The sequence below is a fragment of the Kitasatospora sp. Ki12 genome (assembly GCF_054601375.1).
The window spans coordinates 2115902-2227424 of sequence record NZ_BAAIHT010000001.1 but is presented as its reverse complement, the minus strand read 5'-3'; the positions used below and the strand labels follow the sequence as shown (position 1 = coordinate 2227424).

Sequence of the window (111523 nt, the reverse complement as noted above, 5' to 3'; positions counted from 1 at the left end):
GGACGAACTCGGTCTCCAGGCCGACGACTTCGCCCCACCGCATGCCCGTGAACCCCTTGAGCACCACGCCGACGAATTCGTCATCGCGGCCGGACAGCAGCGCGGCCCGCTCGGCGAGCAGCAGAATGCCGAGCGCGGTCGTCACGGCCTTCTCCGGTCCGCGGTTGCGCGAGCGGCCGGCGCGCTTCCCCCGTCCGCGCCGCTTGGTCGCCGGGTTGGAGTCACGCAGCCCCTCGTCAACGGCGTCGGCCAGGATCAGGTGCAGCGTCGCCCGCCACGTCTTGACGCTGGAGGCCGCGTACGGAACCGCTCGCTCGCGCTTCTCCCACGCCGCAATGTCCGTGCTCAGGATGTCGGCGATGGCGAAGTCCTCGAAGGCGGGAAGTAGGTGCTCCTCGATGTGCCGCCGGTAGTTCTGCATCGTGGACGCGGCCAAATCCTGCGCGTCGTACCAGCGACTGACGTAGGCACCGAAGGTGATCTGCTCTGGGGTCACCTTCTTCAGGCCTGCCAGCAGTTTCGCCTCCTCCGCGTCCGCGGCCTTCTTCGCGGCGGCCTTGGTGCGGTACCGGATAGCGTCCCCGGCTTCGTCGCGGACGGTGGCGTACTTGCCCGGCGCAAGCTTGTAGCGGCCGCGCCAGTAGTCGCCGAGGTTCTCGGCATAACCCAACTTGGTCTCCTTGCAGGTGTTGTGCCGCCCGGCCGAAGCCGGGCGGCACACGGGATCAGGCCGCGTTGTTCCGCGACTGACTGTTCCGCGCTCGGCGCGGGGTGCGGGCCTTGAGGTGGGTAACCGGCTCCGGGGTCGGGGCGGTGCGGCGGCGCGGCGGCTTCGCTGTCGGAGCCGTCACGTCGACATCCACCGGGCGGCTCTCGTAGATCCGCAGGATCTCGGCGTAGTGCTCGGCGGTGAAGCGGTAGCTCCCACCGGGCTTGCTGAACGGAATGCGGCCCCGCCTGGCCTGCTCCTTCACCCACCACTCCGAGCGGTGGAGGGCCTTGGCGATGTCGCTCGGCAGGTAGACCGGAGGAAGGAGCGGGGGCGCGGGTCGTGCAGCTGTCATGGCGGACTCTCCCAGACGCGCAGCGGGCTGAACGGTGGTTGCGGTGCGTTACGGCCCCGATGCGTGGACGGGGGTTGGGGCCGGAAAGTGTCAGGGATGTCAGGGAAAATCGCTGACCTGCGGCTTTGGCTCCTGGCAGGACGTCAGGGTTTGTCAGGGATGTCAGGGAAATTCGGCTTTTCCCTGACATCCCTGACGTTCCCTGACAGGCGGTCAGGGCTTGTTTTCGCTGGTCAGGGATTTTCCCTGACATCCCTGACGGTTACGGGGCTTCCGTCGCGTCCACGAGGGTCGTGATGGAGGGGTGGACACGGAACGTGACGGCGGGTTGGCGGCCTCGGCGGCTGTCGGCGGGGGGCTGGTCGGTGCGGAGGTAGCCGTGCTGTTCGAGCAGGTGCAGGGCGGGTTCGACGTCGGCGACCTTCTTGTAGCGGCGGCTGCTGGCGACGGCGTCGTGGGCCTTGATGTGGGTGCGGTGGGTGCCGTCCTGCTTGGGCCGCTGGAGCCACTGGAGGATGGCGTGGGCGTCCTCGGTGGCGGGGTCGGCGGCGATGAGGTCGAACACGGCGAGGGTGTGGGCGGTGTAGTAGTCGGCGATCTCGGCGGCCCTGTCGACGGCGGCGGCCTCCAGGTCGGCGCGCCAGGCACCCTGGTCCTGGTCGGAGGCGATGTGGTCGGCGAGGTGGAGCAGGACGGCGATGCGGGCGATGTGGCCGACGAGCTTGCCGGCCCAGTCCTTGATGTGGGAGAGCGGCTGGTCGGGGCGGAGCTGGACCTCGACGCGCTCCTGCAGCTTCTCGATGGCGAGGTCGGCAGCCTGGTTCATAAGCACGACCACGGGTTCGGTGAGGTCGGTCATCGCGCGGAGCAGGCGGGTCAGGTTGCGGTCGTAGGCGTTCGCCGCCTTGTCGGGGATGGGGGTGGTGCGGATCTTGCGGTAGCCGAGGTTGGACGGCGGCAGGGAGTAGAGGAAGCGGGCGAGCAGGCCCCGGTCGCGGGCCCCCGAGGCGGCGCCGAGTTCCTGGAGGACGGCGGGCTGCGGGGTGGCGCCGATGGTCAGGGCGGGCTTGTCGACGGTGGTCTGCTCGCGGGTGATGCGGTCGACCTGGAGACGTTCGCCCTTGTGGGCCTGGAGGAAGACGCCCAGGTTGGGCTTGCTGGAGTAGCGGCCGACGATGCTGTCGAAGAGGTCGCCTTCGGGGGAGAGCGCGGCCAGGCAGCGGTGGACGGCGAGCTGGCTGGTGACGGTCTCGGGGGTAATGTCCCCGGACAGCGTCAGCCGCGGGTTCGGGGGGACGGTGATCTGCTCGGCGAGCATCTTGGCGGCGGAGATCTCCGCCATGAGCTGGGCGCGGTCGGTGTCGGGGTTCTTGCGGGCCTTGGTCATCAGGGCGTCGACCTCGGCGAGCGCGGCGTCCCGGGCGGTCTCGGCCTCGATGATCGCCGCCCTGGTCTCGGCCTGGAGCTCGGCCTCGACCTTGTAGACCGGGCCCATCATGAACGCGAACACGTCGCTTTTGCGGCTGGCCGGGGGCATCGCGCAGGTGAGGTAGAGGTTGGACTGCTCGCGCCAGCCGGGCCGGATCTCCACGCCGACCCGGCCGCCGGCGGCGGTCGACAGCGCGGCCAGGGCCATGGTGGCGGACGCGTCCGGCGGGGTCTGGGTGAACTCGGCGACCGCGGCGACGTAGGCGCCGACCCACTCGGGGAGCGCGTCGACGGGGAAGGTCGGCAGGCCGGTGTGGGAGCCGAGCGGGACGGGGTCGAGCCAGGTGTCACCGGCGGCGAGGTCCGCGAGCACGGAGAGGGCTGCAGTGCGGACGGCGTCCAGGTCGGTCTGGTCGTCGCCGGCCATGTGGGCGAGGCGGCTGGTGTTCGTGCCGATGCGGCGGCGCTCGGCGGCCACGCGAACGACCTCGGCGTAGTAGTCGCCGTTCGCGGCGGTGGGGGTGGCCGCGATACAGGTGTGCAGGTAGCCGGGCCCGCCGATGCGACCAAGGTCGCCCTGGGCGCGCAGGACGCCGGTCAGCAGCAGCGGGTCGACCGGCCGCTCGCCGCCGGCCATGCGGGTGATGGCGCGCCAGATCGTCTCGTGCGCGGGGTGGTGGAAGACGCCGGGATCGCCAAGCTGGGCGGCCAGCGCCGGGATCTGGGCGGGGTCGAGCAGGGCGGAGCCGATGACGGCCTGCTCGGCGGCCTTGACCTCGGCGGGCTCGGGCCGGAACGGGATCACGTTCGGCGCGTACTCGGTGCTCAACGCGGGCTCCTTTCGTGCGGAGCGGAGCTGGGCGGTCCGAGCCCGGGAGAACTCCGGGCGCGGACCGCCCGAGGGATGGGTGGTCAGAGGTCGAACAGGCCGTCCGGGTCGGCGGCCTGGCGGGCCTTGTCGGCGGCGCGGCGGGTGGCGTCGTGGCACTCCGGGCACCACGCGGCGAGCGCCTGCTTGGGCAGGGCGGCGGCCTGGTGCGCGGGCAGGAGCAGACCGTGCGGTTCGGCCGGGGCGGCGAGCAGGTGGACGGGGCCGGTGCCGTGGCGGTGGCCGTAGCCGCCGTGGACGGTGGGGCAGCGTCCGCCGTCCTTGTCGTGGTTTTTGCCGCAGGTGCCGCGGCACTGGCAGCGGCCCGCGGCGGCGGCAAGGACGGCCTGCCACAGCCCCTGCCGGTCGCCGAGCGGTGGGGTCCGGGTCACGCGGCCACCCCCAGCTCGGTGCCCGCAGTGGCGCGGTCGAGGAGCAGGCGCAGGGCGGCGGCGGCCTGGTCGGGCAGGACGCCGTTGCCGAGCGCCTTGAGCTGGGCGGTGCGGGACAGGCCGGGGACGGTGGTGACATGCCCCGGGGGCAGGCCCATCAGCCACTCGACGAAGACGGGGTTCAGGCGTCCTCGATCGTCAGTTGGCCGGGGTACGGGTCGGCCGAGGACCGTTTCCCACCGGCGGACGGCCGGGCCGTACGGGCCCCAATCCGGGCCGCCGCCGAGGGCAGCGTCAGGTCCCCCTTGCTGCCGCGCTGGTTCGGCCCGCCCTTGGTCCCGTCCGTCGCCCTCGGGGTCGGCAGCAGCGAGGCCATCTCCGCCGCGAGGGACAGGCCGTGCTTCCCCGCCTCCTGCGAGGGGGTGCGCTTGGTCTGCCGGTTCTCGTTCTCCGAGGCCCTGGGGGTGGGCAGGAGCGAGACGGTGTGCCGCAGATTCATCCCGCCCCGGGCCGTGTGCCCCGTGCCCGTGGCCTCCGACACGGTCGGGGTCGGCAGCAGCGACACCGTGTTCGGCAGGCCGTCCGCGAAGCCCCGGCCACGCGAGTCGCGGGCCCTGGGGGTGGGCAGGCCAGGCGAGGAGAAAGACCCGGGTGCGCTGGTGGGCGGCGCCGACGTCGGACGCTCGCACGCTCGTCCATTCCGCATCGAACCCGAGGCCGGCCAGGTCTCCCAGAACGGCGCCGAGAGCGCGAAGAGCGAGGGGCCGTCCGGTCGCCGGGTCCAGATCCGGCGCTCCGGATCCCACTCCAGCACCGCCGCGGTCGGCTTTCGCCGAGAGGAGGCCTTGGACATTCTCGATCACCACCAGGGAGGGCCGGAGTTCACGGACGGCGCGGGCGACCTCGACCCACAGGCCGGAGGCGGCGCCGGGGACGATCCCGGCGCCTTTGCCGGCCAGGCTGACGGACTGGCAGGGGAAGCCGGCGGCCAGCACGTTCACCGGCTCGGCCTCGTACCAGTTCACGGCGGTGATGTCGCCGAGGTTCGGCACGTACGGGTGGTGGTGGGCGAGGATCGCCGTCGCCCCGGGGTCGGGGTCGGCGACCCACGCCAACTCACCGCCCAGCACCTGCTGGACGGCCATGTCCAGGCCGCCGTACCCGCTGCACAGCGAGCCGATCCGCGGCCCGCTCACGACGCGTCGCCGAGCAGGGCGGCTACGGCCGGGCCGGCGAGCCGGTTGACGTGCTCGGCGAGCACGGCCACGGCGGCCTTGGCCTGGCCGGTCAGCTCGGGGCCGACCCGGTTGGCGGTCGGGACGACCAGCGTGGCGGCGGGGACGGGCAGGCAGAGGTAGGCGGAGAGGAGCATCACGGGCCGCCGGTCGGGGATCGGCTCGACCGTCGGCGACCAGGGGCCGCGGTCGTGGCAGTCGCGCTCCCAGTCCAGCCATCGGCCCGGCCGCGGGCGGGTGGCGAGGGCGTGGTGGGGGACGGGGGCGGTGATGCGCAGGACCAGGGCGGTGGGGTCGTCCTCGGCCGGGTGGGCGGTGACGGCGAGCAGGTCCGGGCGGATGCGGACGTAGCCGGGGGACATCACCGGGGCGGTGGCGATGCCCCACGCGACGACGGCGAACTCGGCGCCGGTGTAGGGCGGTTCGCCTTCGCGGGGCAGGCCGGCGTACCGGTCGAGGTAGACGCCGAACCGCGAGTTGCCGTCGGAGGCGTGGCGCCGGTCGTAGTCGTCGTCCACGAAGGCGAGCGTGACGGGGTCGAACTCGGGCATGCTGGATCCCATCTCTGTGAAGGGGACGCACGGCCCCGCCGCGACCGCCTGTTCTTGGCAGAGAGTCGGTCGCTGCGGGGCTTCGTGCTGTCCGGATGGTGCGGGTGGGCCGGGTGCCGGGCGGGTGCCCGGCGCGATCAGTCCTCGGCGCGGTCAGTCCTCGGTGCGGTGGTGGCCGGCGAGGAGGTCGTTCAGGGGGCGGGTGGTGCCGTCGTCGTGGCGCCAGATCTCGCCGCCGGGCGTGGACGGGGTGCCGAGGTACCAGGTCCAGCCCTCCAGGACGAGGAGGGTGAGGTGCTGGGCGTGGTCGAGGCGGGTGCCGAGGTGGGCGAGGGCGGGCTCCAGGACGCCGGGGGCGGCCGGCCAGGGGTGCAGGTGCCAGGCCTCCCGGCCGGTCTTGCCCTTGTCGCTGGTGGCGCCGGGCCGCTTGATCAGGAGGTAGGTGGCTCCGTCGTAGGTGACCTCGTAGGACGTGGAGTCGATGCGGGTCAGGGTGATCTGGGGCATGGGCCCTCCGGGGCGACGGGTGGGATCGGGCTGTCCGTCCCCCGCACCGCCCGCACCCCGCCCGCGGGGGCGAGGGGCGGGCGGAACGGCGGTGGGCACAGGCCGGTCAGTCGCCGTCGGGGCCGCAGGCGCAGTTCTCGGGGTCGGCGCCCTGGCCGATCTGGCAGGCGCAGTAGATGAGCCCGAGCGGGGTCTCGACGGGCTCGCCGCCGGGGCAGTGGTCGCACTCGCCCGGCTGCCAGTCCTCGGAGCCGTCGGTGTCGAGGTCGTCGTACTCGTCGGGGTCGAAGTCGTGGTCGTCGTACACGGGCGTGCCCTCCGGTCAGGCGGCCCGGCGCGTGCGGGCGCCGGGGAACTGGTGGACGGTGGCGAGACGGGCGGGCTGCTCGGCGGCCGGGGCCGGGGCGCCCTCGCCGCCGTCGGGCGGGGCCGTGTCGGTGGTGGCGGTGCGGTTGGCGCGTTCGGCGGCGGACTCGGCGAGGACCTGGTGGACGGCGGCGGAGTCGGTGCGGCCGCGGTGCTGGGTGATGAGGGCGGCGGCGCCGAGGAGGGTGCCGGGGCCGAGCAGGGCGGCGGCGGTGAGGGCGTCGGTGGTGGTGCTCACGGGGTACCTCCGGTGCGGGCGGCGTGGGCGAGCAGGTCGACCAGGTCGGCACCGAGCAGGCGGGCGCGCTGCTCGATGGCGGTCCAGGACTCGGGGTCGATGTGCATGAGCGCGGCCAGCGCGGCGGCCGGCTCGCGGTTGGCGGCGGCGGTGAGGGCTTCGCGCAGGTGGACGGCGGCCAGCGGCCGGATCGCGGCGGGCGTAGTCATCGCGGGCGCCGGGTCAGTGGCTGCTGAGGGCGGAGACGACGGCGGCGAGGAGGTTGTTCACGGGCCCGGCCAGGCCGGTGGAGGCGGCGGTGAGGCCGGACAGCCAGACGATCAGGGCGGTGCCGGCGCCGACGCGCTTGGTCCACACGAGGGTGATGGTGATCAGGCCGGTGACGGCGGCGACGGAGATGGTCACGTTCATGCGGTTCTCCCGGACGGTGCGGTGGGCGGACGGTGGTCTGCGGGGTGGGGCTAGTTGGTGCCGGCGGTCCAGGTGCGGTGGGCGACGTTGTAGAGGTGGCGGCCGACGCGGATGCGCTTGCCGACGCCCCGGCAGCGGCGGCAGTGCTTGCCGCGCTTGGGCTTGCCGCGGCGGTCGTGGGTGAGCTGGAAGCCGAGGCCGTCGCACTTGCGGCAGTCACCGAAGGGGCTCGCGGCACACAACGCTGCGTAACAGAGCGCGGCCAGCGCGGCGGCGGCGAGCGCGGCGAGTATCAGGGGGGTCATGGGTGCCTCCAGGGCGGTTTCGGGAGGTCTAGGGGGTGGCGTGCTAGGGGCTAGCGTCCTGATCAGGGCCTATGGGGGCCGCTAGCGGGGGTGCTAGGTCTAGCGGGGATGGCCGCTAGGCCTAGCACCCGATCCGGGGCCGTCCGGAGCTATCCGGCGTCGCGCTTCTTGTCGCGCTCGGTGACGACCTTGGTGATGTCGGTGCGGGTGATGCCGCGCCGGTTGGCGCCCTTGCCGTCCTCGGTGGTGCCCCAGACCTGGCCGGTGGTGATGCCGTAGGGCTTGAGCGCGGTCACGAGCTGGTCCGCCTTCGCGCGGCCCTCCAGCTCTCCCCACGGCCCGTACGCGTCCGGCCGCAACTCGGCCAGGCGGGCAACGATGGTCTCCGACCACAGCTTCGGCTCATCCGGGCCGAAGACGCCGAGGATGTCGGCGAGCAGGTCGTACGACGGCGCCGTCGCCGGCGTCGAGCCCGCTCCGCCGGCTGCGTGACCGGACAGCAGCCCGGCGCTCTCGCGGGCTTCGCGGCCGCGCTGGGCGATGGCCTCCGCGTTGGGGGCGTCCACGAACACGCTGCGGACGATCTGGGCGTCGGCGCCCTCACCGCCGATGTAGTAGGCGATGCCCCGGTCCGAGCGGGTGAACGTGGTGGCCCTGATCCCGCGCTTGTAGGCGGAGGTGCCGAGCACCATGTCGTTCTCGGTCTGCCCCATGACCTTGAGGCAGAGCCGCAGGATCGCGTTCGCGGAGATGCCGGTGGGCAGGGACTTGGCGTCGGGGCGCTGGGTGGCCAGCAGCAGCACGATCCCCGTCGCCGGACCGCGCTTGACGAGGTCGGTGCAGATCTCCTCGAACTCCGCCCCGTACTTGGGGTGTTCGAACCAGACCTGGCACTCGTCCGCGCCGACGACGATCGGGTGCAGCCGCAAGCTCTTGTTGTCGGCGAGCTTGCTGGTGACCTTCGACTCCGGGCACACGTCCCGGGGCAGGGAGCGGATCACCTTGGTGCGGCGCCGCAGCTCCTCGCGCAGTTCGCGCAGGTCGGCGATGGCGTACTCGATGTCCTCGTCGTCGTCGCCCGCGCGGTGGCGGTGGCTGACCTTTTCGCCGACCGGGTCGAGGTCGCCGGTGCCTTTGAGGTCGTAGGTGTGCAGCTCGGCCCGCGGGTCGAGGGCCGCGATGAGCAGCAGCAGGCGGAGCAGGAAGGTCTTGCCCATGCGCGGGACCGCGCCGATCACGCCCGCGATGAACATCAGGGTGACGTTCACCCAGGCGCCGCGCTGGTCGGTGGCGAACGCCACCGGGTCGAACAGGTCCACGGTGCCCTTGCGGGCCAGCGGCCAGGCGGGCTGCTTGGCGGTGGCCATGTCCTGGTCCCCGACCCACAGCACCATGCGGCCGGGGTGCTCACCCGGCGCCTGCTCCGGCCACACCGTGCCGAGCGGGCGGCGCAGGCCGGAGGCGAGCTGCCCGCGCTTGCCCATCACGTCCGCGACCTCGACGCCGTGCGGCAGCTCGACGTCGGCGCGCCACCCGGGCCCGTCGCGCATGATCGGGGCCGGGAACGTGATGCCGGAGCCCTTGGACTTGGCGGAGGTGATCCCGCCGATCCCCAGCGACTCCAGCGCCCGCACCACCATGTCCGAGGTCAGCTTCGGCGCCTTGGCCTTGACGACCGCGCGGGTGATGAGCGGTTCGTCCGCCGGCGCGCCGGCCACGCCGAGCGCCAGCACCACCGCGGAGGCCAGCGCGAGCAGGGTCGCGGTGCTGGTCAGCACCCACAGCACGATCACCGCGGTGAGGCCGAACACCGAGCCGAGCAGGGAGATCAGGGACCGCAGCCGCACACGGTTGTCGCGCTGGCGGGTGAGCTTGAGGTACAGCTCCGCATCCTCTCGCCGGGCCGCGGCCGCCCGCAGCGGCTGGCCCTCGGCGTCGGAGGTCCACCGGCCCATGAAGGTGAGCAGGCGGGCCGTGCCGCGCGGGGCCCGCGCGGCGAGGCGTCCGGCGTAGAGCGGGGTGCGGATCGCGTGGTAGGCGGCCGTGTGGCCCATCCACCCGGCCACGTAGGCGAGTTGGGTCTTCAGCTCGGCCTTGGACAGCAGCCACGCGGGCAGGATCGGGCGGCGGGTGCCCTCCGGCACCGGCAGCGGCACCGCCTGGGGCTGGTCGACGTAGACGGACGGGCCGTCCTCGTCGTCGTCCACGGCGGTCGCGGCGGCGGGGCGGCGTTCGGCGCGGGCCTTGGCCAGGTCGACCACGCCGTCGGCGGACATCTCGGCGGCCAGGCGGGCGAACAGCTCGTTCTCGGCGTCGTCGCCGGGGGTGTGGTGGTTCACTGGGGCTTCCTTCCTCACTGCTGGTGTGGTGCGGAAAGGGGCCCCGGGACGGCCGGACGCGCCGGCAAGCAAGCACGGCCGTCCCGGGGTGATCCGAAGGTGGCGGCCAGTCAGCCGACGGGGACCGCGTCCAGGGCGGCGGCCTCGGCGGTGGCCGGTTCGGGCTGGTGGTAGAAGCCGGTCAGCTTCACCGGGACGCCGCCGTAGGTGATGGTGGCGGTGAGCCAGGCGAGCGTGCCGGACATGGCGGTGTCGTGGTTGACGGCGCTCGGGTCGATGTCGAGGGTCTGGCGCCACTGCTCGAAGTGGTCGAGGCCGTTGTGCAGGGCGACTTCCAGCCCCCACAGGAAGTCGTGCGTGTCGGGCACCCGCAGGTACTGGAGCTGGACGGTCGGGGCGGGCAGCGTCGAGTGGGCGCTCAGGAGGGACAGCAGCACGCCGGCCGCGTTGATCTGGTCGGCGGCGGCGGTGGGACGGGTGTCGGTGGCGGTGGTCACTGTGCGTTCTCCTTGCCGGCGTCGCCGGGGTTGGTGCGCTCGGCCTCGATGGCGGCGCGCAGGCGGACGGCGGTCTCGTTGCGGCAGCCGAGGAGCGCGCGGACCTTGCGGGTCGACAGCTCCTCGCCGTCGGCGGCCAGGTCTGCGGCCAGCACCCGGACCCGGGCCAGATCGGCCGGGTCGAGGGGGCGTTCCCCGGCCGGGCCGGAACCGTTCCCGGCCACCGTGGCCAGGGGCTCGCTGCTCGGCCTGTCCGGGTTCGGTGCGGGCACGTTCGACCCGGTTCCGTAAAGGGCTTCGAGTGCTTCCGTGGTGATCGGGGAAGCGTTCCGCAACTCGTCGGGAACGGTGTCGAGGTAGACGCCGTCGGACGGCCCGGAGGGCAGCGGCAGCGTGAGGGCGGGGAACGGGTCGTCGGGCATTCCCGGCCACAGATCGGCCGGCGCCGGCAGCGCGCTCAGCTCCGCCACCCGGGCGCGGGCGTTGAGCCGCTGGGCCAGCAGCTCGGCGGTCAGCCCGGGGACGGTGACGCCGTGGACGTACTCCCACGCGATCCGCCACGCCTCATCGGCCGACAACGCACCGTAGGCGGCGGCGGACAGCAGCCGGTCCGCGACCTCCCGCACCTTCGGGTGGTGGGCGGCGCGGCGGCGGGCGTGCTCGGTCCGCTCCTTCGACTGCTTCTTCTCGGCGGTGGTCGGGCCGTGGCCGCCGTGGGTCTGCAGGTCGGTCAGCCACACGGCGCCGATGCTGGACAGTGCCAGCACGAATGCCACCCACCGGTGGTCCGGGTACTGCTGCCAGCCGTGGGCGAAGTTGATCCCGGCGGCAATGGCGCCGGCGGCCCACGCGCCGAGGCGGTAGGTGTGGGTGGAGCGCTCGCCCTCGGCCTGTGCGCCCATGGCGACCAGCGCCCACGCGCCGCCTTCCAGCATCGCGGCTAGCAGCACCGCGAGCAGCAGCGCTACGTCCGCGCCGTCGAGCGCGGCCACCTGCGACACGACGGCCGGCACGATCGAGCACGCCTGCACCAGCCGGACGAACGCCCGCGCCGGATTCGCCGACACCCAGCCGGTCACCCGGCCGAACCGCGCGGCCCGCGCCGCCCGGCGCCGGTCCTTGCCCTGCTCGACGGCGCGCCGGTCGGCATCGCGCCGCTGGCGGGCCGCCTCGGCGTCCAGCCGGGCCTGCTCGCGTTCCTCCCGCCGGTCCGCACGGGTGTCGGCCCGCTCGGCCTGCCGGTCGGCCCGGCGTTCGGCGCGGTAGTCGTTCAGCCCGCTCACCGCAGCCACCTCCGCTTCGGCTGCTCGCCGTCGGTGGTGAAGCCGGCGTACTCCACCGGGGCGGCCGACGGCGCGTGCATCACGGTGTTCACGGCCGTGAACAGCGCGGCCCCGGCCGCCGCAGCGGTGGCCAACTGCGGGTAGCCGTGGTCGGTCGCCACACGTGCGCCGACCTGGGCGGCGGAGCTGACCTTGTGCACGGCCATCGGGTTGTCGGTGGCTCGCATGACCCAGTCGTAGAGGCTCATGCCGCGGCCCCCGAGCGGAATCGGCGACCGGCGGGGCGCGGGCGGTGGAGCGGGACGGGGGCGGTCTTCAGCAGCTCGGCCGCGATCTCGGCGGACTCCGGGTCCGTCTCCCACAGCTCCGCCAGCACCTCCCGGGCGACGTCGGTACGGGCCTGGTACTCGGTCACGCTCTCGCCGGCCACGCCGCCGAACAGCGCCCCGAACGGCTCGTTGTCGACGCCGAGCGCCAGCTCAGCGAACTCCAGGGCCGAAACGGCCCGTTGACCTGCAACAATCGACTTCACGGGTCTACCTCTTCCAGTTGGTGGGTGGGCCCAGCGGGGGCGGCTCCTCTTCCGGCCAAGGACACGGGAGCCGCCCACCGCTCAGGGCAGTAGATGGGTTGAGCTGGGGGTTAGTGCTCCGGGACCAGCTCGCCGTTGCCGTAGCGGCGGGAGCCGTCGGCGCACCGGACGATGTGGCGCGGGCCGTTGCGGAACGGGCTCCACGTCTCGACCAGCTCGCGCTCGTCCTCGCCGACCAGGTCCAGCGCGCCCGCCGGGCGGGCGGCCAACAACTCGTTCACCAGGGCCTCGACGCGCCCGTTGCGGGTCCGGTCGACCACGCGGTCGTCCTTGCTCCTGGTGGAGACCCGGGCGAACTCCCGGGCCGTGTCGTTCAGGTGCTTCATGTCCGGCTTGGCGTGCCGGTTCTTGGCGGGCGCATCGACCGGCTCGGTGGTGGTGGAGGCCTGGCACGGGCCGCAGACGGCGCTGCGGTTCGCGCGGTTCAGCTTCGTCCCGCACTCGGTGCACTTGGCGGGCTCCTCCTCGGCGGCGACCTGAGGTGCCGCCCCGGCCTCGGCCAAGACATCCGCGCCGGCCGCCAGGATCGTTCGCCAGTCCTGCACGCCGATCTCGCCACTCCACCGCGGCGCCCGCTTCCCGGTCAGCCGACCGAGGCGGCAGACCGCAGCGCGACGGCGACGCTCGTCACCCTGAGCCTCCGCCACCCACGCGCCCGCCGAAATCCGGCAGGAGCGGCTGGTCAGCGACGCCACACGGCGGGCGTAGGAACGGCCGGTCACGGTCGGGGTGGTGGACATGCGGGAAGTGGCGAGCATGGCGAAACCTCCTGAATCGTCAGGTGGAGCGCAGGTGGGATCAGCACGTTGACGTGCTGGAATAGCGCGACCTGAGAGCTTTGTTCTCTCTGTCGCACAGTTCAACTGTGAGGCAGAGAGGTCAGAGTTGGCAAGTCCATCGGCCCGGTGTCATGCGGAAGCATTGGTTCCGGCCGGAGCGTGCGGCACTATGAGGCACAGACGCAGAGGGATGTGGAGAGTTGATGGTCGAGTGGACCGGAGAGAAGCCCGCCTACCGGCAGGTGGCGGACGACCTTTGCGTGCGAATCGCTGCCGGGGAGTTCGCTGCCAGCGGGCGGATCCCGTCGCTGGCGGCGCTCCAGACGCAGTACGAGGTGACGGTGACGGTTGCTCGCAGGGCCGTAACGCACCTGAAGGAGATTGGTCTGGTGGTGAGCCACCAGGGCAAGGCGGCGTTCTTGGCGCCAGACGCGGCGGTCAAGGCAGCCGCGGCGGCGGGCGAGGCCGGCCAGCTGCGACAGGAGCTGGCGGAGGTTCGAGATGAGCTCCGCGCGCTAGCTGCGCGGGTGGCGGAGCTTGAGGCCAAGTGATGGCTGGGCGGGGGGATCAGGGGATCGCGGGTTCGCTGCGGTCCCCTCTCTGCATATCGGGGCGCTTGGCTCCGCATTGCTACCTCCTCGGTGGTGCGGACTGATCTCAGTTCACACCTGCCGTCGAGGAATCGGTATCACGGAGCCTTACCGGTATTCGGTTGCACATATTTACACGAGTAGTATCACGACTTCTATCGCGATTTTCAGGTGACTCAACGAGCCGCTACACTCGCGGCACGAGCAGTTTCCTAGGAGGGGAATATGGCTCGGCAGCGCCCAGATTGGAATCCGGCATTTCTCAAAGAGGTCAGGGAGTCCCACGGCCTGACCCTTGAGGAAGTCGGGGAGAAGCTGCGGGAAATCGGCGAGCGGCACAAGTTCAGCCTTGCGGCCAACTTTCAGACGGTCTGGGCACACGAGAAGGGAACAGCATTCCCGCGCCCCGACTATCGCCGGGCCTACTGCATTCTCTACCGCCTGAATGAGGCGGAGCTGGGTTTCCGCCGGGCCCTCCCCGGAGAGGTCGCTACGGTGCCCAACCAGCGTTCAACAGAGACTGTCCCCGACCTGGCCGAGACCATCCGTGAGGCTCTCGGCAACTTGCGCGAGGGTGCGGATGGGGTCGACGCCGACGCGTTCCGCAGCCGCATCGTGGATGAGTGGAGGCGCCGGGCAGCTGGTGATGACGCCGGTCCGGTCGTTCTTCTGGTTGGCGGCTACGCCGGTTCCGGAAAGTCCGAGTACGCCAAATTCCTCGGCCGCCTCACGGGGTGGCCAATCCTCGACAAGGATTCGCTGACCCGGCCGCTGGTCGATCAGCTTCTGCTGGCCCTTGGTGGAGAGGCAAACGACCGGAGTTCCGACCTCTACCGCGAGAAGGTGAGGCCGCTCGAATACCGCTGCCTCATGGAGGCCGCGTGGGACAACCTGAATTGCGGGACCTCCGTAATTCTCGACGCGCCGTTCCTCGCGGAGTTCTCGCAAGCGGACTGGATGCAGCGCTTCTACAACCGGTGCAAGGCGAAGCGGGTCGCCGTGGCGGCGATCTGGGTGGAATGTGACCCCGAGTCGATGAGGGAGTACATCGAGTTCCGGGGTGCGGCGCGGGACATGTGGAAGATGGAGGCGTGGGAGGACTACCTGGCCACGGTCGATCTGAAGCTCAGGCCGGCTGGTCCCCACTTCGTCGTGGACAACCGCCTCGGCGCGGCCGTCGCCGCCGCCGACCAGGCGCGCGACGCTTTGAGCGGGGGCGGGCTGTGACCGCCCGGGGCCTCATCCTCTACGGGCCGCCGGCAGCCGGGAAAGACACGGTGACGCGGGCGCTCCAAGAGGTCGGGGACTACCGGCTGTTCTCCAGGCTCAAGGTCGGCGCCGGGAAGTCTGAGGGGTACCGAATGGGCACTCCCGGGCAGCTGGCCGAGCTGGAGTCGGCGGGTGACGTCATCTACCAGAACCGCCGGTACGGGAACACCTACGTCATCGACCGCCCAGGCATGGATGCCGCGTTCGGGGGTGGGACTCCGATCGTGCACCTGGGCCAGATCGACGGCATCGCTGCCCTGGTCGGCGGCTATCCGGCGGACTGGGCCGTCGTACTCCTCTGGTGCGGACGAGAGGTGACCGCAGCCCGCTCGGCTGGCCGGGGGGACCAGGACACCGAGGCTCGCCTGAGTGCCTGGGACGCGACTCAGGCCGATGTTGAGGCGCACCCTGACCAGGCGTGGGATCTGTCGGTGGACACCAGCGCAGTGGACCCGGCGGAGGCTGCCCGGCTGATCGATGCACTTCTCTCGGGCGGTGGCCGGTAGCGGCCGGGACGACAGCTCCTACGGGCGGGTAAGACGGTCAAGGGCCTCGTCGGGTGTCAGCTCGGCGAGGTCTTTGCTGTCCTCCCACCGGGCGAGAGTCTGCGATACGGCACGTAGCACCTCGTCAGGCAGCCCAATGGCGGACAGCATGTCGGCAGCCTCGTCCATCTCAGGGCCCCAACGCCATGCTCGGGCAGCGGTCTTGGCGATGTACTCGGTCTCCACCAGGTAGCTGCCCTGCCGCTTGCCGGCGACATCGAGCAGCGCGTCGTCCACGCCGTGAGCACGTGCCGCGCCGAAGGCAATTGCCGCGAGCACGCGGGACGCCTTCTGGTACGAGCTGTACGCCAGCTTCAGAGCTGATGCCTGCCCGATCTCCGTCCCTAGAAGGGGAGTTGCCACCGCGCTTCCGGCAAACAGTCCTTGCGTCAACGAGACGGCGTCGGACGGGCCGGAAAGGTACAACCGGGTCCGCTTCCCACCGATGGGCGGGGATCCGATGACCGCGCCATCAACCACAGCTTGGGCGGACTTGCCCAGCAGCTCGGCGATGCGAGCCATCCGTTCAGGGTTGATGGCATTGGCCTCCATGTAGACGCCGGCGTACCGACGCTCGGCGACGGAATGCGCCACCTGCTCGGCAGCGGCCGGCGGGCAGAGGCTGAGGATGACGTGTGCCTGCTCCACCAGCTCGTCCAGACTACTGACGGGCTCCAGCTCGGCCTGCTCAGCCCGGGCCGTGGTGGCCGCACTGCGGCCGGTCGGGCACCAAAGCACCCGTGCGGCGTTCGGCCGTGCGCAAGCGGCCACCGCAGCACCCATGCTTCCGGGGTGGACGATGCCGACGATCGGCTTGATGGTCATCGTGGATTCTCCGGGAGTCCGAGCAGAAAGTCCGCCGCATCGGCGACGGTGGGCGCGATGTGGTCGGGGGTGAGTCCGGGCGTGGCCCAGGCGGCGCCCGCCGAGACCCAGACCGTTCGCAGCCCGGCGGCACTGGCCCCGGCGATGTCCGTCACCGGGTTGTCTCCGACCATCCAGGCAGCGGCAGGAGGCTCGAAGCCGCAGCGCGAGGCAGCCGTCCGGAAGGCTTCGGGGTCTGGCTTGCGGGCGCCGGCTTCCTCGGAGATGCACACCGCATCCACGTGGTTCACGATGCCTGCCGCGGTGAGCTTGGCCCGCTGAATGTCCGTCGCGCCGTTGGTCAACACGCCCACCGTCCACCCGGCGGCCCGGAGCAGGTCGAGGCGGACCAGGATCTCCGGGGCGCACGTGACCTTCGCGGCCAGCCCGACCACGTAGGCGTCCCACAGTTCTGCCGCGGACTCGGCCGGACCGAGGGTTGTGCGCAACGCCTCGAAGGTTTCCGGCAGTGCCCGGTCCCGTAGCGCATCGGTCAACCTCTGGGCGGCCGCTGGCGCCAGACGCCGAGCGACGCTGAAGTCCGCAGCCCACGCGGTCACCGCATCGCGCCGGTTGATCAACGTGTCGTCGAGGTCCATGAGAACGAGCCTGCCCATGGCGGCGACCCTACCGACGGCGCGACGGGCACGCGACGCCCCGCAGCAGGCGACCCGGCCTGTGAGCAGGAACACAAAAGGCCGGTGTCTGGCAGCGGATCGCTGCCAGACACCGGCCTTCGGGTGCTCACGAGATGGGGGTTGGTCCGGGTCGCCGAGACCATGATCCGGACCAGTGGCGGACCAGATCCGGTCCGCGATCAAGAGTTGCCTGGTCAGAACGTGCCTGGTCAGCGGCCTGTAAATCTACGCGCCGTTCCCAAGCTGGTCGTGGCCCTGCACCATAGCGTCATGGCGGAGACGGAGACGGATCCCAACTGGCCGCGGATCAGGGTTTGGGCATGGACCGATGCCGATGGTCGCTTCAACATCTCTCTTCAGCAGGTCGAGGGCGTGAACCCAACGAGCGTCGACCTGCCGACCGACAGTGAGCCGCTGGCCGCACTTCTCACGCGGGCACGTACGGCCGCGCGCCTTATGACCGGGCTCGATGACCCGCGTGCGGCAGAGGCAGAGCTGAAGCGGAGATCTCGGGAACGTCGATCGCGCAGGAAGGCAAATGAAGATCTGCGCCGCGCCGAACGGCGCCACTCCACCCCGATCGTCGGCGACCCGTCGGGGCATAGTGTCCGAACGGTAGCTGGCGGCCTGCCCACGCTCGGTCGGCGGCAGTAGTCGTCCGAGCATGGGGTTCCGGCCTCTGGAGAAATCCTGGAGAAGATCTTGGAATCTCGACGGCCAGGCACCGACATAGACCAACACGTACCGACGCCCCGACCTGCGCGTTTGCATTTCTCGCCTGGTCGGCGACCTTCCAGGGCCTACTTCGGGACGAAGAGGCCGTGGGTTCAAATCCCGCCACCCCGACCCAGTGCAGAGGGCCTGCCGGAGAAATCCGGCAGGCCCTCTGTCGTTGTGCGTGCCCGGCTGAGTGACTGAGCCTCAGCCTGGGCCGTCGCCGATGCCCCCTCCGCTGCTGTGACGCGGCACGCTCGGCCCACTCGGCACCCGATCGGACCACTGCTCCCGTCGCGATCGCCCGCACCGCCGACAGCGGGCTGAACCCCGGCGGGCGAGCCGGGCTCAGAGGGTGGTGGGGAGTTCGGTGCGGGAGGTGATGTCGAGCTTCGGGTAGGCCTTGTAGAGGTGGTGGGCGACGGTGCGGGGGCTGAGGAAGAGCTGGGCGGCGATGTCGCGGTTGGTGAGGCCCCGGGCGGCGAGGCGGGCGATCTGGAGTTCCTGGGGGGTGAGGGAGGAGTGGGGGGAGGGGGCGGTGCCGGAGGGGGTGGGGGCGGGGGTGCCGGTGGCGGAGAGTTCGGTGCGGGCGCGGGCGGCCCAGGGGTGGGCGGCGAGGCGGTCGAAGGCTTCCAGGGCGGCGCGCAGGTGGGGGCGGGCGTCGGTGCGGCGGCGGGTGCGGCGCAGCCATTCGCCGTAGAGGAGGGCGGTGCGGGCCTGTTCGAAGGGGCGGTGGCCGGGTTCGTGCAGGTCGAGGGCGGCACGGTAGGCGGCTTCGGCGAGTTCGTCGGGGCCGAGCAGGGCTTGGCAGCGCAGGCGGAGGGCTTCGGCCCAGGGGCGGTCGGCGGCGGCGGCCCAGCGGGCGAAGCGCTCGTAGGGTTCGGCGGCGCGGTCGGGGGTGCCGAGGCGGACGGCGGCTTCGACGAGGTCGGGGACGGCGCGGGTGGCGCTGACGTGGTGCCGGTGCGGGCCGGTGGTGAGGGTGTGCAGGCGGTCGGCGGCGTCGCCGGCGCGGCCCTGGCCGAGGTCGAGCAGGGCGAGTGCCCAGTGCGCCCAGGGGAGGCCGGCGGCGGTGGCGGCGGTCTGCGGGCCGGTGGTGGCGAGGGCGGTGGCGGCGAGTTCGGCGCACCGGTCGGTGCGGCCGTCGAGTGCGGCCACGTAGGCGAGCAGCGCGGTGAGTTGGCTGACCCACTGGTGCTGGCCGGTGTCGCGGGCCAGTGCGAGGGCCTCGGTGGCGGTGAGTTCGGCGTCGCGGTGGCGGCCGTGGAAGAGCTCGGCTTCGGCGAGGAAGAACTGCAGGGTGGGCATCACGCCGACGGTGCCCTTGGCGCGGGCTTCGGCGACGAGTTCGCCGCCGAGTTCGGCGGTTTCCTCGTCGCGGCCGAGGATGAGGGTGGCACCGCACAGCTGGACCAGGTCGACCGGGCTCTCGGCACCGGCCCGGCGGGCGGCGTCGGCGGTCTCCCGGACGGGCGGCAGCGGCGCGGCGGGCCGGCCGAGGGCGGGGAGGACGGCGGCGGGCAGGTGGCGGGCGAGCGGGGCGAGGGGGTCGCCGTCGGCCAGCGGGAGGGCGGCGAGGCGGTCGAGGACGGCGATCACCGGTTCCTCGCCCGCGTACCAGGCGGTGTGGAAGGCCTGGAACAGCATCCGGGCGGCGTACGAGGGGTCGATGCCGGTGCCGGCGGCGTCGAGCAGCAGCCGGTAGGCGGTCGGGTAGGAGCCGCGCCAGAAGTGCGCGGTGGCCCGGACCTGGTCGAGCAGGGCGTGCGCCAGGACGTCGTCGGTACGGGCCGCGGCCTCGTCGGCGAGCGTCTCGGCGCGGACCAACTCGCCTTCCTCGGTGGCGGCTTCGGCGGCCAGGACGAGCCGGCGGGTGGCGGCGTCGCGGTCGGGGGTGAGCCGGGCGGCGCGCTCGTACGCGGCGGCGCCGCCGTGGCCGCCGTGGCGTTCGGCGCGGACGGCGGCGCGTTCGAGCGCGTCGGCGAGGTCGGTGTCGGGGGCGGTGGCGGCGAGGGCGAGGTGCCAGGTGCGGCGGTCGCCGTCGGGCAGCACCGCGGCCACGGCCCGGTGGACGGCCAGCTTCTGGTGGTGCGGTGCCCGTTGCAGGATGGCGGAGCGCAACAACGGGTGCCGGAAGGTGATCCGGCGGTCGACGGTGACGGTCACCAGGCCCGATTCCTCGGCGGGGGCGAGGTGTTCGGCGGTGACGCCGAGCGTGGCCGCCGCGGGCAGGACGACGTCGAGTTCGCCGCGCTCCTCGGCGGCGGCGACCAGGAGCAGCGTCTGGGTGGCCGCGGGCAGGCCGGTGACCTGGCCGTGGAAGGCGATCAGCAGTCTGCTGGTGAGCGGCAGGCCGCCGGGGGCGTGCGCCTGCGGCCCGGCGGCGACGGGGAGTTCGGTGAGCGCGAGCGGGTTGCCGGCGGCTTCGGCGAGCAGCCGGTCGCGGACGGCGGCGGGCAGCTCGGGGCCGGTCCGCCGGGCCAGCAGCCGGGCGGCGTCGGCCTCGGCGAGGGCGGTCACCTCCAGCTCGGGGAGGCCGAGTCCGCGCTCGGGCGACCCACCCGCTGACGCGCCCACGCCGGGGCCACCGCCGGGGCCACCGCCGGGGCCGCCGCCGGTACGGGAGGCGAGCAGCAGGGCCACCCCTTCGGCCTGGAGGCGCCGGGCGGCCAGCAGCAGCGCGTCCAGCGAGGCCCGGTCCAGCCACTGCACGTCGTCCAGGACGCACAACAGCGGCTGATCGGCGGCGAGTTCGGCGAGCAGGGCGAGCGTGGCGAGCCCGACCAGCAGCCGGTCACCACTGCCCCCCTCGCCGCCGGACGGGCCGCCGTCGGCCAGCCCGAACGCCGCCTCCAGGGCGCGTCGCTGCGGCCCCGGCAGGGCGTCCAGCCGGTCCAGGCCGGGCGCGAGCAGCACGCTCAGCCCGGCGTACGGCAGCTCGGCCTCGTACTCGACGCCCGCCGCCCGGATCACCCGGAACGTCTCCCCCGCCCGCGCGACGGCGTCGTCCAGCAGGGCGGTCTTGCCGATGCCGGCCTCGCCCCGGAGCAGCAGGACGCCGCTGCGGCCGGCCCGCGCCGCGTCCAACAGCCCGTCCACGGCGGCCTGTTCGTTGTCCCTCCCGTACAGCATGCCCCGACCCTACCCACCCGGCCCCCGCCCACCCCAGCGGGAAACCCCGACCGTACGGGTGGCGGCGCCTCGGCCACCCGGGTGGCGGCGCCCCGCCCGTACCTACGTACCCCCATGCCTATACGTGACGGATTCGCCGCCGCCCGCCCGTCCCTACCGTGGTGAGCACCGGGAACGACCGGGACAACAACCCACTGGAACACGGGAGATGACGATGACCGAGATCACCACCGCCGCCCTGCAGCAGCTCGCCGAGCGCTACATCGCGGTGTGGAACGAGACCGACCCGGCGGCCCGCCGGAAGCTGATCGACGAGGCGTGGGCCGAGGACGGCCGCTACACCGACCCGCTGGCCTCCGTGGTCGGCCGGGACGCGATCGACGCGCTGATCGGCGCGGCCCAGGCCCAGTTCCCGGGGCTGGAGTTCACCCTCGGCCCGGTGGACGCGCACCACGACATCGCCCGCTTCACCTGGAACCTCGGCCCGGCCGGCGCGGAGCCGGTGGTGATCGGCTTCGACGTGCTGACGGCCACGCCGGAGGGGCGGATCGGAGCGGTGTACGGCTTCCTGGACCTCGTGCCGGGCGCCTGAGCCCGGCGCCGCCGACCAGGCACCCGGGGGCGGGCCGCTTCCCCGGCCCGCCCCCACTCCCGCCCGTCCCCTCCCCACCCCCGCCCGTCGCCCGGGCACCCGACCGCCCTGAGGAGAGCCCGAGATGAGCACCGCCCTGAACGCCCGGCGGCCGACACCAACGCCGGCCCCGGCCCCATCAGCCGCTTCCGGAAGGACGGCGCCTGCCCCCAGGGGCCTGCTGCCGGTCGTCCTGACCGCCACCTTCATGACCGCCCTCGACGTCTTCGTCGTCAACGTCGCCCTCCCCTCCCTCCAGGGCGACCTCGGCGCCGGCCCGGCCGCCGTCCAGTGGGTGATGGCCGGCTTCAGCCTGGCCCTCGCGGCCGGCCTGGTCACCGCCGGCCGCCTGGGTGACCGCTACGGCCGCCGCCGGGTGTTCGGCCTCGGCCTGGCCCTGTTCACCCTCGCCTCCGCCGGGTGCGGCCTGGCTCCCACCGCCGCCACGCTGGTCGGCGCCCGGGTGGTGCAGGGGCTGGCGGCGGCGCTGATGGGCCCGCAGGTGCTGGCGATCCTGCGGACGGCGTTCGGCGGCACGGAGCAGGCGCGGGCCTTCGCCCGGTACGGGCTGACGATGGGCGTGGGCGCGGTGTTCGGCCAGCTGATCGGCGGACTGCTGATCCGGGCGGACCTGTTCGGCCTCGGCTGGCGCAGCTGCTTCCTGATCAACCTGCCGATCGGCCTGGCCGCCCTCGCGATGGTCCGCCGCTGCCTGCCGGAGTCCCGCGCCCCGCGGCGGCCCGGTCTGGACCCGGTCGGCGTGCTGCTGGTCACGACCGGGCTGACCGCCCTGGTGCTGCCGCTGATCCAGGGCCCCCAACTGGGCTGGCCGCTGTGGACGGTGTGCTGCCTCGGCGCCGCGGCCGTCCTGCTCGCCGCCTTCGCCGTACACCAGCACCGTGCCACCCACGCCACCCACGCCACGCTCGACACCGCCGCCACGCTCGACACCACCGCCAGCACCGCCACCGCCACCGCCACCCCGCTGATCGACACCCGCCTCTTCCGCGACCGCGCCTTCAGCGCCGGTGTGCTCGCCCAACTCGCCTTCTGGCTCGGCCAGGGCTCCTTCTTCCTGGTGCTCGCCCTGCACCTGCAGTTCGGCCGCGGCCTGGACGCGCTGGGCGCCGGGCTGGTCTTCACCGCGATCGGCCTCGGCTACCTGATCACCTCCAACACCACCCACCGGGTCACCGCCCGGCTCGGCGGTCGTCGCACGATCACGGCCGGCGGGCTGCTGATGGCCGCCGGACTGGTCCTGCTCGCCGTCGCCGCGTTCGACGCCGCGGACGGCAGCGTCTGGTGGCTGGCCCCCGGGCTGTTCGTCGACGGCCTCGGCATGGGCCTGGTGATCGCCCCGGTCACCTCGGTCGTCCTGGCGGGCGTCGAGCCGCGGCTGGCCGGCTCCGCCGCCGGGGTGGTGTCCACCGTGCAGCAGGTCGGCGGGGCGCTCGGGATCGCGCTGATCGGCCTGGTGTACTACGGCGCCGACGGCCCGACCGCCGCCTTCGGCCACAGCGTCCTGGTACTGGCGGCCCTGGAGCTGGTGCTCGTGGCCCTGGTCCGGTTGCTGCCCCGCACCGGCTGACCCTCCCAACAGGGGCCGACCCTCCGAGCAGGGGCCGACCTCCCAACAGGGGCCGACCCTCCGGGCAAGGTCCGATCGAACACGAACCGACCCACCACGGACCGGCTCGCCCCCTCCGCGCACACCCCCGAACACCCCCGAACCACCGGGCGGGTGGCCTCAAGCCCACCCGCCCGTTCCCTTCCCTCCCCCCGATCGGGTTGGATGGCCGGATGAGCGAGGAGAAGAGCGCCGTACCGGCGTGGGAGCAGCGGTTCAGGGCGGCCAGGGTGTGGCTGCCCGACTGGGCCGAGGACGCCCCCGACCGGGCGCTGTACGTGTCCAACGCGACCGGCACCTACGAGGTCTACGCCTGGGACCGCGCCACCGGCGCCCACCGCCAGGTCACCGACCGTCCGAACGGCACGACCGACGCCGAGCTGTCCCCTGACGGCGCCTGGATCTGGTGGTTCGACGACCACGACGGCGACGAGTTCGGTGTCTGGCGCCGTCAGCCGTTCGCGGGCGGCCCGGACGAGGAGGCCGTGCCCGGCCTCGCCCCCTCCTACTCGGCCGGTCTGGCCCTGGGCCGCGACGGCACCGTGGTCGTCGGCCGCTCGACCGACGAGGACGGCACCACCCTGCACCTGCGCCGCCCCGGCGACGCCGAGCCGGTCGAGATCTACCGGCACGCGGAGTACGGCGGCGTCGGCGACCTCAGCCACGACGGCACCCTGCTCGCCGTCGACCACACCGAGCACGGCGACGCGATGCACTCCGCGATCCGGATCGTGCGCATCCCGGCCGCCGGGACCGCCCACAGCGGCACCGCCGCGACCGGCACGCCCGGCACCGTCACCGTCGAGACCGTCGCCGAGCTGGACGAGGTCACCGGCCGGGACGAGCCGCGCGGCGTCGCCTGCCTCGGCTTCGCCCCGGTCGAGGGCGACACCCGGCTGCTGGTCGCCCACCAGCGCACCGGCCGCTGGGAGCCGATGATCTGGGACGTCGTCACCGGTGCCGAGACCGCGCTGACGCTGCGCGACGAGCAGGGCCGCGAGCTGCCCGGCGACGTTTCCGCGCAGTGGCGACCGGGCGCCGAGGCCCTGCTGGTCGAGCACGAGTACGAGGCGCGCAGCGAGCTGTTCTCGTACTCCCTGGCCGACGGCCGGCTGACCCGACTGGAGACCCCGCGCGGCACGGTCAGCGGCGCCACCGCCCGTCCGGACGGCACCGTGGAGTACCTGTGGTCCTCCGCCGCCGAGCCGGCCGCGGTCCGCTCCACCGCCGGGACGGTCGTGCTGCGGGCGCCCGGCCCGGTGCCGCCGGGTTCGGTGCCCGTCGAGGACGTCTGGGTGGACGGGCCCGGCGGGCGGGTGCACGCCCTCGTGCAGCGGCCGCCGGGGAGCTCCCCCGAGGACGGCCCGTTCCCGACCCTGTTCGAGGTCCACGGCGGCCCGACCCACCACGACAGCGACTCCTTCGCCGCCGGCCCGGCCGCCTGGCTGGACCACGGCTTCGCGGTGGTCCGGGTCAACTACCGCGGCTCGACCGGCTACGGCCAGGCCTGGACCGACGCCCTGCACGAGCGGGTCGGCCTGATCGAGCTGGAGGACATCGCGGCGGTGCGGGAGTGGGCGGTCGCCAGCGGCCTCGCCGACCCGCGCCGGCTGGTGCTCACCGGCGGCAGCTGGGGCGGCTACCTGACCCTGCTCGGCCTCGGCGTGCAGCCAGACGCCTGGGCGCTCGGCGTCGCCGCCGTACCGGTCGCGGACTACCACACCGCGTACGCCGACGAGATGGAGGCGCTCAAGTCGCTGGACCGCACGCTCTTCGGCGGCACCCCGGAGGAGGTCCCGGACCGTTTCACCGCCTCCTCGCCGCTGACCTACGTCGACCGCGTGCGGGTGCCGGTGTACATCAGCGCCGGGGTCAACGACCCGCGCTGCCCGATCCGGCAGATCGAGAACTACGTCGAGCGGCTGGAGCAGCTCGGCAAGCCGCACGAGGTGTACCGATACGACGCCGGGCACGGGTCGCTGGTCGTGGAGGAGCGGATCAAGCAGCTGCGGCTGGAGCTCGACTTCGTCCGGCGGCACCTGGACGGGGCCTCCGGCGGGACCGCGGCCGGCACCGTCGGCGACGGGAACGGGAACGGGGAGTCCGAGTGAGACGGGTGCTGATGCTCGCGGGCGCGGTGGTGGCCGGGGCCCTGGTGCTCACCGGCTGCTCCGGCTCGCACGGCGACAACGCCTCCTGCCCGCCCCCGGCGGGCCCGCCGGCACCGACCCCGACGGCCGCCAAGCCGGCCGTACCGGGCGCGCCCACCAGCGCCCCGGCGGTCCCCGCGGTCCCGCTCGCCACAGCCACCCGGGCGAGCGCGGTCCAGCCGGGCGCCGACAGGCAGGCCGGCGCCTCGGTCGTGCCGGCGGCGTACGAGCCGACGGACGGGGACGGCACCGTCCAGCTCGCCAAGGGCTCGAAGGGGTCGAGCGGTTCGAAGGGCTCGTCGGGATCATCCGGCTCATCGGGCTCGTCCGGCTCGAAGGGCTCCGGGTCCAAGGGCTCGAAGACCGGCCGCACCGTGCACCACCACATCGACCACTACGACTCGGACGACCGCAACGGCAGCGGCAGTCACAGCCACTGTTCCGGCGACCCGACACCGGCGCCCGCCGGTTCGACGCCGCCGGCCCAGCCGCCGGTCCCGACCTCGACGCTGCCGGTCCCGACGCCGACGCCGCCGGCCCTGCCGCCGGTCAAGCCGACCGCCGGGGCGCCGGTTCCGGGCCCGGTGCCGACCAAGCGCTGAGACGACCCAAGCCCCGTCGATCGCCCGTCGGTCAGTCCAGGACCGGGTCCAGTCCCAGGGCCCGGTCCTGCTCCGCCTCCGCCTCGCGGCGCACCAGGCGGAACCACATGAAGACGACGAAGCCCCCGAAGACGAACCACTCCAGGGTGTAGCCCAGGTTCTGGAAGGCGCGCAGGGTCAGCCCGTCCCCGCCCTGCGGCTGCACGGTCGGTACGGAGGTCAGCCCGGCGGGGGCGTCGTCGGCGGCGACCCAGCCGTCGTACCAGCCGTCGTACTCCAGCACGTTCAGCAGCGAGGCCCGGTTGATCATGCCGAGCTGCCCGGCCGGCAGCCCGCCGGCCACCGCGCCGTTGGTGCCCACGGCCTCGTTGGCCTGCAGCCGCCCGGTGACCGTCACCTGCCCCTCCGGCACGAGCCCGCCGGGCACCGGACCGGCGGCCGTCCCCGCGGGCGCCCCGGGCACCCAGCCGCGTACGACGGCGACGGCGTGCCCGTCGGCGGTGCGCAGCGGGGTGAGCACGTAGTAGCCCTGCTTGCCGTCCACGATCCGGTTGGGCACCAGGAGCTGGTGCTCGGTGTCGTAGCTGCCGGTCACCGTGACGGGCTTGCCGACCGTCTCGGTGGTCACCTGCGGGGTCGCCGGGCCGAGCAGCGCGTCGATCGGCCGGAGGTCACCCGAAGCGGTGATCGCCTTCTGGGTCTCCTGGTGCGTGGACACCCGGTCCTCGAACCGGCCGAGCTGCCAGGAGCCCAGCCACATGCACACCGCCACGGCCGCCACGGCCACAGCGGTGCCGCTCAGCCAGCGCGGAGTCAGGAGGAACCGGTACACACCCCCCACGGTAACCATTCCTCACACCCGCCCGATCCCCAGGGGCCGGTACCGGGCCCTGAGCGCGCCGAGGACGGCCCCCCTCACCGAATCGGGTTCGCCCTCACCCCGCCGAGGGTGAACCCGACGGCTGCGGCGCCGAACCGCCGCCCACCGCCTGCACCCCACCCCGGTACAGCGTCCCGCTGCACGTCACCGGCAGGGTCGCGGTGGCCGCCGTGGGGCTGCCGGGGGCGGGGGTGTGGGCGATGGTGGCGGTGGGTGGCGGGGTGGTGGGGCTGGCGGTCGGGGTGGCGGTGGGACTGGGGGCCGAGGTGGGGCCCGCCGAGGGCGACGAGGTGGCCTGGGCGTTGGCGCTGGGGGCTCCGGCGGCGCCGGAGGCCGGGACGCCCGAGGCCGCGGGGGCCTGGGAGGTCAGGGAGACCTGGTTGGAGCCGGTCGGCGCGCTGGTGGGGCCGCCGGTGCCGGTGCAGCTCTGGTCGGGGACCCAGGCGAAGGACACCCGGTACCCGGCCAGTGGCGCGAGCACCGGCGGCTCCGCGTCCATCGCGGTCAGGCCGCCGGCCGGGTCGCCCGGGGCGTGGTCGGCGGTGCGGACCCGGTTGCGGTCGCCGCCGCTGACCCCGGTGACGGCCACCGCGCCCGGGCCGCCGACGCGGCAGCTGTGCCCGGAGAGGTTGTAGACGGTGAACGAGCCGTAGATGCGTCCGGTCGCGTCGGCCGTGCCGACCTTGGCGATGCCGTCGCCGAGGTCGGTCCGGGTGCAGAGCGGGATGATGCCGCCGTCGCCGGTTCCGGAGGTCCCGGTGGGTGCGACGGTGCCGTCGGCGCGGGTGGTCCCGCCGCCGGGGGTGTGCGGGGTGGTGGACGGACCGGCGGTCGGCGAGGTCTCCGCGGTGCCGCTCTGGCCCACGGGCGGGGCGCTGCCGGGGCCGCTGGTGCCGATGGCGGTGCCGCTGGGGGCCGTGGCGGCGGGGCTCTTGGCGGCGGCCGAGCCGGGGCCGCCGGAGAGTCCGAGGTGCTCCCCCTCGTGCAGCACCGGGAGGACGACGGCGACGGCCAGCGCGAGTGCGGCGGCGCCGGTCCAGGCTCCGCGCCGGGCGGCGCGCCGGCGGGGTACGGCCCGCCGGATCCGGGGCAGTCCGCCGGGTGTGGGCTGGATCCCGGCGACGGCGTGGTGCATGAGCTCCCGGACGACCCGTTCGTCGGTCGTCAGCGTGGAGAGCCCGGAGAGCTCCGAGGCATCCGAAGCGTCCGGGGCGGCCGAGGTCTCGGAGACGTCCGGGGCTCCCGGCCGCGGGGGGCCGCCGCCCGGAGCACCGCCCGGAACGCCGTCCGGAACGCCGTCCGGGCCCCGCCGTCCGAAGGCGTCAGCCTCAGCCTCAGCCATGACCGGCCTCCATCTGGGTGCGGAGGGCGGCGAGTCCGCGCGATCCGTAGGCCTTCACCGAGCCGAGCGAGATGCCGAGGGTCTCGGCGACCTGCGCCTCCGTCATGTCCACGAAGTAACGCAGCACCAGAACCTCCCGCTGACGGCGTTGCAGACCACGCAGCGCGGCCTTCAACTGGTCGCGCTCCAGGGCATCGTAGGCACCTTCTTCTGCACTGGCCATGTCAGGCATGGGCTTCTGCAGCAGTCTGAGCCCGAGGATCCGTCGGCGCAGCGTGGAGCGGGACAGGTTGACGACCGTCTGCCGCAGGTAGGCCAGGGTCTTCTCGGGCTCGCGCACCCGGCGCCGGGCGGCGTGCACCCGGATGAACGCCTCCTGCACGACGTCCTCGCAGGTCGACAGGTCGTCCAGGAGCAGCGCGGCGAGCCGCAGCAGCGAGCGGTAGTGCGCCTGGTAGGTCTCGGTGAGCAGGTCCTCGCTGGTACCCGCGTCGGTACCGGCGCCGGAGTCCGCCGTACCGGGTGCGGCCGCCGTCATCTGGTCGTCTTCCGGCCTACTCGCAGGCCACGGGGCGCGCGAGGGGAACGACACCGCGGCTCTCGCCGGGATGCCCGCCCTTGCCCCCACCATCACGTTCGCCACGCCCGTTGGACACTCGATCCCCTGTCATGGTTGCCCAGCCCGGGGACCATTCTTCCGTATGGGCGGAAGAGGCCTCCAGGGGATTCCCCCGGGATTCCGGACAGATTGTGTCGAGGAGCGGACACAGGTATGGACACAGGTGCGGACACAACCGGGCAGATCGGAACGGAAGCCGGGGCCGCGGGCGCCGCCGAACCGTCATCAGCACCGCCATCAGCACCGTCTTACCACCGACACCGCCGGCCCTACCGGACCGTCAGCTCGCCCGCCACCAGCTCCGCGATCTGCAGCAGGTTGAGCGCCGCCCCCTTGCGCAGGTTGTCCCCGCACAGGAACAGGTCGAGCGCCTCCGGTTCGTCCAGGGCCCGGCGCACCCGCCCGACCCAGACCGGGTCGGTGCCGACCACGTCGTTCGGGGTCGGGAACTCGCCCGCCGCCGGATCATCGTAGAGGACCACGCCGGGCGCGTCCCGCAGGATGTCCTGCGCGTGCTCCTGGGTGACCTCGCGCTCGAAGCGCGCGTGCACGGCCAGCGCGTGGGTGCGGACGACCGGGATGTGGACGCAGGTCGCGGAGACCTTCAGGGCGGGCAGGCCCAGGATCTTGCGGGACTCGTCCCGGATGCCCAGTTCCTCGGCGGCCCAGCCGCCCTCGCGCAGCCCGCCGGTCCAGGGCACGGCGTTGAACGCGAGCGGGGCCGCGAACGGACCGTGGTCGGCGATCACCGCGCGCAGGTCGCCGGTCTGCCGGCCGACCTCGGTGCCGGCCACCAGCGCGGTCTGCTCGCGCAGCGCCGCCTCGCCGTCGCGGCCCTCGCCGCCGGCGGCCTGGTAGGAGGCGACCACGAGCTGGGCCAGCCCGTACTCGGCGTGCAGCGCGCCGACCGCCGCGATCATCGCGAGGGTGGTGCTGGCCGGGCTGGCGACGATGCCGCGCGGGCGGATCCGCAGCGCGGCCGCGTTGACCTCGGGGACGACCAGCGGCACGTCCTCGGTGGTGCGGAAGGCGGCCGAGTCGTCGACCACCACGACGCCCTTGGCCGCCGCGATCGGCGCCCACTGGGCGGAGACCTCGTCGGGGACGGCGAACACGGCGACGTCGATCCCCGTGAACGCCTCCTCGGAGAGCGGGAGGACTTCGACGGCCTCGCCGCGCACGACCGGCTTGCGGCCGGCCGAGCGCGGGGAGGCGACGAGCCGGACCTCGCCCCAGACGTCCTGACGGAGCGAGAGCAGGCCGAGCAGCACCTCGCCGACCGCGCCGGTGGCGCCGACGACGGCGAGGTTCGGGCGCCGGGTCACCGCCCGGTCTCCCGGGTCATCCGCCCCGTCTCCCGGCTCATCGCCCGGTGCTCCCGCTCCGCTCCCGGGTCATCGCCCGGTGCCGCCGTAGACGACCGCCTCGTCCGTCTCGCTGTCCAGGCCGAAGGCGCTGTGCACGGCGCGGACGGCCTCCGGCACGTCCTCGGCGCGGGTGACGACCGAGATGCGGATCTCCGAGGTGGAGATCAGCTCGATGTTGACGCCCGCGGCGGACAGCGCCTCGAAGAAGGTCGCGGTGACGCCCGGGTTGGAGCGCATGCCGGCGCCGACCAGCGAGATCTTGCCGATCGCGTCGTCGTAGCGCAGCGACTCGTAGCCGATGCCGTCCTTGACCCGGCCGAGCGCGTCGATGGCCTTCTGGCCCTCGGTCTTGGGCAGGGTGAAGGAGATGTCGGTCAGACCGGTCGACGCGGCGGAGACGTTCTGCACCACCATGTCGATGTTGACCTCGGCGTCGGCGATGGCGCGGAAGATGCGCGCCGCCTCGCCGGGCTTGTCGGGCACGCCGACGACGGTCACCTTCGCCTCGGAGGTGTCGTGGGCGACTCCGGAGATGATGGCCTGCTCCATCTCGCCCCCTTCGGGCTGGTACGGGTTGTCGTTGCTGACGATCGTCCCGGGAAGACCCGAGAAGGACGAGCGTACGTGAATCGGGATGTTGTAGCGCCGGGCGTACTCGACACAGCGGTCGAGCAGCACCTTGGAACCGGAGGACGCCAGCTCCAGCATGTCCTCGTAGGCGATCCAGTCGATCTTGCGGGCCTTCTTCACCACGCGCGGGTCGGCGGTGAACACGCCGTCCACGTCAGTGTAGATCTCGCAGACCTCGGCCTTGAGGGCGGCGGCGAGGGCGACGGCGGTGGTGTCCGAGCCGCCCCGGCCCAGCGTGGTGATGTCCTTGCTGGTCTGGGAGACGCCCTGGAAGCCGGCCACGATCGCGATGTTGCCCTCGTCCAGGGCGGTGCGGATGCGGCCCGGCGTCACGTCGATGATGCGCGCCTTGTTGTGGACGGAGTCGGTGATGACGCCGGCCTGGCTGCCCGTGAAGGACTGGGCCTCGTGACCCAGGGATTTGATCGCCATGGCCAGCAGCGCCATGGAGATGCGCTCTCCAGCGGTCAGCAGCATGTCGAACTCACGGCCGGCAGGGATCGGTGACACCTGCTCCGCGAGTTCGATGAGCTCGTCCGTCGTGTCGCCCATCGCGGACACCACGACGACGACCTCATGGCCGGCCTTCTTGGCGTCAACGATTCGACGGGCCACGCGCTTGATGCCCTCGGCATCCGCAACGGATGAGCCGCCGTACTTCTGCACGACAAGGCCCACGTGCGCTCCTCGACTTGTGTCGTTTTCCGGGGGCGCCTGGCCCCCGTACCCCCGGGGGAGGGGGGTGTGCGGTCCGCGCCAGTCTACCGAGCAGGGGTGCCCCGACCGGCGCTTTCCATATGATGAGACGTCCGTTTCAGCAGGTGACCGGCGGGACGGGCGGCCCCACCGGCAGGTCTGCGGGCGATTCGGTACGGCCCCGAAGAATCGGCGGACCGACCGACCGCGATCCGGCCGGATTTCTTTTCCGGACGGCGCGCTGAGGCATTCGTCACAATCGGCGCCGCGGTCGCGGTCCGGCGCTTTTCCGAGGGCGCGGCATCCGTGCTCCGGCGCTTTCCGCGATCGCGGCCGTTCAGTGCTTGAGCCCCAGCTCGGCCGCCATCAGGTCGCCGGCCTGCTGCTCCAGCTGCTCGTCGGTGAGCCCGTCGTCGTCGGTGTCCGCGCCGTCCGGCACCGCGCCGATCGGGCTGTCCAGCCGGACGTGCGCGATCAGCGACTGCAGCGCCCGCAGCACCGCGGTGCAGGTCGTGCCCCAGTTGGAGAGGTAGGAGAACTGCCACCACCACAGCGCCTCGCTGACCCGGCCCTCGCGGTAGTGCGTCAGCCCGTGCTGGAGCTCGCTGACCACGCCGGCCAGGTCGTCCGAGATCCGGAAGGCGTTGGGCTTCTCCGGCGGGCCGTACGGGTCGAAGACCTCGTGGTAGACGTCGATCGGCGCGAGCAGCTCGGCCAGCCGCTCGCGCAGCTGCTCGCCGTCCGGCTCGGGACCGGCGTCGGGCTCGAAGCGGTCCTCCGGGACGACGTCCTCGATGGCACCCAGCCGGCCGCCGGCCAGCAGCAGCTGCGAGACCTCCAGGAGCAGCAGCGAGACCGCGCTGCCCGGCTCGTCGCCCTTGGCGACCTCGGTGACGGCGAGCACGAAGCTCTCCACCGAGTCGGCGATCTGCACGGCGAAGTCGTCGGGCTCCGAGCCGTGCGCGTGGGTGTGCTGCTGGTTGATCGTCCGGTCAGACATCGAGCAGTCGTCTCCCTTCGAAGGCGCGGCCGAGGGTGACCTCGTCCGCGTACTCCAGATCCCCGCCGACGGGCAGGCCGCTCGCCAGACGGGTCACCTTCAGGCCCATCGGCTTGCAGAGCCGGGCCAGGTAGGTGGCGGTCGCCTCCCCCTCCAGATTGGGGTCGGTGGCCAGGATCAGCTCGGTGACCGTGCCGTCCGCGAGACGCGCCAGCAGCTCGCGGATGCGGAGGTCGTCCGGGCCGACGCCCTCGATGGGGCTGATCGCGCCGCCCAGCACGTGGTAGCGGCCGCGGAACTCACGGGTGCGCTCGATGGCGACGACGTCCTTGGGCTCCTCGACCACGCAGATGACGCCGAGGTCGCGGCGGGGGTCCAGGCAGACCCGGCACTGCTCGGCCTCGGCGACGTTGCCGCAGACCGCGCAGAAACGGACCTTGTCCTTGACCTCCAGCAGCGCGTGCGCGAGCCGGCGCACGTCGATCGGGTCGGACTGCAGCACGTGGAAGGCGATCCGCTGGGCGCTCTTGGGACCGACACCGGGCAGCCTGCCCAGCTCGTCGATCAGGTCCTGAACCACGCCCTCGTACAACGTCGCGCCTTCCTTCGGGATGGTCGGTGGTGCTCCGGTGCCATCATCCAACGAATCGGGCGTCGGACACAGCGCCCGACGCCCGACTCCCACATAAATCACATGGGTCCATCGCCTGAACTCCGGGCCCGTTCGACCGTACGGGCCCGTTCGACCGGACGGATCCGCTCAGTCGTACGGATCCACTCGGCCGTACGGGCCCTCTCGGCCGTACGGATCCGCTCAGCCGTACGGATCCGCTCAGCCGTACGGGCCCGGCGCTCCGGACTCAGAACGGCAGGCCGGGAATGCCGCCGCCGAGGCCCTGGGTCAGCGGGCCCATGCGCTCGGCCTGCATCTTCTGCGCGGTCTGGTTCGCGTCCCGGACCGCCGCCAGGACCAGGTCGGCCAGGGTCTCGGTGTCCTCCGGGTCGACCGCGGCCGGGGCGATGGCCAGCGCCACCAGCTCACCGGCACCGGTCACCGTCGCCTCGACCAGGCCGCCGCCCGCCGAACCGGTCACCTTCGTCTCGGCCAGCTCCTGCTGGGCCTTCGCGAGATCCTGCTGCATCTTCTGCGCCTGCTTCAGCAGCTGCTGCATGTTGGGCTGGCCACCACCGGGGAACACGGCTCTCTCCTTGCTGTCACGGCTGTCTGCGGTGCGTCGTCCGTCACCGCCGAGCCTACGTGCTGCGTCCTGCTCAGGAACCCCGGTGGTGGATCTCCTCCAGCACCGTCGCCCCCAGTTCGCGGATGATCAGCTCCTGACCGGAGAACGCCTCCTCGTTGAGGTCGGGGTCGTCCTCCTCCGGGATGTCGTCCTCCGGGGCCACCGACCGCACCGGGGGCGCGGGCGGCGCCGCCACCGGCGGCGGGGCCTGGACCGGAGCGGGCCGCGCGGGCGGCGCCTGCACCGACGCGGGCGCCATCGCGGGCGCCGGTGCCGGAACGGACGCGGGCACGGGCGCCGGAGCGGCCGGACGGGCCGGGGCTCCCCAGCCCCCGCCGCCCTGGGCACCGCCCTGAGCACCGCCGGGGGCGGCACCGGACGGAGCCGCGCCGGACCCGCCGGACGGGTCGACGATGCACTCGATCCGCCAGTCCACGCCGAGCGCGTCGGTCAGCGCGCCACGCAGCACGTCGTCGCTGTTGCTGCCGACGAAGCTGTCGCGGGCGCCGGCGTTGATGAACGACACCTGGAGCACGCTGCCGTCGAACCCGGCCACCTGGCCGTTCTGGCTGAGCAGGATCCAGGTGAAACGGCGGCGGTTCTTCACCGCCTCCAGGATCTGCGGCCACAGCTGCCGGACCTGCGCGGCGCCCTGCTGCGCGGAGGCCGACGGCTGAGCGCCGGGGGCCGCCGGAGCGGGCGCCGGAGCGGGCGCGGGCACCGGAGCCGGCGCCTGGACGGCCTGCGGCTGCGGTGCGACGGGCGCCGCGGGGGCCGGGGACGGGGCAGCGGCGGGGGCGCCGCCACCGGCCGGCGGGAAACTGCGCGGGATCGGCCAGGCACCCGGCGCGGGCGCGGCGGGCCCGGCGGGCGCGGCTGCGGCTGGCGGGGCCTGCACGGGCGCCGGCTGCACCGGAGCCGCCATGGGCGCGGCCTGCACCGGAGCCTCGACCGGAACCTCCACCGCGGGCGCGGCGACGGGCGCGGCGACGGACGCCGCCACGGGCGCGGCCGCCGGCAACCCCACCGGCGGGGTTCCCGGTACCGCCCCCGGCACCGCCATCGGGGCGGCCATCGGCGCGGCGAACCCGCCCGCCGCCGCCCGTCGCTCCAGCTTGTCCAGGCGCGCCTGCAGCGACAGCTCGTCGCTGTACGCGCCGGGCAGCATCACCCGGGCGCAGATCAGCTCCAGCTGTAGCCGGGGCGCCGCGTTGCCGCGCATCTCGGTCAGTCCGGTGTTGACGAGGTCCGCGGCCCGGCTCAGCTCGGCCGCGCCGAACGAGTCCGCCTGTGCCTGCATCACCGCGACCCGGTCCGCCGGGGCGTCGATCAGCCCCTTCTCCCCGGCGTCCGGCACGGTGGCCAGGATCACCAGGTCGCGCAGCCGCTCCAGCAGGTCGGTGACGAAGCGGCGCGGGTCGTGCCCGCCCTCGACCACCCGGTCGATCACCTGGAACACCGTCGCCCCGTCGTGCGCGGCGAAGGCGTCCACCACCTCGTCCAGCAGCGCGGAGTCGGTGTACCCGAGCAGCGAGGTCGCCATCGGGTAGGTGACGCCGCCCTCGGCGGCACCGGCCAGCAGCTGGTCCATGACCGACATCGAGTCACGCACCGAGCCCGCCCCGGCCCGGACCACCAGCGGGAACACCGAGTCCTCGACCTGGATGCCCTCGCGGCCGCAGACCTCCGCCAGGTAGTCGCGCAGCGTGCCGGGCGGGACCAGCCGGAACGGGTAGTGGTGCGTACGGGACCGGATCGTCCCGATGACCTTCTCCGGCTCGGTGGTCGCGAAGATGAACTTGAGGTGCTCCGGCGGCTCCTCGACCACCTTGAGCAGCGCGTTGAAGCCGGCCGAGGTCACCATGTGCGCCTCGTCCAGGATGAAGATCTTGTACCGGCTGTGCACCGGCGCGAAGAACGCCCGCTCGCGCAGCTCGCGCGCGTCGTCCACACCACCGTGCGAGGCGGCGTCGATCTCGATCACGTCGATCGAGCCGGGCCCGCCGGTCGCCAGGTCCCGGCAGGACTGGCACTCCCCGCAGGGCGTCGGCGTCGGCCCCTGTTCACAGTTGAGGCAGCGGGCCAGGATGCGCGCGCTCGTCGTCTTGCCACAGCCGCGCGGCCCGCTGAACAGGTACGCGTGGTTGACCCTGTTGTTGCGCAGGGCCTGCTGGAGCGGAGCGGTCACGTGCTCCTGCCCGATGACCTCCGCGAAGGTCTCGGGGCGGTAGCGGCGGTACAGGGCTAGGGACACACCACCGACGATATCGGGACGGGCGGACAAACGCGTCGCCCCTCACTCCCCCACGCCCCTCCGGGAACGCAAAGACCCCCCGTGCACCCGCCAGAGCCCTCCTACCCTTGCTGCCTTCCGGCCCTGGGGGGGTTCAGAGAGATAACGCCACACGAGGGGCTGACACCCACAGTACCGGATCCCGGCCCCGACGATCCACAGGCCACCCCCACCCCCGGCCTGCGAGACAGGTGGTCGCGAGCACCCCGAAACATGTACTAAGCTCTCCCACGGAGGATTCGCCTAGAGGCCTAGGGCGCACGCTTGGAAAGCGTGTTGGGAGCAATCCCTCACGAGTTCGAATCTCGTATCCTCCGCCGGCAGAAGGCCCGGACCGTTCCGACGGTCCGGGCCTTCGTCGTTTCCTGATGGCAAGCCGACGCCATCGCGGGGAAGGCCCCTCGCCGAGGAGCGGCGCGGGCCTCCCGCTCCGTGCTGCCGGTCAGGCGGGGGTTCCACCGGACCCCAATCCCGTCCTCCTGGAGACCTTCGACCGGATGTGGACCGCGAGCGAGCTCGCCCGCCGCTGGTCGGCGCACCGCGCCCCCGACCGCGACGCCGTCCGGGAGCATCGCCTGCTGGAGGAGGCGGCACTGGCCCGCGACGCCGACGCAGCGGCCGAGGCACTGGTCCGGCACCTCGCCCTGCCGCAGCCGGTCTGGCCGACCGCACGTCCCACGGACTCGCGAAGGAGACCTGCGGCGCACCGCCCATGGTGGCGGGGGCGGGCTCCTGCGGTGTGGTCAGGTGTGGCTCCAGTGGTCGGTCAGGGCGGTGACCGGGCCGGGGCTGCCGAGGGCGACCAGGGTCATGGCGTCGGCCGGGTAGAGCTCGGCGCACGCGGCGGCGACCTCGGGGGCCGTGGTGCGGCGGAGGGCGTCCGGGAGGTGTTCCGCCCAGTCGAGGGGGCGGCCGGCCGACACGCCGTCGCGCAGCAGGTCCGCCTTGGTGGCGGGGGTGTCGAAGGCTCCGAGCAGCTGGGCGGCGCAGAAGGAGCGGATCGGGTCGAGTTCGGCGGCGGTGACGGGCTCGGCGCGCAGGCCGCGCAGGGATGCCCGGATGGTGTCGAGTGCGCGCGCGGCGTCCTGCGGGGGGAGGACGGCCCGGACGTAGGCCCGGGGCTCGTCGAGGAGCAGGTCACGCCCCGAGTGGAGCGGGTGGTGGAGGCCCGCGTCGAGCGCCCGGACCGCCAGCCGGGACAGGGGGTGGACGCCGGTGACGGCCGTGGCCAGGAAGCGTGCGGCCGCCCCGCTGTCGCCCGGGGGTTCGGGGGCGCTCAGGGTCAGGTGCACCAGGTCCAGGGCTTCGTGGGGCAGGGCCAGTGCGCCGCCGGTCGGGGGCGCGGATTCGCCGGACGGAGGCGAGGGCCGGTCGGACGGGGACGCGGGCCAGCCGGACAGGGCCTGTTCGGCCTCCGCCGCGAACTGCTCGGCGTCGAGGTCGCCCACGGCGACCAGCCAGCCGCCGCCCCTGCCCAGGACCGCCCGATGGACCTCGGCGAGGTCCGTCAGGCCGTCCTCCTCTGGCCGGTCGGCGGGGCCGCCGAGCCGGTGGCGGCGGAGCGCGGTGTCCATCAGCGCCTCCGGGGAGCGGGGGCGCCGCGGTACCCGCAGTGGCGTCACCTCGCCGAGAGGGAGCAGGAGTTCGCGCAGCAGTCCCAGCCAGTGCCCCGCGCGGGCCGGTGTGGCGCATCCGGTGACGTCGAACCACTGGCCGTCGGTGGCCAGGTGGAGGAGGCCGCCGGCGGCCTCGGCGCGGGCCGCCGCGTCGGTGCGTTCGGCGAGCAGCCGGACCAGGGCGTCCAGGTGCTGCGGGTTCCGCCACCCCGTCTCCTGCAGGGGCAGCCGGAACCGCAGCTCCACCAGCGGGCTGCGGGTGTCCCGGACAGCCACCACACGGGTGCCGCCGGCCGACCGGGTCTCGCGGCGCGGCCCGTGCCGGGGCGCCGGCTGGACGGCGGGTGGCGGAACGGGCCTGGCCGCGCCGGGAGAGGAGGGAGCGATGCCGGTGGACGTGGGCCGCCCCGGATCAGGCGCGGCGCCGTGGTCCGGCGCGGGGCGGGTCCGGGCCGGGCCCGGGTTCATCACGAGGACCCCCTTGGCGGCCGTCCCCAGCCGGCGGGCCGCGGCGGCGACCAGGGCGGGGTCGACCTCACCGAGCAGGGCCGGGTACTCGTCGAGGAGTTCGGCCCTCCCGAACAGCAGCTCCAGGCAGCCCAGGGCCCGGCTGCGCGCATAGGCGTCGGCGTACTGCCGGTGGTGCTTGAGGAGCAGGCGCCGGACGGCCTGGGCCCGCCGCTGCCCGAACCGAGGGTCGTCGGCCCACCCGGCCCACCGGCCGGTGACGGTCTCGACCGTCCGCCGCGCCGACTCCCCGGGCGGCACCAGGGCGGTGAGGACCAGGAGGTCCGGGTCCCGCGCGTCGAGCGGGCCGAAGACGCCGCAGCCGGCCGACACGGCCCGGAGTCCGTCCAGCCCGTGGTGGTTGATCATCTCGGCCAGTACGACGTGCGCGAGGTATCCCGTGAGGTCCCCGACCGGGTCGGGCAGCCGGTAGCCGACGGCGACGGCCGGGGCGGTGACCGACGGCTCGGTGCAGGTCTGCCACCGGTCCTCGGCGAGGGCCGGTTCGCGCAGGTCGGGGGCCGGCCCGGCCGGGCGCGACGGGATGTCCGCGAAGTGCCGTTCCACCAGGGCCAGCAGCTGCTGGGGCTCGTGGTCGCCGACCACGGTGAGGACGGCGTTCCCGGGCGCGTAGTGGGCCCGGAAGAACTCCTGGCACGCCTCGACGGTGGCGGTGCGCAGTTGGTCCACCCGCCCGTAGCCGTCGTGCGCGTTGGCGAAGCCGCGGAAGGCCACGCCGGGCAGCAGCGGCCACGGCAGGCCTCCGTACGGCCGGGCCGTCACCGCCTGGTGGATCTCCTCCTCGACGCCGGCCAGTTGCTCGGCCAGCGTGTGCTCGGTGAAGACCGGGGCGCGCATCCGGTCGGCCTCGGCGAACAGCGCCCGTTCGACCACCGCGGCGGGAACGAGCTGGTGGTAGTCGGTGTAGTCCTGGTGCGTGGTCCCGTTGGCCTGGCCGCCGAGGGGGTGGATGTGGTCGTAGAAGCTTCCGGGGGGCAGGCTCGCGCTGCCGCGGAACATCAGGTGCTCGAAGAGGTGGGCGAAGCCCTCCTGGCCGGGTCGCTCGGAGCGGTAGCCGACGCCGTAGTGGACGCAGACCGCGGTGCGCGGGGAGCCCGGCTGCCGTTCGAGGACCACCCGCAGGCCGTTGCCGAGGGTCGCGCGGTGGAGTTCGCGCCCGCTCATGAGGCCTCCTTGCCGTCCAGGTCGACCAGGAAGCGCAGGAACCCGGCGTAGTGGTCGAAGCCGTGGTCGAAGCCGTCCAGGTAGGCGGCGATGTCGTGGACGTGGAGCAGGATCCGCAGCGCGGCGATCCGGTGCCACTCCGGGCCGAGGTCGCGGCCGTACCCTTCGAAGAGCGCGTCGGTGAGGGCCTGCCACTGGGCCTTGTCCCCGCCCAACTGCCACTGGAGTTCCACCAGTTCACCGACCACCCAGCCCAGGTCGAGGTACCAGGGCAGGGCGCAGACGTCCTCGCCGACGAGCAGGTCCACACCGCCCGAGGCGTGGTCGACGACGAGCGATCCGAGTCCGGGCGCGCCGTGCGCGAGCGTGGTGTCGGGGTCGCCCGCCGTGCGGCGGTACCAGGCGAGCAGCCGGGACCAGCGCTCCTCCCCGAGCTCGCGGCGAAGCCCGGCCTGGGCGCAGGCCGCGCGGGGGCTCGCGGCGCGGCCGCCCAGCCAGTCGCCGAGCCGCGCGAGGGCGCGCGAGGGCGTGGCCGGGCGGCCCGTCGGCGGCTCCAGCCGGTGCAGGGCGCGCAGCAGCCGGCCCAGGTCGCGGAGCGGCCCGGCGAGGTGGGGGCCGAGGCCGCCGTTCAGCAGCAGGTGCGCGACGGAGACCTCGCCGCGCACCTCGTAGCGCCGTGCGGGTCCGTCGGCCGTGCCGGGCACCAGCCGGGCGCCGCCGTTGCCGGAACCGGAACCTGAACCCGAGTCGGAGCCCGAGCCGGACCCGGCCCCGGACCCGTCGCCGGAGCCGGCCCGCGCCAGCAGGCGGTCGAGCTCCTCGTCGACGGGCTGGAAGGGCGTGGGCGCCAGCGGCCCCGGGGTGCGGCGCCAGCGCCAGCCGCCGCCCGGAAGCTCCCGGACCGAGGTCCGCAGCAGCCCGGTGCCGAACTCGCCGTCCGACGTCGGGTCCCCGGAGGACTCCCCGGAGGACGAGGCGTCGGGCTCCGGCCGGCTCTCGACGAGCAGCCGCAGCGCGTGCGGCAGGCCCGGCGGCACCCAGGCGTCGTCCTGGCCCGTGGTCAGGCTGCGTCCGGGGACGGGCGGGACGAGCACCACGTTCGGCCGGGCCGCCAGCGTGGCCCAGTGGCCCCGGAAGGCGTCCCCGTCGAGGGCGCCCGGGGGCAGCGCGGGGGCGACGACGACCGGCGCCCGGGTGGACTGCGCGGCCAGCAGGGCCGGGCTGTCCGCCAGGCCCAGCGCCAGCCGGGCCAGGAAGTGCACGGTCGCGGGGTAGACCACGATCGCCTGCGCCCACCGCGCCCACTCGACGTGGCGCGCGGTGGCCTCGTCCTCGGGCCAGCTGTCGCTCCACACCGTCCCGCCCGTCCGGGCGGCGATCACCTGCCTGGTCACGAAGCGTTCCGCGCTGCGGGTGAGCACCACCCGGACCTCCACGCCGGGGTGGTTCAGGCGCAGCCAGTCCAGCCAGTACGGGAGGGACCAGGCGTAGGCGGAGCCGGTGACGACGATGAGAAGTCGCTCCAGCCCCAGGTCGGGGATCCCGTCGGAATTGCCGACCTGCGGCCCGCCGGTCACCGGGTGCGGCCCGCCGGTCACCGGGTGCGGCCCGCCGGTCACCGGGTGCGGCTCGCCGATCACCGGGCGACCGCTTCCAGCAGGGTCTCCAGCTCGGCCAGGGAGGCGCGTTCGCCGTACCGGGCGTGGACGCCGGTGACGTTGAGCACGATCTCGTCCACGCCGGCGTCCGCGAACTCCCGCAACCGGTCCGCGAGTTCGGCGCGGTCCCCGTACAGGAAGGCGCCGCCGTCCAGCAGTGCCTGGGCGTTGGCCGCCGGGTCCTCGGTGGAGGTCTCGATGCCGGAGCGGCGCAGCATGTCGGCGTAGTGCGGGAGCATCGTGTGCGCGGTGTTGCTGATCGCGGCGAGTTCGGCAGGGTTCCGGCCCTCCGCCGCCAGCGCCAGCGGGACGGTCGCCACGACCCTGGGCACCGGCCGGCCGGCCGCCGCGGCCCCTTCCCGCAGCGCCGGTATGACGGTGTCGCGCACGTACGGGGCGGGGGTCAGCCAGGTGATCGCGACGTCGGCGATCTCGCCGGCCAGTCTGGCCATCCTGGGCCGCAGCACGCCCAGGCCGATCTCCACCGGCGGCCGGGGCACCAGGGCGAACGGCGAGCGGCAGGTGAAGTACTCGCCGACGTGGTCGGCCTCGCCCTTCTCCAGCAGGTCCCGCATGATCGTGACGTACTCGCGCACGGCGCCGAGCTGGCTGCGGTACGGCGCGCCCATCATGCTGTACTGGAACGCGGCCGAGCCCGGCCCGAACCCGGCCACCACCGGGTGCCCGCTGGCCACCGCCAGCCCGTGGGCCTGGATGGCGGCCTGGTAGGGGTGGCGCAGCGGCATCAGGGTCACGCCGGTGCCGGTCGGCACCCGGAAGCCGCAGGCGGAGACGTGGGTGAGGTCCTGGAAGGGGTCGTTGATCACGGCCTGGCCCTGCCACATCCGGTGTGCCGCGCTCCACTGCGCGAGGGCGGCGTACGGCAGCAGCTGCTCCGGGCGGAGGGGGGCGATCGGGGCCAGGAACGAGTAGGTGGTCATCGGTTGCGGCCTCCGGCCAGGGCTTCGGACGGTTCTTCTGACTGCTCTTCGGGCGATGCTTCGGACGGTTCTCCGGACGGCGCTTCGGACGCTTCTCCGGACGGCTCTCCGGAGCGGGGCTTCTCCTCCAGCAGCCCCAGCTGCTGGCCCCGGACCAGTTCCGCGTACATCGGGCTGGTCAGCATCAGGTCCTCGTGCCGGCCCTCGGCCTTGACCTCGCCGCCGTCCATGACGATCACGTGGTCGGCGTGCCGCACGGTGGAGATGCGGTGGGCGACGACGAGGACGGCGCGGTCGCGGCTGATCCCGTCGACGAGGTTGCGCAGCCGCAGCTCGTTGACGCTGTCCAGCTGCGAGGACGGTTCGTCGAGCAGGACGAGCGGGGCGTCCGAGAGGCTCGCCCGGGCCAGGGCCAGGCGCTGGCGCTGGCCGCCCGAGAGGTCGTGGGCGCCGCCGAGGACGGTGTCCAGGCCGGACGGGAGCCGGGTGACGTCCTCCTCCAGCCCGACCGCCCGCAGCGCGCGGAGCAGCGTCTCGTCGTCCAGCGGCCGTTCCTGGCCGAGCGTCAGGTTGTTGCGCACGGAGTCCCGCAGCAGGGTGTTGCCCTGGTCGACGTAGGCGAGCCGGCCGCGCAGCTCGGCCAGCGACCAGGCGTCCGCCTCCCGGCCGAACAGCTCGATCCGGCCGTCCTGCGGCTCCATGAACCGCTCGACCAGGCCGAGCACGGTGGACTTGCCGGAGCCGGAGAGCCCGACCATCGCGGTCAGTCCGGTGGCGGGGACGGTCAGGTCGACCTTCCGCAGCACGGGCTCCTGCCCGTACGAGAACTCGACCTGCTCGAACCGTACGGCGGGGGCGTCCGGCACCGGCGCGGGCGCGGGCCCGTCCGTCGCGCGCGCGTCGAGGTCCTCGGACGGCAGGGCGAACAGGTCGTCGAAGCGCTGCCGGGAGGCCAGGCCCGCCTGGATGGTGCTCATCCCGGACATCGCCATGATGAGCGGCGCGGTGAGCTGGAAGAGGTAGAGCAGGAACGACACGAAGGTGCCGAGGTCGAGGTCGCCACCGGTGATCCGGGCGCCGCCGCCGAGGATGACCGCGACCAGGGCGATCTGCTGGCCCAGGTTGATGACGGGCACCATCAGGGCCTCCATCGCGGAGGCGCGGGTCGCGAATCCGGCGACCCGCTCGGCCCGGGTGGCGAGTTCGGCCGAGACGACGCGCTCGGCGCGGTAGGCCTTGATCACCGTGAGCGCCTGGATCGCGGCGACGAAGTGCTCGGTGAGCGAGCCGACCTCGTTCTGGATCGCGATGTACCGGCGCCTCAGCGAGACGACGACCCCGCCGACCACGGCCAGCGCGGCGAGGAACGCCCCGAGCGTGATGAGCAGCAGGACCCAGTCCAGGATGCCCATGATCACCATGGTCCCGACCAGGGTGACCAGCGACATCGGCAGTTGGATCGGCCCGATGTCGACGATGCTCTTGATCGCCGAGGCGTCCACGGTGAGCCGCGCCGCGAGGTTCCCGGTGCCCTCCTTGCGGGCGGTCGCCAGGTTCAGGCCGATGGAGTGGCGCATGCTCCGCACCCGCAGCCGGCCGACCAGCTGGTGGCCCATCCGGGAGAGCAGGTAGGTGGCGAGGGCGTTGGCGGCGGCGGACCCGAGGCCGACCACCGCCATCACCGTGGTCCACCGGGCCAGGCCCTCGCTCGCCTGGATCGCCTCCAGCAGCTTGCCCACCGTCCAGGGCAGGGCCAGCGTCGCCGCCGTGGAGGCCAGGGCCAGGGCCAGGACGCCCGCGACCTGGAGGCGCTTGCCCCGGAAGATCTCCCGCAGGATGTGCAGCCGCTCGGACGGCGCGTCCGCGGTACTGCCCGCCGTACTCATCATCGTGCTCCCCTCGAGCTCATCGGCGCTCCCTTCGAGCTCATCGGCGCTCCCTTCGAGCCCATCGGCGCTCGCTAGAGCCCATCGGTGCTCCCCTCGAGCTCATCGGCGCTCGCTAGAGCGAGAACTCGATCAACGACCTGACCGGGGTCACCGGTCCTTCCCAGCCGACCCGCAGCCCCGCCCGCTCCGCGAGCCGCTTCAGGTCCGCCACGCTCCGCACCGGGGTCGGCATCATGGCGCGCAGCCACAGCTCCATCCGGGGCCCCTCCGGGCCCCGCATCACCACGTCCAGGCTGACGTCGGCGAGCAGCACCTTTCCGGACGGGCCGGCGGCCTCGGCGCAACGGCGCAGGATCGCGACCGCGTCCTCGTCGTTCCAGTCGCCCAGGATCGCCGACAGCAGGTAGACGTCCCGGCCCTTCGGCAGCGGGTCGAAGAAGCTGCCCGGTGCGGCGTCGCTGCGCTCGGCGAGGCCGGCGGCGGCGAGGTTGCGCTCCGCGACGCGCGCGGTGCTCGGCAGGTCGACCAGGGTGCCGCGCAGGTGCGGGTGGCGCCGCAGCAGGCTGATCAGGATCGTGCCGGTGTTGCCGCCGACGTCGACCACGCTGCGCACGCCCGACCAGTCGTAGCCGTCGAGGATGAGCTGGGCGTCGAACACCAGCTGCCCGGAGGAGGCGCGGGCGATGGCCTCCGCGGCGGAGCCGCCCTCGTTGACGCTCTCCCAGTAGCCGCGGCCGAACAGACCCACGTGGGCGGGCTCCCCGGTGCGCACGGTGTGGACGAGGTCCACCAGCGCCAGGTCCGACCGGCCGGTGACACCGTCCGACCGCAGCAACTCGCGGACGGAGAACGGGTGGTCCTCCCGCAGCGGACCGGCCGCCTCGGTCAGCGCGTAGCGGCCGTCCGCGTCGCGGTCCAGCAGCTCCAGGGTGACCAGGTAGCGCAGCAGGGCGTCGAGCGCGTCGGCGCGGGCGCCGGTCAGCCGGGCCAGCGCCTCGGTGGAGTCCGCCCCCGCGGCGATGTGGTCGGCGACACCGAGGGTCGCCGCCGCCCGGATCGCGGACGGTCGCAGCAGGTCGGCAAGCTCCACGAGCCGCTCGGCGCGAGTCGTGTCCTCCATGGCAAGTGCCCCCAGGTGGTTGGTGGTGCTCGTGCGGTACGGGGCCCGGGTGGGGCCGTCGGCCGGCAGCCGACGACCCGCACCCGGGTCCTCACCGGGGCGGTCGGGAACCCGTCACCCCGGAAGGGGCGGGTCAGCAGCCGCCGTTGATGGTCCGGGCGGAGAAGATGCTGGCCATCCAGGAGGCACCGGCGCTCGCGCAGAAGAGCGTCGTCGCCGGGGCGTCGGCGGCCGCCTCGAACTGCAGCTCCTCGGTGTCGGCGTAGGCCTCGTAGCCCGCGACGAGCTCCATGATCGCGGTGGACTTCATGTGTTCACCTCCTCTCGGTTCGTCGGTCGGTCGGGGGATGACGCCTCGATACGGGTCGTCAGCAGGTGATCTCGTAGGTCGCACCGCTGGCGGCGCTGATCGAGGCACCCGCCCAGCTGGCACAGCGGGCCGAGCTGGCGCGGGACGCGATGGAGACACAGACCCAGGTGGTGGCGGGGGCGCCTGCGGCGGCGCTGACGGTCAGCTCCTCCGCCTCGGTGTAGGCGCTGTAGCCGGCGACGAGGTCGGTGATGACCGCGCTCTTGTTCTCCATGATTGACCCTCCATCGGATCCGAGTTGAAACCAGAGGACGCGGGCACGCCCCCTGGAACCCACCTCGGCACCGATGGCTCGGGGTGCCCGGGGTGCCCGGGGTGGTCGAGGTCTCCGCCGGGGCTTCGGCCGGCACGCGCATCCGGTGCCGGCCGAAGCCCCGCTCGTCCGTCCGTCCGTCCGTCCGTCCCGGAGCGTGGCCTAGCGGCTCCGGGCCGTCGGCCCACCGGGGCGGATCAGCAGCCGCCCTTGAAGGTCTTCGCGGAGACGGCGCTGGCCAGCCAGGAGGCGCCCGCGCTCGCGCAGAAGATCGTCGTCGCCGGAGCGTCGGCGGCCGCGTCCACCTGCAGCTCCTCGGTGGCGGCGTAGGCCTCGTAACCCGCGACGAGCTCCATGATCGCGGTGGTCTTCATGTGTTCACCTCCTCTCGTTCCTCGACCGGTCGGGGGATGACGCCTCGGTACGGACCGTCAGCAGGTGATCTCGTAGGTCGCACCGCTGGCGGCGCTGATCGAGGCACCCGCCCAGCTGGCGCACTTGGCCGAGCTGACGCGGGACACGGAGACGGAAACACAGACCCAGGTGGTGGCCGGGGCGCCGGCGGCGGCGCTGACGGTCAGCTCCTCCGCCTCGGTGTAGGCGCTGTAGCCGGCAACCAGGTCGGTGATAACCGCGCTCTTGTTCTCCATGACTGACCCTCCGTCGAATCTGAGCTGAAACCAGGGGACGCGGACACGCCCCCTGGAACCCACCTCAGCTCCGGGGCCGGCTCAGCCCTGGACCGGCTCGGCCGCACGGGGGCCGGAGACGTCGAGGGAGTCCAGGTTGCGGTAGGGGTCCGCCGGGTCGACGTTGGCGGCGACCAGGTGGCCGTGCAGCACCCGGACGAAGGTGTCGGGCGCGTCCGCGGTGTCCACCAGGGCCTTGGCGAGCACGCTGGCCCGGTGCTGGCCGAAGCTCAGCCCGTCCATCCCCGGCGCGGGATCGCGCGGCTCCCAGGCCGTGGACACGCCGGGGCGGATCCGCCGGGTGAACACCGAGGTGTCCGACCCGAGGCCGGGCAACTCCCCCACGGCCTCGGCGAGTCCGTGGACGGCCTCGCGGTCCTGCTGGTCCAGGTAGACCACCAGGGCGTCCCGGCGCGGGTACAGCAGCTTGGAGGAGACGATCTTCGAGCGGTACGTCACCCGGTTCGCCTCCAGGTGGGTCAGCGCGGCGTGCCAGACCGGGCGCGCCGCCTGCCAGGACTCGACGTGGACGTAGACCCGCAGCACCTCCCGCGAGCGGTGCGGACGCGTTCCCTCGACCATGAAGAACCCGGGGGACAGCGCCGGCCGCAGCGAGGTGTTGCGCACGCCCACCACCGCACCGCCCACCACCGCACCGGCCGCCACCGCACCGGCCGCCGGTTCGCCCTCGACGAGGACCCGTTCGGCCGGAACCCGGACGGTCACCCCGCCGAACTCGACCCGGTGGGTGTCCTCCCCGACCTCCCGCAGCACTCCGCGCAGCGTGGTCTCCCGGTGCGGTACGGCCTTGGCGAGCTCCGCCTCGAACTCCGGGTCCCGGAGCCGGAACGGGAGCGAGCCGCCCTCCACGTCGAGTCCCGCGTGCAGCTCGTGGTAGAGCGCGTCCGACAGGAGCCGGCGCAGTTCCCTGGGGGTCTCGGCCTCCAGTTGCCGCTTCCCCACGGTGGCGCCGGTGCGGTCCGGCAGCACGCTGACGCGCTCGGCGGCCGCGAGCAGCGCGGGGGAGACAGGGGTGTCGCTCATGGCGTGTCCTCGAATCCGAGCAGGGCGGCGAAGCGGTGCGGGGTGATCAGGGCGCCGCGGCCGACCCCGGCGGCGGCCCGCTCGATGCCGGACAGCCGCTGGCTCTGCGCCGCGCCGGCGATCAGCCGGTCCAGCAGGTGCCAGCCGGCGAAGGCGGTGGCGCGCACGGCGAACCCGGGGTCGGGCTCGGTACGGGTCCGGTATCCGCGCCAGAAGTGGTGCACCAGCGGCAGCAGCCGCTCCATCTTCTCCGCGCCCCGGGCCAGGATCTGTTCGTGGGTCAACTCGGTGTCCGGGAAAGGGACGTCGCCGTCCCCCCGGTTGGTGACGATGTCCAGGACCGAGCGGTACAGCCATTCCCCGGCGAACGCTCCCACGTCCCGGGCCGGGTCCGCGAGGCGGAACTCCTCCCAGTCCGCGATGACCGGGACGTCGCCGTCCTTGATCAGCAGCTGGTCCACCCGGAAGTCGGTGTGCGAGGGGACGCGCGGCGCGTCCTTCTCCCAGCGCCGCAGGTTCTCCAGCGCCGACCGCAGCGCCTCGTCCCGCTGCATGAGCCGCCACGCCTCCAGTTCGGCGAAGCTCAGCTCGTTGAACATGGCCAGCGGCAGCCCGCGCAGCAGCGCCGGCTCCGGCATGACGGGCTCGGTGGTGTCCACGTCGCCCACCGGGACGGCGGAGTGCAGGACACCGATCTTCTGCCCCACCACGAAGGCCAGTTCGCCGTCGAAGTCCTCGTCGACCATCAGCTCGGCGCCGGTCCTGGCCTCGACGTGCTCGAAGACCACCAGCCCGGCCGCCCGGTCGGAGCCGAGCAGCACCGGCACGTGCGCCGCCAGCTCGTCCACGGCCTCGACGAAGTCCTCGAAGGACTGGATGCGCGCCATCCGCTCCCGCACGTCGGCTTCCCCGCCGACCAGCCGCTTGACGAAGACCCGCCGGCCGCTCGCGGTGTCCCCGGACCAGGCGTGGTTGCGGCCGACCGGAGCGGTGACGGAATCACGGACGAAAGCGCCGACGCCGAGCTTCTCCAGCAGGGCGTCCACCTCCGGGAAAGCGTCCAGATCGGCCGGCCGGAATGCCGGACGGGAATTCCCGTCCGCCTTTTCCGGCGCCCCGGCCGGGTGCTCCTCGGCGGGCTTCGCTCCGGAACCTGCCAGCGTGATTCCCGGCACGGCCACCTCCATTCCTCGCTGCCCAGTCGGAACTCGTGTCCCTCGAACTGAGGAAATCCTCGCGCTTCCGGCGGGACCGCCGGAAGCCGCCGATCGTCGGTAGCCGCCAGCCGACCGGCTGCCGTTGCGCCGGATCCGCAGCCGATCGGCTGCCCGGCGGGTGCGGGGCGCCGGGCCCGGGCATCGGACACGGAAAAGCGGGCTCCGGATGGCGGAGGCCACCCGGAACCCGCCACGGGGTTTCGGAAACGAGTTTTCGGGACCGTGCCCGAAAAATACGCTCTCAGGAATTCAACGGGAACCCGAAGGGAATCGACGGGGGAATCGGCCGGGTCAGGCGGCCCTGGTCGGCAGCGGGGCGCGGCCGGTCCGCTGGGCCCGGTGGGCGATCACCGCCGCCTGGACGCGGTTGGCCACGCCGAGCTTGGCGAAGATGTCGCTGACGCAGTCCTTCACCGTCCCCGTGCCGATCACCAGCCGGCGCCCGATGTCGGCGTTGGACAGGCCCTCGGCCACCATGGCGAGCACCTCCTCCTCCCGCACGCTCAGCAGGGCGGTCAGCCGTCTGGCCGCCAGCGTGGCGTCGGTGTGCCGGACGTCGTCCGCCACCTCCGACAGCAGCCGGGAGGCGGCCATGGTGGACAGCACGGTGCTGCCGACCGCCAGGGCCCGCACCGAGGCCAGCAGCTGGTCCGGACCGGTGTCCCGGAGCAGGAAGCCCGCGGCCCCCATCCGCAGCGCCCTGAGCACCCCCTCGTCCATGACGGGCGGGGCCAGCACGGCGACCCGGGGGGATCCGGGCAGGTCCAGCAGGTCCTTCAGGACGCCGAAGCCGTCGGCGCCGCTCACCTGCATGTCCAGCAGGACGACGTCCGGCCGGCAGCGCCGGGCCTCGGCGACCGCTTCGGCACCGCCCGCGACCCGGGCCCTGAGGTCCTCGGCGGACTCGATGATCATCTGCAGGCCGGCGCGCAGCAGGGGCTGGTCGTCGACGATGAGGGTGAGGGTCACGATCGGTTCCTGCCTGCTCGGATGCTCATCGCCACCTGTGCCAGGAAGACCCCGGCGATGACGGTCAGGGAAACCCAGACGGCGTGGTCGGTGATCGTCTCGGCGAGGTCGACGGCGGGCTGTCCGATCGTGTAGCCGAGCGTGGTGAAGAGCCCTGCCCAGGCGGCCACGCCGATCAGGGCGAGCAGGAGGAAGAGCGGGAGGCCCATCCCGACCCAGCCGGCCGAGGCGAACGCGAGCGTGGCCGGGATCAGGGGCAGCGGGGAGAGCACGACGGCTCCGGCGATGATCCGCCGGCTCGCGGGCGTCTCCCGCGCCAGGATGCTGCGGGAGCGCCGGACGGCGCCCTCGGGCGGGGTCCCCGCGAGGAGCCGCACCACGTTCCCGCCCCACAGCCGCCCGGCGAGCCAGAACACCCAGACGAACTTCAGCTTCCCGATGACGCCCGCGATCAGCACGGTCACGATCGAGGCCTCGCCGACGCGGGCGAACGCCCCCGCGACGGTCATCGAACTCGGCGTGCCGGTCAGCGCCGCGAGCAGCACCGGATCCGTGCCGATCAGCCAGGGTTTGAGCGGCCACATCGCGAACGAGTAGGCGAACACCAGCCACACCGCGTACCAGCAGAAAAGGTCCCTCGACGTGGGGGCGCCGCCCCAGGGCAGCCACGGTTTGTCGAGCGGCCGTTTCCGGCTTTTCGGTTCGGTTTCGGACGTGGTGGTCAAGAGGGACCTCCAGTGCGTTCTGTAGGTACCCGGAAGCCGCCCCCGGAAAATATCGGCGGACCTCCGCGGGCAGGGAAGACCCCGGAATCAGAGCCGTGCATCTCGTGAAACGACCGCGGCCATATCCGGCCGCTCTGCGGACTATGCGGAATTCACACGCACGGACCGGTCGGGGAGCAGGGAATCCGCCTGCGGAGGCCGCGGACCGGGATCGACACCGGTCGGCCGGGCAGGCCTCAGAAGTCCACCGTCAACAACAAAAAACCTGCGCATGAAGACCCCCCGTCCTGCGCAAATTCCCGATTGGGCCAGGACCGCCGATGCCGGGCATCGGCGCGATGATCGTCTCATAGCCGAAGCGGGGCTTCAACCTTTACCAGCACATTACAGACCCGCCGATCGACTGGAGTTCGCAGCCGATCGGCGGGGCTTTTGCCGCCCTCCGGCGGGGGTCGCGCGAGAGCCCGCCGGGGCCCCGCACCGCCCGGGTACGGGCCGCACGGCACCCGGGGCGCAAGGCGCGCGACACCCAGGGACGCCCGGCCGCCGCCGAACTACTTGCCAAGGCGGACAGTAGTATGCCTATGGTTTCCACCATGGAAAGCACTTCGCGCAACTCCGGCCCGTCCGACCCCCGTTCCGTCCGTGCCGCCCTGGACTCCGTCGCCGACGCCCGCTCCCGGGCGGCCGACCGGGTCCGCACCCCGTGGTGGTACCACGCCGGGCTGGGCGCGGCGCTCGCCGCCTGGTTCGTCTCGATGAGCCTGCGGGCCGCCACCTGGAGCGGCGCGGTGTTCGTCCTCGTGGTGCTGGGCCTCGGGTGGGCGCTCCGGCAGTCGACCGGGGTCTCCTTCGCCGCCCTCACCGCCACCCCCGCGACCCGCAGGCTGTACGCCGGCTACCTGCTCGCCCTGGTCGTGCTGGCCGCGGCCGGGATGACCCTGGAGTGGGGAGCGGACGTCCGGTGGGCCATCGCCGGGGCCGGCCTCGTGATCGGGGCGCTCACCGTCGTGGTGGGGTACCGCGCCGACGCCGCGGCCCGCCGGGACATCCGGGCGGGGCGATGACCGGGCCGGTCTTCGACGAGCTGATCCACGCGCCGAACCGACTGCAGATCTGCACCATGCTCGCCGCCGTCGACGCGATGGAGTTCTCGGTGGTCCGTCAGTCCCTCGACGTCAGCGACTCGGTGCTGAGCAAGCACGTCAAGGCCCTGCAGGCCGCCGAGTACGTCAGCGTCACCAAGGTCCGGGGCGCGTCCTACCCCCGCACCTGGCTCGCGCTGACCCCCCGCGGCCGCAAGGCCTTCGACGGCCACATCGCCGAACTCCGCCGCCTCCTGGACCTCGCCGAGGGCAGGCAGTAACCCCGGCCTCGCGCCGCACAGCCGAAGCCGCAGCCGTCGAGCCCCCGGCGGCAGGCCCCCGTCCGCCCGGGTCCTCAGCCGGTACCGGTGTTGTCGACCCAGAAGAGCAGGGCCCCCAGCACCGCGCCCGGAGCACCGGCGCCGAAGGCCAGCACCATGGCCTGGCCCACCGCGACATCGGTGGGGTCGACGCCGTGGGACCAGGCCACCCGGGCACCGAGGCCCGGAATCGAGCGGCCCGGGGAGTACGAGCGCAGGCCGCCGCGCGCCTCCGCGATCAGCACCCCGTTGCGCCGCAGTTCCGCCCGGCGCAGCGAGACCGGACGCAGCTCGTACGTGCGGTCGCCCAGGAGGGCGGTCCGGGTGCGCGCCTTCCGCCGGGGGTCCCAGCCGCTCGCGCGCTCCTTCGCGGGCACGTGGTGCCCGTTGAGGGTCATGGCGCCGTGCTCGCGGCCCGGAACCACCGTGACGACCGGGATCCCCGCCCCGTGGAGGCGGGCGACCACCGACGGCCAGCGGTCGCAGTCGATCTGTATCGGCCCGAAAGGGCTTTCGGCCGTCTGGTGTTGCGACAGTCGCACCTTGCGGCGCTGGGTGGGCGAAGACATCCCCGTTCGGCTCCTGGACATCGAGAGTCGGCCCGGCCTCGTCATCGTGGACCGGGAAAGGCTGATGAGCCTACCGATCAAGCCCGGTCGCGGTCCCGATCCCGGATGATGGAGGAACAAGCCAACACGAGGGGCGGCGCAGTGACTGACAGCGGATCCAACGGGCCGGGGTCGGACCTCCGGCCGTCCGGCGCGGCGCCGGGGAGCGTCGCGGCCGACCCGCGTCCCGGTGCCGGGGCCACAGCCGGGGAGCCTGTTGACGCCGGGACTCCGGACGGGAGCCGGGGACGGCGGCGGTCCCGGACCCTGCGGCGGACGGCCGTGGTCGTCCTCGTCCTCGTGGTCCTGTGCCTCCCGCCGTGGTGGACGCTCTTCGCCTCCGGCACCGACTGGCCGCTCCCGGTCTTCCTGGCCGGCACGGCCGTCTGCGCCGCCTGGCTGGTCTCCTTCCCCTTCCTGATGTTCGCGGGCCACGGGCCGCGGCAGTCCGACCGGGCCGCCCGCGTCGCGGACACCAGCCTCGGGGTGGTCTGGGTGCTGTTCACCTGGTCGGTGGCGGGCGGCCTGGTGGACCTCGTCCTGGGCGGGCTCGACGTCGGCGGCACCGACCGGGCCAGGACCGTGGCCGTGGCCGTGGCGGCCGTCTCGGCCGGGCTGCTGGGCTGGGGGCACCACGAGGCGATGCGCGTACCCCGGGTGAAGCGGCTGGACGTCCACCTCCCGCGCCTCGGCGACGGCCTGGACGGGACCCGGGTCGTGCTCCTGGCCGACACCCACTACGGACCGATCGACCGGGCGGCCTGGTCGGCCCGGGTCACCGAGGCGGTCAACGCGCTCGACGCCGACATCGTGGTCCACGCCGGCGACATCGCCGACGGCAGCCCCGGCCGGCGCCGGGAGCAGTCCGCACCGCTCGGGGCGATCCGGTCCCGGCTGGCCAGGGTCTACGTCACCGGGAACCACGAGTACGGCAGCGAGGCCCAGGGCTGGCTGGACCGCATGGCGGAGCTGGGCTGGGAGCCGCTGCACAACCGCCACGTCGTGGTGGAGCGCGGCGGGGACGCCCTCGTGGTCGCCGGCGTGGACGACGTGACCGCGGAGTCCTCCGGCCTGGCCGGACACCGCGCGAACCTGTCCGACGCCCTGGCCGGGGCGGACCCGGACCGACCGGTCCTGCTCGTCGCCCACCAGCCCAAGTTCGTCCCCCGGGCCGCTGCCGCCGGCATCGACCTCCAGGTCTCCGGGCACACCCACGGCGGCCAGATCTGGCCGTTCAACTTCCTCGTCCGGATCGACCAGCCGGTGGTCCACGGCCTGAGCCGGCACGGCGAACGGACCCTGCTCTACACCAGCCGGGGCGCCGGCTTCTGGGGCCCGCCCTTCCGGGTCTTCGCCCCGAGCGAGATCACCCTGCTCACCCTGCGCTCGGGCACCGCCCCGGCCGCCGGGTAGCGCGACGGGGGCGGCCGCCGGAGGCGCTTCCCGGGCGGAGGCGCTTCCGGCCGGGCGGAGGGGCTTCCCGGCCGGGCGGAGGCGTCCGATTCGTTCAAGACCCGGTGGGTGCGGGCTGCCTAGCGTGGTGGCCATGAACAGCACACCAGCACCGCGGTTCGCCTTCGTCGGGCTCGCCGTTTCCGATGTGGCCGCCTCCGTCGCGTTCTACCGGCGGCTCGGCCTCGCGTTCCCCGAGGGGGCCGAGCAGGAGCCGCACGTCGAGGCCGAGTTGCCCGGCGGGCTGCTCCTGGTGCTCGACGCCGAGTCCACCATCCGTTCGTTCCACCCGTCCTGGCGGCCGCCGACCGGGGGCGGGCGCACCTCGCTGGCGTTCCGGTGCGAGGGCCCCGCGCAGGTGGACGCCCTGTACGAGGAGCTGACCGGCGCCGGGTACCACGGGGAGTTGAAGCCGTGGGACGCCTTCTGGGGCCAGCGGTACGCCGTCGTCCACGACCCGGACGGCAACGGGGTGGACCTGCTCGCGCCGCTGCCCTGAACAGCTGCCGACGGGCCCTAGCGGCTCAGCAGAGAGGTCACCGGCAGCCCCGCCAACTCCCGTACGTCGCGGGCCAGATGGGCCTGGTCGGCGTAGCCCGTCCGGGCCGCCGTCTCGGCGAGCGGGACGCCGGAGCGGGCCAGCGCCAGGGCGCGCTGCATGCGCAGGATGCGGGCGAGCGTCTTGGGCCCGTAGCCGAAGGCGGTGAGCGAGCGGCGGTGCAGTTGCCGCTCGCCGAGGCCGACCGCCTCGGCCGTCGCCGCGACGCTCCGGCCGGCGGCGAGCGCGGCGACCACCGCCCGCAGCAGCGGGTCCTCGGGCCGCGCCTCGGCCGCCAGGCGCAGCGCCAGGTCCTCCAGGGCGGCGGCCGGGTCGGGCGCGGCGTCGATCCGTTCGGTGAGGCGCCGCACCTCGGCGCCGGGCCTGAGGTCGGCCAGGTCGGTCCGGCGGTCGCGCAGCTCGTGCGCGGGGACGCCGAGCAGCGCGGGTGCGGCACCGGGGCGGAACCGCACCCCGGCCCACGGGCCCCGCAGTCCGGGGCCGGGGCGGAAGGCCCGGGTGTCGGGGCCGGCGACGAGCAGCCGGCCCTGGGTCCACAGCAGGTCCATGCAGCCGTCGGGCAGCACCAGCCCGGCGGGCCCGGCCTCGCCGTCGCCCGTGCCCGCGCCGGTACGCGCGACGGCGCCCTTCGTCCACACGACCGCACCGGGCAGCCGGGACGCGCGCTCCACGTACTCGGAGGCCATGGGGCGAAGGCTACGCGCCCGCACCGGGGAACGCCCGGGGCGCCCGGGGACGCCGGCGGCCCCGGCCGCACGAGGCGACCGGGGCCGTACGTCTCGGGACCGCCGTACGGCCGGACGGCGGTTCAGCCCGCCGTCTCCAGCGACCCTGCCAACCCTGCCGACCCCGCCGACCCCGCCGACCCCGCCGACTCCCCGGCGTCCGCGGCCTTCGCCGAGCCGTCGCCGTCGCCGTCGCCGCCGCCGCCGCCGCGCATCAGCACCAGGGTGAGCCCCGCGGCCGCCACGACCGCGATGCCGCCCACCGTGAAGGTGGTGGAGGTGGCGGTGTTGAACGCCTCGCGGGCGGCCGCGACCAGCCCGCCGTCCCCCGTGGAGCCCGCGACGGCGAGCGCGCCGGTGATGTCGTGGCGCGCGGCGGCCGGGGCGCCGTCGGGCATCGCGCCGGTGTAGGTACCGGACAGCACGGTGCCGAGGACGGCCACGCCGAGCGCGGCGCCGGACTGCTGGATGGTGTCGTTGAGCGCGGAGCCGACGCCCGCGTGCTCGCCGGGGATCGCGCCCATCAGCGCGTTGGCGGCGGCCGGCATGCCGAGGCCGGAGCCGACGCCGAGGACCAGCATGGCCAGGGCGACCTTGGTGAAGCCGTCACCGACCGAGAGGGTGGCCAGCAGCCCGAACCCGCCCGCGATGACCAGCATGCCGACGGCGGTCAGCACTCGTGCCGGGACCTTCTTGCCGAGCGCGGCGCCCACCCCGTTGAAGAGCAGCGAGGCGACGGCGAGCGGGATGAAGGCCAGCCCGGTGTCGGTGGGCGAGAACTCCAGCACGAACTGCAGGTGCTGGGTGAGCACCAGCATCAGTCCGCCGGTGGCGAAGGTCAGCAGGACGAGCGAGAAGCTGGCCCCGGTGAACACCCGGTTGCGGAACAGCTTGAGCGGGACCATCGGCGCGTCGGTGCGGACCTGCCGTACGGCGAACCCGGTGAGCGCCGCCACCGCGAGGGCCATCGCGCCGAGGGTGCCGGCGCTGGTGAAGCCGTCGCGGGGCAGCACGATGATCGACCACACCAGCGCCGCCATACCGACCATCGACAGCGCCATGCCCGGCAGGTCGGGCCGGCGCCACGGGCCCTTGGACTCCGGCATCAGCAGCACCGCCGCGAGGATCGCGACCGCCGCGACCGGCACGTTGAGCAGGAAGACGGCACCCCACCAGAAGTGCGCGATCAGCGCGCCACCGAGCACCGGCCCGCCGACCAGTCCGATCATGGCCACCGCGGTCCAGGCGGCGATCGCCTTCGGCCGCTCCTCGTCGTCGAAGACGGTGATCAGGATGGAGAGCGTGCTCGGCATGACCAGCGCGCCGCCGACGCCCATCAGGACGCGCCCGGCGATCAGTTGACCCGGGCTGTCGGCGAAGGCCGCGACCAGCGAGGCGGCGCCGAACAGCACCAGTCCGACGATCATCACCTTCCGCCGCCCGAAGCGGTCGGAGAGGCTGCCCGAGGTGAGCAGCAGCCCGGCGAAGACCAGGATGTACGAGTCGATGATCCACTGGATGTCCTGCGCCCCGGCCCCGAGGTCCTCCGCGATCGGCGGGATGGACACCGTGAGCACCATGTTGTCGACCACCAGCACCAGGCTGCTGAGGCAGAGCACGACCAGGATCAGCCAGCGTCGCGGATTCCGTTCCACCGCGTTCCCCCTTGGGATGTCCAGGATGCCCCGGACGTCGAGATCGGTGCACGGCCGTGGCCGCGCGAGCATTCGTCCGCCCCGGCGGGAGCCGTGCGGGAGGTCGTCCGCTGCGGCGGGAGCCGTGCGGGAAGTCGGTGCGGGCACACCGCCCTCCGTCCCCACGGGTACGGTGTGCGCCGCTCCGAACACTGTACGGCGACCGCACAGTGTTCGCAACGCCGTACAGTGTGCGGTCCGACTTATGCTGAACCCGACGACGCCCGGACGGACAACGGCCGGCCACGACCCGCCGGCCCCGGCGGTGGGCGATCACAAGAGACGAAGGAGGGCCGGATGACGGCCAAGTCGGAGGACGGTACGTCGGGCATCCCCTCGCTGTGGACCCGCCCGCAGCGACCGCGCCGGGACCAGCCGGCCCTCAGCCGCGAGCAGATCGTGACCGAGGCCCTCGCACTCCTGGACAGCGACGGCATCGACGCGCTGAGCATGCGCAAGCTCGGCGCCCGCCTCAACGCCGGCGCCACCTCGCTGTACACCCACGTCACCAACAAGGAGGAACTGCTCGCGCTCGCCGTCGACCAGGTCTTCTCCGAACTCCCGCTGCCGGAGGCGACCGGCACCACGGGCGACCCCGAGGTCTGGCGCGCGGCCATCGAGGAGTGCGCCGAGGGCGTGCGCGCGCTCATCCTGCGCCACCCGTGGATGGTCTCGGTGCTCGGCGACGTCGGGATGGTCTACTTCGGCCCCAGCTGGATGCGGCTGTCCGAGGCCTTCCTGACCCTGCTGGAGACCTCCGGACTCGACCTGGCGACCGCCAACGAGGCGATGGGCGTCGTCATGGGCTACACCATCGGGGCGGCCACCGTGGAGGCCGCCTGGCTGAGCGCGCTCGCCAAGCGCGGCCGACAGGAGCAGGAGTGGATGGACCAGCTCCTGCCCTCCGTCGTCGAGGCCACCAAGGGCCACCCCCGGCTGCACCGGCTGTACACGACCCAGGTGGGCCGGGAGGTCGAACCCGACCGGAACTCCCACTTCCTCAGCGGCGTCCGGGTGATCCTCGACGGCATCGAGGCCTCCTGGGCCGCCCGGGCCTCGGACCGCACCGGCTGAGCAGCCCAGAGGGCCCTTACATCCTGGACTCCCTTCGGATCATCGCTCGTTGAAGGCCTGCACCTCCGCGTACCCCGGCACCGGCCCGACCGGCTCACCCGCGGCCACGGCGGCCGCCGTGGACACCGCCGCCGCCAGCGCGGAGCGGTACAGCAGCGAGCCGAGGCTGACCCGGGCCACACCGAGCGCGGCCAGCTCGGCGAGGCCCGGGCCGGCCGGCGTCCAGAGGATGTTGAGCGGCACGGAGACGGCGGCGACCACCCGGGCGATGGCCGCCGGTTCGGCCAGACCGGGCACGAACACGCCGTCCGCGCCCGCCCGCTGGTACGTCGCCAGCCGGCGGTGGGTCTCCGGCTCGGGGTCGTCCAGCCCGCACCAGTAGGTGTCGGTACGGGCGTTCACGAACAGCTCCGGCACGGCCGCCTTCACCGCCGCGACCTTCGCCGCGTGGACCTCCACCGGCGCCGGCGTGCCGTCCGCCCGGCCGTCCTCCAGGTTGATGCCGACCGCCCCCGCCTTCGCCAACTCCACCGCCAGCTCGGCGACTTCGTCCGGGTCGTCGCTGAAGCCGGACTCGGCGTCGACGCTGAGCAGGAAGTCGCCGCGCCCGAGCCGCCGCGCCAGCCGTACGGTCTCCGCCCGGGTGGCCGCCGCGCCGTCGGGCAGCCCGGCGGCGGCCGCCACGCCCAGACTGGTGGTGCCGATCGCGGCGTGGCCCGCGGCCGCGAGGGCCACGGCCGAGGCGTGGTCCCAGGCGTTGGGGAGCAGCAGCGGCCGGCCGGGGCGGTGGTGCAGGGCGGCGAAGGGGGTCATGGCGGGGCCTGCGGGGTTCATGGGCGACTCTCCGGGATTCTCACGCTCGTAAGGGAGTTCATGCGGGGGTGGTTCATGTCGGGGTGGCTCATGCGGGGTTCAAGCGGGGCCCAGGTCCCCGACGGAGTCCGCGTAGTACCCGGACCCCGCGACGTGACCGACGATCCGCCGGAAGCTCCAGCCCGTACCCGGCGAGTCGTCCAGGACCGCGTCCGGCAGTGCGGCCACCCGGCGGGACCAGATCGCGGCCAGCCGGGTGAGCCGGCTGCGGGCCTCGTCCAGGTCGGCGGCGGTGAACGGGGCCAGGTCCGCCGGGGTGGTGGCGCCGGAGGCGTGCCAGTGGTCGGGCTCGGTCGGCTCGCCGGCCAGCCGGGCGTCCAACTCTGCCAGGTGGTCGAGGAGATGGTCGGCGACCCGGCGAACCGCCTTGTGCGGCGTGTAAGTTCGGCCGTCCGCGTTGACGATCGGCCGGCCGTCCCAGGCCGTCCAGGTGGCGGCCAGGGTGAGCACATGGTCGACCATATCCGGTACCAGCGCGGCGAGTTCGTCCTTTCCGAGACCGCACGCGAGCGGGACGTCATCGGATCCACCGTCGCCGTCCACGTCGTCGCCCTTGTCGTCGACCGCCGCCGGATCGGAGGCCCCGAGCAGGATGCCCTCCGCGATGGCCAGGGCGTGCGAGCGGCCCGGGCAGATCCGGGGCCGGGCGCCGAAGGTGAGCGCCACACCGTCCGGCGCCTCCGTCTGGGCGGCCGCGACGTCCAGCACCACCTGCGCCCCGGCCGGTACGGCGACCCCGCCGACCTCGGTCGCCCGGGCGGCGAGACGGCGCATCACCGGCACCGGCGGGTCCTCGCGCAGCGCGCCGGCCAGTCCGTCCCGGTGCCGGCGGGCGCGGTCGACCAGTGCGGCGGTCGCGTCGCAGGCCTGGACGAGCAGACCGATCCGGTTGGCCGCCTCCTCCTCGTCCATCTCCCCGTACGGTTCCTCGCCCGGCTGCTCACCGATCGCCCGCCCCGCCCCGCCGGACATCGCGGGCAGCAGCCGGGCCACCGCCGCGTCCGCCTCCGGGTCGTCCGGCGCGTCCGCGAAGTACGCGCGGGCGACCGTCGCGACGTCCCGGGCCACGGCCTCCGGGTCGGCCAGGCCGAGCGCCGACGCGAGCACCCGGACCACCCGCAGCCGGACGTCGGGGTCGAACCCGGCCGCGGCGGCCACTCGCAGTGCGGCCGGGTCCAGGCCTGACAGGTCGGCCAGCACCAGCGCCCGGCGCCGGGCGTGCGGTTCGCCGGAGCTGAACCGTGCGACGGCGGCCCGCAGCCGGGCCGCCCCGGCGGGCGCGCCCGGGGCGACGGGCGCCGCGGGCAGCGGGACCAGCGCCGGGTCGGCCAGGGCCGCGGTGACGTCGTCGTAGCGGGAGAAGATCATGGAGAAGGTCGTGGTGTCGGGGCCGGAGATCACCGTCGGTTGGCTCATGCCGTCATCGTGGACCCGGTTCGTTTCGGCCCCCGCCGAACTGTGCCGGAGCGACCATGGAGCCATGCCCTCGCGACCGCGTCCCGCCCGTCCGCTGCTTCCCTCCCCCGCCGCCTCGGCCGTCCCCACCCCGACCGCCCCCGCCTCGGCCGTCCCCACCCGGCCGGTCCGGCACTCCGACCACGGCGGTACGGCGCTCGCCGCCCTCGCCGCCCTGATCGCCGACCCCACCCGCGCCGCCTTCTGCTCCGCCCTGCTCGACGGCCGCGCCTGGACGTCCGGCGAGCTGGCCCGGCACGCGCGCGTCGCGCCGTCCACGGCGAGCGAGCACCTGTCCCGGCTGATCGCGGGCGGGCTGCTGGCCGAGGAGCGGCAGGGCCGGCACCGCTACGTCCGGCTGGCCTCGCCCGCCGTGGCCACCCTGCTGGAGGACCTGACCTCCTTCGCGGAGGCCGGCGGCACCGGCGCGTCCGCACCCCGCTCCCTGGCCGAGGCCGGCCGGTTGAGCGCCGAGGCCCGCGCCCGGACCTGCTACGACCACCTGGCCGGACGCCTCGGTGTGGCCGTCGCCGACGCGCTGCTCGCCCGCGGCCTGGTCGCCGACGAGTCCGGGCTCGCCGTCACCGAGCGCGGCCGGGACTGGCTGGCCGCGCAGGCGATCGAGCTCCCGCCGCGCGCGGGCCGCCGCGGCGGCCGCCCGGTGGTGCGCGGCTGCCTGGACTGGACGGAACGCCGCAGCCACCTCGGCGGGGCGCTGGGCGCGGCGCTCTGCCGGACCGCCCTGGACCGCATCTGGGTGGAGCCGATCGGCTCCGGCCGGGCCCTGCGGGTCACCCCGGACGGCGGCCGGGCGCTGCGCGAACTCCTCGGCGTGGAAGCACCCTGAGCAACGCCTGGGCAGCGCTTGGGCAGCGCCCCGAGCCGGCTCCGCCCGCCCTCACCCCATCGACTTCGCCCCGTCCAACGACTCCCGGATGATGTCCGCGTGCCCGGCGTGCTGCGAGGTCTCGGCGATCATGTGCAGCAGCACCCGCCGGACCGACCAGGTCGCACCCGGCTCGAACCACGGCGCCGGCGGCAGCGCGTGGGCGAGGTCGAGGTCGGGCAGGGTCCGGACCAGCTCGTCCGTCCCGCGCGCCACCCGCTCGTACTCGGCCAGCAGCCCGGCGAGGGTCTCGCCCTCCACCATCCGGAACTGGGCCGCCCACGCCGCGGCGCCACCGTCCCCACCGCCGTCCCCGTCCCCGTCCGGGTCCCCGTCCCCGCCGCGCATCGCCTCCGCGCCGCCGGTCATGAACCGCGCCCAGCGCGCCTCGACCGCCGCCACGTGCTTGATCAGGCCGCCCAGGCACAGCTCGCTGACCGTGGTCCGCTCGGCCGCCTGCGCGTCGGTGAGGTCGCGGACGGTGCGCCGCAGCAGCGCGCGGTGCGTGTCGAGGGTCTGGACGAGATCATCGCGCTCGCTCATCGGACGCCTCCCCCCGGCCTGCGCCCTCCGGCCCGTCCGCCACCGGACGACCACCGTGCTCCGCCGCCATCAGACGTCCACCGTGCCCGGCAGCTCGCCGACCGTCCGGCCCAGGTCGATCAGGCCGAAGGCCGCGCCCTGCGGGTCGCCGACCGCCGCGAACCGTCCGAACGGACTGTCCATCGGCCCGAAGTACACCTTGCCGCCGCGCGCCGTCAGCCGCTCGATCGCGGCGTCGGTGTCGTCCACGGCGAAGTAGACGCTGATGTACGAGGGCGCCTCGGGCGGCAGGAAGTCGCCCTCCGCCCCCATCCGGCCCAGCACCGGCCGGTCGGCGACCTGGAACATCCGGTAGTCGAACTCCTCGGAGTCCATCTTCTTCACGCCGTACGGGAAGACCGCGGGGAAGAAGGCGTCGGCCTTCGCCGGCTCGCGGGTCACCAGTTCGGCCCAGCTGTACGCGCCGGGTTCGCCCTGCTTCTCGAAGCCCTCGTGGCGCTCGGCCTGCCAGACGCCGAACACGACGCCGCCCGGGTCCTTGGCGATCACCATCGTGCCGAAGTCACCGACCCGCATCGGCCCCATGACCACCTCACCGCCGGTGGCGCGGATCCGCGCGGCGGTGGCGGCGGCGTCCGGCGAGGCGAGGTACAGGCACCAGGCGGACTGGGCCTCCGTACCGGGCATCGGCGGGACGATCGCGGCGACCGCCTTGCCGTCGGAGTACGCCTGCGTGTAGTCGCCGAACTCCGACGAACTCTCGCCGAAGGTCCAGCCCAGCACATCAGCGTAGAAGGCCTTCGCGCCCTCCAGGTCGGTGAACATCGCGTCGGCCCAACAGGGCGTGCCCTCAGGTAGCGCAGCCATCTCTCTGCCCTCGTGTGCGGCGAAGTGCGCGCACCGGGCGGCGCACGCCGGCCCCCGACTCGTCAGCCTAACCACGACGCGGCGCACCCGCGCGGGATGGCCCGCGCGGGTGCGCCGGAGGTCCGGCCCCGTACCGCTCGGCTCAGCGCGTCGTCGGCGCCGCCCCGCTCAGCGGCGGCCGCAGCGAGGCCGTGCCCAGGCCGGTCGGCCCGAGCGGCACCGCGAAAGCCCCGGAAGCCCCGGCGGCCCCGGAAGCTCCGGAGGTGCTCGACACCGACACCCCGGCCGCCCGCCGGGCCGCCGTCGCCGCCACCAGGTTCCGCTCGGCCCCGAAGTGCCGCTCCAGGTCCGCCTCGCCGTACCGGCGGCAGTCCTCGTGCCAGTTCAGGATGCCGGCGAGCCAGTTCTCCAGCTCCTTCACGTACCCGTCGAGCATCTCCCGCGCCGCCTGGTCCAGCCCGAAGTCCTGGTACATGACCGGGAATTCGTTCCGCGCCACGTGCTGGAACTGGGCCAGCCGCGAGTGCATCAGGTCGTCGACGATCCGGACCGCCGACGGGTAGTCGCAGTTGAAGAAGGACTGCACCACCAGGACGACGTTGTGCAGCTCGCCCTCGTACTCGACCTCCTTCTGGTACGAGAAGAGGTCGTTCATCATGCACGCGTAGTCCATCGCCGAGTTCTCCAGCGCGCGCATCGAGCCGTGGTCGTACACCGCCTCCGGCACGGTCTTCCCGTGGCCGATCCGGCACAGGCTGGTGGTGAGCTCGGAGCCGAAGGTGGAGCGGCGCATCTCCAGGTAGTCCACCGGGTCCGGGATCCGGTGCTGGATCGCGTTGCTCAGCTCCCAGATCCAGGCCGCCAGCATGACCTCGACCGCCGTACGGAACCGTTCCCGGCTCTCGACGTCCATCGGGGCGGCGGTGCGCCCCCAGATGTCGGCGAGGCCGCGCTCCAGCGCGTTCGCGGGCTCGGGGCCGGGGCCGCCGTCCACCGGCATGAAGAGCGACAGCCGCGCGGTGGCGGCCTTCGCCCCGGCCAGGTCGCGGGTGCGCCCGAAGACCGCCGGGTAGTAGTCGTCCGCCCAGGTGCCCCAGGCCAACCAGGCCGAGCCGATGTCGAGTTGCTCGGCGGTGGCGTCCGGGTGGAGGCCGGCCGCGCAGAGCGGGAGGTCGTAGTCGCGCATCGACTCGGCGTCCCAGACGCCGGATCCGGGGACGGCCGGGTCCGCCTCCAGCATGCCCATCCGCTCGGCCCACTCGACCACCCGCTCCCGGGCGCCGTCCAGGTGCGGGCTCAGCGAGAGGGTGAACGGCAGCTCGAACTCCGGGAGCAGGGACGGCCCGACCGGCTGGAACGGCACGTGCCGGTACGAGCGCGCCCGCCGCTCGGCCGGCCGGACCCCGCCCTTCGCCGCACCGACCGCAGCCCCGACCGCGGCACCGACCGCCGCCGGGGCCGCCACCCCGGCCGCACCGACGGCCCCGCTGCGCAGGATGTCCAGCGCCGAGGTGCCGATCCCGCCGATCGCGTACTGGTCCCACCAGTTCCCGGCCCCCGGCGACCCCGGCAGCCCGGGCAGCCCCGGCAGCGCACCGCCCGCCCCGGGCGCCACCTCACCACCCGAACTCCCGGACTCCCCGGCGCCGTTCATGTACCGGCTGGAGCGCATGTGCCACTCGTGCCCGCCGGCCTGCCAGTCCTGCAGGCCCTTGACGTAGGCCATGACCCGCGCGCGGCCCTCCGCGTCCAGCCCGGTCTCCGCGAACAGCACCGGCAGTTCGGTGAACACGGTGTTCTCGAACTGCTGGAGCCGCGAGGTGAGCAGGTCGTTGACCGCCTCGGCGGCCTCCTGGGTGCCGCACTCCAGGAACCGCTCCAGCACCAGGATGCCGTTGCTCAGCTCGCCCTCGTCCTCGACCTCCCGCTGGTACGAGAAGATGTCGTTGCGCAGGTGCACGCCGTCGGAGAAGGCGTCCATCAGCACCCGCAGCGCGCGCGAGCCCGACACCTCCTTCGGCACCTCGGCCCCGGCGGCGTACTCGACCAGCTGGGCGGACCACGGCGCGCCGCCGACCTTGCGGCGCATCTCGATGTACTCGACCGGGTTGGCCACCCGGCCCGCGTCGATGTTGGCGAGTTCCCAGAGCGATTCGTTCAGCAGGTTGCGGGTGCTCTCGGCGAACCGGATCCGCCAGTCCTCGCCCATCACCGGCACGGTGCGCCGCCAGAGGTCGGCCAGCCCGGCCTCGACCGGGTTCTCCGGCTCGGGCATCGGCGTGGCCGGGTCGGCCGGCATGAACAGCGGCAGCCGGTCCAGGTGCGCCTTGCCCGCCTCCCGGTCGTTGGTGCGCTTGAACATGTCGAGGAAGTGGTCGTCGAAGAAGAACACCCAGACGTACCAGTCGGTGACCAGCGCCAGCGCCTCGGCGGAGGCGTCCGGGTGCGTGTAGGCGCACAGCAGGCCGTAGTCGTGGGCCTCCAGATCCGCCTGGTCCCAGACGCCCGAGCCCTCCAGCATGCCCATCTCCCGGGCCCAGCCGGTGGAATGGGCCCGGGCCCCGTCCAGATGGGGGTTGAGTCGCGCCGGGTGCGGCACGTAGAAGGACGGCAGTTCGAACGGCTGGGTCACGGCGGGCGAGCCTTTCTGGACGCGTCGATTGGACCAAGGATGGCCCGCCGAGCGGACCCCGTACCAACACATCCAAAACAGTCATATGAAATGACCCATCCACCCGAAATCCCGCTCGAACTCTGCTAAGAACCCGCCCGAAGCCCGGCGCCGCAGGGGGTGGACCGGACTCGGTCCACCCCCTGCGGTGCCGGGTCCCGAGGGCCATCCCCCCTCAGGCCATCAGGCCATCAGGCCCAGGACCAGCGAGGCGGCCGCCGGGGCGGCGTAGACGAGCGGGAAGGGGACGTGGGCGTAGGCGCGGGCGCGGAGGACGGTGAGGACGGCGCCGAGGAAGTAGAGGACCACGCCGACGGCGGCCGCGTAGCCGATGGCCGGGACGGCGAGGCCGACCAGGAGGCCGAGGGCGCCGGCCGCCTTGGCGACGCCGAGCCAGGTCCACCAGGCGCGCGGGACGCCGTAGTCGGCGAGGGGCTTCACGACGTACTCGGCGCCGGCGAAGACCGAGTAGGCCGAGAAGCCGACCATGAGGGCGCCGAGGACGGTGACGACGATGTGGGCGACGTTCATTGAAGTGCTCCTCTTTCGAAGGCTGTTCGGTTCGACACCCCTCTGACCCGGCGCCCTCGACGGATGTGACAGGCGCGGGCAAAAAATATTCCGCACCGCCACCCGGGTGCCCCCAACAACCGCTCCGCCAACGAACAAAGCAGGCATGGCAAGGCCTGGAACACCAAGACTTCCCACGATACGGGCGTGTTGACCGCCTCCGCCCACCCCGCGTCCACCAGACTGGGCGCCGACCCGACGTCAACTCCGAGGAGGGCAAGCCCATGAACGTCACCGTTCGGCTCGCACAGCAGCCCGAGGCAGACGAACTGCTCGGACGGAGTGCGCTCGCCGCGCTCGTCGGCATGCTGCTGGACCAACAGGTGCCGATGGAGTGGGCGTTCACCGGCCCGCTGACCATCGCCCAGCGCCTCGGCCGGGAAGACCTGGACGCCCACGAGATCGCCACCTACAACCCGGAGGAGTTCGTCGCGCTCCTCTCCGCGAAGCCGGCCGTCCACCGCTATCCCGCCGCGATGGCCAAACGGGTGCAGCAGTTGTGCCAGTTCCTCGTCGCGCAGTACGACGGCGAGGCCGCCGCGCTGTGGAAGAACGTCCGCACCGGCAAGGAACTGCTGAGCCGCCTCAACGCCCTGCCCGGCTTCGGCAAGCAGAAGTCGCAGATCTTCCTCGCCCTGCTCGGCAAGCAGTACGGCGTCCGGCCCGAGGGCTGGCGCGAGGCGGCCGGCGCGTACGGCGAGGAGGGCGCGCACCGTTCGGTCGCCGACATCACCGGCCCCGAATCCCTCACCCTGGTACGGGAGTTCAAGCAGGAGGTGAAGCGCGCCGCGAAGGAGGCCAAGGCCGCGGCCAAGCCCCGCACCACCACCCGTACGATCACCGCGGCCCCGAGCGGCGTGCGCTGAAAACCGGTTGCCCCGCTCCGGCCCACCGGGCGACGCTCCCGGCATGACCGGAACCACCACCCCGACCCCGCCGAGCGTGTCCGCCCTCTTCGCCCCCGACGGGCGCCTGATCACCGTGCCCCGCAAGGCAGCCCGCCGGGAGCAGCTGCTGGCCCACCTCGCCGGAACCCTCTTCGAGCCCGGCCGCGGCTACACCGAGGCCGAGGTCAACGCCGTGCTGCGCACCGTGCACGACGACGCCCCCGCCCTGCGCCGCTACCTGGTCGAGGCCGGCCACCTCGCCCGCCCCCGGGACGGCAGCAGCTACCGGCTGGCCCCGGAGCGCCGGTAGGCGTAGCGGCCGCGGATCCGCCGGACGAAGTACCGCCCGTGGCTCTCCGCGGCCAGCAGCTCCCGGTGCACCCGGGCCGGCACGTCCGCGTACTCGTACACCCGGCCGCCGGTGAACTCCAGCTCCAGGAGCCGCGCCACCGGGTCGTAGCCGACCGAGCGCAGCACCGAGGAGTCCACCGCCGTACGGTCCATCGCCCTCCAGTGTGCGACGAGGGCCCCGGTCGCGCAGTGCGACCGGGGCCCTCGTGCCGACAGCGTCCCGTCAGACCAGGGCGGCTTCCCGCTCCACCACGGTCTCCTCCACGGCACCGGCCGTCTTGCGGCGCCTCGGCAGCGCGAACATCAGCAGGAACACCGCGAGCAGCACCCCGGCGACCCACCACAGCGCGTGCGTGAAGGCCCCGCCGAACGCCGTCCCGACCGCCTCCGGCGCGACCACGTCGTCCATCGCCCCGAAGAAGGCCACCGACACCAGCCCGAGCCCGAGCGCGTTGCCCACCTGCTGCACGGTGTTGATCAGCCCGGAGGCCGAGCCGGCGTGCTCGCGCGGCACCTCCGCCAGCACCGCGTCCGTGATCGGCGCGACGATCAGCCCCATGCCGAGGCCCATCACCACCAGCGGCAGCGCCATCTGCCAGGGCGTGATCGACGTCCCGTACCGGTCCGCCTCCCAGATGTAGGTGAGCACGCCCGCCGCCATCACCAGCGCGCCCGACTGCAGCACCTTGCGCCCGAACCGCGGCACCAGCTTCTGCACCGACATCCCGGCCGCCACGGAGACGGCGATGGAGAACGGGATGCCGGTCGCGCCGGCCTTGAGCGGGCTCCAGCCCAGGCCGATCTGCATGTAGAGCGTCCAGACCAGGAAGAAGATGCCGAGCGCCACGCCGAAGGCCAGCTGGACGCAGATGCCCGCGGCGAAGGACTTCACCCGGAACAGCGCCAGCTCCACCAGCGGCGAGCCGTCCCGGCGCGTCTTGACCTTCTCGTACACGACGAACAGGGCGAACACCGGCAGGCTGCCGGCCATCGACAGGTACCCCCAGAGCGGCCAGCCGGCCTCCCGCCCGTGCGTCAGCGGGTAGATCAGCATCAGCAGGCCCAGGCTGGCGAGCAGCACGCCCACCAGGTCGAGCTTGAGGGCCTGGTCGGCCTTGGACTCGTCGATGAAGCGGCGTCCGAGCAGCAGGCCGGCGATGCCGACCGGCAGGTTGATCAGGAAGATCGGCCGCCAGGCCAGCCCGAAGAGGTCCCACTCGGTGAGCAGCGCACCGATCATCGGACCGGAGACGGCGCCCAGGCCGACCACCGCGCCGAACATGCCGAACACCTTGCCGCGCTCCTCCGCCGGGAAGGTCGCGTGGATGATCGACAGCACCTGCGGCACCATCAGCGCCGCCGTCCCGCCCTGCAGCAGCCGGGTCGCGACCAGCATCTCCGGCCCGGTGGCCAGTCCGCAGAGCGCGGAGGCCGCGGTGAAGCCGCCGATCCCGATCAGGAACAGCCGCTTGCGGCCGTGGATGTCGCCCAGCCGCCCGCCGGTGATCAGCCCGATCGCGAAGGCCAGCGCGTACCCGCCGGTGACCCACTGCACGGCGCTGAACGAGGCGCCGGTGTCCGCCTGGATGCTGGGGATGGCGATGTTGACGATGGTGACGTCCACCAGGTCCATGAAGGAGGCCACCATCACGATCGCCAGCGCGATCCACCTCCGCCGGTCGGCTGTCGCCGCACTCATTCCGTACTCCTCGACTCGACTTCTCGCTCTGACCGCTTCTTCTCGACGTCCACGACACTAACGGCCATGTAGGTCAGGTCCTGTCCCAGTTGATCCGGCATCCTGGGGTGCATGAGCGATACGCCGGCCCGGCTGCTGAACCTGCTGTCCCTGCTCCAGACCCCGCGCGAGTGGCCCGGCAGCGAGCTCGCCGAGCGGCTCGGCGTCAGCCCCCGCACCATCCGGCGCGACATCGACCGGCTGCGCGAACTCGGCTACCCGGTGCAGGCCACCATGGGCGCGGTCGGCGGCTACCGGCTGGTCGCGGGCACGGCGATGCCGCCGCTGCTGCTGGACGACGAGGAGGCGGTGGCCATCGCGGTCGGCCTGCGGGCGGGCGCCGGGCACGCGGTGGTCGGCATCGAGGAGGCCTCGGTACGGGCCCTCGGCAAGCTGCTCCAGGTGCTGCCGGCCCGGCTGCGGCACCGGGTCGGGACGCTCAACAACGCGACCGTGCCGCTGCTCTCCGGCGACGGCCCGACCGTCGACCCGGACGACCTCACGCTGATCGCCGGCGCCGTCACCAACCACGAACGCCTGCGCTTCGCCTACCGCGCCTACGACGGCACCGGCACCAAGCGGCTGGTCGAGCCCGAACGGCTGGTCTCGGTCGGCCGCCGCTGGTACCTGGTCGGCTACGACCTGGACCGCGCGGACTGGCGGCTGTTCCGGGTCGACCGGCTGAGCGAGCCCTTCGCCACCGGCGCCCGCTTCACCCCGCGCCCGCTGCCCGCCGAGGACGCCGCCGCGTACGTGGCGGGCAAACTGCACCGCCCGTCCCCGAGCGGCACCGTGGTCGCCACCGTGCACGCCCCGGCCGAACTGGTCCGGCAGCGCTTCAGGCCCGGCGACTCCGAGATCGAGCCGATCGACGGGCACAGCTGCCGGCTGCGCTCCCGCTCCGACTCCCTGGAGTGGACGGCGATGCGGCTGCTGTCACTGGACCGCGCCTTCGAGGTGCACGAGCCGCCGCAGCTGCGCGAACACCTGCGCAAGCTGGCGACCCGCGCCGCCCACGCGGCGGGAGGGGCGGGTTAGGCCTCGACCCGGTACCAGCCGTTGCCGCAGCGGAACCAGAGCGTGCCGTCCCGGCCGTGGGCGCGTCCCGGTTCGACCTGGCCGGGCAGTCGCAGCTTCTGTGTGCCGGTCCGCTTCCACTCCTTGCCGACCAGCAGGTGCCGGGTCAGCTCGCCGCCGCCGGAGAGGAAGACGCCTTCGCGGCCGCGGACCGCGAACCCGGCCGGCTGCCGGACCGGGCAGGGCACCGTCGTGGACGAGCCGTCGACCGGGTCGATCCGGGTGAGGTAGCTGCCCGAGGGGCTCGGGTACCAGGCCAGCCAGGCGTACCGGCCCTCGGTGGCGCCGGCCAGGCCCTCCAGCGGGTAGCCCGGCAGCCGGTCCTGGGGACGGTCCCGGGGGCTCCACACCGACCGGCCCGTGCCGTCGACGGCCCGCAGCCCGGGGACCGCCATCGGGTGGTCGCCGTAGATGCCCTCGTCCCCGTACGCCATCCAGATCCGGCCGTCCCGGTCGGTCACCAGCACGCCGATGTCGTCGCCGAGCAGGAGCTCCCGGCCCGGCGTCCCGTCGGCGCCGTGGACGACACCGTTGGGCAGCCACTCCTCGCCGTCCTGGTCGGCCCGCGCCTCGGCCAGCAGGATCCGGTGGCCCGGCAGCAGCGCCAGGTGGTCCGGCGAGCCCTCGACGCCGGTGAGCGGCACCCGCCACTCGCCGTGCCGGCCGTGCACCACCACCTCGCCGTCGAACGGCGGCTTGACGGACGGCCAGGCCCCGGGCGGCGCCGCGTACCGCTCCGGCACCAGCAGGACGGCGAGCTCGCCGTCCGGTCCGACCGTCCAGGTCAGGGCCCGGCGACCGGCCAAGCGGTCCTCCTCGGGCAGCCGCCAGACCTCGACCGGACGATCGGGGGCCGACACCGGCCTCAGACCCCGAACTCGGCGGTCAGCAGCGCCCGGCCGAGGGTGTGGAAGGTGAGGTGGAAGCCGATCTGGGCGGCCGGGGTGTCGGCGGTGACGTCCAGCTTCTCCACGTCCAGGGCGTGCACGGCGAAGACGTAGCGGTGCGGGGCACCGGGCGGCGGGGCGGCACCGTCGTACTTGTTCGCCGGGAAGTCGTTGCGGCCGTGGAAGGAGGCCTCGCCCGGCAGGCCGTCGTCCGAGGAACCGGCGCCGCGCGGCAGTTCGACGGTGTCGGCGGGCAGGCCGAGGGCGAGCCAGTGCCACCAGCCGGAGCCCGTGGGGGCGTCCGGGTCGTAGCAGGTGACGGCGATGCTCCGGGTGCCCTCCGGCAGACCCGACCAGGCCAGCTGCGGCGAGAGGTTGCCGCCGGCGTGGATGAACTCCCGGGCCAGGGTGCCGCCTTCGGTGATGTCCTGGCTGCTCAGCGGGAACGACGGCACCTGCGGCAGGAACTCGTAGGGCAGCGGCGGGCGCTTGCTCATGGGGTGGTCACCTCTCGCGATCGGAATGACACCGTCACTGTAATGGGGTGCACCTCCGATCCGGCGGCCCCTACAGTCGGGGCATGGCCTCGAACGACCGCAGCCACGCGGCGACCACGCTCGACCCCGTCCGGATGATCGCCGACGCCCGCCGGGCGCTCTTCACCATGGTCGGTGTGCTGGCGGCGATCTGGCTGATCCAGCTCGTGAACTGGATGGACGACTACGACCTCGGCCGGCGGTTCGGCGTCATCCCGCAGGATCCGAGCCGGCTGCCGAACATCGTCACCGCGCCGTTCCTGCACTGGAACTGGGCCCACCTGGAAGCCAACTCGGGCCCGCTGTTCGTCTTCGGCTTCCTGGCGGCCTACCGCGGCGTGAAGAAGTTCCTCGGCCTCACCCTGCTGGTCGCGCTGACCAGCGAGCTGACCGCCTGGGTCTTCGACCCCCCGCACTCGGTCGGCGCCGGGGCCAGCGGCGTGGTGTTCGGCTACTTCGGCTACGTGGTGCTGCGCGGGCTCTTCGACCGCAACCTGGTCGACACCCTGATCGGCGTCGTCCTCGGCGCCTCCTTCGCCTACATGGTGACCAGCGCCCTGCCCGGCGTCGCCCCGGGCATCAGCTGGTCCGCCCACCTCGGCGGTCTGGTCGGCGGCCTGGCCGGCGCCTGGATCTTCCGCGACCGCGCCCCGCGCCCGGCCGCCGCGACCGGTGCCTCGCCCGGCGCCGCGTCCGGATCCGCCTCCAAGGCCGTCACCAAGCCGGCCGCCACCACCGACCCCGGCAGCCCCAACGCCGCACTGCTCAAGGAACTCGACGACCTGGGCCTCTGACCCGGCCGGCCCGACCACCCGCCCGGCCCAACCAGGTCTAGACCAGATCCACCCCCGCGGCTAGCGTGAAGGGCGCACCCGCCCCCACCTCCGGAGCCGCACCGTGGAGTCGTCCGTCCTCGCCTTCGCCACCGACCTGCTCGACGAGGGCGCCGACACCTTCTTCGGCAACCTCGCCGACCGGGCCGGGGTCGGCGGCGTCACCCTCGCCTCGGTCTACCACGGGGCCCGCGACGTCTTCCCGCACAACCCCCGCCGGGTGATCCGCTACCTGGAGCCGGGCGCGGCGTACTTCCGCCCCGACCCGGCCGCCTGGCGGGGCCACCGGCTGGCCCCCGTGCCGTCCACCGCCATCGGCGAGCGCGACCCCTTCGCCGAGGCCGCCGCCGAGGCCGGCCGCCGCGGCCTGAAGCTGCACGCCTGGACGGTCTTCTGCCACAACGACCGGCTCGGCTTCGCCCACCCCGACTGTGCCCCGGCCAACGCCTTCGGCGACCGCCACCTCACCGAGCTCTGCCCGGCGAACCCGGAGGTCCGCGCGTACGCGCTGACCCTGGTCGCCGAGCTGTCCCGGTACGGCGTGGACGCGGTCCGCGCCGAGTCGCTGCACTTCCACGGGCTGCGCCACGGCTACCACCACGAGCGCTACTTCGAGGAGCTGGGCCCGACCGCCGAGGCCCTGCTCGGGGTCTGCTTCTGCCCGCACTGCCGCGCCGCCGCCACCGCGGCCGGCGTCCCGGCGGAGGAGGTGGCCGGGGCGGTCCGCGCCGAGCTGCGCCTCCGGCTGGCCGACGAGTCCGCCGCCGCCGAGCCCGCCGACCTCAGCGCCCTGGCCGACGGCGCCTTCGCCGCGTACGTGGACGCCTCCGCCGCCACCGTCACCGCGCTGGCCGCCGACCTGTCCCAGCAGGCCCGCCGGCACGGCATGCGGCTGAGCTTCATGGACGGCGGCGGCCCGGGCAAGGGCTGGCTCGCCGGGATCGACCTGCCCGCCCTCGCGAAGGCCGCCGACGGGATCGAGACGCTCGGCTACGCCAGGACGCCGGAGGCCGTCCGGGAGAAGATCGCCGCCTTCGCCCTGCACGGCGTCCGCCCGCGGGACCTGGCGGTGATCCTGCGCCCGATGGCCGCCGACTGCGACGGCCCGGAGAACCTCGCCGCCAAGATCGCCGTTCTGCGTGAACTCGGCGTCCCCGAGGTCGAGTTCTACCATTACGGCCTGATGCGCCTGTCCTCCCTCGACCGGATCGGCGCCGCCCTGTCCGGCTGAGGCACCCGCCCCGGCCGGGGCCTCACCGCCGCCGCTTGGACGTCCCGAACAGGCTGCGCGAGATCTCCTGCCCGAGCTGCCGCCCGGCCGAGCGCGCGAAGGACTTCACCGTCGGATTGCTCAGCAGCGACCCGAGCAGCCCGCCCACCCCCTCCTTCCGCTCCTCCCGCGACCCCCGCCGCTCCGAGGACGACTCCGGCGCCGGCTCCTGGCCCGGCTGATCGGCGCGCTGATCGGCGGCCCCCGTCGGCGCCGCCTCCGGCCGGGGCGCCCGCGCCGCCAGCTTCTCGTACGCCGACTCCCGGTCGACCGCGTCCCGGTAGCGCGCCGTCAGCGGCGAGGCGTCCACGGCCGCCTGCAGCGCCCCGGCCTCGATCGGCCCCATCAGCGACTGCGGCGCCCGCAGCCTGGTCGCCGCGACGGGCGTCGGCGCGCCCTTCTCGGACAGCACCGTCACCACCGCCTCGCCGGTGCCGAGCGAGGTCAGCACCTCGCCGAGGTCGTAGGAGGAGCGCGGGAAGGTCGAGACGGTGGCCTTGAGCGCCTTGGCGTCGTCCGGGGTGAAGGCGCGCAGCGCGTGCTGCACCCGGTTGCCCAGCTGCGCCAGCACGTCGGACGGGACGTCCCGCGGGGTCTGGGTCACGAAGAAGATGCCGATGCCCTTGGACCGGATCAGCCGCACGGTCTGGGTGATCGCCTCCAGGAAGGCCTTGGAGGCGCCCTTGAACAGCAGGTGCGCCTCGTCGAAGAAGAACACCAGCTTGGGCCGGTCGAGGTCGCCGACCTCGGGCAGCTCCTGGTAGAGGTCGGCGAGCAGCCACATCAGGAAGGTGGAGAACAGCCGCGGCCGGTCCTGCACCGCGGGCAGTTCCAGCACCGAGACCACGCCCCGGCCCTCCGGCGTGGTCCGCAGCAGCTCGGCGGTGTCGAACTCGGGCTCGCCGAAGAACGCCCCGGCGCCCTCGTTCTCCAGCACCGTGAGCGCGCGCAGGATCACCCCGGCGGTGGCCGCCGAGAGGCCGCCGATGAGCTTCAGCTCCTCCTTGCCCTCGGGCGAGGCGAGGAAGGCGATCACCGCGGTCAGGTCCTTGAGGTCGTAGAGCTCCAGGCCCTTGCTGTCGGCGTAGTGGAAGACCAGGCTGAGCGAGGACTCCTGGGTCTCGTTCAGGTCGAGCACCTTGGCCAGCAGCAGCGGGCCGAAGCTGGTGACGGTGGCCCGGACCGGGATGCCCGCGCCGAGCCCGCCGAGCGAGTAGAACTCGGCGGGGCAGCCCTGCGCCGTCCACTGCTGCCCGACCTCGGCTGCCCGGGCGCTGGTGCGCTCGCTCGGCGTGCCGGGCGCGGAGACGCCGGAGACGTCCCCCTTGACGTCGGCCAGGAACACCGGCACGCCCTGTCCGGAGAGCTGCTCGGCGATCAGCTGGAGGGTCTTGGTCTTGCCGGTGCCGGTGGCCCCGGCAACCAGCCCGTGCCGGTTGAGCACGCCCAGCGGGATGCGCACCGGTGCGTCCGGGTAGGCGGTGCCGTCCAGCAGCACCGCGCCGAGGTCGAGGGCGGGCCCGGTGAAGGCGTACCCGTCGGCGATCTCCCGGACGGCCTGCGGGGTGGGGACGGAGGACATTCGGTGCACACTCCTGGGCGGATCGGAACGCGTCGACACGCGTCGGCATCGGGACCGACCGGGACCGGAACCCGGTCACCACTGGGCGATGTTCGCGACATTTCCCATCAAACAACCGCATTCGTCCATCCGCAGTTCACACCGGCGCGCGTGGCGGCGTCGCGGCTGCTGCGCCATTCGCCGCCCAAACGGTAGGCTTTCCGTGTGATCTTCAAGCGCATCGGCAATGGGCGGCCGTACCCGGATCACGGCCGGACGAGCACCCGACAGTGGGCTGACGTCGCCCCGCGTCCGGTGCGGCTCGACCAGCTGGTGACCACCAAGGGCCAACTCGACCTCGAAACCCTGCTGGCCGAGGACTCGACCTTCTACGGGGACCTCTTCGCCCACGTGGTGAAGTGGCACGGCGACCTCTACCTGGAGGACGGGCTGCACCGGGCCGTACGGGCCGCGCTGCAGCAGCGCCAGGTGCTGCACGCCCGTGTCCTCGAAATGGAGTGACGGGCCGCCGGCACCGGGTTCGTCGCACCGACCACAGGCTTCCGGACCGCCCCCTCGCCACCCGGCGGAGGGCGGTCCGCGCGTACCCCGGTACCCCCTTTCGGGTACCGGGGTACTCCAGATGATGATCGTTTAGTACCTTCACCGCTGTACGGCACTACGCTGCTGACTACGGCCGCGACCAGGGGATCCGCCCGCACCGGGGGATGCCCCTACCCGGCCGACCCGTCATCCCGACCCCGCCCCGGTACGAGGGGGAGACAAACCATGAGCATGTTGACTCCCCAAGGCCTCAAGGGGAAGCAGTACCGCGTCACCGGCAACTCCTACCCGAGGCTGGGCCGCCCCCCGAAGAAGAGCCGCAAGGTGATCGCCGCCCTCGTCGGCCTGCTGACCCTGGCCCTGATCGCCCTCGGCGGCGTGCAGCTGTACGACATCTTCACGGGCCGGAACAAGGGCTCCTCCGCCCAGGCCTGCGCGACCCCGTCCGGCAAGCCGCTGGCCGCCCCGACACCGGGCGCCACCCCGGGCGCGCCGGGAGCCCCCGCCGCCTCCGGCGCGCCCGCCGCCGCCCAGGGCGACCCGCACGCCGTCCCGCAGCCCGCCACGGTCACCGTGAACATCTACAACGCCACCACCAAGGCCGGCCTGGCCGGGCGGACGGCCGAGGAGTTCAAGAAGCGCGGCTTCACCATCGGCAAGGTCGGCAACGCCCCGGCCGAGCTGGACAAGAAGGTGCCCGGCACCGCCCAGGTGATCGCCGGCCCGACCGGCGCCGGGGCCGGCACCCTGGTCGGCTCGCAGATCGCCGGGGCCACCGTCACCGCCGACGCCCGCACCGACACCAGCGTGGACTTCGTGATCGGCGACAGCTACAACGCCCTGCTGGACGAGACCCAGGCGGCCGCCGCCCTCGCCCTGGCCACCAAGCCCTCCCCCACCCCGACCGCCACCGGCAGCTGCTGACACCCGGTACGGAACGGACACGGAACCAACGACGAGGGCCCTCCGGCGCGCTGCCGGAGGGCCCTCGTCGTTCTCTGCGGCCGGGACTCAGCCCGCGGTGCCGTACAGCCGGTCGCCCGCGTCGCCGAGGCCCGGGACGATGTAGCCGTTCTCGTTGAGCCGCTCGTCCAGGGCGGCGGTGACCACGGTGACCGGCAGGTCCGCCAGCTCCCGCTTCATCACCTCGACGCCCTCGGGGGCGGCCAGCAGCACCACGGCGGTGACGTCGGTGGCGCCGCGCTCGATCAGCATCTTGATCGCGGCGACCAGGGTGCCGCCGGTGGCCAGCATCGGGTCGAGCACGTAGACCTGGCGGCCGGAGAGGTCGTCCGGCATCCGGGTCGCGTAGGTGGAGGCCTCCAGGGTCTCCTCGTTGCGGACCATGCCGAGGAAGCCCACCTCGGCGGTCGGCAGCAGCCGGGTCATGCCGTCCAGCATGCCGAGACCGGCCCGCAGGATCGGCACCACCAGCGGGCGCGGGTAGCTGAGCCGGGTACCGAGCGTGACCGCCACGGGCGTGGTGATCTCCACCTCGTCGGTGCGGACGTCCCGGGTGGCCTCGTAGGCGAGGAGGGTCACCAGCTCGTCGGTCAGGCGACGGAAGGTCGGCGAGTCGGTGCGCTCGTCGCGCAGGGTGGAGAGCTTGTGGGCCACCAGGGGGTGGTCGACGACGTGGAGACGCATGTACCGAGGTTAGCCCGGGTCTGGACGCCTGTACGACACGCCGGGCCCGATCCGGCCGCCGGACCGGGTGACTTCCCGGTGACACGCCGTGACCTGGGGTGAATGTCCGGACGGATGCGTCTCCTGTGGTATCAACCGGGCCGTTCTGGGAATGTCACGTCTTATGACGAGCAACCCGAAGGCCGGGGGCGGCTCGGCGGACGAGCCCGTCGTCGGCGCGGGCCCGCCGGGCGACCCTCCGGAGTCCGAGGCGGAGCGCCGCAGGCGGCGGGCCGTCTTCCTGCGCGAGCTCACCGAGGCACGCGAACTGCGGGAGCGGGTCCAGCCCCGGCGGACCAAGGAACGGCGGATGCGCGAGGCGATGCGGATGCGAACCTTCCGGATCTGACGGGCCTCCGACGGGCTTCCGACCGGCCTCCGCCGGAGGCTCCGGCGGGACCTCCGACAGGGCCTCCGCCGTGGGCCCCGGCGGCCCCGGCGGGCGTTCGGAGCAAATATCGACCGGCTTCGGACCGTCCCGTCCCGGCTCCGCCCTCCGCCGCCCGGCCCTTCCGACACGACCTGCAAAGACGCGCTGCAGAACACCCCCCGCGCGGGCCGGCTTTCTGTCACGATTCCGATGGGACGGTCCGAACGGCGGACCGCCTCTGGCGCGGGGGCGGCCAGATTTCCGCGTTGCCCGAGCGCGCCGACGCCGAGACCGATCATCTTGGGAGTGTCCCTGGTGGCGTACTTCGCTGCAGTGCTTGCTCGCACCGAGGACGGGTGGGATGTGAGCGAGACGGAACTCGACAACGTCGAAACCCTGGCCGATCTGGCCGATCTGGCCCGCGGCTCGTCGCAGGACGACGACAGCGTCCTGATCTTCATCGAACAGGAGGACTCCTGGTTCGCCATCGTCCGCGTGGACGGCGAGGACGACCCCAGGATCTTCGTGTCGGACGGCGCCGCCGCCGCCCGCAGCTCCTACGGCTCCGTCCTCACCGACGAGCTGGTCGACCAGGCCGGCGAGAGCGAGTTCGGCGACCTGGACCACCTGCTGGACGAAGAGGCGCAGGCCCAGGACCAGGAGGACGAGGACGCCGAGCCGCACGGCGGCGTCCCGGTCGGCCCGCTCGGCGACTCCCACCTGCTCACCGAGTTCGGCCTGGCCTCCGACGCGCTGCTCGGGCTGAGCGGCGAGGGCGCGGTGCCGGGCGACGCCCTGGAGGAGATCGCCGAGGCCCTGGGCTGCGGCGAGGTCCTGGAGGCCGTCCGGTAGTCGCCGGATGCCCGACACTGGATGCCATGCAGCCCGCATCCACCGCGCAGACCGTCCCGTACGTCCCCCCGCTGCCCGCCCCCGTCCGCCCCGACCCGGTCCGCGACCGCTGGGCGGCGCCGATGCGCCTCGCCATGGCCGAGGCCGCCCTGGCGCCGGCCACCGGGGACGTCCCGGTCGGGGCGCTCGTCCTGGGCCCTGACGGCGAGGTGATCGGGCGCGGCCACAACGAGCGCGAGGCGGTCGGCGACCCGACCGCGCACGCCGAGGTGGTCGCGATCCGGCAGGCGGCCGAGGCGGTCGGGGAATGGCGGCTGAGCGGCTGCACGCTGGTCGTCACCCTGGAGCCGTGCACGATGTGCGCCGGCGCCATCGTGCTCTCCAGGATCGACCGGGTGGTCTACGGCGCCCTCGACGAGAAGGCCGGCGCGGCCGGATCGCTCTTCGACGTGATGCGCGACCGCCGGCTCAACCACCGCCCCGAGGTGATCTGGGGCGTCCTCGCCGAGGAGTGCGGCGAGCAGTTGCGGGCCTTCTTCGACACCCACCGCTGACCCCTCGCCGGGCTCCCGCCGATACGGATTTCGTGACCGCGCCACCCGTCCGGTAGAGTTCCCCTCGGTAGCGTGTCCGAGCGGCCAAAGGAGCACGCCTCGAAAGCGTGTGTGGGGGCAACTCCACCGTGGGTTCGAATCCCACCGCTACCGCCAGAAAGCCCGAGGGCCCGTCCGATCCGGACGGGCCCTCGGCGTTTCCGCGCGACTACGGACGCGGAAAGGGCTCCGTACGCCGGGCCGATGACCACCGGTGCCCGGCCCGTACGGAGCCTGGAGGGGGGAGCGGCTCGGGGGACTGACCGCTCCCCCGGCGGAGTCCCACAACCGGCACCGCGTCGGGGGGAAGCCGCGGCGACCGGTCCCACAGCGGGGAGCTCCGGATCCATGTACCGGGGATTCCTGCCAGATCCTCGGTACGTCGTCCATCCTGCCGCCCGGCCCTCGACCGGGCACCCGGAGAAAGGCCCCACTCGCGGGGACCTTCGTCCCCCCGGCCGAACGCGTCGCACACTTGATAGCCCGTCCGGGTGGATAAGCTGCCCCCTGCAGGCCGCTCGGGGACCGGGATGACGGCGGCCCACGGCTGGGAGGTCACCGATGGCGCAGGCGAAGAAGATCGGCATGGTCCTCCTGCTCGTCTTCGTGCTCTACTCGATCATCACGTCGCCGGCCCGCTCCGCCCAGCTCGTCCAGCTGGGCTTCGAGGGCATCTCGAACGCGGCCAAGGCGGTCGGCACCTTCATGACCGGGCTGATCAAGTAGCCGGCCGGGCCGCCCGCGCCCGGGTGGCGGACGGCCGTCCACCCGCCCGGCCGCACCGGCTACGGTGGGCGGGACCCTCCACCCCCGTCCGCGAGGAGCGGCAATCGTGATCCGGCACCTGGTCCTGTTCAAGCTCAACGAAGGCGTCAGCAAGGACGACGAGCGCGCGCTCGCCGGCGCCAAGGCGTTCGCCGAGCTCGGTTCGGTCATCCCCGAGCTGCGCGAGTGGGAGTGCGGCTGGAACACCACCGAGCGGGACATCGCGTACGACTATGCGATCAACAGCCTGGTCGAGGACCGCGAGGCCCTGCAGGCCTACCTGACCCACCCGGCCCATCAGGCCGCGGCGGGCCAGTGGCGCGAGTTCGCCACCTGGGTGATCGCCGACGTCGAGGTCTGACCCGCCGTCCGACCCCCATCCCGTCCAGGGGCCGCGCGCGGCCCTTCCCCCGGACGGCCCGCGGCGCCCCGTCCGAATCCCGGACGGGGCGCCGTGCTCCGTCCCGGAACGATCCCCGCCGCGCCCCGCCGTCGGACCCGGTGAAGGCCGGGCACCCCACCAACACACCTCCACCGGGTGCTTGCCCGACCAGCGCCCGCCTTGTGATGCTATGACCGGTTTTGCCGGACATCGCGAGGTGGTGAATCAGCCGCGACACCCGATCCGCAGGGCCCGCCGTTGTCAACTTTGGGAGGGGTGACGTGTCCGTGGACGAAGTGCTGGCTGCGATCATCAGCCCGGCCGGCGAACTCCGCCCGGACGGGCTGCGCGGCCCCGGTGGCAGGCCCGTCGTGGACGTCCGGACGCTGACCCGGGTGCTGTTCGAGCGGCTCGCCGAGCTGCCCGCCGACGCCCCCGAACGGGAACGGGTCCGGGCCGCCCTGATCGAGGTGAACATCCCACTGGTCCGCTACGCGGCCACCCGCTTCCGCAGCCGCAGCGAGCCGATGGAGGACGTCGTCCAGGTCGGCACCATCGGCCTGATCAACGCGATCGACCGCTTCGACCCCACCCGCGGCGTCCAGTTCCCCACCTACGCGCTGCCGACCATCCTGGGCGAGATCAAGCGCTACTTCCGGGACAACGTCCGCACCATGCACGTCCCGCGACGGCTCCAGGAGCTGTGGGTCCAGGTCAGCGGCGCCATGGAGGAGCTGACGGTGCTGCACGGGCGGGCGCCCAAGGTGCCCGAGATCGCCGCCAGCCTGCGGATCCCCGAGGAGGACGTCCGGGCCTGCCTGGACGCCGGGCGGGCCTACAACGCGGCCTCCCTGGAGGCCGCGCAGGAGCACGAGGGCGGGCTCGCCCTGCTCGACCGGCTCGGCTACGAGGACTCCGCGCTGGCCGAGGTCGAGCACCGCGACATGGTCCGCCACCTGCTGGTCCAGCTCCCCGAGCGGGAGCGCCGGATCGTGATGCTGCGGTTCTTCGCCAACCTCACCCAGTCCCAGATCAGCACCGAGCTGGGGATGTCCCAGATGCACGTCTCGCGGCTGCTGTCCCGGATCCTGACCCGGCTTCGGACCGGCAACTCATGGGAAGAGTGAGATTGCAGCGCGTTACCCCCACGTGACATCTTGCGACGTTCGGGTTTGCCGTGCACCGTGTTCCGGTATGGAGGGGGAGGGCCCCGCCGGGAACCTCGGCGCGACGGTCCCCGTTCAACTGTCAGTCACGAGGGGGTGGGTGCATGTCCGGAGAGCTGGGCACTGCGGAGATCCACGCTGGTCAGGCCCGCGGCACGGCCGTCGCCGAGGCCCTGGTCCCGCGGCAGCGGGTCGAGTCGGTCGAACCGCCCGGCCCCGAGGCGGCACCCGGGACGCCCCCCGGCCCCGACACCGCGTCCGGGCCGACCGGGCCGTCCACCTCCGGGCCGTCCACGTCCGGGCCGTCCGCCTCCGGACTGGACACCCGGACGCTCTCCCGCTCGCTGTTCCTGCGGCTGGCCGCCCTGGAGCCCGCCAGCGAGGAGCACACCTACGTCCGCGACACCCTGATCGAGCTCAACCTGCCGCTGGTCCGGTACGCCTCCGCGCGCTTCCGCAGCCGCAACGAGCCGATGGAGGACATCGTCCAGGTCGGCACCATCGGCCTGATCAAGGCGATCGACCGCTTCGACCCCGAGCGGGGGGTGGAGTTCCCCACCTTCGCGATGCCCACCGTGGTCGGCGAGATCAAGCGCTTCTTCCGGGACACCAGCTGGTCGGTCCGGGTGCCCCGGCGGCTCCAGGAGCTGCGGCTGGCCCTCACCAAGGCCGGTGACGAGCTGTCCCAGCGTCTCGACCGCTCCCCCACCGTCGCCGAGCTGGCCACCTGCCTGGGCGTCAGCGAGGAGGACGTGGTCGAGGGCCTCGCGGTCGGCAACGCGTACACCGCCAGCTCGCTCGACTCCGGCTCCGGCGAGGAGGACAGCGACGGGCCGCTGGCCGACCGGCTCGGCTACGAGGACCTCGCGCTGGAGGGCGTCGAGTACCGGGAGTCGCTCAAGCCGCTGCTGGCCAAGCTGCCGCCCCGCGAGCGCCGGATCATCATGCTGCGGTTCTTCGGCAACCTCACCCAGTCGCAGATCGGCGAGGAGATCGGGATCTCGCAGATGCACGTCTCCCGGCTGCTCACCCGGACGCTCACCCAGCTCCGCGAGGGCCTGATCAGCGAGGGCTGAGCCGCCACCGCACCGGCCACTACCGCGTCAGTCACCCCACCGGCCGCCACCGCGTCAGTCGCCGTACCGGCCGCCACCGGCCGGTGCGGCCGCCCGCGCCGGGTCCGCGGCCGGCGGGGCGTCAGCTGCCGTCCAGCAGGTTGGCGCGCAGTCCGGCCAGCACGTCGTCGTCCAGCCCCAGGCCGTCCCGCCAGAACGGGCCGAAGCCGCCCCAGCCGACCTCGACCTCGGCGAAGGCCGCGTCCAGGTAGTCCGGGTCCGCCCGGAAGACCGGCAGCAGCAGCTCGGGCTCGCTCATCAGGCCGCGGGCGGCGAGGTCGGCCAGCACCCGGTCGACGACCGGGGCGGAGCGCTCGTTGGTGAGCAGGTAGTCGGCGAGGACGGTCTCGCGGTCCACTCCGAGGGCGGTCAGCAGGAGCGCGGCCGCCCAGCCGGTGCGGTCCTTGCCGGCCGTGCAGTGGAACAGCAGCGGCGGCCCCTCCGGGGCGGCCAGCAGCCGCAGCAGGCCGGCGAAGCGCTCGCGCGCCGACGGGTCCGTCACGAACCAGCGGTAGAGGCCGGTCATCATGGCGGCGGCCCGGCCCTCGCCGAGCAGGGCGCGCTGCCGCTGCGCGCTGCGGTCGGACAGGGTGTCCCTGATCATCAGGTAGATGTCGAAGTCCGTTGCCAGCAGCGGGAGGTGATGCCAGGCGACGCCCTCGGGCAGCCGGTCGGGGCCGGTGTCCCTGACCTCGTCCGCACTGCGCAGGTCCACCACCCGGCGCAGGCCCAACTCGCCCAGCGGACCGAGGTCTTCGGCGGTGACGTGGTTCAGGCCGTCGCTGCGCAGGGCCACTCCGGGCCGCAACAACCGTCCGTCGGCGGCCCGGTAACCGCCGAGATCGCGGGCATTGACCGCGCCGCGCAGACCGAGGCTCCGCCCGACCCGCTCGGCCCCGACCGACTCCGCCCCACCCGGTTCCGGCGCCCTATTTCGTACGCCCCCGATTCTCCCGGACTCCGTCTGCTGATCGGCCACGTGGGCGCCTCCATTGCATATTCGGACTGTCACATGGCACAGCGGTGCCCGATATTGCATGAACCTGCCCAATGGACCGGCGAGATGTGCGAGAGTGTCACGCGCAACGACGACAGTGTAGGTGTCCCACCCGCCCCGCTGGGCCCCACCGTCGGTAACCATCTGTAGCGCTCAGCGTCCGGTTTTTCATTTTCAATTCATTATTTGCGCCGCCGGTACAGTTCCGGTCACAATCAGCGCCTTCATGGCATCGCCATGAACGTTGGTAACAGGTTCGCTGCACTCTCGCCCAATTGGTCCCTCGCACCGCCGACGCTCGACCAGGATGGGCCCCGGGCAGCCTGCTGCCCGCGAGAACAGCTACACGGGCAGGCGAGCGCCGAGCAGCGCGGCGCCTGGCCCAAGGGGAGGATCAACCATGGGTCGAGCGACCCGAAGAGTCGCCGCGTGCGCGGCGGCAGTCCTGCTGGCCAGCGGCCTGCAGACCACCCTTGCCTTTGGCGACACCACGCCGCCCAGGATCGACCTCACCATCCTGGTCGTCGACGACGGCGGTCCCTCGGTCGCGGCCATCACCGCCGAACTGAAGAGCCAGGGCACGCCGTACAAGGTCGTCAGCCTCAATGACCCCAACCGGCCTGTGATCAACTCGGCTTTCCTGAGCGACACGGTCAACGGTCAGCCCCGGGGGAAGTTCCAGGGCATCGTGCTGCCCAACGAAAACCCCTTCCCCAACAGCGCCGCCGAGATGACGGCCATCGCGAGCTACGAAGCCGCTTTCAACGTCCGCCAGATCGACGCGTACACGTGGGCCAGTCCCGCGGTGGGTCTGAACTACGCCCAGAATCCCGGTTTCGTCGGCACCCTCGACGGATTCCAGGGCGCCACCACCGCGGCCGGAACTTCGGGCCCGTTCGGGTACCTCAAGGGCAGCGTCCCGTTCGAGGACAACGACCACAGCGTCAGCGAGAGCTACGGCTACCTGGCGACGCCGCTCGCCACCCTCCCGGCCGGCGCCTCCTTCGTCCCGCTGGTCGACGCCCCGATACCCAGCACGACCTCCCGCGGGTCCCTGGTCGGCGAGTACACCCACGACGGCCGCAAGGAGCTGGTCGTCACCTTCGTCTACAACCAGTACCAGCAGCAGTACCGCCTGCTGGCCCGCGGCATGGTCGACTGGATCACCCAGGGCGTCCACCTCGGCTACGACCGCAACTACTTCGCGGCCCACGTGGACGACGTCTTCCTGGCCGACGACCGCTGGGACACCACCCTCAAGTGCACCCCCGGCGACGTCACCTGCCCGCCCGGCACCCCGGACACCGCCAACCCGATCCGGATGACCCAGGCCGACGCCCAGTACGCCAAGCAGTGGCAGGCCGCCAACAACTTCACCATGGACATGGTGTTCAACGGTGGCGGCAGCGAGGACTGGAAGGCCGACCACGCGACCACCGCGGACCCCACGGCGAGCCAGATGATCGCCGACCAGAACAGCTTCCGCTGGGTCAACCACACCTACACCCACCCGTACCTGGGCTGCGTCCAGGACGTCTCGGTGGTGCCGTGGGTCTGCTCCAAGAACGCCGCCGGCGGCACCGTCTGGGTCGACCAGAACACCATCTCCACCCAGATCAAGAACAACTTCGACTGGGCCAAGGCCAACGGCCTGACCGTCGACCCGCAGGTCCTGGTCACCGGCGAGCACTCCGGTCTGCTCACCGCCCCCCAGGAGACCAGCGACAACCCGTACCTGGCCCCGGCGCTGGCCGCCAACGGCATCAAGTACACCGGCAGCGACGCCTCCCGCGAGCCCGCCCAGCGCGCCGTCGGGTCGTCCACGCTGACCGTGCCGCGGTACCCGATGAACGTCTTCTACAACGCCGGCACGGCGAAGGAGGAGACCGACGAGTACAACTGGATCTACACCAGCAAGGCCAACGGCGGCAGCGGCGTCTGCGAGAACAACGCCAACTCGACCTGCCTGCCCACGCCGCTGGACGTCAACACCGGCTACCAGTCGTACATCGTGCCGCTGGAGGCCCGGATCGACCTCGGCCACGTGCTGAGCAACGACCCGCGCCCGCACTTCATCCACCAGTCGAACCTGTCCGAGGACAAGATCCTCTACCCGGTGCTGGAGAAGATCCTCGGCACCTACCGGTCGCTGCACGCCGACAACACCCCGATCGTGAACCTCGGCGAGCGCGAGATCGGCCAGGAGTTCCAGAAGCGCGCGGCCTGGAACGCGGCCGTCGCCGCCGGTCAGGTCACCGCCTACCGGGTCGGCAACACCGTGACGGTCAGCGCGCCGGCCGGCGTTCAGGTCCAGGCCACCATGCCGACCGGAACTTCTCAGAAGCTGGTCATCGGATCGACCGCGTTCGGTTCGTCCTACGCCGGTACGCTCTCCGGCTGGGTGGCTCCGGGCGCCCTGCAGAGCGGCATCACCCTGCAGCTGCCGTCCGCGCCGGCCGCCCCGGCCGCCGTCGCGCCGAGCGTCGCGGCCAAGTCCGTCCCGGCCCCCGCGCCGGCCGACAAGAAGGTCGTCCCGCAGGGCGTCGCGACCCCGGTCCCGGTGGGCCCGAGCGACACCACCCGCAAGCCGGCCCCGTCGCTGGTGCCCGGGAGCGGTACCCCGGTGCCCGGCAAGGGCGTGACCGCTGATAACAACGGACACGGCGGCAAGGGACAGAACGGCCACGGCGACAAGGCCGCGGCGAAGACCGGCAAGGCCTCCGGGGGGACGGCCGCGCCGATCGGCACCACCGGACGGTAACCCGTACCACCCGCCGGCGGGGTCGGGCCGGGCGACCGGCCCGGCCCCGCCACGGCTCCCGTTCCGGCCACCCAGGCCGGAACCGACGCAAGAACAGGAGGGGGGACAGGAGATGCGCGTCACCCTGCTCACCGAGGGGACGTACCCGCACCAGCACGGCGGCGTGAGCGTCTGGTGCGACCAGCTCGTTCAAGGCATGCCGGACGTCGACTTCGACGTCATCGCCGTCACCGGGACCGGCCACGAAGCACTGGCCTGGGAACTGCCCGCCAACGTCAAGTCGGTCACGACCGCTCCGCTGTGGGGCCCGGCCGCCGAGGCCGCCCCGCCCCGCGGCAAGGAGATGCGGCGCTTCCTCAACGCGTACGAGCGCTTCCTGCACTCCATCCTCGATCCCGTCTACACCACGCACTTCGGCACCGAGCTGTACGGCTTCGCCGACCTCGCCCGGCGCGGGCTGCTCAGCCCGGCGCTGCGCAGCGAGCGCGCGCTCCGCACCCTCCAGCACGTCTGGACCCGGGACTACCTGCCCACCGCCGTCTCCCGGCCGACCCTGCACGACGCCCTGAACGCGACCGACCTGCTGGAGCACGCCCTGCGGCCGCTCTCGGTCGAGCCGCCGAAGGACGGCGTCGCACACGCGGCCAGCGGCGGCCTCGCCACCCTGCCCGGGCTGATCGCCGCCCAGCAGTACGGCGTACCGTTTCTGCTCACCGAGCACGGCATCTACCTGCGCGAGCGCTACCTCGGCTACCGCACCGGCCCGTACCGCTGGCCGGTCAAGGCGCTGCTGCTCGGCTTCTACCGGATGCTCGCCGAGGAGAGCTACCGGGTGGCCGCGCTGGTCACCCCCGGCAACCGGTACAACCGGCGCTGGGAGGAGCGCGGCGGCACGCCGTCCGCGCACATCCGCACCGTCTACAACGGGGTGGACCCGGCGGCCTTCCCGCCGGCCGGCCCCGAGCCCGAGACCCCGACCCTCAGCTGGGCCGGCCGGGTCGACCCGATCAAGGACCTGGAGACACTGATCCGGGCCTTCGCCATCGTCCGGCGCGAGATCCCCGAGGCGCGGCTGCGGCTCTTCGGGGGCACGCCCAAGGGCGGCGAGGCGTACCGGGACGGCTGCATAGCCCTGGCCGCCGAGCTCGGCATAGCCGACTCGGTGGCCTTCGAGGGCCGCGTCGCCGACATCACCGACGCGTACGCGGCGGGCAACGTGGTCATGCTCTCCAGCATCAGCGAGGGCTTCCCGTTCACCCTGATCGAGGCGATGTCCTGCGGCCGCGCGACCGTCTCCACCGACGTCGGCGGCGTGCGCGAGGCCGTCGGCGACACCGGCCTGGTAGTCCCCCCGCGCGAGCCCGAGCCGATGGCGGCCGCCGCGATCGAGCTGCTGCGCGACGCCGAACGGCGCGCCCGGCTCGGCGAGGGCGCCCGGCTTCGGGTGATCGAGCAGTTCACCCTCCGCCAGAACATCGACGGGTTCCGCGGCATCTACACCGAACTCCTGGGCACCTCCCGCTGGATGCCCGGCGGCATGGTCTCCGTCACCGACCAGGCCCCCAGCCCCGACTGGGACCAGCAGCTCGCCACCGCCCGGCCCGAGCCGAGCGAGGTCGGCGCATGAGCGGTCCCCTGCGCCTGGTCGAGGACGAGGCCGGCGCCGAGCGGACGGTGCAGCTGCGCACGCTGCCGCTCAAGCGCCGCCGTCCCGCCCTGCCGGAGCCCGCACCCGGGCCCGGCCCCGAGGAGCAGCTCGACCTCTCCGCGGACCCGCTGGACGAGCTCGCCGAGCGGCTGCGGGACGTCTGCGCCGACGCCGTCCACCCGTACGAGATCGCGGCCTTCCTGGAGTCCGACGGCCTCTCGGACGAGCAGGCCGCGCTGCTGTACGGCCGCCCCGACGCGTTCACCGTCGCCGAGGAGCTGTTCGAGAAGGTCGAGCGCCGCTACCCCGGCCAGAGCTCCGAGTTCGCCAACCCCTGGCGGGCCGACCCCTGGCGCTGCGTCGTGCGCGGCCTGGTGTTCGCCCTGCCCGGGCTCGGCTACCTGCTCGGCGCCAACCTGTTCGCGACCACCCGGATGCGCTTCGGCCTGCCCTCGGGGATGCTCGCGCTGTCGATCGCCACGCTGGTCAGCTGGGGTTTCAACCAGGCCCTGGCGCACCGCTCGTACCGCTGGCTGGGCCGGCTGCGCCGCCGGGAGGCCGCGCTCTGCCTGGCCGTCGGCGCACCGCTCGGCGCGCTGATCGCGGGCGCCGCCGCGTACGTGGTGGGCGGGCCGCTCGGGGCGCTGTGCTTCGCCGCCGGGCAGTCCTGCTACCTGGGCGCGGCCACCGTGCTGCTGGTGCTGGGGCGGGAGAAGTTCCTGCTGGTGGCGCTGGCGCCGGCCTCGGTCGGCGCGGGTGTGGTGCTGGCGGCGGACGTCCCGCAGGTGGTCCGTACGGTGGTGCTGCTCGCCTCGCTGCTGCTGGCGGTCGGGCTGGCCGTCCGGGAGCTGCTGGTGTGCGTGCGCGGCGTCGAGCGGGAGCCGGTGGAGGTGAAGCTGCCGCTGCGCCAGGAGGTCCCGCACCTGCTGTTCGGCCTGGCCTGCGGCGCGCTCACGCTGATCGCCGGTCTGGGTACGACCATCCACCAGGCCGTGCAGACCGGTGGCCACGCCGCCCAGGGGGCGTCGACGACCCCGACCGGCCCGGCCATGATCGCGCTGACGCTCAGTCTCGGCCTCGCCGAGTGGCTGCTCTTCCGCTACCGGGCGATGGCGGTGGCCGCGCTCCGCACCAGCCACACCACCGGCCAGTTCACCCGTCGCACCGGCGGGATCCTGCTCGGCTGCCTGTTCATCTACCTCACCACCGTGGCCGCGCTGGACGCCGCCGCGACCGTGCTGTGGCCGGGCGCCCCCACCCTGGGCGTCCCGCAGCTCGGCGCGATGCTGCTCCTGGGCGGCTCGCTCTGGCTGGCGCTGCTGCTGAACGCCTTCGGGTTCAGCTGGAGCACCGCCCTCATCTGTCTGGCCGCCGCGGGTGCCGAGAGCGCCGGGCTGCTGACCGGTGCGGACCCGATCGTCCTGCAGCTGATCGGCTGCGGGGCGGCCGCCGCCGTCCTCACCGCCATCGCCGGGCCCGCGCTCGGCCGTACCACCCAGCACCGCTGAACCGCCCGGAACCGCCTGTGAGCCACCTCCTGAACCACTTCTGATCCACATCGAGATCCCGCACGCCGCCCGCGCGTGCACCGCCGTACCCGTTCCACCCGGAACGCCAACCAGCCGGCGGCGGCCGACCACCACAGAGCGTCCGGCCGCACCGGCAGATCGAGAAAGCGAATCCCCGCATGAGCAGCGTCGCGGTTACCGGAGCCGAGGGCTTCATCGGCTCCCACCTCGTCGAGACCCTGGTCGCCGACGGGCACCACGTCCGCGCGATGGTCCAGTACAACTCCTTCTCCTCCTTCGGGTGGCTGGAGACCCTGTCCGAGGAGGTGCTGGACTCGGTCGAGATCGTCCTCGGCGACGTCCGGGACCCGGGCTCCGTCAACGGCCTGGTCAAGGGCACCGAGGCGGTGTACCACCTGGCCGCCCTGATCGCGATCCCGTACTCCTACCGCGCGCCCCACTCGTACGTGGACACCAACGTCACCGGCACCCTGAACGTGCTGGAGGCGGTGCGCCACCTGGAGATCCCGCGCATGGTGCACACCTCCACCAGCGAGACCTACGGCACCGCGCAGACCGTGCCGATCACCGAGGACCACCCGATCAACACCCAGTCCCCGTACGCCGCCTCCAAGGCCGGCGGGGACCGGCTGGCCGACAGCTACCACGCCAGCTTCGAGACCCCGGTCGTCACCCTGCGCCCGTTCAACACCTTCGGCCCGCGCCAGTCGATGCGCGCCGTCATCCCGACCGTGATCGCCCAGGTCGCGGCGGGCCAGACCGAGATCACCCTCGGCGACCTGCGGCCGACCCGTGACTTCACGTTCGTCAAGGACACCGCCAACGCCTTCCGCACGGTGGGCACCGCGCCCGCCGAGACGGTGGTCGGCCGCACCTTCAACGCCGGCACCGGCGGCGAGATCTCGGTCGGCGACCTGGTCACCCTGGTCGGCAAGCTGATGGGCGTCGACCTGCTGGTGAAGGAGGACGAGCAGCGCATCCGTCCGACCAACTCCGAGGTCATGCGCCTGGTCGCGGACGCGACCCGGCTGCGCGAGGCCACCGGCTGGGCGCCGCAGTTCAGCCTGGAGCAGGGCCTGGAGCAGACGATCGAGTTCTTCCGCGACCCGGCCAACCTGGCTCGCTACAAGACCGACATCTACAACGTCTGACCGCCTTCGCGATCATGCCCGTCCTGGTAACCAAGGTTCGTGTCCTGCACATCCTTTCCGTGGGGGAAACACCATGCATGCAGTGATCCTGGCCGGCGGCAAGGGCGTCCGTCTCCGCCCGTACACCACCGCGCTTCCCAAGCCGCTCGTCCCGATCGGCGACCAGCACGCGATCCTGGAGATCGTGATGCGCCAGCTCGCCGCGGCGGGCTTCAAGACCGTCACCCTGGCCATCGGCCACCTCGGCCACATCATCCGTGCCTACGTCGGCAACGGCTCCCAGTGGGGCCTGCGGGTCGGCTACGCCGTCGAGGACAGCCCGCTCGGCACCATGGGCCCCCTGCTCACCATGCAGGACCGCCTGCCCGAGCACTTCCTGGTGATGAACGGCGACATCCTGACCGACCTGGACTTCGCCGGGGTGCTCAAGCACCACGAGTCGTCCGGTGCCCCGCTGACCATCGCCACCTACGCCCGCCAGGTCAAGATCGACTTCGGCGTGCTGACCACCGACTCCGGCAGCATCACCGGCTTCCAGGAGAAGCCCAGCATCGACTACCGCGTCTCGATGGGCGTGTACGGCGTCTCGCGCTCGGCGCTCGCCAAGTACACCCCCGGCCTGCCGCTGGGCTTCGACGAGCTGGTGCTGGACCTGCTGGCGGCCAAGACCCCGCCGGCCGCGTACGAGTTCGGCGGCTACTGGCTCGACATCGGCCGCCCGGACGACTACGACCGGGCGAACGCCGAGTTCTCGACCATCCGCCCGGTCCTGATGCCCTTCGAGCAGACCGGTGTCACGCCGGGCGTCGCCGAGCTGCCGGTCCCGGCCGCCCGCACCGCCCCGGACGACGACGACACGGTCGGCGAGCCCGTCACCGCGGGCGCCGAGAGCGACGGACGGGCCGCGTGAGAATCCTGCTGCTCGGCGGCGACGGCTTCCTGGGCCGTCACGCCGCCGCCGTCCTGCGGTCACTGCCCGGCGCCACCGTGCTGACCGCGGGCCGGCGGCCCGCCCACGACCTCCGGCTGGACCTGGCCACCGCCCAGGCCCACCCGCTCGGCGAGGAGATCGCCGCGCTGGCTCCCGACGCCGTGGTCAACTTCGCCGGCGCGGTGGCCGGCAGCCGGGTCACGCTCGCCGAGGTGAACGCGCGTGGTCCGGCGGTGCTCTGCGAGGCGCTGCGGCTCGGCGCCCCGAAGGCCCGCCTGGTGCACATCGGTTCGGCCGGCGAGTACGGCGTCTGCGCGCAGGGCAGTTCGCTGTCCGAGGACGCCGACGCCCGCCCGGTCGGCGTGTACGGCGCGACCAAGCTGGCCGGCTCCCTCGCGGTGGCCGAGTCGGACCTGGACGCGGTGGTCCTGCGGGTGTTCAACCCGGTCGGCCCGGGCGCCCCGGCGGGCTCGCTGCCCGGCCGGCTGGCCGCCGAGCTGCGCCGGGTGGCGCCCGAGGGCGCCGACGGAGTGATCACGGTCGGGGACCTCTCCGCCTACCGCGACTTCGTCGACGCCCGGGACGTCGCCGAGGCGGTCGGTCTGGCCGTCACGGCCGACCGCCCGCTGCCCCGGGTGCTCAACCTCGCCTCCGGGCAGGCCAGGCAGGTCCGGGCGATCGCCGACGGACTGGTCGCGGCGGCCGGCTTCACCGGCCGGATCGACGAGAGCGGGGCGGGCTCCGAGCGCTCGGCCGCGGTCTCCTGGCAGCAGGCCGACGTGTCGGCCGCCGCCCGGGAGCTCGGCTGGCACCCGGCGACCGGCCTCGCCGACACCCTGCGTGACCTGTGGCTCAGCACCCCCGAGCCCACGCCCGCCCCGGTGGTCGCATGACCGCCGGGCACCCCGACGGCCGCCTGCTGGTGCCGCTGTACGTCCACCCCGCGGTGGACCCGGCGGCCTGGCGGGCGGTCGCCGCCGCCGACCCCGACCGGATCGCCGCCGTGGTGCTCAACCTCGCCGACGGTCCGGGCGAGGTCCCGGACCACGTCTTCGCCGAGGCCGCCGACGAACTCCGGTCCGCCGGGCTGCCGTTGGTCGGGTACGCCGACACCGACTACGGCCGCAGGCCGCACGCGGCCGTGGTCGCGGACATCCTGACGTACCGTCAGCGACACGGCATCACCGGCGTCTACCTCGACCAAGTGACCACTCACCCGGGCGCGTTGGCGCACTACCGGCGGCTGGCCACGGCCGCCCGCGCGGCCGGCTGCGGCACCGTGATCTTCGGTCACGGCGAGCACCCGGACCCGGGCTACGCCGAGGTCGGCCTGGCCGACCTGCTGGTCACCTTCGAGGGCGACTGGGACACCTACCGCGCGATGACGCAACCGCTGTGGACCGCCCGGCACGCGGCCTCCCGCTTCTGCCACCTGGTCTACGACGTCCCGGCCGAGCACGCCCAGGACGCCGCCGCCCTGATCGCCGCCCGCCGGGCCGGTGTGGGCTGCGCCGTCCCCGGCGCCGGCGACAACCCCTGGCGCACCCTGCCGTACGGCCTGACCGCCGCTGAACTCACCTGACCCGATCCGGAGTCCGACTACCGTGAACCGCCGCAACCGGCACCTGCCGGCCGCCCTGGCCCTGGCCACCGCCACCGCCCTGCTGCTCACCTCCTGCAGCAGCTCCGGTTCGGAGGACGACGACGACTCGGCCGACGGCTCCCCGAGCGCGCCTCCCGCGGCCACCGCCCCGGGCACGCCGGGCACCACCGCCCCGGGCACCCCCGAGGGCACGCCCACCCCCGGCACGCCCAGTGACCCCGGCACGGGCACGGCCCCGGGCACCACCCCGCCCGGCACCACTCCCCCGGGCACCACCCCGCCCGGCAGCACCGCCCCGCCGCCGGCCGGCGCCCGCTGGCAGCCCGCCCCGGGCCTGGCCTGGCAGTGGCAGCTCGGCGGCGGCACCGTGGACCAGTCGGTGGACGTCCCGGTCTACGACATCGACGGCTTCGAGAACGACGCCTCGGTGGTGGCCGCGCTGCACGCCAAGGGCCGCAAGGTGATCTGCTACATCAACGCCGGCTCCTGGGAGAACTTCCGCCCCGACTCCGCCGCCTTCACCAAGGCGCTGCAGGGCTCGGACACCGGCTGGAAGGGCGAGAAGTGGTTCGACATCCGCAAGCTCGACCAGCTGAAGCCGCTGATGGCCGCCCGCTTCGACATGTGCAAGAGCAAGGGCTTCGACGCCATCGAGCCGGACACCATCGAGGCCTACAACCAGAACAGCGGCTTCCCGCTGACCCCGGACGACCAGATCAAGTACAACCGGATGCTGGCCCAGCTCGCGCACGAGCGCGGCCTGGCCATCGGCCTGAAGAACGATCTGGACCAGATCCCCGCGCTGCTGCCGGACTTCGACTTCGCGGTCAACGAGGAGTGCTCGCAGTTCAACGAGTGCGACCGGGTCGCACCCTTCGTCAAGGCGGGCAAGGCGGTCTTCCATGTCGAGTACAAGCTCGACACGGACCAGTTCTGCGCCAAGGCCAAGTCGCTGGGCTTCAGTTCGATGCAGAAGAAGCTCGAACTGAACGCCTGGCGCAAGCCCTGCTGAGAGGCGCACGCCTGCCGACAGACGTGCTCCTGCCGGGACGCGCCGCTCCCGTCGCGCGGGTGACCCGGACGAGGGCCACCCGCGCGAGGGTCACTTGACCGCCAGCCAGATGACGGCACCCAGCACGACCAGCGTGACGACCGCGACCAGCGCGATCACGCCGGTACGGCTGCTGCCGCCACCGCTGCTGCGGCCGTAGGTGGAAACGTTGCCCGGCTCCTGGCGAGCCGGGGTCTCGTCGACGAACGCCCGGAACATCTGGGTGCTGCCGGCGGGGTCGTAGTCGTTGTCAGCCATGGCACGGACTCTAACGAATCGGCCCACCTCAGGCACAGCCCGGACCCCTCCTCCCGGCCGTCGCACCACCCCGGCGTGCGACGGTGGTGCGACGGACTCGTGAACACCGCGCCGAACGCGGAATGCCCCACCACGGGATCGGGTTGGCTTCGATCATGACCGGAACCCACAGCCGGGTGAGCCTCGGCACCTCCGACCTGTCCGTCTTCCCGCTCTCCCTCGGCGGCAACGTCTTCGGCTGGACGGCCGACGAGCAGCAGTCCTTCACCGTCCTGGACGCCTACGCGGCCGCCGGCGGCAACTTCGTCGACACCGCCGACGTCTACTCGGCCTGGGCCCCGGGCAACACCGGCGGCGAGTCCGAGACCGTGCTCGGCAACTGGCTGCGCAGCCGCGGCAACCGCGACGACGTGGTGATCGCCACCAAGGTCGGCATGCACCCCGAGGCCGGCGGCCTGGGCGCCGCCAACATCAAGGCCGCGGCCGAGGCCTCGCTGCGCCGCCTGGGCATCGAGCGGATCGACCTGTACTACACCCACCGGGACGACGACACCCCGGTCGAGGAGTTCGTCACCGCGCTGGACGAGCTGGTCCGCGAGGGCAAGGTCCGCGCGGTCGCCGCCTCCAACATCGGCGCCGAGCGGCTGTCCGAGGCGCTGGCCTTCGCCGAGCGCGAGGGCCTGGCGAAGTACGTCGCCGTCCAGCCGCACTACAACCTGGTCTCGCGCGACACCTTCGAGGGCCCGCTGGCCGAGGTCGTGGCCGAGCACGGCCTGGCCACCGTCCCGTACTACGCGCTCGCCTCCGGCTTCCTGACCGGCAAGTACCGCCCGGGCGGCGCGGGCGTGGACAGCGCCCGGGCCGAGGGCGCCGCCCGCTACCTGGCCGAGCCGCGCGGCCCCAAGGTGCTGGAGGCACTGGACACCGTCGCCGCCGAGCACGGGGTCGAGCTCGCCTCCGTCGCCCTGGCCTGGCTCGCCGCCCGTCCGACGGTCGCCGCCCCGATCGCCAGCGCCCGTACCGTCGAGCAGCTCCCGCCGCTGCTGGCCGGCGCCGCCCTGAAGCTCACCCCGGAGCAGACCGCCCTGCTGGACGCCGCCTCCGAGGCCTGAGCACGACACCGGGCCCCGACAGCGCGCGGCTGTCGGGGCCCGGTGCGTTCCCAGCGCCGTTCCCGGTACTACGGCCGACCGAAGTGGGTCGGGTAGTAGCCCTGGTTGAGGGTCGAGACCCGGATGGTCCGGCCCGGCCGGGGCGCCTCCACGAACTTGCCGCCGCCCAGGTATATCCCCACGTGGTGGATCCCCGAGGCCCGGCCGCTGTCCGACCAGAACACCAGGTCACCGCGGCGCAGCTGCCCCGCGCTGATCGGCGTGGTCGCCGCGTACTGGTCGTCCGCCACCCGCGGCAGGCTTATCCCGGCGCTCCGGTAAGCCTGCTGCACCAGCCCCGAGCAGTCGTAGCCGGTCGGACCGTCGCCGCCCCAGACGTACGGCTTGCCCAGCTGGGCGAGCGCGTAGTCGAGGGCCGCCTCCTTGCTCCCGGAGGTCGGCGCGGCGTCCGAGGACGGACGGCTCACGGGCTGGGCGGGGGCCGAACCGCCGCCGGACTGCCCGGTGCGGTTCAGGTAGACGTCGCGGTGGCTGGTCCAGCGCCACTCGCCGCTGCCGTTCTTGAACCAGTACCTCGACCCGTCCCAGCCCTGGCGCGGCCCGGAGGAGGAGGCCGGACCGTTCGAGACGGCCTGGGCGCCCGAAGCGCCGGAGCCGCTGGAGCCGCCCGAGCCGGAGGAGCCGGAGGAGCCGGAGGCGGACCGCCCGGTGCGGCTCGCGTAGACCTCGTAGTGGCCGGTCCAGCGCCACTCGCCGGCGGCGTTCTTGAACCAGTACCTCGACCCGTCCCAGCCCTGCTTCCCGGCCGCGGCGTGCGCGGACCCGGCACCGGCCGTCAGGCCGACCGCCCCGGCACCCGCCAGTACGGTGGTGGCCAGGCAGGTGCCCCGCACGGCCCGGTGTATTCGGCTGCCGCCGGCCGCCGCGGCGGAACGGGCGGTGCGCGGCCGGGGCGCGCAGTTCGGGCAGCCGCAGCCGGCGATCGCGGGGATGCTGCCGAGGCGCTCCTCGAAGCCGATCAGACCGGGGTCCTCGTCGAAGCCGATCGATCCGGGACCAGGTTCGGCGTACGCGCCGGTGGCTATCCTCATGCGGGTCGTCCTTCCTTCCGCCCGGCACGGGCGGCCGGGGACGGTACCGAGGCGGCCACTCCGGCCGGGGCGACGAAGGCGACCAGCAGCTGCTCCATCAGCGCGCTGCGGGCGGCCTCGTCCAGTTCGTGCGCGGTCGCGCGCTCCAGGCGCCGGACGGCGAGCGCCGCCGCCTCCACCGCGTCGTCCACCAGCACCGTCCGCAGGCCCGCGTCGAGGTCGGCCAGCCGGCGGCGGCGCATCGACTCGGCGACCTCCGGCGCGTAGTCCAGCCCCAGCGGCTGCGCCGAGTAGACCTCCAGGCCCGCCGGGGCGACCTCGGCGGCCAGCGCCCTGGTCAGCTCGTCGGCGAACCACTGCCCGTCGCGCAACGCCGGGCCGGGCGCCGCGTTGCTGTCGCAGGGCAGGATGGACGCGGTCCGGGTGAGCACCGCCTGGACCTGCTCGCGCAGGTAGCCCTCGTGGTCCGCGATGGCCAGCAGCGCCCGCGCGGTGTCCTTGACCCGCCAGACGATCAGCAGCCGGACCACGATCGGCGTGCCGGTCCGGTCGACCACCTTCACCGCCTCGCTGCGCCAGTGCCGCAGCCGCACGTCCACCCGGCGGCGGCGCAGCAGCGGGTTGACCCAGACCAGGCCGGTCCGGCGGACGGTGCCCCGGTAGCGGCCCCAGCGGGTCAGCACCCGGGTCTCGCCGCCCGCGTTGGCCAGCAGCCCGGCGAGCGCGAACACCACCAGCAGGCCGATCGCGCTGACCCCGGCGATCCACCCGGCGTCCGCCTCCGCCCGTCCGCTCGCCCGCGCGGCGGCACCGCGCAGATCGGGCAGGACGTCCCAGTGCGGGATGACGCCGGTGCGCAGCAGGATGAACAGCACCCCGGCCAGCCCGAGCAGCACGACCAGGAGGGCGGTCCAGCCGGGCAGCGCGGTGGCGGCGTGCTCGCGCAGCGCCTGGTCGGCGCGCGGCGGCCGCCGTGAGGTGGTGGCGGCGGGGGAGCCGACCGCGGTGGCCTCCAGGAGTTCGACGGTGTCCGGTCCGGCCGTCTCCAGCGGGTCGCGCAGGTCCGCGGGCCCGGCGGGCGACGGCGCGGGGACGACCGCCAACGGAGTGGTGGCCGGCCCGCTGTCGCCCGGGCCGCCCACCGGCTTGGCCACCTTGGCCGCGGTGACGGCCGTGGCTCTGGTCAGCGGGCTGGCGCCGGAGGCGGAACGTTCCGGCAGTGCCGGAGGGAGCGCCCTGGGCGGGTTGTCGGGTCGCTGCGAAGAGTCGCGGGTGACGTCCATGCACGGATCCTCTGGGTCGGTGTGTCGCGCAACGGGCGGCCCGGATCTGACGGGCAGTGCCAGGGTCAGGCTAAGTTCATACGTCATCAAATGCGACATTTGAGTCGAGGTGTGTCGACATTTACTGACGTATCGTCCAAAGCCGACCTGACGCGCAGGCACATGAACTGATGGTCGGGACGGTTAGACGCCGATCAGCGGCGTCGAGCACCGGGCCCACGGGCGAACACCCGACGGGTGATCAGCCCGATCCCGGTGAGCACCAGCAGGATTCCGGCGAGCCCACCACGCCACCCGGCCTCCTCCGAGCGCGCCGCCGCGCCCTGCGAACCCTCCGCCGGAGGCGCGGGCAGCGGCCGGGCAGCCGCCCGGGCGGACTCGGCGGGCTCGGCAGGTACGGCCGGCTCGGCCGACTCGGTCGGTGACGGCCGGCCGGTCACGGCGTCGACGGGCGCCCGGGACGGGCTGACGGCGGAGGTCGGAGACGGGCTGGGGGTCGAGACCGGGCTCGGAGCAGCGGTCGGGGAGGACGGGACGGACGTGACAGGGGCAGACGGGACAGGGGCGGACGGAACGACGGACACCGCCGAAACCGACGCGCTCGCACTCGGGCTCGGGCTCGCGCTCGCGCTCGCGCTCGGCGTCACCGTCGGAGCGACCACCGGCGGGACGACCACCGGCGGCACAGAGATCGGCAGCACCCCCGGCGGAACCGGCACCGGCACCTCGGGCACCACTGCCACAACCGACGGACTCGGCACCGGGCCCGGGGAGGACACCGCCGAAACCGACGCGCTCGGGCTCGGGCTCGGCGTTGCGGAGCCCGACGAAGCCACCGACGGACTGGCGGCCGACGGGCTCGGCGACACCGTCGGAGCGACCACCGGCACGGGGATCGGCAACACCCCCGGCGGAACCGGCACCGGCACCTCGGGCACCACCACCTCAGCCGACGGGCTGGGACTCGGGCTCGGCGCAGCCGAAACCGAGGCCGAAGGCGTGACCGACCCGACCGGCACCGACGCCGTCGGACTCGGCACCGCAGGGCTCGACGCCACCGGACTCGGCACCGCAGGGCTCGCCGTCACCGTGCTCGACGCCGAGGGACTCGGCACCGCCGGGCTCGACACCACAGGACTCGGAGCGGCCGAAGCCGACACCGCCGGGCTCGGCACCGCCGGACTCGGCACCGTCGGACTCGGCACCGGCGCCGCGACCCTCACCCGGACCGGCTCGGCCGAGGCCCCGTTCCCCGCCGGGTCGGTGGCCGTGACGGTGAGCCACTGCTCCCCGTCCGTCAGGTCCCGGTTGGCGGTGCAGGTCCAGCTCCCGTCGAGGGCGGCCGTCGTCCCGCAGAGCACCGTCCGCCGGTCGGAGGCGGCGCTCGGCCCTGCCGTGACCAGCACGTTCGTGCCCGGTTCGGCCCGCCCGGCGAGTTTCGGGCGGGTGGTGAGCAGGGTCTCCCCGGGGGCGGGTGAGGTGAGGGCCGGCCGGTCCGGCGGGACGGTGTCGACGGTCAGGGTGACGGGCTGCCCGGCGGTCCGGTTGCCGGCCGCGTCGACCGCGGCCGGGGCGAGCTGGTGCCGGCCCTCCGTCAGGTTCTCGACGGGCAGGCAGGACCACCGGCCGTCCGGCCGTACGGCGGTGCTGCACAGCTCGTTGCCGCCGGGGCGCTCGGTGACCGAGACGGTGCTGCCGGCGTCGCCGGTGCCCGCGAGCTGCAGCCCGGGGTCGTTGGTGTAGGCGGGGAGGGTGAGTACGGGGGCGGTGGGCGGCACGGTCTTCACGGTGACCTTGACCGCCTCGCCGCGCAGCACCACGCCGCCGCTGGTGGTCTCCACCGGGGTGAGGCTGTGCGGACCGGCGGCGAGTGCTCCGGCGGGGCGGCAGGACCAGTCGCCGCCGCGCCCGACCTTGGCCCGGCACAGCGCGGTGTCGCCCTCCCGGACCTCGACGGTGGCGCCGGCCACCGCGCCTTCGCCGCTGATCTCCGGGCGGGCGTCGGCGAGGACGGCTCCGTCGGCGGGTTCGGCGATCTCCGGCCGGGCGGCCCCGACGGTGAGCTTGATCCGCTGGTCGGTGACCTGTCCGGAGTCGGCGAAGCCGCCGGAGGGGACCAGCTGGCTGGTGTCGCGGCCGATCCGCAGCCGGGCCCAGGTCTCGCCCGAGGCGGCCCCGGCCGGGACGGTCCATTCCAGGGTCGCGGTGTCGGCGCCGGGCGGGACCTCGGTCTGCACCCGGCCCGCGGGTTCGAAGCGGCCGGTGTGCCCGAAGTCGATCCAGCCGGCCAGGGTGGCGGGCTGGTCGCCCACCTCGACCGGCACGGTCAGCCGGTAATAGCGGCCGATGGCGGCCTCGGTGGGGAAGCTGATCGACGGGTCGGCGCCCTGGTACTCGCCGCGGCCGGGCTGGAGCTTGGGCGGCGGGCCGGCGAAGGGGCTGCGCAGGGAGGCGCCGTGGTCGAGCCGGACCAGCGGCTCGTCGCCGACGGCCCCGACTGACCAGGTGCGGGCGCGGCGCGACGGGGTGGTGGCGTCGGCGCCGAGGAAGAGGTCGGAGACCACGTGCGAGGCGTTGCCGTAGGCCTGCGGCGCGCTGCCGAGGTCCTCGTCGACGGTGACGGTGTACGCCTGGCGCAGGACGGGCGGGGCGGTGGTGCTGCCGGCCCTGGCGGTGGAGCGCTGTTCGACCCGGAACACCGCGGTGCGGAAGGTCCCGGCGAGTTCCAGGGTGCCTTCGGCGGCGGAGCCGGGCGCGCCGTCGGAGGTGCCGTCCCGGCCGGCGGGGGCGAGGGTGTTGCCGTCGACCGTCCAGCCGGTCCAGTCGGTGCGGCCGACCAGGGTGGGAGTGGTGGGTGAGCCGCCGGTGAGGGTCAGCCGGGCCGCGGTGCCGGTGGTACCGGACTTCCCGGTGGCGAGCGCGGCGAGTCCGCTGAGGTGCAGCCGGGGATTGCGGACGGGCCGGGAGAACGTCAGTCCGAGCGTCCCGGTGGTGCGCCAGGAACCGTCCGTCTGCGGACGGTCCTGGGCGAGCTGGAAGGTCTGCGCGGGATCTCCGGGGCGAATTCCGTCCGCATAGGAGACGGTGGTGCGCCCCCCTCCGGGCCGTGCCGCCAATTCGCCGGTTCCGGCGGCGACCCGCACCCCGGGAGAGGCGTCGAAATCGACCTGCACGGAAAGTCCCGAGGGCAGGACCGCCCGGTGTTCCGCCGACCAGGCGTCAGGGGACTGCTGGGCCACCGAGAGCGGGACGTTCCAGCCGGTCAGCAGGGATGCTGTGAGGACGGCCAGGGCGGCCGCGGTACGGGGGAACTGTCGGCTCATCCGGCTCTCCTTCGCGATCGGGCTGCCGGGGCGACGGGCAGTCCGGGCACAAGATCCGACAAAAAGGAATCACGATCCTGGACCGTTCATACCGCGACACCTGCGCTTTTGGCCGTGTCCCACCCGTTCGGCGGTAATCCGGGCGGCAGGAAGGGATGTACCCGAAACAGCTGCATTTCATCCATTAGGCGGCAATCGATACCACCCGGACGGACGCGGGAATGGGAAATCCCGGCTAATCCTGCGGACCCCAGCGTCCGGTACCTGACCATTCATCGAGGAGGTCTGTTCGAATTACCCGCCCGCTCGGCGGGCCCGGGCCGTCGCCCGGCGACGCGGTGCCCGGCACCCGCCCACCACCGAGCAGCCGGGAAAACGGAGAAGCCCCCGGCCGGTGGCCGGGGGCTTCTCGCTGGTGCGCTCAGCAGGATTCGAACCTGCAACCTCTTGATCCGTAGTCAAGTGCTCTATCCGTTGAGCTATGAGCGCAAGGAACGGGCGAACCCGATCTTGCGGAGTTTGGTGCGCTCAGCAGGATTCGAACCTGCAACCTCTTGATCCGTAGTCAAGTGCTCTATCCGTTGAGCTATGAGCGCTCGCCCCGGTGAACGTTGCCGCCGGGGCGTTGCGTGGACAACATTACATGACCTGCGACGTGGGGCGAAATCGATTGCGCCGGGGCCCGCCCCCGGGCCGCTCGGGGGCCAGGCCAGGGTCACGCCGGGACGGCCCGGACCTGCCCCGACCGGTTCCCACCTCGGCCCGACCCGACCCACCCCGGGAACGCGAAGAGCCCCCGTCGACGAGTGTGTCGACGGGGGCTCCCGACTGGCGGAGGCTGAGGGATTTGAACCCTCGATCAGGAATAACCCCGAAACCGCATTAGCAGTGCGGCGCCATAGACCGGACTAGGCGAAGCCTCCCCACATGGACCGCACCCGCGTGAAGCGGACCCGTTCCGTGTGTCAGTGATGATGCCACAACCCTGGGGTTCGGCACCAACCACCGCCAACGTTACTAGGCGGGTCGTCCCCGCCGCAAAGAAGAATGAGATACTGCCGTCTCCGGAGGAGCTGCCCCGAGCCGAGGAGACCTGTCGACGTGAGCAGCAGGCCGATCCGAGGCGCTGCTCGCCTCGCCGCCATACTCGACGCCCTGCCCGACGCGTTGTTGCTGGTGAACAGCAACGGCACCGTCGTGGACGCCAACAGCGCGGCGGTCCAGGCGCTGCAGGCGCCGGGCACCTCACTGGTCGGCATGGGCCTACTGGGCCTGCTCCCGGAGTTCGACCCCAGCCGGATCCCCGGCTCGATGCGCCCGGCCACCCGTGACGGCGACGACCTCGACCGCCCGGTCCGGATGACCGCCCACCGCACCGACGGCAGCACCTTCCCGGTCGAGGTCTCCGGCAACGACTTCGCCGACGACAACGACAACGGCCGCGGCTACGCGCTCTCCCCGCTCGTCCCGTACGACCCGTACCGCGAGGGCTCCCGCTCCCCGTCCTCCTCCGACCTGCTCCTGCTGCTGGTCCGCGACCTCTCCGGCCGGCTCGGCGTCGAGGCCGAGCTGCGCCGCCAGCACAAGCAGACCGAGATGATCCTGCGCGCCGCCGCCGAGGGTGTGTTGGGGGTGGACCTCGAAGGCCGTTGCGTGCTGGTCAACCCGGCCGCCGCGCACATCCTGGAGTACCGGGCGAGCGAGCTCGGCGGGCGCGAACTGCACCCGCTGATCCAGCACTCCCGGGCCGACGGCACCCCGCTGGCGCTGGAGGAGTCCGCGCTGCTGGACACCCTGACCTCCGGGCGCAAGCACCGGGTGCGCGGCACCGTGCTGTGGCGCAAGGACGGCCGGCCGGTCACCGTCGACCTCACCACCGCCCCGGTCAGGGACGGCGACCAGCTGGTCGGCGCGGTGATGACGTTCACCGACCGCAGCCGCGAACTCGCCCTGATCGCCCGCAACGAGCACCTCACCGCCGTCCTGGAGAGCGAGCTGGGCGGCGCGCTGAACGCGCTGAACCAGCGGCTGGACGCGCTCGCCGCCGACCCGGCCGGACAGCTCTGGCCCGAGGCCAACTGGACGCTGCGCCGGCTCGCCGAGGAGTGCCGCCGCTTCGGGAAGCTGATCGACGGCGTCCTCGACCACCAGCGCTGCGAGGCCGGCGAGAGCGGCGCGGCGGAGGCCAAGGACGGGAAGGACGGCAAGGAGACCAAGGAGGGCAAGGAGGGCAAGGGCCGGCGGACGGCCGCGGCCCAGGTCCCGGTCGCCCTCGACACGGTGGTCCGCCGGGCCGTCGAGGAGGCCGGCGAGCTGGTCGGCCCGGGCCGGGTGCGGTTCTCGGTGCACGCCGCCGCGGTCGAGGTGATCGCCGACGAGCGGCGGCTCGCCCAGGCGCTGGCCCACCTGGTCGCCGACGTCAGCGGCGTCCGCCTCGGGCTGGACGCCCCCACCACCCCCTCCCCCGGCCTGGGCGTGCCCGGTCTGGCCGGCGGCGGCAGCGCGCCCGCGCAGCCGTCCACCCCCGAACCGCCGACCGTCGTCCTGGCCGCCGCCCAGCGCGGCGAGGTCGCCCGGGTCGAGATCCGCGGCCCCGGCGTCGGCGGCAGCCCCGTCCACCTGCCGATAGCCCGCGCGGTGGTCGAGCGCCACGGCGGCGTGCTCCAGCCGCACGAGCTGCCCGGCAAGGCCGGCACCACGTACGTCGTCGAGCTGCCGCTGGACCCGGTCGCCGCGAAGGCCGCCGCCGAGCGCGCCGCCGCCGAGGGCCGCTCCGACCGGCCCAAGGAGAGCGACAGCGCCGTCCTCCCCGAGCTGCCGGGCATCCCGCAGCTGCCCAGCAGTGGCGGGAGCGCCGAACCCGCCGCCGCGGCCGACGAGCAGCCCGCCCGCAAGGCCCCGGCGGCCGAGCCGGCACCCGCCGAGACGCCCCAGGCCACCGAGCGCCGCGGCCGGCGCGGCCGTCCGGCCGCCGAGACCCCTGCCGAGGCGGGTCCCGAGGCACCCCCGACTCCCCCGGCACCCGCCGCGCCCGAGGCACCCGCCGACCAGTGGCCGAACGCCCCCGCCCGGGTCAAGCGGGCCGTCCCCGAGCAGTGGAACGGCACCGGCCACGACCCCGCGTACGGCCGCCAGGGCCTGGCCGGCCCGGACGGCGCACACAGCGACCCGTGGGGCAATGACGACGGCCGCTCCGGCCCCGCCTACGCCGTGCCCGTCGACGGCGGGCGCGCCCCGCAGGACCGGCCCGGCGGACGCGAGCCGCTGGCGCTCGGCCCGGCCCCCGCCGCCCCGGCCGCCGACGGCACCCCGCCCGGTGGCACCCCGACCGACGGGACCGCCCCCGAGGAGACCGCGGGCGAGCCCAAGCCCCGCCGGCGCCGCGCCCTGCCCTCCGCCGAGGACTCCTCCGGCGGCTTCGCCCTGCCCGGTGCCGCCGACACCCCGGTGTACCCCGGCCTGGAGCACGCCCTGCCGGCCGGCCCCGCGCCCGTACTGCCCGAGCCGGCCGCCGCCGCCACCGCACCGACCGGACGCCGCCGCCGGCTGGCCGTCCCGCCCGGGCCCGGCTCGGAGGTGCAGGTGGGCGCCCCCGGTCCGGCCGCGCTCCCCGCTCCGGCCGCGCCCCCGGTGCCGGCCGGCCAGGACGCGGGTGCGCCCGGCACCGCGCTGGAGCCCGCCCGCCCCGCGCTGCCCGCCGCCGAGGACCCGGGCCCGCGCCCGGTCGGCACCGGCCTGGGCGAACTCGCCCCGCCGCGTCCGCTCGGCGCCCCGCCGGTGCCCGCCCTCCCGCAGCAGTCGGCCGCCCCGGCCGAGGCCCGGAACGCCCCGCGCCCGATGGCCGAGCTCCCGCCCGCCGAGGAACGGCCCGCCGACGGGCAGCCGTCGTCCCCGGGCGGCGAGCTGGCCAACACCCGTCGGCTGCTGGTCTGGCCCGAGCCCGACCCGGCCACCAAGCAGGCGCTCCAGGCCCGCGGCTACCTGCCGGTGATCGTCAGCTCCCGTGAGGAGGTGGACGCCCAGGTCGCCGGTTTCCCCGCCGCCCTCTTCGTCGACCCGCTCACCGGGCCGATCACCCGCACCGCGCTCCAGTCGCTGCGCACCGCGGCACTCAACCGCCGCGTCCCCGTCCTGGTCACCGCCGGCCTCGGCCAGGCCACCCGGGACACCGCGTACGGCGCCGACCCGGCCGTGCTGCTGCGCGCCCTCGCCCCCCGCGACGGCGAGCACCACGCGCCGCGGGTCCTGCTGGTCGAGGGCGACCCGGACATCGCCGCCGCGATGATCAGCAGCCTGGAGCGGCGCGGCATGCACGTCGAGCACGCGGTGGACGAGAACGACGCGGTGGCCCGGGCCAGCAGCGTGCAGCCCAACCTCGTGGTCATGGACCTGCTGCAGATCCGCCGCCGCCGGGTCGGCCTGCTGGACTGGCTGCGCGCCAACGACCGGCTGCACCGCACCCCGCTGGTCGTCTACACCTCGGTGGACCTCGACCCGCGCGAACTGCCCCGGCTGCGCACCGGCGAGACGGTGCTGTTCCTCGCCGAGCGCTCCACCACCGAGGACGTCCAGGGCCGGATCGTCGACCTGCTCGGCCGGATCGGCACGATGGGCGAGGCGGGCGTCGCCCACGCGGGCTGAGCCGCCCCGCGCCACGTCGAAGGGCCGGCCGCCCCCCGTTCCGTACGGGGGCGGCCGGCCCTCTTGGCGCTCGCTCGGCACTTCGCGCTCGCGCGGCTACTTCGCGCTCGCGCGGCTACTTCACGCTCGCTCGGCTCACTCCTTGCCGAGCACCGTGACGTCCAGCTCGTCCGCCGCGTAGCTCGCCCGGATCACCTTCTTGTCGAACTTGCCGACCGAGGTCTTCGGCACCGACTCCACGACCGACCAGCGCTCCGGCAGCTGCCAGGAGGCGACCCGCCCGGCCAGGAAGGCCCGCAGCTCCTTCAGCCCCACGGTCGCGCCCGGGCGCAGCACCACGGTGGCCAGCGGGCGCTCGCCCCACTTCTCGTCCGGGACGGCCACCACGGCGGCCTCGGCCACCTGCGGGTGCGCCATCAGCTGGTTCTCCAGCTCGACCGAGGAGATCCACTCGCCGCCGGACTTGATGACGTCCTTGGCCCGGTCGGTGAGGGTCAGGTAGCCGTCGGCGGTGATGGTGCCGACGTCACCGGTGCGCAGCCAGCCGTCCTCGGAGAACTTGTCGTCCGGGCGGACCGGGTCCTGGCCGGCGCCGCCGTAGTACGCCCCGGCGATCCACGGGCCGCGCACCTCCAACTCGCCCGCCGCGACGCCGTCGTGCGGCATCCGCTCGCCGCCCGGGCCGATCAGCCGGGCCTCGACGGAGGCCGGGAAGATGCCCTGGGTGACCCGGTAGGGCCACTCCTCCTCGGGGGTGAGGCCGCCCGGCGGCTGGGCGAAGCAGCCCAGCGGGGAGGTCTCGGTCATGCCCCAGGCGTGGATGACCCGGATGCCGTGGCGCTCCTCGAAGCCCTTCATCAGCGACGGCGGACAGGCGCTGCCGCCGATGACCACCATGCGCAGGCTGGAGGTGTCGTAGTCGCCCGCGTCGAGCTCGTCCAGCAGGCCGCTCCAGATGGTGGGGACGGCGGCGCTGACGGTGGGACGGACGGCGGCGATCATCTCGGCCATCGGCTTGGGCTGGAGGAAGCGGTCCGGCATCAGCAGGTTGGCGCCGGACATGAAGGCGGCGTGCGGGATGCCCCAGGCGTTCACGTGGAACATCGGGACCACCGGCAGCGCGGTGTCGCGCGGGGTGAACGCGAAGTTGTCGCCGGTGTTGACCTGCAGGCAGTGCAGGTAGACCGAGCGGTGGCTGTAGAGCACGCCCTTCGGGTCCCCGGTGGTGCCGGAGGTGTAGCAGAGCACGGCGGCCTGCCGCTCGTCGATGTCGCCCTGCCACGGGTACGTGGTGGGCCGCCCGGCGATCAGCTCCTCGTAGTCGTGCACGCCGCCCGCGAAGCCCGCCAGCAGCGAACGGTCGCCGGGGCCGCTCACCACGATGTGCTTGAGCGTGGGCGCGAGGTCCGGGAGGACGGCGGCGAGCAGCGGCAGGACGGTGCCGTTGACGATGACCACGCGGTCGGCGGCGTGGTTGACGATGAACGACAGCTGCTGCGCGGGCAGCCGCAGGTTGAGCGTGTGCAGCACGGACCCCATCGCGGGGACGGCCAGGTACGCCTCCAGGTGCTCGGCGTTGTTCCACATCAGGGTCGCGACCCGGTCGTCCCCGGTCACCCCGAGCTCGTCGCGCAGGGCACACGCCAGCTGCGCGGCCCGGGCCCCCACCTCGGCGTAGCTGCGGACGACCGGGCCGGTGCCGTCCCAGGTGGTGACGGTCGAGCGGGCGTGGATCGTGGACCCGTGCTCCAGGATCCGGGCGACGGTGAGCGGGACGTCCTGCATCGTGCTGAACACGGGGTCCTCCTTGACCTGGCGGCACTTGCTGCTGCGCCTGCGGCACCTACCCGACGGTAATGTGCGTCGACCTGGCCGATTTTGCCGCCCCGCGCCGCCCCCTGTCAGCATCCCGGCGCCGTTGCACGGATCACGGCGCCACCGGGCACCCCGGCCGGACCGGCGGTTCAGCGGTTCAGCGGTGCTCGGGGAGGCAGAGCCGGAGGGTGTTGGCCGGGTCGGGGGTGTAGGCGGGGTCGACGGTCCAGCCGTCCTGGGCGGCGATCCGGAGGGCCTGGTGGGCGCCGGCGCCGCGGTAGGTGGCGCGGTTGATCGTGATGCGGCGCACGGGGGTGGTGCCGTCCGGGGTCTGTCCCTTGGCGGCGGCGGTCGCGGCCTTGGCGGCGGCCTCCTTGGGGCCGACGCGGGACTCGCGCGCGAGGATGCGGCGGATGTGGCGGTCCCAGGCGGCGGGGCTGTCGGTGAATTCGGCCCGGAAGGCGCGCGGGCCGACCGTCCAGCGGGCGCCCCAGCGGTTCCAGTCGACGTCCCGCCCGCAGACGACCAGGACGAGGCCGACCACGGGGACGTAGAGGAACTGCAGCAGGAAGACGAAGGGCAGCAGCGGCGCGAAGCGGGTCGGCTGCGGGCCCCACGGGGTGCCGGGGGCGGCGGGCGGGTCCTGGGGTGAGGGTGCGTTCAGGACGGCCGGGGCGGGGATGCGGCGGGAGAGCCGGACGTGCGTGAGGTCCGGGCCGGACGGGACGCCGTGCCAACCGTGCCGCGCGGCGAGCCGGACCACCCCTTCGGCGCCGAGGCCCCGGTAGAGGCGCGCGGCGAGCCTGATGCCGATGACCCGGCTGAGGTCGGGCTGCACGTCGCCGCCGCCCGCCGCGTGCTCGGCCTCGGCGGCGGCGATCCGGCGCTCGAGGATCGGGGTGACGTAGCGCTCCCAGTCCTCCGGGCGGCCGGTGAGCTCGGCACGGAGCCGACGCGGCGGGATGAAGGCGCGGTTGACCTTCAGCCAGCCGTCGGAACTGGGACCGCTCCCGGTGTAGTCCGCGAAGATCAGGACGACGAAGAGGGCCACCAGGCCGGCGATCCAGAGCGGGGCGTAGATCCACTGCAGCAGGAACTGGAGCAGCACGGCGAGGCGGCTGCGGCGCGGCAGCGGGCCGGGGAAGGCCCCGGGCTGCGGCTGTGACTGCGGCTGCGGCTGTGGCTGTGGCTGCTGTTGCGGCTGCGGCTGTGGCTGCTGTTGCGGCTGCGGCTGTGGCTGTGGCGGGGCGCCGAACTGCGCTGCGGGGTACGCCTGTTGGGCGGCCGCGTACGGCTGCGGAGGATACGGATGCGGCGGGTACGACTGCTGCGGCGGTGGGACGGGCTGGGCGTACGGGTTCTGCCCGTACGGTGCCGCCTGCCCGTACGGGTTCTGCGGCGGCACCGCGCCGTACCCGTTCGTGCCGCCGTGTTCCTGGCCGTTCCCCATGCCGCCCCCTCCGCTGGACCGGGGGCCACCCTACCGGCGGGCTCAGCCTGCGGTGGGGCCGTCCACCTGGTCGCGGTCGATGGTGAGGGTGACGCCGCCGTAGGTCTCCGGGACGTTGCCGCGGTACTGGTGGACGCGCTGGTGGAGGCTCCAGAGGTCGGGGTCGAGGGAGCCGGAGCCGGCCGTGTCGGCGTGGTCGTCCCAGCGGGCGTACCAGAGCGAGTCGGGCATCGGCGAGCTGCCCGCCCGGGCGGCGGCGGCCAGGTCGGCGATGCCTGAGTCGAGGCTGGAGTAGAAGCCGGAGCGGTAGCCGGCGGCGTGCAGGGCCTGGGTCCAGGCGAGGGTGAAGTCGACCACGGCCTGGCCGCAGGCCGGGTCCCGCATCGGGTAGGCCTCGATGTCGAGGTAGACCGGGCTGCCCGCGCCGAAGCCGAGCGAGCGCAGCGCGCGGGCGGCCTCGTCGGCCTCGTCCCGGCCCTGCTGCACGGCCTTCGCCGGGTCGATCCGCTTGGGCTTGCGGCTCGGGTCGGCGCACGGGGCCTGCAGTCCGACGTGCACCGGCAGGAAGCGCCAGCCCATCGCGCGCGCCTGGTGCACCCAGTCGGGGGTGAGCCGGGGCTGGGCGCAGCCGCGCTGGGAGCCGCTGGTGTAGATGCCGACCGCCCCGTACGGGGAGGCGGTGCGCCAGGTCCGCAGGGTGTCGAGCGGGGGCGCGGTGCAGACGTCGAAGGCGGGGCCGGTCCAGTTCTCGCGGAAGCGGGGCGGGACGGGGCGGTCGGGGAGGGTGACGGCCCGGATGCGGGGGACGGCGACGGCGGCCGGGGCGGCGGCTCCGGCGCTCACGCCCGTCCCGTCGGTGGCCAGCAGGAGCACGAGGGAGGCGGCGAGGAGGGCCGCGGGGCGGAGATAGCGCACCCGGCCTTGATACTGACGGACCATCGGACGAATGCGGCTGCCACGCCGCAGCCCCTTCGGGAGTCCACCCTTTCGGACGCACCCGTCCGTATCCGTCCCGATATTTGTAACGAGCTTGCCCGTTCATCACTCCTTACGGCAAACTCGCGACATGCCCACCTCCCATACCAGCGCACCTCCCACCGCCTCGCCGTCGGCCGCCGCCGTCGCCGAGGCCCTCGCCATGCCGCCCGCCCCCAAGGGCGAGCCGGCCGGTGAGCGGGGCGGCTGGCGACGAGGTGGCGCATCCGGCCCCGCGGCGCCACCCGGAGTACGGCCCGGCCGGTCCACCGGCCGGCTCGGCAAGGCCCTGCGGCGCCCGGGAAGGATCCCGGCGCCGCTTCTCTGTGTGACCGCGATGTTCCTGGTGCAGACCGGCATCGCGCTGTCCAAGCCGCTCTTCGGCCCGCTCGGGGTCGGCGGCACGACCTTCCTGCGGCTCGGCTTCGCCGCCGCCATCCTGCTCGCCGTCACCCGCCCCGAGCTGCGCGACAAGCGTCCGCGCGACCTGGGCGCGGCCGCGCTGCTCGGCGTCGCCTCCGCCGGGATGACCTGCCTGTTCGCCGGGGCGATCGACCGGCTGCCGATGGGCACCGCCGCGACCATCGAGTTCCTCGGCCCGCTCGCGGTCGCCCTGGTCTTCGCCCGGCGCGCCAGCCACCTGCTCTGGGCGCTGCTCGCGGCCGCCGGCGTGGTGCTGCTGACCCTGCTCGGCGAGGGCGAGGGCGGCGGCTCGCTCGACCCGGTCGGCCTGCTCTACGCCTTCGGGGCGGCCGCCTGCTACGCGCTGTACATCCTGTTCACCGACAAGGTCGGCGCGACCTTCCAGGGGTTCCAGGGGCTGGCGGTGTCGATGACGGTCGGCGCGCTCGCGCTGGCACCGTTCGGGTTCGGCGAGGCCTGGCACGGGCTGACCGCGCCCGGCGCCTCCCCGCTGCTGCTGCTCGCCTCGGTGGCCGGGGTGTCGCTGCTGCTGCCGGTGATCCCGTACGCGCTGGAGATGACCGCGCTGCGCCGGATGCCGCAGCGGGTGTTCAGCGTGCTGGTCAGCCTGGAGCCGGCGGTCAGCGCGCTGGTCGGCCTGGTGGTGCTGGGCCAGCTGCTGGGCGTGCCGCAGCTGGCCGGGATCGGCTGCGTGGTGGCGGCCAGTGTCGGCGCCACGCTGACCGGGCGGCGGTAGGCCCGCGGCCGCCCTGTGGGCCCACGGGGCGGCCGCGGGCCTACCGGTGGCTCACGGCCAGAGCAGGGTGCGCGACCAGTCCGGGGAGCTGACCGGGCCGGTGCGGGTGTAGCGCAGCCGGACGTGCCGGCGCTCGGAGTCGCCCTGCCAGAACTCCACCTCGTGCGCCCACAGGGTGTAGACCGCGTGGCCGGGCGGGACGACGTCCGGGTGCGCCTCCAGCCGGCGGCGGGCGACGGCCACCGCCTCGTCGTACTCGGTCAGCTCGGCCAGCGGCTCGCTCTGCCGTCCGACCAGCGAGGACGCCCGGGCGGCGGGCGAGCGGGTGGCGAACTCGGCGGCCGCGACCAGGTCGGCCGCCCGCTCGACGGTGCCGCGCACCCGCACCTGGCGGCCCAGCTGCGGCCAGTAGACGGTCAGCGCGGCGGCCGGGTGGTCGGCGAGCTGACGGCCCTTCGGACTGTCGGCGGCGGCGGAGAAGTTCCAGCCGGTGCCGGCCGCGTCGACATCGCGCAGCACCAGCACCCGGGCGTCCGGCATGCCGTCCGCGTCGACGGTGGAGAGGGTGAACGCCTGCGGGTCCAGCACCCCGGCGTCCAGCGCGGTCGCGAGCCAGTCCACGAACAGCGGGCCCGGCGCGGCGGGCGCGGCGTCCTGGTCGAAGGACGGCAGCGGACGGGCCATCGGCGGGCGGCCGAGCAGCAGCTCGGGGACGGACCTGGGCTCGGGCCTGGGCTCGGGCCGGCGCTCGCGGGGCGGCTCGACGGTCGGCTCCGGGCGCGCTCCCGCCTCCGGCTCCGGTGCAGGCCTGGCCTCGTCCGGGCCCGTCAGGCCCTCCTCGTCCGCCGCCATCGCGCGCCCT

Annotated in this window: 105 protein-coding genes, 5 tRNA genes, 1 other RNA gene and 3 pseudogenes (1 of these 114 only partly in view); 42 read left to right on the top strand and 72 right to left on the bottom strand. The window is 73.7% G+C overall.

The features are described from left to right. The 19 genes and pseudogenes from ACYP53_RS09790 to ACYP53_RS09700 all read right to left on the bottom strand — a co-directional run. A protein-coding gene (locus ACYP53_RS09790; protein WP_459647174.1) for a LacI family DNA-binding transcriptional regulator crosses the window boundary here: on the bottom strand, window positions 1-670 show its start. 839 nt of this gene lie to the left of the window's left edge; only the first 670 of its 1509 coding nucleotides appear in the window; its start codon is at window positions 668-670; the stop codon falls past the left edge of the window. A 55-nt stretch (window positions 671-725) separates the two neighbouring features. Further along, on the bottom strand, window positions 726-1064 hold the full coding sequence (locus tag ACYP53_RS09785; protein ID WP_459647173.1) for a DNA-binding protein: 339 nt from the start codon (window positions 1062-1064) through the stop codon (window positions 726-728). Between the two features lie 262 nt (window positions 1065-1326). Continuing rightward, window positions 1327-3321, bottom strand: a complete 1995-nt coding sequence (locus ACYP53_RS09780) for a YfjI family protein (protein ID WP_459647172.1) — start codon at window positions 3319-3321, stop codon at window positions 1327-1329. A gap of 83 nt (window positions 3322-3404) precedes the next feature. Continuing rightward, window positions 3405-3752, bottom strand: coding sequence for a hypothetical protein (locus ACYP53_RS09775; protein WP_459647171.1), 348 nt, complete (start codon window positions 3750-3752; stop codon window positions 3405-3407). Then, on the bottom strand, window positions 3749-3910 hold the full coding sequence (locus tag ACYP53_RS09770) for a hypothetical protein (RefSeq protein ID WP_459647998.1): 162 nt from the start codon (window positions 3908-3910) through the stop codon (window positions 3749-3751). Before ACYP53_RS09770 ends, ACYP53_RS09775 begins: the two co-directional genes overlap by 4 nt. 534 nt (window positions 3911-4444) lie before the next feature. Further along, window positions 4445-4897, bottom strand: a pseudogene (locus tag ACYP53_RS09765) (DNA cytosine methyltransferase); the annotation flags it as partial. Between the two features lie 47 nt (window positions 4898-4944). Then, window positions 4945-5538 carry a hypothetical protein gene (locus tag ACYP53_RS09760; protein WP_459647170.1) on the bottom strand — a complete coding sequence of 198 codons (594 nt, stop codon included), beginning with the start codon at window positions 5536-5538 and terminating at the stop codon, window positions 4945-4947. 153 nt (window positions 5539-5691) lie between these two features. Continuing rightward, window positions 5692-6045 carry a hypothetical protein gene (locus tag ACYP53_RS09755; RefSeq protein ID WP_459647169.1) on the bottom strand — a complete coding sequence of 118 codons (354 nt, stop codon included), beginning with the start codon at window positions 6043-6045 and terminating at the stop codon, window positions 5692-5694. A 106-nt stretch (window positions 6046-6151) separates the two neighbouring features. After that, a complete protein-coding gene (locus ACYP53_RS09750; protein WP_459647168.1) occupies window positions 6152-6352 on the bottom strand; it encodes a hypothetical protein in 201 nt (66 codons plus the stop codon). A 15-nt stretch (window positions 6353-6367) separates the two neighbouring features. Continuing rightward, window positions 6368-6649 carry a hypothetical protein gene (locus ACYP53_RS09745; RefSeq protein ID WP_459647167.1) on the bottom strand — a complete coding sequence of 94 codons (282 nt, stop codon included), beginning with the start codon at window positions 6647-6649 and terminating at the stop codon, window positions 6368-6370. Then, window positions 6646-6858, bottom strand: coding sequence for a hypothetical protein (locus ACYP53_RS09740; RefSeq protein WP_459647166.1), 213 nt, complete (start codon window positions 6856-6858; stop codon window positions 6646-6648). The genes ACYP53_RS09745 and ACYP53_RS09740 overlap by 4 nt, the downstream gene beginning before the upstream one ends. A 13-nt stretch (window positions 6859-6871) precedes the next feature. After that, window positions 6872-7060, bottom strand: a complete 189-nt coding sequence (locus ACYP53_RS09735; protein WP_459647165.1) for a hypothetical protein — start codon at window positions 7058-7060, stop codon at window positions 6872-6874. A gap of 50 nt (window positions 7061-7110) precedes the next feature. Beyond that, window positions 7111-7365 (bottom strand): hypothetical protein, encoded by a 255-nt coding sequence (locus ACYP53_RS09730; protein WP_459647164.1) that lies wholly within the window; start codon window positions 7363-7365, stop codon window positions 7111-7113. Between the two features lie 149 nt (window positions 7366-7514). Beyond that, a complete protein-coding gene (locus tag ACYP53_RS09725) occupies window positions 7515-9704 on the bottom strand; it encodes a cell division protein FtsK (protein WP_459647163.1) in 2190 nt (729 codons plus the stop codon). Between the two features lie 110 nt (window positions 9705-9814). Next, window positions 9815-10201 carry a hypothetical protein gene (locus ACYP53_RS09720; protein WP_459647162.1) on the bottom strand — a complete coding sequence of 129 codons (387 nt, stop codon included), beginning with the start codon at window positions 10199-10201 and terminating at the stop codon, window positions 9815-9817. Next, entirely contained in the window at window positions 10198-11484 is a 1287-nt protein-coding gene (locus ACYP53_RS09715; RefSeq protein ID WP_459647161.1) for a DUF2637 domain-containing protein, read from the bottom strand. The genes ACYP53_RS09720 and ACYP53_RS09715 overlap by 4 nt, the downstream gene beginning before the upstream one ends. After that, window positions 11481-11732, bottom strand: coding sequence for a hypothetical protein (locus tag ACYP53_RS09710; RefSeq protein WP_459647160.1), 252 nt, complete (start codon window positions 11730-11732; stop codon window positions 11481-11483). The genes ACYP53_RS09715 and ACYP53_RS09710 overlap by 4 nt, the downstream gene beginning before the upstream one ends. Next, window positions 11729-12016, bottom strand: a complete 288-nt coding sequence (locus tag ACYP53_RS09705; RefSeq protein ID WP_459647159.1) for a hypothetical protein — start codon at window positions 12014-12016, stop codon at window positions 11729-11731. The genes ACYP53_RS09710 and ACYP53_RS09705 overlap by 4 nt, the downstream gene beginning before the upstream one ends. Window positions 12017-12126: 110 nt before the next feature. After that, window positions 12127-12834: a hypothetical protein gene (locus ACYP53_RS09700; protein WP_459647158.1), complete on the bottom strand. Its 708-nt coding sequence runs from the start codon at window positions 12832-12834 to the stop codon at window positions 12127-12129. Between the two features lie 224 nt (window positions 12835-13058). Between ACYP53_RS09700 and ACYP53_RS09695 the strand changes: the two genes are divergently transcribed. From ACYP53_RS09695 to ACYP53_RS09685, 3 genes are all read left to right on the top strand, one after another. Beyond that, window positions 13059-13406, top strand: a complete 348-nt coding sequence (locus ACYP53_RS09695) for a GntR family transcriptional regulator (RefSeq protein WP_459647157.1) — start codon at window positions 13059-13061, stop codon at window positions 13404-13406. 264 nt (window positions 13407-13670) lie between these two features. Then, window positions 13671-14672 (top strand): AAA family ATPase, encoded by a 1002-nt coding sequence (locus ACYP53_RS09690; protein ID WP_459647156.1) that lies wholly within the window; start codon window positions 13671-13673, stop codon window positions 14670-14672. Further along, complete coding sequence (locus ACYP53_RS09685; protein WP_459647155.1) at window positions 14669-15220, top strand: phosphotransferase-like protein; 552 nt, start codon at window positions 14669-14671, stop codon at window positions 15218-15220. The genes ACYP53_RS09690 and ACYP53_RS09685 overlap by 4 nt, the downstream gene beginning before the upstream one ends. Window positions 15221-15238: 18 nt before the next feature. On the opposite strand, the gene ACYP53_RS09680 is transcribed toward ACYP53_RS09685, so the two are convergent. Together ACYP53_RS09680 and ACYP53_RS09675 are read right to left on the bottom strand one after the other, a co-directional pair. Next, window positions 15239-16084, bottom strand: coding sequence for a DUF1932 domain-containing protein (locus ACYP53_RS09680; protein WP_459647154.1), 846 nt, complete (start codon window positions 16082-16084; stop codon window positions 15239-15241). Further along, entirely contained in the window at window positions 16081-16722 is a 642-nt protein-coding gene (locus ACYP53_RS09675; RefSeq protein ID WP_459647153.1) for an HAD family hydrolase, read from the bottom strand. Before ACYP53_RS09675 ends, ACYP53_RS09680 begins: the two co-directional genes overlap by 4 nt. Before the next feature lie 309 nt (window positions 16723-17031). On the opposite strand from ACYP53_RS09675, the gene ACYP53_RS09670 reads away from it, so the two are divergent. Continuing rightward, entirely contained in the window at window positions 17032-17415 is a 384-nt protein-coding gene (locus tag ACYP53_RS09670) for a hypothetical protein (protein ID WP_459647152.1), read from the top strand. A gap of 408 nt (window positions 17416-17823) precedes the next feature. On the opposite strand, the gene ACYP53_RS09665 is transcribed toward ACYP53_RS09670, so the two are convergent. Further along, a complete protein-coding gene (locus ACYP53_RS09665) occupies window positions 17824-20607 on the bottom strand; it encodes an ATP-binding protein (RefSeq protein ID WP_459647151.1) in 2784 nt (927 codons plus the stop codon). Window positions 20608-20821: 214 nt separating this feature from the next. On the opposite strand from ACYP53_RS09665, the gene ACYP53_RS09660 reads away from it, so the two are divergent. The 4 genes from ACYP53_RS09660 to ACYP53_RS09645 all read left to right on the top strand — a co-directional run bounded on the left by ACYP53_RS09660 (window position 20822) and on the right by ACYP53_RS09645 (window position 25617). Next, window positions 20822-21199, top strand: coding sequence for a nuclear transport factor 2 family protein (locus tag ACYP53_RS09660; protein WP_189913094.1), 378 nt, complete (start codon window positions 20822-20824; stop codon window positions 21197-21199). A 124-nt stretch (window positions 21200-21323) separates the two neighbouring features. Continuing rightward, the gene (locus tag ACYP53_RS09655; protein ID WP_459647150.1) at window positions 21324-22826 is read left to right on the top strand and encodes an MFS transporter; all 1503 of its coding nucleotides are present in this window, start codon (window positions 21324-21326) and stop codon (window positions 22824-22826) included. 212 nt (window positions 22827-23038) lie between these two features. Next, the gene (locus ACYP53_RS09650; protein WP_459647149.1) at window positions 23039-24976 is read left to right on the top strand and encodes a S9 family peptidase; all 1938 of its coding nucleotides are present in this window, start codon (window positions 23039-23041) and stop codon (window positions 24974-24976) included. Beyond that, on the top strand, window positions 24973-25617 hold the full coding sequence (locus ACYP53_RS09645; protein WP_459647148.1) for a hypothetical protein: 645 nt from the start codon (window positions 24973-24975) through the stop codon (window positions 25615-25617). Before ACYP53_RS09650 ends, ACYP53_RS09645 begins: the two co-directional genes overlap by 4 nt. A gap of 31 nt (window positions 25618-25648) precedes the next feature. Here ACYP53_RS09645 and ACYP53_RS09640 read toward each other — a convergent pair whose 3' ends face one another. The 10 genes from ACYP53_RS09640 to ffs all read right to left on the bottom strand — a co-directional run bounded on the left by ACYP53_RS09640 (window position 25649) and on the right by ffs (window position 35810). Further along, window positions 25649-26449, bottom strand: a complete 801-nt coding sequence (locus ACYP53_RS09640) for an SURF1 family protein (RefSeq protein WP_459647147.1) — start codon at window positions 26447-26449, stop codon at window positions 25649-25651. Between the two features lie 103 nt (window positions 26450-26552). Then, entirely contained in the window at window positions 26553-27839 is a 1287-nt protein-coding gene (locus ACYP53_RS09635; RefSeq protein WP_459647146.1) for a hypothetical protein, read from the bottom strand. After that, entirely contained in the window at window positions 27832-28377 is a 546-nt protein-coding gene (locus ACYP53_RS09630) for a SigE family RNA polymerase sigma factor (protein ID WP_229928191.1), read from the bottom strand. The genes ACYP53_RS09635 and ACYP53_RS09630 overlap by 8 nt, the downstream gene beginning before the upstream one ends. A 350-nt stretch (window positions 28378-28727) precedes the next feature. Then, window positions 28728-29783, bottom strand: coding sequence for an aspartate-semialdehyde dehydrogenase (locus ACYP53_RS09625; protein ID WP_459647145.1), 1056 nt, complete (start codon window positions 29781-29783; stop codon window positions 28728-28730). Window positions 29784-29852: 69 nt separating this feature from the next. Next, the gene (locus tag ACYP53_RS09620) at window positions 29853-31133 is read right to left on the bottom strand and encodes an aspartate kinase (protein WP_189913102.1); all 1281 of its coding nucleotides are present in this window, start codon (window positions 31131-31133) and stop codon (window positions 29853-29855) included. A gap of 355 nt (window positions 31134-31488) precedes the next feature. Further along, window positions 31489-32151: a DUF5063 domain-containing protein gene (locus ACYP53_RS09615; protein WP_189913103.1), complete on the bottom strand. Its 663-nt coding sequence runs from the start codon at window positions 32149-32151 to the stop codon at window positions 31489-31491. Continuing rightward, complete coding sequence (recR, locus tag ACYP53_RS09610; protein ID WP_189913104.1) at window positions 32144-32743, bottom strand: recombination mediator RecR; 600 nt, start codon at window positions 32741-32743, stop codon at window positions 32144-32146. Before recR ends, ACYP53_RS09615 begins: the two co-directional genes overlap by 8 nt. A gap of 268 nt (window positions 32744-33011) precedes the next feature. Then, window positions 33012-33350, bottom strand: a complete 339-nt coding sequence (locus ACYP53_RS09605; protein WP_189913105.1) for a YbaB/EbfC family nucleoid-associated protein — start codon at window positions 33348-33350, stop codon at window positions 33012-33014. Between the two features lie 73 nt (window positions 33351-33423). Further along, the gene (locus ACYP53_RS09600; RefSeq protein WP_459647144.1) at window positions 33424-35646 is read right to left on the bottom strand and encodes a DNA polymerase III subunit gamma and tau; all 2223 of its coding nucleotides are present in this window, start codon (window positions 35644-35646) and stop codon (window positions 33424-33426) included. A gap of 67 nt (window positions 35647-35713) precedes the next feature. Beyond that, window positions 35714-35810, bottom strand: an RNA gene (ffs, locus tag ACYP53_RS09595) — signal recognition particle sRNA small type. A gap of 107 nt (window positions 35811-35917) precedes the next feature. On the opposite strand from ffs, the gene ACYP53_RS09590 reads away from it, so the two are divergent. Both ACYP53_RS09590 and ACYP53_RS09585 read left to right on the top strand, forming a co-directional pair. Then, window positions 35918-36002 (top strand) — tRNA-Ser (locus tag ACYP53_RS09590). A gap of 150 nt (window positions 36003-36152) precedes the next feature. Further along, window positions 36153-36332: pseudogene (locus tag ACYP53_RS09585) on the top strand (FCD domain-containing protein); the annotation flags it as partial. A 96-nt stretch (window positions 36333-36428) separates the two neighbouring features. On the opposite strand, the gene ACYP53_RS09580 reads toward ACYP53_RS09585, so the two are convergent. From ACYP53_RS09580 to ACYP53_RS09520, 13 genes are all read right to left on the bottom strand, one after another. Beyond that, entirely contained in the window at window positions 36429-38993 is a 2565-nt protein-coding gene (locus ACYP53_RS09580) for a M16 family metallopeptidase (protein WP_459647143.1), read from the bottom strand. Then, window positions 38990-40633, bottom strand: a complete 1644-nt coding sequence (locus ACYP53_RS09575; protein ID WP_459647142.1) for a flavoprotein — start codon at window positions 40631-40633, stop codon at window positions 38990-38992. Before ACYP53_RS09575 ends, ACYP53_RS09580 begins: the two co-directional genes overlap by 4 nt. Further along, window positions 40630-41592, bottom strand: a complete 963-nt coding sequence (locus ACYP53_RS09570) for an LLM class flavin-dependent oxidoreductase (RefSeq protein ID WP_189913108.1) — start codon at window positions 41590-41592, stop codon at window positions 40630-40632. The genes ACYP53_RS09575 and ACYP53_RS09570 overlap by 4 nt, the downstream gene beginning before the upstream one ends. After that, window positions 41589-43481, bottom strand: a complete 1893-nt coding sequence (locus tag ACYP53_RS09565; RefSeq protein WP_459647141.1) for an ABC transporter ATP-binding protein — start codon at window positions 43479-43481, stop codon at window positions 41589-41591. The genes ACYP53_RS09570 and ACYP53_RS09565 overlap by 4 nt, the downstream gene beginning before the upstream one ends. 112 nt (window positions 43482-43593) lie before the next feature. After that, window positions 43594-44601, bottom strand: coding sequence for a methyltransferase (locus ACYP53_RS09560; protein ID WP_189913110.1), 1008 nt, complete (start codon window positions 44599-44601; stop codon window positions 43594-43596). Window positions 44602-44734: 133 nt separating this feature from the next. Beyond that, a complete protein-coding gene (locus ACYP53_RS09555) occupies window positions 44735-44911 on the bottom strand; it encodes an LxmA leader domain family RiPP (RefSeq protein ID WP_189913111.1) in 177 nt (58 codons plus the stop codon). A gap of 58 nt (window positions 44912-44969) precedes the next feature. Beyond that, window positions 44970-45185, bottom strand: a complete 216-nt coding sequence (locus ACYP53_RS09550; RefSeq protein ID WP_189913112.1) for an LxmA leader domain family RiPP — start codon at window positions 45183-45185, stop codon at window positions 44970-44972. Window positions 45186-45421: 236 nt separating this feature from the next. After that, the gene (locus ACYP53_RS09545; RefSeq protein WP_189913113.1) at window positions 45422-45598 is read right to left on the bottom strand and encodes an LxmA leader domain family RiPP; all 177 of its coding nucleotides are present in this window, start codon (window positions 45596-45598) and stop codon (window positions 45422-45424) included. A gap of 57 nt (window positions 45599-45655) precedes the next feature. Next, on the bottom strand, window positions 45656-45874 hold the full coding sequence (locus ACYP53_RS09540) for an LxmA leader domain family RiPP (protein WP_189913114.1): 219 nt from the start codon (window positions 45872-45874) through the stop codon (window positions 45656-45658). A gap of 81 nt (window positions 45875-45955) precedes the next feature. Beyond that, window positions 45956-46957, bottom strand: coding sequence for a T3SS effector HopA1 family protein (locus tag ACYP53_RS09535; protein WP_459647140.1), 1002 nt, complete (start codon window positions 46955-46957; stop codon window positions 45956-45958). Further along, on the bottom strand, window positions 46954-48132 hold the full coding sequence (gene lxmK / locus ACYP53_RS09530) for a class V lanthionine synthetase subunit LxmK (RefSeq protein ID WP_459647139.1): 1179 nt from the start codon (window positions 48130-48132) through the stop codon (window positions 46954-46956). Before lxmK ends, ACYP53_RS09535 begins: the two co-directional genes overlap by 4 nt. A 333-nt stretch (window positions 48133-48465) precedes the next feature. After that, the gene (locus ACYP53_RS09525) at window positions 48466-49143 is read right to left on the bottom strand and encodes a response regulator (RefSeq protein ID WP_229928194.1); all 678 of its coding nucleotides are present in this window, start codon (window positions 49141-49143) and stop codon (window positions 48466-48468) included. Further along, on the bottom strand, window positions 49140-49868 hold the full coding sequence (locus ACYP53_RS09520; RefSeq protein WP_459647138.1) for a DedA family protein: 729 nt from the start codon (window positions 49866-49868) through the stop codon (window positions 49140-49142). Before ACYP53_RS09520 ends, ACYP53_RS09525 begins: the two co-directional genes overlap by 4 nt. 596 nt (window positions 49869-50464) lie before the next feature. Here ACYP53_RS09520 and ACYP53_RS09515 point away from each other — a divergent pair. Further along, entirely contained in the window at window positions 50465-50935 is a 471-nt protein-coding gene (locus ACYP53_RS09515) for a hypothetical protein (RefSeq protein ID WP_229928195.1), read from the top strand. Beyond that, on the top strand, window positions 50932-51234 hold the full coding sequence (locus ACYP53_RS09510; RefSeq protein ID WP_189913119.1) for a transcriptional regulator: 303 nt from the start codon (window positions 50932-50934) through the stop codon (window positions 51232-51234). The genes ACYP53_RS09515 and ACYP53_RS09510 overlap by 4 nt, the downstream gene beginning before the upstream one ends. A gap of 74 nt (window positions 51235-51308) precedes the next feature. Here the strand turns inward: ACYP53_RS09510 and ACYP53_RS09505 are convergent, their stop codons facing one another. Then, window positions 51309-51842 (bottom strand): hypothetical protein, encoded by a 534-nt coding sequence (locus tag ACYP53_RS09505; protein ID WP_459647137.1) that lies wholly within the window; start codon window positions 51840-51842, stop codon window positions 51309-51311. Window positions 51843-52148: 306 nt separating this feature from the next. Here ACYP53_RS09505 and ACYP53_RS09500 point away from each other — a divergent pair, with 306 nt between their 5' ends. Both ACYP53_RS09500 and ACYP53_RS09495 read left to right on the top strand, forming a co-directional pair. Beyond that, on the top strand, window positions 52149-53294 hold the full coding sequence (locus tag ACYP53_RS09500) for a metallophosphoesterase (protein ID WP_459647963.1): 1146 nt from the start codon (window positions 52149-52151) through the stop codon (window positions 53292-53294). Between the two features lie 133 nt (window positions 53295-53427). Then, complete coding sequence (locus tag ACYP53_RS09495; RefSeq protein ID WP_189913121.1) at window positions 53428-53832, top strand: VOC family protein; 405 nt, start codon at window positions 53428-53430, stop codon at window positions 53830-53832. Between the two features lie 17 nt (window positions 53833-53849). Here the strand turns inward: ACYP53_RS09495 and ACYP53_RS09490 are convergent, their stop codons facing one another. Then, complete coding sequence (locus ACYP53_RS09490; RefSeq protein ID WP_459647136.1) at window positions 53850-54578, bottom strand: helix-turn-helix domain-containing protein; 729 nt, start codon at window positions 54576-54578, stop codon at window positions 53850-53852. 122 nt (window positions 54579-54700) lie between these two features. Beyond that, on the bottom strand, window positions 54701-56272 hold the full coding sequence (locus ACYP53_RS09485) for an MFS transporter (RefSeq protein ID WP_459647135.1): 1572 nt from the start codon (window positions 56270-56272) through the stop codon (window positions 54701-54703). A 336-nt stretch (window positions 56273-56608) separates the two neighbouring features. Between ACYP53_RS09485 and ACYP53_RS09480 the strand changes: the two genes are divergently transcribed. Beyond that, window positions 56609-57385: a TetR/AcrR family transcriptional regulator gene (locus ACYP53_RS09480; protein ID WP_459647134.1), complete on the top strand. Its 777-nt coding sequence runs from the start codon at window positions 56609-56611 to the stop codon at window positions 57383-57385. Window positions 57386-57424: 39 nt separating this feature from the next. Here ACYP53_RS09480 and ACYP53_RS09475 read toward each other — a convergent pair whose 3' ends face one another. Together ACYP53_RS09475 and ACYP53_RS09470 are read right to left on the bottom strand one after the other, a co-directional pair. Next, the gene (locus ACYP53_RS09475) at window positions 57425-58219 is read right to left on the bottom strand and encodes an isocitrate lyase/PEP mutase family protein (RefSeq protein ID WP_459647133.1); all 795 of its coding nucleotides are present in this window, start codon (window positions 58217-58219) and stop codon (window positions 57425-57427) included. Between the two features lie 78 nt (window positions 58220-58297). After that, a complete protein-coding gene (locus ACYP53_RS09470; protein WP_459647132.1) occupies window positions 58298-59674 on the bottom strand; it encodes a hypothetical protein in 1377 nt (458 codons plus the stop codon). 64 nt (window positions 59675-59738) lie between these two features. Here ACYP53_RS09470 and ACYP53_RS09465 point away from each other — a divergent pair, with 64 nt between their 5' ends. Next, window positions 59739-60560: an ArsR/SmtB family transcription factor gene (locus tag ACYP53_RS09465; RefSeq protein ID WP_459647131.1), complete on the top strand. Its 822-nt coding sequence runs from the start codon at window positions 59739-59741 to the stop codon at window positions 60558-60560. Window positions 60561-60611: 51 nt separating this feature from the next. On the opposite strand, the gene ACYP53_RS09460 is transcribed toward ACYP53_RS09465, so the two are convergent. From ACYP53_RS09460 to ACYP53_RS09445, 4 genes are all read right to left on the bottom strand, one after another. Continuing rightward, the gene (locus ACYP53_RS09460) at window positions 60612-61142 is read right to left on the bottom strand and encodes a DinB family protein (protein WP_459647130.1); all 531 of its coding nucleotides are present in this window, start codon (window positions 61140-61142) and stop codon (window positions 60612-60614) included. A gap of 69 nt (window positions 61143-61211) precedes the next feature. Beyond that, a complete protein-coding gene (locus ACYP53_RS09455; protein WP_459647129.1) occupies window positions 61212-62009 on the bottom strand; it encodes a VOC family protein in 798 nt (265 codons plus the stop codon). A 142-nt stretch (window positions 62010-62151) separates the two neighbouring features. Further along, window positions 62152-64641, bottom strand: a complete 2490-nt coding sequence (locus tag ACYP53_RS09450; protein ID WP_459647128.1) for a terpene synthase family protein — start codon at window positions 64639-64641, stop codon at window positions 62152-62154. 222 nt (window positions 64642-64863) lie between these two features. Then, on the bottom strand, window positions 64864-65211 hold the full coding sequence (locus ACYP53_RS09445) for a DoxX family protein (protein WP_459647127.1): 348 nt from the start codon (window positions 65209-65211) through the stop codon (window positions 64864-64866). Window positions 65212-65474: 263 nt separating this feature from the next. On the opposite strand from ACYP53_RS09445, the gene ACYP53_RS09440 reads away from it, so the two are divergent. Further along, entirely contained in the window at window positions 65475-66116 is a 642-nt protein-coding gene (locus tag ACYP53_RS09440) for an HhH-GPD-type base excision DNA repair protein (protein ID WP_189913129.1), read from the top strand. A gap of 43 nt (window positions 66117-66159) precedes the next feature. Beyond that, a complete protein-coding gene (locus ACYP53_RS09435; protein WP_189913130.1) occupies window positions 66160-66447 on the top strand; it encodes a DUF2087 domain-containing protein in 288 nt (95 codons plus the stop codon). Here the strand turns inward: ACYP53_RS09435 and ACYP53_RS09430 are convergent. Together ACYP53_RS09430 and ACYP53_RS09425 are read right to left on the bottom strand one after the other, a co-directional pair. Beyond that, on the bottom strand, window positions 66420-66641 hold the full coding sequence (locus tag ACYP53_RS09430) for a KTSC domain-containing protein (RefSeq protein ID WP_189913131.1): 222 nt from the start codon (window positions 66639-66641) through the stop codon (window positions 66420-66422). The two genes, ACYP53_RS09435 and ACYP53_RS09430, sit on opposite strands and share 28 nt — an antisense overlap. Window positions 66642-66711: 70 nt before the next feature. Continuing rightward, window positions 66712-68187 carry an MFS transporter gene (locus tag ACYP53_RS09425; protein ID WP_459647126.1) on the bottom strand — a complete coding sequence of 492 codons (1476 nt, stop codon included), beginning with the start codon at window positions 68185-68187 and terminating at the stop codon, window positions 66712-66714. A gap of 111 nt (window positions 68188-68298) precedes the next feature. Between ACYP53_RS09425 and ACYP53_RS09420 the strand changes: the two genes are divergently transcribed. Further along, on the top strand, window positions 68299-69264 hold the full coding sequence (locus tag ACYP53_RS09420; RefSeq protein WP_459647125.1) for a helix-turn-helix transcriptional regulator: 966 nt from the start codon (window positions 68299-68301) through the stop codon (window positions 69262-69264). On the opposite strand, the gene ACYP53_RS09415 is transcribed toward ACYP53_RS09420, so the two are convergent. Then, complete coding sequence (locus ACYP53_RS09415; RefSeq protein ID WP_459647124.1) at window positions 69261-70163, bottom strand: hypothetical protein; 903 nt, start codon at window positions 70161-70163, stop codon at window positions 69261-69263. The two genes, ACYP53_RS09420 and ACYP53_RS09415, sit on opposite strands and share 4 nt — an antisense overlap. Before the next feature lie 5 nt (window positions 70164-70168). Then, window positions 70169-70687 (bottom strand): YbhB/YbcL family Raf kinase inhibitor-like protein, encoded by a 519-nt coding sequence (locus tag ACYP53_RS09410; protein ID WP_459647123.1) that lies wholly within the window; start codon window positions 70685-70687, stop codon window positions 70169-70171. 83 nt (window positions 70688-70770) lie between these two features. Between ACYP53_RS09410 and ACYP53_RS09405 the strand changes: the two genes are divergently transcribed. Next, entirely contained in the window at window positions 70771-71520 is a 750-nt protein-coding gene (locus tag ACYP53_RS09405) for a rhomboid family intramembrane serine protease (RefSeq protein ID WP_459647122.1), read from the top strand. 103 nt (window positions 71521-71623) lie between these two features. Next, window positions 71624-72790: a hypothetical protein gene (locus ACYP53_RS09400; RefSeq protein WP_459647121.1), complete on the top strand. Its 1167-nt coding sequence runs from the start codon at window positions 71624-71626 to the stop codon at window positions 72788-72790. Window positions 72791-72812: 22 nt separating this feature from the next. Here ACYP53_RS09400 and ACYP53_RS09395 read toward each other — a convergent pair whose 3' ends face one another. After that, window positions 72813-74411: a helicase HerA-like domain-containing protein gene (locus ACYP53_RS09395; protein ID WP_459647120.1), complete on the bottom strand. Its 1599-nt coding sequence runs from the start codon at window positions 74409-74411 to the stop codon at window positions 72813-72815. Window positions 74412-74615: 204 nt separating this feature from the next. Here ACYP53_RS09395 and ACYP53_RS09390 point away from each other — a divergent pair, with 204 nt between their 5' ends. Further along, complete coding sequence (locus tag ACYP53_RS09390; RefSeq protein ID WP_030061387.1) at window positions 74616-74912, top strand: type II toxin-antitoxin system VapB family antitoxin; 297 nt, start codon at window positions 74616-74618, stop codon at window positions 74910-74912. Between the two features lie 267 nt (window positions 74913-75179). Beyond that, window positions 75180-75878 (top strand): LytR C-terminal domain-containing protein, encoded by a 699-nt coding sequence (locus ACYP53_RS09385; RefSeq protein WP_189913139.1) that lies wholly within the window; start codon window positions 75180-75182, stop codon window positions 75876-75878. A gap of 87 nt (window positions 75879-75965) precedes the next feature. Here ACYP53_RS09385 and upp read toward each other — a convergent pair whose 3' ends face one another. After that, window positions 75966-76601, bottom strand: a complete 636-nt coding sequence (gene upp, locus ACYP53_RS09380; RefSeq protein ID WP_189913140.1) for a uracil phosphoribosyltransferase — start codon at window positions 76599-76601, stop codon at window positions 75966-75968. 163 nt (window positions 76602-76764) lie between these two features. On the opposite strand from upp, the gene ACYP53_RS09375 reads away from it, so the two are divergent. The 8 genes from ACYP53_RS09375 to ACYP53_RS09340 all read left to right on the top strand — a co-directional run bounded on the left by ACYP53_RS09375 (window position 76765) and on the right by ACYP53_RS09340 (window position 81844). After that, on the top strand, window positions 76765-76989 hold the full coding sequence (locus tag ACYP53_RS09375) for a hypothetical protein (protein WP_189913141.1): 225 nt from the start codon (window positions 76765-76767) through the stop codon (window positions 76987-76989). Between the two features lie 384 nt (window positions 76990-77373). After that, window positions 77374-77862, top strand: coding sequence for a tRNA adenosine deaminase-associated protein (locus tag ACYP53_RS09370; RefSeq protein ID WP_229928199.1), 489 nt, complete (start codon window positions 77374-77376; stop codon window positions 77860-77862). Between the two features lie 26 nt (window positions 77863-77888). Further along, on the top strand, window positions 77889-78416 hold the full coding sequence (tadA, locus tag ACYP53_RS09365) for a tRNA adenosine(34) deaminase TadA (protein WP_189913143.1): 528 nt from the start codon (window positions 77889-77891) through the stop codon (window positions 78414-78416). A gap of 66 nt (window positions 78417-78482) precedes the next feature. Continuing rightward, window positions 78483-78572, top strand: a tRNA-Ser gene (locus ACYP53_RS09360). Window positions 78573-79016: 444 nt separating this feature from the next. Next, window positions 79017-79181 carry a hypothetical protein gene (locus tag ACYP53_RS09355; protein WP_189913144.1) on the top strand — a complete coding sequence of 55 codons (165 nt, stop codon included), beginning with the start codon at window positions 79017-79019 and terminating at the stop codon, window positions 79179-79181. 106 nt (window positions 79182-79287) lie between these two features. Continuing rightward, window positions 79288-79581: a Dabb family protein gene (locus ACYP53_RS09350; RefSeq protein ID WP_189913145.1), complete on the top strand. Its 294-nt coding sequence runs from the start codon at window positions 79288-79290 to the stop codon at window positions 79579-79581. Window positions 79582-79946: 365 nt separating this feature from the next. Further along, complete coding sequence (locus ACYP53_RS09345; protein WP_229928253.1) at window positions 79947-80729, top strand: RNA polymerase sigma factor SigF; 783 nt, start codon at window positions 79947-79949, stop codon at window positions 80727-80729. A 143-nt stretch (window positions 80730-80872) separates the two neighbouring features. Beyond that, window positions 80873-81844 carry an RNA polymerase sigma factor SigF gene (locus tag ACYP53_RS09340; RefSeq protein ID WP_459647119.1) on the top strand — a complete coding sequence of 324 codons (972 nt, stop codon included), beginning with the start codon at window positions 80873-80875 and terminating at the stop codon, window positions 81842-81844. 121 nt (window positions 81845-81965) lie between these two features. On the opposite strand, the gene ACYP53_RS09335 is transcribed toward ACYP53_RS09340, so the two are convergent. Continuing rightward, on the bottom strand, window positions 81966-82862 hold the full coding sequence (locus ACYP53_RS09335; protein ID WP_189913146.1) for a tyrosine-protein phosphatase: 897 nt from the start codon (window positions 82860-82862) through the stop codon (window positions 81966-81968). A 418-nt stretch (window positions 82863-83280) separates the two neighbouring features. On the opposite strand from ACYP53_RS09335, the gene ACYP53_RS09330 reads away from it, so the two are divergent. The 8 genes and pseudogenes from ACYP53_RS09330 (at window position 83281) to ACYP53_RS09295 (ending at window position 93515) form a co-directional block, all read left to right on the top strand. Beyond that, on the top strand, window positions 83281-85641 hold the full coding sequence (locus ACYP53_RS09330) for a hypothetical protein (protein ID WP_459647118.1): 2361 nt from the start codon (window positions 83281-83283) through the stop codon (window positions 85639-85641). A gap of 112 nt (window positions 85642-85753) precedes the next feature. Next, window positions 85754-87268: a GT4 family glycosyltransferase PelF gene (gene pelF, locus ACYP53_RS09325; protein ID WP_189913147.1), complete on the top strand. Its 1515-nt coding sequence runs from the start codon at window positions 85754-85756 to the stop codon at window positions 87266-87268. Then, a complete protein-coding gene (locus ACYP53_RS09320; RefSeq protein ID WP_189913148.1) occupies window positions 87265-88797 on the top strand; it encodes a hypothetical protein in 1533 nt (510 codons plus the stop codon). Before pelF ends, ACYP53_RS09320 begins: the two co-directional genes overlap by 4 nt. A gap of 179 nt (window positions 88798-88976) precedes the next feature. Further along, a complete protein-coding gene (locus ACYP53_RS09315; RefSeq protein WP_459647117.1) occupies window positions 88977-89969 on the top strand; it encodes an SDR family NAD(P)-dependent oxidoreductase in 993 nt (330 codons plus the stop codon). A 73-nt stretch (window positions 89970-90042) separates the two neighbouring features. Further along, window positions 90043-90744: pseudogene (locus tag ACYP53_RS09310) on the top strand (nucleotidyltransferase family protein); the annotation flags it as partial. 131 nt (window positions 90745-90875) lie between these two features. After that, entirely contained in the window at window positions 90876-91793 is a 918-nt protein-coding gene (locus ACYP53_RS09305; RefSeq protein WP_189913151.1) for an NAD-dependent epimerase/dehydratase family protein, read from the top strand. Further along, on the top strand, window positions 91790-92482 hold the full coding sequence (locus ACYP53_RS09300; protein ID WP_189913152.1) for a spherulation-specific family 4 protein: 693 nt from the start codon (window positions 91790-91792) through the stop codon (window positions 92480-92482). Before ACYP53_RS09305 ends, ACYP53_RS09300 begins: the two co-directional genes overlap by 4 nt. A 22-nt stretch (window positions 92483-92504) precedes the next feature. Next, a complete protein-coding gene (locus ACYP53_RS09295; protein ID WP_459647116.1) occupies window positions 92505-93515 on the top strand; it encodes an endo alpha-1,4 polygalactosaminidase in 1011 nt (336 codons plus the stop codon). A 90-nt stretch (window positions 93516-93605) separates the two neighbouring features. On the opposite strand, the gene ACYP53_RS09290 is transcribed toward ACYP53_RS09295, so the two are convergent. Beyond that, window positions 93606-93812, bottom strand: a complete 207-nt coding sequence (locus ACYP53_RS09290) for a hypothetical protein (RefSeq protein WP_189913153.1) — start codon at window positions 93810-93812, stop codon at window positions 93606-93608. A gap of 155 nt (window positions 93813-93967) precedes the next feature. Here ACYP53_RS09290 and ACYP53_RS09285 point away from each other — a divergent pair, with 155 nt between their 5' ends. Next, the gene (locus ACYP53_RS09285) at window positions 93968-94924 is read left to right on the top strand and encodes an aldo/keto reductase (RefSeq protein ID WP_189913154.1); all 957 of its coding nucleotides are present in this window, start codon (window positions 93968-93970) and stop codon (window positions 94922-94924) included. A 68-nt stretch (window positions 94925-94992) separates the two neighbouring features. Here the strand turns inward: ACYP53_RS09285 and ACYP53_RS09280 are convergent, their stop codons facing one another. The 6 genes from ACYP53_RS09280 to ACYP53_RS09255 form a co-directional block, all read right to left on the bottom strand. Then, on the bottom strand, window positions 94993-96015 hold the full coding sequence (locus tag ACYP53_RS09280) for a C40 family peptidase (protein WP_459647115.1): 1023 nt from the start codon (window positions 96013-96015) through the stop codon (window positions 94993-94995). Further along, window positions 96012-97298: an SPFH domain-containing protein gene (locus ACYP53_RS09275; RefSeq protein WP_459647114.1), complete on the bottom strand. Its 1287-nt coding sequence runs from the start codon at window positions 97296-97298 to the stop codon at window positions 96012-96014. The genes ACYP53_RS09280 and ACYP53_RS09275 overlap by 4 nt, the downstream gene beginning before the upstream one ends. A 194-nt stretch (window positions 97299-97492) precedes the next feature. Further along, the gene (locus tag ACYP53_RS09270; RefSeq protein WP_459647113.1) at window positions 97493-100621 is read right to left on the bottom strand and encodes an Ig-like domain-containing protein; all 3129 of its coding nucleotides are present in this window, start codon (window positions 100619-100621) and stop codon (window positions 97493-97495) included. A gap of 413 nt (window positions 100622-101034) precedes the next feature. Further along, window positions 101035-101110, bottom strand: a tRNA-Arg gene (locus ACYP53_RS09265). Between the two features lie 31 nt (window positions 101111-101141). After that, window positions 101142-101217, bottom strand: a tRNA-Arg gene (locus ACYP53_RS09260). Window positions 101218-101450: 233 nt separating this feature from the next. After that, window positions 101451-101544 (bottom strand) — tRNA-Ser (locus ACYP53_RS09255). A gap of 178 nt (window positions 101545-101722) precedes the next feature. Here ACYP53_RS09255 and ACYP53_RS09250 point away from each other — a divergent pair. Continuing rightward, window positions 101723-105262 (top strand): PAS domain-containing protein, encoded by a 3540-nt coding sequence (locus ACYP53_RS09250; protein WP_459647112.1) that lies wholly within the window; start codon window positions 101723-101725, stop codon window positions 105260-105262. A gap of 135 nt (window positions 105263-105397) precedes the next feature. Here ACYP53_RS09250 and ACYP53_RS09245 read toward each other — a convergent pair whose 3' ends face one another. The 3 genes from ACYP53_RS09245 to ACYP53_RS09235 all read right to left on the bottom strand — a co-directional run bounded on the left by ACYP53_RS09245 (window position 105398) and on the right by ACYP53_RS09235 (window position 109442). Beyond that, window positions 105398-107059: a long-chain fatty acid--CoA ligase gene (locus ACYP53_RS09245; RefSeq protein WP_189913159.1), complete on the bottom strand. Its 1662-nt coding sequence runs from the start codon at window positions 107057-107059 to the stop codon at window positions 105398-105400. A gap of 175 nt (window positions 107060-107234) precedes the next feature. Continuing rightward, complete coding sequence (locus tag ACYP53_RS09240) at window positions 107235-108527, bottom strand: hypothetical protein (protein ID WP_459647111.1); 1293 nt, start codon at window positions 108525-108527, stop codon at window positions 107235-107237. A 42-nt stretch (window positions 108528-108569) separates the two neighbouring features. Further along, window positions 108570-109442, bottom strand: a complete 873-nt coding sequence (locus tag ACYP53_RS09235) for a DUF1906 domain-containing protein (protein WP_189913161.1) — start codon at window positions 109440-109442, stop codon at window positions 108570-108572. Window positions 109443-109593: 151 nt separating this feature from the next. Here ACYP53_RS09235 and ACYP53_RS09230 point away from each other — a divergent pair, with 151 nt between their 5' ends. Further along, on the top strand, window positions 109594-110661 hold the full coding sequence (locus ACYP53_RS09230; RefSeq protein WP_459647110.1) for an EamA family transporter: 1068 nt from the start codon (window positions 109594-109596) through the stop codon (window positions 110659-110661). Between the two features lie 51 nt (window positions 110662-110712). Here the strand turns inward: ACYP53_RS09230 and ACYP53_RS09225 are convergent, their stop codons facing one another. Beyond that, window positions 110713-111513: a pyridoxine/pyridoxamine 5'-phosphate oxidase gene (locus ACYP53_RS09225; protein WP_229928204.1), complete on the bottom strand. Its 801-nt coding sequence runs from the start codon at window positions 111511-111513 to the stop codon at window positions 110713-110715. Window positions 111514-111523 lie beyond the last annotated feature (10 nt).

What these genes read in the sequence shown, in the direction of transcription:
- ACYP53_RS09465 (WP_459647131.1), top strand. Translation starts at nt 59,739, where the DNA reads ATGCCCTCGCGACCGCGTCCCGCCCGTCCGCTGCTTCCCTCCCCCGCC.
- ACYP53_RS09225 (WP_229928204.1), bottom strand. Translation starts at nt 111,513, where the DNA reads ATGGCGGCGGACGAGGAGGGCCTGACGGGCCCGGACGAGGCCAGGCCT.
- ACYP53_RS09270 (WP_459647113.1), bottom strand. Translation starts at nt 100,621, where the DNA reads ATGAGCCGACAGTTCCCCCGTACCGCGGCCGCCCTGGCCGTCCTCACA.
- ACYP53_RS09615 (WP_189913103.1), bottom strand. Translation starts at nt 32,151, where the DNA reads ATGTCTGACCGGACGATCAACCAGCAGCACACCCACGCGCACGGCTCG.
- ACYP53_RS09290 (WP_189913153.1), bottom strand. Translation starts at nt 93,812, where the DNA reads ATGGCTGACAACGACTACGACCCCGCCGGCAGCACCCAGATGTTCCGG.
- ACYP53_RS09240 (WP_459647111.1), bottom strand. Translation starts at nt 108,527, where the DNA reads ATGGGGAACGGCCAGGAACACGGCGGCACGAACGGGTACGGCGCGGTG.
- ACYP53_RS09690 (WP_459647156.1), top strand. Translation starts at nt 13,671, where the DNA reads ATGGCTCGGCAGCGCCCAGATTGGAATCCGGCATTTCTCAAAGAGGTC.
- ACYP53_RS09340 (WP_459647119.1), top strand. Translation starts at nt 80,873, where the DNA reads ATGTCCGGAGAGCTGGGCACTGCGGAGATCCACGCTGGTCAGGCCCGC.
- ACYP53_RS09430 (WP_189913131.1), bottom strand. Translation starts at nt 66,641, where the DNA reads ATGGACCGTACGGCGGTGGACTCCTCGGTGCTGCGCTCGGTCGGCTAC.
- ACYP53_RS09515 (WP_229928195.1), top strand. Translation starts at nt 50,465, where the DNA reads ATGGAAAGCACTTCGCGCAACTCCGGCCCGTCCGACCCCCGTTCCGTC.
- ACYP53_RS09405 (WP_459647122.1), top strand. Translation starts at nt 70,771, where the DNA reads ATGGCCTCGAACGACCGCAGCCACGCGGCGACCACGCTCGACCCCGTC.
- ACYP53_RS09490 (WP_459647136.1), bottom strand. Translation starts at nt 54,578, where the DNA reads ATGGCCTCCGAGTACGTGGAGCGCGCGTCCCGGCTGCCCGGTGCGGTC.
- ACYP53_RS09755 (WP_459647169.1), bottom strand. Translation starts at nt 6,045, where the DNA reads ATGCCCCAGATCACCCTGACCCGCATCGACTCCACGTCCTACGAGGTC.
- ACYP53_RS09375 (WP_189913141.1), top strand. Translation starts at nt 76,765, where the DNA reads ATGACGAGCAACCCGAAGGCCGGGGGCGGCTCGGCGGACGAGCCCGTC.
- ACYP53_RS09735 (WP_459647165.1), bottom strand. Translation starts at nt 7,060, where the DNA reads ATGAACGTGACCATCTCCGTCGCCGCCGTCACCGGCCTGATCACCATC.
- ACYP53_RS09385 (WP_189913139.1), top strand. Translation starts at nt 75,180, where the DNA reads ATGAGCATGTTGACTCCCCAAGGCCTCAAGGGGAAGCAGTACCGCGTC.
- ACYP53_RS09420 (WP_459647125.1), top strand. Translation starts at nt 68,299, where the DNA reads ATGAGCGATACGCCGGCCCGGCTGCTGAACCTGCTGTCCCTGCTCCAG.
- tadA (WP_189913143.1), top strand. Translation starts at nt 77,889, where the DNA reads ATGCAGCCCGCATCCACCGCGCAGACCGTCCCGTACGTCCCCCCGCTG.
- ACYP53_RS09785 (WP_459647173.1), bottom strand. Translation starts at nt 1,064, where the DNA reads ATGACAGCTGCACGACCCGCGCCCCCGCTCCTTCCTCCGGTCTACCTG.
- ACYP53_RS09580 (WP_459647143.1), bottom strand. Translation starts at nt 38,993, where the DNA reads ATGAGCGGGCGCGAACTCCACCGCGCGACCCTCGGCAACGGCCTGCGG.
- ACYP53_RS09570 (WP_189913108.1), bottom strand. Translation starts at nt 41,592, where the DNA reads ATGACCACCTACTCGTTCCTGGCCCCGATCGCCCCCCTCCGCCCGGAG.
- ACYP53_RS09445 (WP_459647127.1), bottom strand. Translation starts at nt 65,211, where the DNA reads ATGAACGTCGCCCACATCGTCGTCACCGTCCTCGGCGCCCTCATGGTC.
- ACYP53_RS09560 (WP_189913110.1), bottom strand. Translation starts at nt 44,601, where the DNA reads ATGGAGGACACGACTCGCGCCGAGCGGCTCGTGGAGCTTGCCGACCTG.
- ACYP53_RS09630 (WP_229928191.1), bottom strand. Translation starts at nt 28,377, where the DNA reads ATGACGGCGGCCGCACCCGGTACGGCGGACTCCGGCGCCGGTACCGAC.
- upp (WP_189913140.1), bottom strand. Translation starts at nt 76,601, where the DNA reads ATGCGTCTCCACGTCGTCGACCACCCCCTGGTGGCCCACAAGCTCTCC.
- ACYP53_RS09320 (WP_189913148.1), top strand. Translation starts at nt 87,265, where the DNA reads ATGAGCGGTCCCCTGCGCCTGGTCGAGGACGAGGCCGGCGCCGAGCGG.
- ACYP53_RS09230 (WP_459647110.1), top strand. Translation starts at nt 109,594, where the DNA reads ATGCCCACCTCCCATACCAGCGCACCTCCCACCGCCTCGCCGTCGGCC.
- ACYP53_RS09565 (WP_459647141.1), bottom strand. Translation starts at nt 43,481, where the DNA reads ATGATGAGTACGGCGGGCAGTACCGCGGACGCGCCGTCCGAGCGGCTG.
- ACYP53_RS09495 (WP_189913121.1), top strand. Translation starts at nt 53,428, where the DNA reads ATGAACAGCACACCAGCACCGCGGTTCGCCTTCGTCGGGCTCGCCGTT.
- ACYP53_RS09730 (WP_459647164.1), bottom strand. Translation starts at nt 7,365, where the DNA reads ATGACCCCCCTGATACTCGCCGCGCTCGCCGCCGCCGCGCTGGCCGCG.
- ACYP53_RS09435 (WP_189913130.1), top strand. Translation starts at nt 66,160, where the DNA reads ATGACCGGAACCACCACCCCGACCCCGCCGAGCGTGTCCGCCCTCTTC.
- ACYP53_RS09460 (WP_459647130.1), bottom strand. Translation starts at nt 61,142, where the DNA reads ATGAGCGAGCGCGATGATCTCGTCCAGACCCTCGACACGCACCGCGCG.
- ACYP53_RS09315 (WP_459647117.1), top strand. Translation starts at nt 88,977, where the DNA reads ATGAGCAGCGTCGCGGTTACCGGAGCCGAGGGCTTCATCGGCTCCCAC.
- ACYP53_RS09740 (WP_459647166.1), bottom strand. Translation starts at nt 6,858, where the DNA reads ATGACTACGCCCGCCGCGATCCGGCCGCTGGCCGCCGTCCACCTGCGC.
- ACYP53_RS09355 (WP_189913144.1), top strand. Translation starts at nt 79,017, where the DNA reads ATGGCGCAGGCGAAGAAGATCGGCATGGTCCTCCTGCTCGTCTTCGTG.
- ACYP53_RS09510 (WP_189913119.1), top strand. Translation starts at nt 50,932, where the DNA reads ATGACCGGGCCGGTCTTCGACGAGCTGATCCACGCGCCGAACCGACTG.
- ACYP53_RS09665 (WP_459647151.1), bottom strand. Translation starts at nt 20,607, where the DNA reads ATGCTGTACGGGAGGGACAACGAACAGGCCGCCGTGGACGGGCTGTTG.
- pelF (WP_189913147.1), top strand. Translation starts at nt 85,754, where the DNA reads ATGCGCGTCACCCTGCTCACCGAGGGGACGTACCCGCACCAGCACGGC.
- ACYP53_RS09545 (WP_189913113.1), bottom strand. Translation starts at nt 45,598, where the DNA reads ATGAAGACCACCGCGATCATGGAGCTCGTCGCGGGTTACGAGGCCTAC.
- ACYP53_RS09410 (WP_459647123.1), bottom strand. Translation starts at nt 70,687, where the DNA reads ATGAGCAAGCGCCCGCCGCTGCCCTACGAGTTCCTGCCGCAGGTGCCG.
- ACYP53_RS09540 (WP_189913114.1), bottom strand. Translation starts at nt 45,874, where the DNA reads ATGGAGAACAAGAGCGCGGTTATCACCGACCTGGTTGCCGGCTACAGC.
- ACYP53_RS09425 (WP_459647126.1), bottom strand. Translation starts at nt 68,187, where the DNA reads ATGAGTGCGGCGACAGCCGACCGGCGGAGGTGGATCGCGCTGGCGATC.
- ACYP53_RS09535 (WP_459647140.1), bottom strand. Translation starts at nt 46,957, where the DNA reads ATGAGCGACACCCCTGTCTCCCCCGCGCTGCTCGCGGCCGCCGAGCGC.
- ACYP53_RS09475 (WP_459647133.1), bottom strand. Translation starts at nt 58,219, where the DNA reads ATGAACCCCGCAGGCCCCGCCATGACCCCCTTCGCCGCCCTGCACCAC.
- ACYP53_RS09455 (WP_459647129.1), bottom strand. Translation starts at nt 62,009, where the DNA reads ATGGCTGCGCTACCTGAGGGCACGCCCTGTTGGGCCGACGCGATGTTC.
- ACYP53_RS09760 (WP_459647170.1), bottom strand. Translation starts at nt 5,538, where the DNA reads ATGCCCGAGTTCGACCCCGTCACGCTCGCCTTCGTGGACGACGACTAC.
- ACYP53_RS09330 (WP_459647118.1), top strand. Translation starts at nt 83,281, where the DNA reads ATGGGTCGAGCGACCCGAAGAGTCGCCGCGTGCGCGGCGGCAGTCCTG.
- ACYP53_RS09280 (WP_459647115.1), bottom strand. Translation starts at nt 96,015, where the DNA reads ATGAGGATAGCCACCGGCGCGTACGCCGAACCTGGTCCCGGATCGATC.
- ACYP53_RS09695 (WP_459647157.1), top strand. Translation starts at nt 13,059, where the DNA reads ATGGTCGAGTGGACCGGAGAGAAGCCCGCCTACCGGCAGGTGGCGGAC.
- ACYP53_RS09675 (WP_459647153.1), bottom strand. Translation starts at nt 16,722, where the DNA reads ATGGACCTCGACGACACGTTGATCAACCGGCGCGATGCGGTGACCGCG.
- ACYP53_RS09700 (WP_459647158.1), bottom strand. Translation starts at nt 12,834, where the DNA reads ATGCTCGCCACTTCCCGCATGTCCACCACCCCGACCGTGACCGGCCGT.
- ACYP53_RS09440 (WP_189913129.1), top strand. Translation starts at nt 65,475, where the DNA reads ATGAACGTCACCGTTCGGCTCGCACAGCAGCCCGAGGCAGACGAACTG.
- ACYP53_RS09275 (WP_459647114.1), bottom strand. Translation starts at nt 97,298, where the DNA reads ATGGACGTCACCCGCGACTCTTCGCAGCGACCCGACAACCCGCCCAGG.
- ACYP53_RS09635 (WP_459647146.1), bottom strand. Translation starts at nt 27,839, where the DNA reads ATGGCTGAGGCTGAGGCTGACGCCTTCGGACGGCGGGGCCCGGACGGC.
- ACYP53_RS09395 (WP_459647120.1), bottom strand. Translation starts at nt 74,411, where the DNA reads ATGTCCTCCGTCCCCACCCCGCAGGCCGTCCGGGAGATCGCCGACGGG.
- ACYP53_RS09480 (WP_459647134.1), top strand. Translation starts at nt 56,609, where the DNA reads ATGACGGCCAAGTCGGAGGACGGTACGTCGGGCATCCCCTCGCTGTGG.
- ACYP53_RS09470 (WP_459647132.1), bottom strand. Translation starts at nt 59,674, where the DNA reads ATGAGCCAACCGACGGTGATCTCCGGCCCCGACACCACGACCTTCTCC.
- ACYP53_RS09505 (WP_459647137.1), bottom strand. Translation starts at nt 51,842, where the DNA reads ATGTCTTCGCCCACCCAGCGCCGCAAGGTGCGACTGTCGCAACACCAG.
- ACYP53_RS09300 (WP_189913152.1), top strand. Translation starts at nt 91,790, where the DNA reads ATGACCGCCGGGCACCCCGACGGCCGCCTGCTGGTGCCGCTGTACGTC.
- ACYP53_RS09655 (WP_459647150.1), top strand. Translation starts at nt 21,324, where the DNA reads ATGAGCACCGCCCTGAACGCCCGGCGGCCGACACCAACGCCGGCCCCG.
- ACYP53_RS09285 (WP_189913154.1), top strand. Translation starts at nt 93,968, where the DNA reads ATGACCGGAACCCACAGCCGGGTGAGCCTCGGCACCTCCGACCTGTCC.
- ACYP53_RS09555 (WP_189913111.1), bottom strand. Translation starts at nt 44,911, where the DNA reads ATGAAGTCCACCGCGATCATGGAGCTCGTCGCGGGCTACGAGGCCTAC.
- ACYP53_RS09670 (WP_459647152.1), top strand. Translation starts at nt 17,032, where the DNA reads ATGGCGGAGACGGAGACGGATCCCAACTGGCCGCGGATCAGGGTTTGG.
- ACYP53_RS09710 (WP_459647160.1), bottom strand. Translation starts at nt 11,732, where the DNA reads ATGAGCCTCTACGACTGGGTCATGCGAGCCACCGACAACCCGATGGCC.
- ACYP53_RS09660 (WP_189913094.1), top strand. Translation starts at nt 20,822, where the DNA reads ATGACCGAGATCACCACCGCCGCCCTGCAGCAGCTCGCCGAGCGCTAC.
- ACYP53_RS09650 (WP_459647149.1), top strand. Translation starts at nt 23,039, where the DNA reads ATGAGCGAGGAGAAGAGCGCCGTACCGGCGTGGGAGCAGCGGTTCAGG.
- ACYP53_RS09680 (WP_459647154.1), bottom strand. Translation starts at nt 16,084, where the DNA reads ATGACCATCAAGCCGATCGTCGGCATCGTCCACCCCGGAAGCATGGGT.
- ACYP53_RS09550 (WP_189913112.1), bottom strand. Translation starts at nt 45,185, where the DNA reads ATGGAGAACAAGAGCGCGGTCATCACCGACCTCGTCGCCGGCTACAGC.
- ACYP53_RS09770 (WP_459647998.1), bottom strand. Translation starts at nt 3,910, where the DNA reads ATGGGCCTGCCCCCGGGGCATGTCACCACCGTCCCCGGCCTGTCCCGC.